We start from the raw sequence: 115,343 nt of genomic DNA, 5'->3' as shown, positions 1-115,343 counted from the left end.
GTGCAAAGAACAATGCATTTCCTTCTGATAAATTATCTTTTATGCTTTCTTCGTAAATTTGCTTTTGTTTTTCATCTGGTAGAAGTACTGTTATAATATCTGCTTGTTTAACAGCTTCAGCTATTTCATACACCTTAAATCCATAATCTTCAGCCTTTTTCCATGATTTACTGCCTTTATATAAACCAACTATTACATCCAGTCCACTTTCTTTTAAATTCAAAGCATGTGCATGTCCCTGACTTCCAAATCCAAGTATAGCTATCTTCTTTCCTTTCAAGAGATTCAAATCTGCATCCTCATCATAATAAACCTTTAATTTTTCCATAATACTTTCCTCCTGAATAATCTATTTATAATATTGAACTTCTTAATACTTTAAATATTTAAACAATATACTATTTGATATAAAAAATGATTTGTAATTCCCATAATTAAGAATTTTATAATTATAATTATGTATTTCTATAATTATTTTACCCCTAATAAAGATAGATATTTATATTACAGGAATTGGGGAAAAAGTGATTTCCCAACTTCTCCTGTAAACTTAACTCATCCGCTAAATGATAAGCCCCCTTATTCATAAGCGTTATTCATAGTAATTTTTTATTGATATACTGTTAAAATATTACCCCAATTTAACAAATATCCTACTTTTTAATTACTCATTATCAGGGTTTTCATTGATCCATGACATCATTGATCTAAGTTCTTTTCCAACCTTTTCTATTGGAGCATCTTTTTCCATTCTTCTTCTTGCTGTAAATCCTGGTCTTCCTGTTTGGTTCTCAAGAAGCCATTCTCTTGCAAATGTTCCATCTTGAATTTCATGAAGAACTTTTTTCATCTCAGCTCTAGTATTGTCATTTATTATTCTCTTTCCTATCTTATAATCTCCATATTCAGCAGTATCACTTACAGAATATCTCATTCTAGCTAATCCACCTTCATATATCAAGTCAACTATTAACTTCATCTCATGCAAGCATTCAAAATATGCATTTTCAGGAGCATATCCAGCTTCAACTAATGTATCAAAACCTGCTTTGATAAGTTCAGAAACTCCTCCGCAAAGTACTACCTGTTCACCGAATAAATCAGTTTCAGTTTCAACTTTAAATGTTGTAGTCATAACTCCTGCTCTAGTTCCGCCAATTCCTTTTCCATAAGCTAAAGCAATTTCTTTTCCTTTTCCACTGTAATCTTGATATACTGCATACAGACATGGAACTCCATTGCCTAATGTATATTCTCTTCTAACTATATGTCCCGGTCCTTTTGGAGCAATCATTAAAACATCTACAAACTTAGGTGGTACTATTTGATTAAAGTGAATATTGAATCCATGTGCAAAGAACAATGCATTTCCTTCTGATAAATTATCTTTTATGCTTTCTTCATAAATTTGCTTTTGTTTTTCATCTGGTAGAAGTACTGTTATAATATCTGCTTGTTTAACAGCTTCAGCTATTTCATACACCTTAAATCCATAATCTTCAGCCTTTTTCCATGATTTACTGCCTTTATATAAACCGACTATTACGTCGAGTCCACTTTCTTTTAAATTCAAAGCATGTGCATGTCCCTGACTTCCAAATCCAAGTATAGCTATCTTCTTTCCTTTCAAGAGATTCAAATCTGCATCCTCATCATAATAAACTTTTAATTTTTCCATAATACTTTCCTCCTGAATAATTTATTTATACTATTTTTATATATATTGAACTTTTTAATACTTTAAATATTTAAATAATATATTACTTGATATTTAGAAAAATAATTTTCAATTCGCATAATTAAGAATTTTATGACTATTGCAAGTACATATATTTCACGTTTTATAAATTATTTAATTGTAAAATAATTTATTTTAATTCTAAAAACCAGCATTTGAGCAATTACCACTAATTTTTTGTATAAAAAAACAACCAACATTCTCTGCTTGGGGCGAGAAGTTTGGTCGCGCGGTACCACCCAATTTTTTACTCAAAGTAATAACGGTTTTACCGGTAAAGCCTACTTAGTTTCAGCTCACGACTCCAAGGCTACCTTCAATAGTCATATTTATGAGTTTTCACCAAAATCTCACTCTCTAAGAAATATTTCCTATTTACTCTTCCCTATCATTGTCTTTATACTCTACAATTGTACCAATTCAAAATATCAATCAGAAATAACCCCCATGGATATAACTAATAAATATCATTTATTTTATTAAAACTAAAATAAACCTAATTGGTTTTAAATCACTTTGAAAAATTTATTTGTTTTTGAAATTTGCTTTATCAATATTTAGTGTATGTGACGATAATAATACCTTATGAGAATAATGTCAATAGTTTTTTTAAACTTTTTTTATTTTTTTATTGCATTATGTTTTTCTTACATTATATTACCACAAAAAATATTTTTCATAATTTTATAAAAGCAAATACTCAATTTAAACTTTTAGCTTTTTAGAATTTATTGCTTAGGTTTATCAAAATATTTAACCGAGATAAAGATTGTAAAAATATTTGGTTTTTACCTTGATTTTCTATTTAGGATTTCTTTATATAGTTAATTATATATTTTTAAAAAATTGTTGACATACATATTTTTTTATAGTATAGTTAGTGCAAATAAAAAAACGATGACGGAGAAGAGTAAGCGAAAATATGCTTTCAGAGAATGGGGATTTGGTGCGAACCCATAAGCTACAGTTGTTGAAAATCACTCCTAAGTTGCAAACTGAACTTTATGTAAAGTAAGTTATGCCGGCACAGCCGTTATATATACGAGTAATAATTTGGGTGGTACAGCGACAGACCTTCGCCCCATTGGGGTGTATGTCTGTTTTTTTTATACTCTATTTTAAGTTTGTTTGTTTTTAAATTTATTTTATCAAAAAATCTAGTGTGTGTATGTAATTTAAATATTAAAATTTAATACTAATGTATTTTCATATTTATCTTTTTTATCCGAAAAACTGCAATTGTATTTTAATTTGTTTTTAAGTGTTTATTTTATTATTTAGTAGTGTATAATTTTATTAAATTTAGAAATAAGTGTATTATAATTAAGTGAAAAGTTGATAATTGAAAGTTAAGAGTAAGTGATAACTTTCAATTCTTAACTTCCAACTATATTATAGCCATATATATGGGAATAACTAGTAAACTTAAAGCCGTTGTCAATGATGTAACCACTGCTGCATATTCATAGTCAGCACCATATGCCTTTGCCACTATAGAAGTATTTGTCATTACCGGCATAGCAGCTTGTATTATAAACACTTTTTTCATGAGTTCAGGTATAGGGAAGAAACCTGCCAGAAATATTATTAAAACTGGTGATATAATGAACCTTCCTATTAGAACAAAAAATATATCTTTACTCATCTTCATTTTCTTTATATCCACATAGTAAATTGTTATCCCTATAAACAACATAGAAAGTGGCGTTGTCATATCTCCAAAGTATTTACAGGTATCCATAACAAACTTAGGAAGTTTTATTCCACAAAATATAAATATCATTGCTATTATAAATCCCATAAGTGGAGGAGAAAATATTCTATTTAAAGTTTCCTTTGAAAAAATACTTGTTTTTTTATCAGCTTGTCCATCTGAGCTTATTCCATAAGCACCTATTGTCCAAAAAAAAGTAGTATTTGCTATATAGTATAAAAGCACGTAAGGAACACTTTTTGAACCAAACAACGCCAAATTTATGGGCAATCCAATAAATATGGAGTTAGATACAAAAAACATAGACCGAAATGTACCAGTTCTCTCCTTTTTCACTTTTATTATCTTAGAAATCAATATAGCTAGTATATAACCTATCGCCATAGATAACACTGGTATAATAAGTCCTTTACCTATATGATCCAATTTATCTCTTGTAAAATTACCCATTAAATTAGAAATCATAAGGCAAGGAAGAGCTACATTGCACACTAATCTTGAAAATACTTTTGATATGTTCTCATTAAGCCATTTAAATTTTGTAAGCACATATCCTGTACATATCATAATTACTATGCTAAGTACACTTCCAATTGCATTTAATACTACCATTTGTTCATCCCACCATCTTCATCTTCAAATTTACCAAGTGCATCCGCTAATGCAAAAGATGACAGCTTTTGTCCAAAATTGCAGCTGTGGTACACGTAAGTATAGTTCTTAAGTTTTTGCAGTAATATCATAAACGTCATATTACATAATATATCCTTTTTCAATCAAGGTCAACTCACTTGTCTTATACTGTCTAATTTAGCCAATAAAAAACTGAGTTATATATTGTACAACTCAGTTTTTCACAATAGCTTCAATTAAATTAATGTGACTCACTATTTATTAACTTTTCAGAGCTAGAAACTATCTCCTGACTCTTAGCACTTATTTCTTGAATAGTTTCAGATATAGTTAATATATCGCTATTTATATTATCCATTTTGTTCTGGAGTAAATCAGATACTTCTATAACCTTTAAAATAGATTGCATCATTTCATTTTCTTCATTTTTAGTAGATTGTGCAGTGGTTTTAGATTGCTCTGCTAGCTTTTTTACTTCATCTGCTACTACTGCAAAACCTTTTCCATGTTCATTTGCACGTGCTGCTTCTATTGCAGCATTCAGCGAAAGTAAATTAGTCTGCTCTGAAATAGCCACAATACTATCTGACGAATCCGTGAATTTATCTAACTTTTCATTTATTTGATGAATATTTTCCTTTAACTTACTTGATATATCCATTATTGATTTTAATTCTTCTACTATATCTTGAATTGCAGATGCACTTTCCTCATTTCCTTTACTTACTTCATTTATAGCTGCCAATAGAGTATTTGCAAATTTAATTATTTCATTTGATTTTCGCTGTCTTTCCTCAGCTAGTACAGTTATTTTGTTTATAGACTCTTTGACCTCTTCATTTTTTTCTTCCAGTTCGCTATATTCCATATTGATTTTTTTCTTCACATAATAAATACAATTTTCCTTAGAATTTATACCATTAAAAATCATCTTTACCATTTCCTTGCAAGTACTATATCCACAAGCAGAACAGTTAAATTCTTTTCCTAAAGTTGTAGTTTTCATCATCTCATTAAATATGTTGTCATAATCTTTTTGAGAAGGTTCAATTATTTTTTTAACCTTCTGTGCACTATACTTTCGTGCGAAATCGTTTAAATTAAGATTTTTATCAAAGTACCTGTCTATTGATTTGATTTTTTTCTTAAACAAGCCAGTTTTTTCCCTTAACTTTTCCACCTTCATATCATGAAACCTATATTGAATATCATATTCTGTTAAATTGTCTAAGGAAGCTGTACCTATATTACATCCATTTTTACAATTTAAAATATCCAACAAACCAGGTAGAATCTTATTAGCTTTAACTCTATCAGAATACTTATCCAAGTACTCAATTGCCTCTTTATGTCCCTCTACCTGAAGAACATGTAATTCTTCAGGTCTAGCTTTTACATTTGCTTTTAATCCACCTGGTAAACTGTAAACAACCCCCAGAGAAGCAGGAACATTATCAAATTCAACTTCATCGTAATTATTCAAATTTACATTATTATCTCTCAAATAGTCTAAAATCTTCTTATAGGTTACATTATATTTCACATACCCCTCTGTATTCTTATCATTGATTTCAATTAACTTGCCAATACAGGGTGACAGAAAAGCTATATCTTCACATATATGCTTATATTTTTTCAAGTAAACAGCAGTACACATCATAGGACTGTGTATAGGCGCTAAATATTCTATTAATTCAGGCTTATATTTTTCAATATAATTAACCACGATAGGACAGGGCTGCGATATTAAAGAAGAAATATTATTCTCCTTCATTGCTTTTAGATAAGCCCAGGTAGTAATATCTGCACCGAAAGAAACATCATAAATTATAGATACTCCCAAAGATTTAAGATATCCAAAAAATTTCTTGTAATTTTTAATATTAACTATAATAGATGGTGCAGCTATTACTGTTATTTTTTTGCCTTTTTTCAAATCCTTAAAAAAGCCTTGTGTACTATCGTTAAAGTCTCTAGCCCCATGTTCGCAAACCTTTACACATTCACCGCATCCAATACACCGTTCCTCATCTATGTAAACCCTACTTACACCATTTTCAGTTGTTGTAACATTTGCACCAAGAATAGGACAAGTTCTTATACACTTATTGCAACCTGTACATTTTTCTTTTAAAACAGTTACAGGACTTTTATTCACACTAAAACCCCCTCAATTTCCCCATAAGCTTCAATGGATTTTACTTGAAACTCAATCCTATTCTATTTTACAATAAACTAATTGGTATAACAATGCTATAGTGATAATATTTACCCATTTTTAAAAAAAGCGTAAAAAAATATACCCTTAAAAGGGTATATTTTTTACCTATTCAATTAACCTTATTATATTTAAAAGTGTCTTATTAACAGGAGTGTCTACACCATATTTCTCTCCTAACTTGCAAACAGTACCTGCAAATATATCAACTTCAGTTTTTCTACCATATACAATATCCTGACACATTGATGTCCTGCTGTCAGATCCTAAAGTATTTAACACCTTATACCATTCTTCTATATCTTTTTTGCTTAAATTAACCCCTACTTTTTGTGATAATTTTACCACTTCCCACATTGCAGATTCCATAAGTTCTTTAGCCTCATTTTTAGTTTGAAATACACTATAAGTTGCCCTAAGAACTGCTGAAGTCTGATTTATACCTACATTTACCATAAACTTATACCACAGAGCACGCATCATGTCTTCTGGAATTTTATAAGGAATTTTTGCATTATCAAAGAGATTCTTTACTTTTTGTACTTTTTCTGAATAGACCTTATTTACTTTTTCTCCAAAAGTTATATTTCCGATATTAGAAAAACTGATATTGTTTCCCTTATGATTTCCATCAATGCCAATGCATAAGGCATAAAGCATTTTATCCATTCCATATTCTTCTCCTATAATTTCCTCACTAGTAATGCCATTCATGAGAGAAATTATGATAGTATTTTCTCCTACATGGTTTCTCATATCACATATAGCTTGAGTTAACTGATTTGACTTTACGGATACAATAATCAAATCTGCTGGCTGGCATTTTTCCTTTGGATCTATATACGTAAAATTATACTTTTTTCCGTTAATTATAAATCCATTTTTTTTGTACCTTTCAGCTCTTTCTTCTCCAGCTATAAATTTTATTCCTTCTGGATTAAAATCATACAATTTACTGGTGTAGGCACATCCAATAGCTCCTAAACCAATAGCAGATATATTTTTTATGGTTTTCATACTACACACATCTCCTTTTTCAACATTATACTGGAAATTTAATATTCAAAAAGCCTGTGCTACTCACAGCACATAATGAGCTAACACAGACTCTTATTAGAATTAGAAATTTATATATCTTTTAATCAACTATATTTCCAGGACTTAAAATACTATTTGGGTCAAAAGCTCTTTTAATATTCTCCATGATATTTATTTCAGCCTGACTAAACTGAAGAGGCATATGCTTCTTTCTAGTCTTTCCTGTACCATGCTCTGCTGTTATTGTTCCACCATACTTTATTGCAGTCTTGTATATCTCTTCTTTAAGCTGCTCATAATTAGCAGGGAGTCTGCCATTGTCACCCATGATAAAGTTATGAATATTTCCATCTCCTATATGACCAAGAGATACAATTTCATTACCATACTCTTTAGTTAACCTTTTTACATCATCAAAGAAATCAGGTACAGAAGACGGTGGTACAGCTACATCCATAATATCTGCTATATTATCTTTATAAGGACCATATGCATTACTTCTTATCTGCAAAAGATGTCTCTGATCCTTTTCAGTTTCCGCTACAATGCTATCTACAGAACCATGTTTTTCACATATTTCTACAAGTTTTTCACTATTAGAATACAAATCATCTTCACTGCATTCGTCCAATATGAACATCAAATCTACAGAACCTTTAGCTGCAGGCCAGGTAGTTCCAAGCTGCTCTGCTGATTTTTCAGATATTACTCTATCCATGTATTCAATGGCAAGAGGTGTGATTCCCTCTTGCAGTATTTCAGGTACTGCATCACAGGCATCTCTCTGGCTGTTAAATGAAACCAGTAATGTTCCATTGTATTTACTTCTTGCATATAATCTAAGTGTTACTTTTGTAATAATGCCAAGAGTTCCTTCACTTCCTATCATAAGTTGAAGCAGATCATAACCCATATTATTTTTTAGTAATTTGCCACCTAAAGTAATTATCTCTCCTGTGGCAAGAACTACTTCCAACGCTTTAACATGATTTCTCATAATTCCATGCTTTACAGCCCTTGTACCACCTGCATTTGCTGCAACCATTCCTCCCACTTGTGCACCTTCATCTCCCGGATGTACAGGAAAAAATAATTTGCCATTCTTATTTAATTCTTCAAGTAGTTGAGACAGTGTTGCTCCAGATTCTAAAGTAATCATAAGATTCTTTTCGTCAAATTCAACAACCTTATTTAATCTCTCCAAGGATAAAATAATGCTTGGCTGTGTTGGTATTGCTCCAGCAACTACTCCTGTACCGCCGCCCCTGACGATTACAGGCAATACTTCCTTATTTGCATACTTTAACACTTCTGATATCTCCTCAGATGAAGCTGGTTTAACTACCACACAATCTTTGCATGCTTCTGGACGAAGTAATGTTTCAGTCTCATCATAAAGATAACCCTGCATTTGAGATAAATTGTTAGTAACCCAATCATTTCCTACAACTTTTCTTAAACTTTCAACTACTTTTTCTGGTGAATTTTTTATTAAATTAGTATTCATTTTTAATGCCCCCTTTTTTATTTTAACAACTTAAAGTTTCTAAACTTCCCTGCTTTATTTTATTAATTAAATCAGGTACTACCTTGTACATATCATCTACTATTCCATAGTCAGCTACATTAAATATTGGAGCTGATGGGTCTGTATTAATTGCAACAATAAAGTCTGATTCCTTCATTCCTGCCAAATGCTGTGGAGCCCCTGAAATTCCACAAGCTATATATAATTTAGGTTTTACCCTGTTTCCACTGTACCCTACCTGAAAATCCTTAGATATAAAACCATCATCAACTATCTCCCTGCTAGCTCCTACTACACCGGAAAGTAAGTCAGCAAGTTCTTTTATCATAGCCATATCTTCTGCCTTCTTTAATCCTTTGCCTGCTGCGACTACAACACTTGCATCAGAGATGTTTACTTCCTGAGATTTCAATTCTTTTATAACTTTTACAAGTTCATTTTCAGGCTTAACTGCATCTACTTTTACAATTTCACCTTTTCTATTTTCATCTCTCTTGCTTTCATTAAATTCCTTATATCTTACTGTGGACATCTGTGGATATGTGTCTGATTTTATATGTGCCAATATATTCTCACTAAAGGCAGGCCTTATTTGTATAAGTTTTCCATCTTCATCTATTTCAAGGCCCGTACAATCTGCCGTAAGCCCTGTTTCAAGAGAAGCTGCAAGCCTAGGTGCCAGTGATCTCCCAAGACTTGTTGCACCTATTAAACAAATTTCAGGTTTAATTTTCTTAATCAAATTTTCCAGGTTAGTTTTATAAACTGTCTCTTCCGGTGCATTAAATATATCATCTTCAACATAAAATACCTTATCTGCACCCCTGTATATAAGTTCCTCAGCTTTAATACAACAAGGTCCTAAAAGTGCACTGTACACAGGTATACCTAACTTACCTGCAAGTTCCCTAGCTTTTCCAAGAAGTTCATAACTTACTTTATGGATTTCCCCTTTTTTCTGTTCTGCAAATACTAAAACTCCATTATATTCCTTTTCCATATCATTATGCCTCCAAAATTTTCTTTTTTCTAAATATATCTACAAGTTCATCTTCTGCCTTAGCTGCATCCGCTTCTCTATAAATTTTTCCCTGTCTTTTCTGTATTTTTGGCACTTCTATCTTTTTAACCTTTGTAGGTGATCCTTTAAAGCCAACTTTATCAACATCTGTGTATTCCTTCAAATCTTCAAATTTTAAAGTCTGTATTTCTGCCTTTCTAGCTTTCATTTTATTTTTAAAAGTCGGAAGCCTTGGTTCATTTATATCTTTAGTAACTGTAATTAAAGCTGGTAACTTTACACTTTTTAAATAAGTTCCTTCCCATATTTCAGACCAAACTTCAATTTTATCATCACTTGCATCTGTAATCTTACTTACATAACTTGCATGAGGTACATCCAAAAATTCTGCAACTTCAGGTCCAACCTGACCTGTATCTCCATCTACAGTTTTTTCTCCAGCAATTACCAAATCGCAGCTGCCTATTTTTTTTATTGCACTTGCAAGTATAGATGATGTGGCTTTAGTATCTGATCCTCCAAATTTTACATCGCTTATAAGAATTCCTTCATTAGCACCTCTTGCAATGCATTCCCTTAATGCCTTATCTGCACTTGGAGGCCCCATGCTTACTACTGTAACCTTAGCGTCAATTTTTTCACTTATTTGTACTGCTGCTTCCAGTGCATTTAGATCAAATGGATTGATCTCTACACCTGCAGATTTACGATCCACTACTCCCTTTTCTCTATCAAATTTTACTTTTTCCATATCAGGAACCTGTTTAATTAAAACTACAATATTCATTACCAAGTCTCCATCCCTTCTGTAAATTTTTTAAATTAACTGATATGCTGTCATACTTATACAGAATAAAGCTTCACCGCGTTATCAATGTAAAGACGGCAAATAAAGCAATATCTACTACACCTTTAACCTATTCTTTTGGTGTATAAAAAAAACAGCTCTCTTTCGCTGGGGCGAAAAAGTCTGTCGCGGTACCACCCATTTTCTACTTAATTCATATAACGGCCTATACAAGCCGGATCAGCTTACAATATGTTCAGCTTACAGCTCCAGGGTGATCTTAGATATGTATATTTATGAGATTTCACCTTGTCCCACTCTCTTTAAAATATTTAACATATCTACTAGTCCTGTCATTGCTTTTATCTTTAAACACGAGTTTACTATAAGTTTAAACCAATGTCAATAAAGAATTCCAATGATTTCATAATTAATTTATTTCTATTTTAACTTTACTTCCACCCATTCCTGCCTCTGCAGGAGCAACTATAAGCTTTACAGGCATCCTATCTTTAATTGATTCAAGATGGCTTATTATACCTATGGACAACCTATCATTATGAATTTTCTCCAGGGAATCCATAACCACCTCCAGGAGGTTATCATCAAGAGTTCCAAAACCTTCATCCAGGAAAAATAATTCTAGCGGCGCACTTCCTTTTAATTGTATTTGGGCGGATAGTGCCAGTGCCAGTGCCAGTGATGTTACAAAAGTCTCTCCCCCAGATAAAGTAGATGCATCTCTTTGTGCTCCACCATTTTTATAATCCCTTATAATGAATCTGCCATCCTTATCAACTTCCAACCCATAATTTCCACAGGTAATCTCCTTTAACCTCTTGTCTGCTTCTATGGATATATATTTCAGCTGATTCTGTGCTACAAATTCCACAAATTTTTTTCCTTTGAACAGTTTATCCAGATCATCTAAAAGACTTAATTCATGTTCTAGTTTCTGTTTTTTATTTAAAAGTTTTGTAAGCTGACCTATTTTTTCGTCTATATCTTTAACTTCCCTTTCAAGCTCTATTTTATCTTTTTTTAATTTTTCTAAAGTTTCAGTATTTTTATCCCTAGTACTTTGTATTTCAATCCATCTGTCTTCGCTTAAACTCCTGTCACCTATTTTTGTATTAAGATTTTCTATAGTACCAATTATTTTAACACTTGCATTTCTATATTGTTCTATTTTAATCTTAAGTTCCTCAATTTTATCTTTAGACATATAGTTATTTTTAGCCTCAACCATATTTTCAATTTTTTCTTCTAACAGGGCCTTTTTTAAATTTTCCAGGTCATCTGTACACCTCTCATTTAAGCTAACTAAATTTTTCTGAGCTGCTATTATACTGCTACTGCATTCATTATACTGCTTTTCTATTTTTTTGTTGTTTTTTTCTATTTTCTCATATTCATATTCTATTTTTTTTATGTTACCTGATATTTCTCTTTTTAAATTTTCTAAGTCTTCCCTACCACAGGCTTTATCTTTTATACTATTTTCTTTTTCTAGTATGCTTTTATTTTTTTCTACGAAGGTAGCACTGTTTTTACTTAACTGGGTCTGTAAAGTCATTAATTTTTCATTTAAGCTCTCTTTTTTTCTTTGCTCAATTTCTAAATTTTTTCTTATATTTTTTATAACATTTTCAAGTAATGTTCTACTTTTCTCCTTTTCAAGTATTTCCTCATTCTTTTCTTTAAAATTGCAAATACCAAGTTCTTGTTTCAACAATTCATATTTTTTATTTACTTTTGCATACTTCTGGTCTATTTTCTGAAAGCTTTCCTGTAACTTTTGAAGCTGAGACCTGTTTTCTACCTTTCTCGTAACTGATTTACTGTACTCAATTTCTATGACACTTTTATCTTGATTTAAAATTTTAATCTTATTTTCCAGAGCTATTTTTTTATTATTGAATTCATCCACAGCTTTCTTTAAATTATTAAACTTACTTTCAAGATTTTTTAAAGGAAATGCTTTAAAATTCTCACCTAATTCTTTTATTTTTTTCTGTCTATCTGCTGCGTTTTCTTTTTGTACTTTAATATTCGTATCTATTTTCACTATTTCATTATTTAATTTATTACTTTTTTGAATTTTTGCATCCAAATCAAGTTTTATCTCTTTCAAATTACTTGAATCTAAAATTATAACATTTTCTACAACATGATGAACTGATCCACATACAGGACAGGGCTCTCCTTCTACTAAAGATTTCCTCAATGTATGTGCCAAATTTTCAGCTTCAATCTTTTTTACTTTTTTATCTATTTCTTCAATTTCATTTTCCAAATTATCTTTTTCACTTTTCATGTTTTGAAGCTCAATTTTAAGTTTTTCTATTAAAGTAGTGCTGCTGTGTAAATCACCTTCATATTCATAATATTTAGTCCATTTGTCTCTTACATCTGTTAAACTTTTCTGCAAAGTTAAAAGTGAGTTTTGATCCCCCGGACAGTTCTCTATTAAATTATTCAATAACTTATTGTTATCTTCTAATAAATTAGATTTTTCATTATTTTTTTTAGCTAGTATTTCACTTTTCTTTTCTTCAGTTTCAATACTTGACTTCAAGCTTTCCATATCTCTAGCCGTACTTTTTTTCTGTTCACCAATACTTTCAAGGTTGTTCAAAATCACTATGCCTTCATTAACTTTTTTCTTATACTCTTCAGAAATTTTCAAAGCCTGCATTTTATTTTCACTATCTTTTATCTGAGAGTTTATTCTACTAATCTCTGCCTCACTTTTTTCTATAGCCTTACTATTAGCCTGTAAATCTTGTTTTAAAACTGCAATATTTTTTTCTAATTTTTCTTTATCATGAATCAATATATTTAAAACTGACTTTTCTTCTATTGCCTCAATAGCCTTTTGTTCCTTTATTTTTAAATCAGGCAATTCATTATTTCTTTTATTTTTTGCATTTTCTAATTTACTTTCTATTTCATCTTTATTATTTTTTATAGATGTCATAGTATCATTTAAAATCAAAAGTTCTTTTTCTACACTTCTAATTTTTGAAAGTGTATCTTCATATTCATCAACATAAGGTTTTACCTTTGCTGCACTTTCCCCTAATAAAACTTTTTGCTGAATTTCATCTATGTATGCTTCATTTTTCTTAAGCTTCCCCTGCTCTATCAATTGATGTTTTAACTCTTCTTGAAGATTCCACAGTTCTCTACCCTTATTAAATTCATTTTGCGAATCAACTAGTTCACTTTGACACTTATCATAATTTCTATTTAATCCACAAAGTACCTTTTTCTTCTCCTCCAAAATTTTCTCATTTATATTTTCATAACCCTTTAGCTCGCCTTCAATTAAATTTGCCTTATCTTTTTCCCTGCCAATCTTCTTTGACAATTTTTCAGAAAGCTCATAACCATATTCTTGAAGGTTAAAAAGTCTTTCAAGCATATTTCTTCTGTCTTTTCCCTCAAGCCTTAAAAATTCACTAAATTTGCCCTGGGGTAAAACTACAGTCCTTGTAAAATCTTCTAGCCTAAGACCAATAACATCCTCACATTTTTCAGTTACATTTCTAGCCCCTTCTTCTAATATCTTTTCTACATCATCTGTAACATCTACTATTTTAGCTAACTTACTTCTAGGGCTACCTGTTTTATTGTCTCTTTTAAATTCTCTTTCAACTCTGTATTTTTTTACATTTCTTCCAGATATCTGGAATTCAAAACTAACGCTTAAAGTATTACAATTTATATTGATGTAATTTGAACTTTTTCTGGATGTTTCACCATATAAGGCCAGCGTCATACCGTCAAGTATGGTTGATTTTCCACTTCCCGTAGGCCCAAATATTCCAAACAAACCTCTTTGGGTCAATTTCCTAAAATCTATACATTGTGATTCTATAAAACTGTTTAACCCTTTTATTTTAAGTCTAATTGGCCTCATTATTTTCATCACCTTCCACAACAGACAATAACATATTTACTAATTCTTCCTGAGGTTCTACTTTTCTCTCTTTTAAATAAAACTCTTTAAAAACATCCTTAAAGGATTTCTGTGAAAAACTACTTATGTCAAAATTATCATTACTTTTTTCAACTATTTTAGGCATGATTTCAATTATATCTTTTTTAGTAGTTTTCATTATTTTTATTTCATCTTCTCTTATATACCTGTCCGTAGTTATCTCCAAATAGACCCAGCAATTCCTATCCTTGTTTTCTTCACATTTTTCTATTGCATCCTGAATATTTTTACACTTCCACACCTCTATGGGTTTATACGTTTTAAATTCTATATCATTTACTGTACACTTTTCTCCTGCTTTTATATCTATAATAAAGCATTTCTTTTTAAAATTAATTTCTTTTTTATTGTATTCTAAAGGAGATCCCGAATACCTAGCCCTCTTTTCCGTAGATGGTACTATTTGAGGTTTATGTATGTGACCAAGTGCAATATACTGAGCATTTTGAGGAAAACAACTTGAATCTACAATAAAGCTTCCTCCAAGCTGGGCATTTCTCTCTGAGCCTGATTCTTCACTACCCATAGTAAATAAATGAGATACTACTATATTTATAGTATCCTCTCTATAATTTTCACTTAATTTACTAAACAATGCCTTTATTCTATCACCATAGGACTTAGCCCTTTCCTCTTCCTCATCCATATCTCCGTACAAAACTTCATTTAACCTCTTTTCACTTGGAAAAGGAACTGTAAGTATGACAGCTTTTTCTTCATTTATATGAATTTCAATAAATCCTTCTCCCGAATTCACAACTGTATGTCTACCATAATTTCCTATAGGCACTACAGATTTTGGTGTACCTACCATTATAATTCCATGATCTCTGGCTAAAGGTCCTGCTGCTACTAACCTGTCAGGATTATCATGATTGCCTGCTATAACCAAGGTCACTCTCTCCCCATTTGAAGACAGTTTTTTTAGCGTATCATAAAACATTTTTTCCGCCCTTGCAGGTGGATTAGGACTATCATAAATGTCTCCTGCAATAATTATTAAATCCACATTGTTATCCGAAACTATATGTACAAAATCTTTGAGGAAAGCCTCCTGCTCATCCATACGACTATGTCCCTCTAGATTTTTTCCCAAATGCCAATCAGAAGTATGCAAAATTCTCATTAATTCTCCTCCAAACCTTTCACCAAAAACATCATAAGTAATTAGCTACTTATGCGTTTTTAACCATTTACTATGGACTCTAAATTTTACTATATTATAACATAAAATTATTTCACCTACCTCAATAGGGACGTATTTAATCCTTATATGTTTTTAACCATCTCCGTTAAATTTAACCAAATACATATATTTCTATAAAAGTAGTATAATAAATAGTATTAAAGTATAATTTTTGAAAGAAGTGATATTATTAGGAATCGCAAATTTACTATATTAAAAATTATAATTGCACTTACTGTTTTTACATTATTGGGTACGATAATTTTTAAAGACAGTATAATTAATGTAAAAGGCAGCTCCAGCTATAAAAATTTTTCACTAGACATCTTCAACTTAAAAAAAACACCTATAAACTTAATTTATGAAAATAAAAAGATTAAGATTGACTTACCTATAGGTGTAAAAAACAACATATATTATATACCTGTAAATGAAATAGTATCCAATTTAGATGGAAAATTTTCAGTAAAACATAGAAAAGCTGAATTAAATTTTCTCTCAACACGCTCTCTTATCGATACTAAAGGAACTACTTATAAAATAAATGGAACAACATATAAGTTAAGGCACAAAACGTTTTTAAAACAAAATATTTTATATATATCCCTATTTGATTTTACAAATATGTTTAATTTAAAAACTTATTGGAATGAAAAAAGTTCAGAAATATGCTTTTATAAAAATAAGGATATAGTTACATTAAGTACAACCCCTATAAAGAAAAAAGCAGCTTTACTGAGATTAGAGGACATTTCTGCCGGAGGGCTTTACAATTCCCATGAAACCTTAGAGAAATTGAGGATAGTAACTGATTATTTATATGGTAAAGGAACAATATTTTACGTTGCCTGGGTTCCAAGATATATTGACCCTTCCATGAATATAGACAACAATTTATTGGGAAAAAATAATATGTTTAATGCTGATTTTGTATTCACATTAGACTACATGATAAATAAAAATGGTATTTTAGGACTTCATGGATACACCCATCAATATGGAAATGCAAAAAGCATTGACGCAATAGAATTTCACCGAAGTAAAAAAGATAACATTCCAGCAAGTGCTGAATATGCTAAGGATAGAATTAATAAGGCTATACAGACAGCAAAGGCATTGGATATAAATTGTGATTTTTTCGAAGCACCCCATTATGCCATACTACCCGAACAAATGAAAGTAGTGGAAAAATCCTTCAATTATATGTATGAACCTTATTCAATAAATGGAGGTTTTACAGAATCCAAACATATTGTAAAGTTTGAAAACAGTCACAGAAAAGCTGTTTACATTCCAACTCCATTAGGATATGTAGATGGTAAAAATTATTGTAGAAATATGTTGAATAAAATAAGGGAACTAAATGACAATACGGTTGCAAGTTTATTCTACCACCCCTACATTGAGTTTGATTATATAAATCTTTCAACAGAGAAAAATGGATACCCAACTTACACTTATTCAACCAATTCACCACTGCACCAGATAGTAGAAGTACTTAATAAAAAGGGATATAACTTTAATAGTATAGATAATTTATTAAGAAGCAAATAAACCAACTTATTTGTTTCATATAATTTCAAATTAAAAAATTTTATGAAGTTTCTAACTAAAAAATAAGCTTATGCATAGAAATATTTAACTGTACTTGTGGTTGTAAAATATTCGGAGCATAAGTTTATTTTTGGTTTAGAAACTCTCTATAAAATTAAAATTTTCGTTCCAATAATTCTATTTTTTTCTCATCCTTAAAATCATCTATAGAATGTATATTCAAAGCATGTAATACTCCATGCATACATTCACTATCTACAGCAACTTTTATTTCAGAATCTTGTGCAAATTTATTTACTCGATCCCTACCTTCATCCTTAAGTACAATTGCTTTGGGACCACCTACACATCCACCAATGCAGCCCATTCCTTCAATAAAATTAGCTTTTATCTCTCCATTTTGCACCTTGGTAAGCATTTCTTTACATTCTCTAATGCCATTTGCCTGAATTGCACTAAATAGTTTATGCTTTTCAGGAAAAATTCTTTCCACAGCTTCGCTTACTGCAATAGAAACTCCACCTGTACGGGCATATAATCTTCCCCCTCTAGAAGAATATTTAGAGGAAAAATCTCCTTCAAGTTTAGATGGAACTATATGAAAAGCATCAAATATATCTCTTAATTCTTCAAAAGTAAGTACAAAATCTATTGCTCCTTTTATGTCTCCTTCCTTTGCTTCAGATTTTTTAGCAATACATGGACCTATAAACACTACCTTGCAGTAAGGACTTAACTTTTTAAGTACTCTTCCTCCTGCAACCATTGGAGATACAGAAGGAGATACGTGTTTAACCAAATTACTGTATACCTTTTTTACCATAGCCACCCACATAGGACAGCAGCAGGAAGTTATCATAAAATCTTTTTCATTTTTTACATGATTGTCAAATTCAATAGATTCCTTTAAAGTAAGCATATCTGCAAAAAATGCCACTTCAATCATATCAGTAAATCCCAGTTTTTTAAAAGCAGTCCTAAGTTGATCCATAGTAACATCCTCCCCAAACTGTCCTATTATGGCAGGAGCCACTATAGCCACAACTGGAGATTTGCTTTTTAAAATATCGAAAAGAGGAATGAACTGAACTTTATCCATTATTCCCCCAGTAGGACAAACATCTACACAAAAACCACAATCAGTACACTTTTCTTTATCTATGTAAGCACAATTTTTGTTATTGTCTATAGAAATTGCATCAAAAGGGCATGTTTTTTGACATAATATCTCACCTTTTTCATCCATACATTCCATGGAACAGTCTTTAACTTTATTGATTACTTTACCATCTTGTTTATAAGACTTTATTGCTTTTTTCAAATTTTCTATAAAGTTAGAACTGTAATCTACATTAGTGCCGCACAATGTAGATATAATCTTACACAATTCTTGTTTATCTATTTTAGACTCTAATAAAAACGACATCACTTCTTCTTCAAAATTTCCGCTATAATATGACTTTATTATGGATTTAAATAGATTCCTATAATCATCTCTCAATTTACACTACATCTCCTCTTAACTGTTCCTCAAAAACCTGCTCATTACCATCAATTTCTTCTGATTCAATAGCTTCTAATAACTAATATACTTTCCTTATCTGAGATATAATAACCACAAATTTTTGTTAAACCTAGAGGAGCATTTAAGTACACTATTCAAACAGTAGAATATAGTACTGCAGCAATGAATATTTATTTAATTTTACTATTTATGTTAAAGTATGAAGAATAAATGTCTTTGGCTACAGAAGCTGCACCAACTCCTCCGTGACCACCATCAAATAAAACCACACATACTGCTATCTTTGGTTTATCACTAGGAGCAAATCCTACATACTCTGCATAGTCGGTTCTTCCAACTTGTTCTTGATTACCAAGACTTTGAGCAGTACCTGTTTTACCTGCTGCACTTATTGGGAATCCATTAAATACACTAGATGCTGTACCATTTTCATTAACGGCATTCATTCCTTCTTTGACAGATTCCAAATTTGCAGCACTGACACCAGTTTTTTTTATAACCTCTGGCTTGATTTTTTTAATTACTTTTCCATCTGTATCTAGGTATTGATCTACCAAGTGGAGTTTATATCTAGTACCTCCATTTGCAAGAGTTGCAACATAATTCACTATTTGAAGAGGCGTAAATTGATTTAATCCTTGACCTATAGCAGCATTTTCTATGTTTGCAGGTACTTTTAGTTGTGCATTGGCATCTGAAATAGTAATACTATATATTGCACTAATTAAACTATTCATTTGGCTGTCACTAATATCCTTTTTATTATTAGCATCCTTTGATGTAAGTTCTGAAAATAATTCCTTATATTTTGATTTGTCAAAAGAACTAGTTCCATTTTTTATACAATCTTTTATAAGATTTTTAATATTATTTTTAATTTGTGTTGTTTCTTTTGAATCATTATCGTTATCATATAAATCTACTGTAACAATCTTGTGTCCGTAGTCATCTTGCCCATTTTTAAGTACAGACATAGTTTTCCAAAGATAAGTGCTAGCATAAGCATTTTTATTCGACACAGTATTATATACTTGCCCAAACTTTTCTGATATCTCTATTCCCGTAGCAGCTTTAACATTACTGTTTGGATCTATACCCAGTCCAAATTTCCATGCATATTTTGCCAGAATATTATCTCCAAGCGCATTTCTAAGCTTTTCTGCCACTGTCATGAAATAGGGGTTACTGGATTTCTCTATGGCACTTATAAGATTTACAACTCCTTGAGGGCCATCCGACTTAAACACTACTATTTTTCCTCCCTGATCAAATTTACCTTGATCATCTACAGTAAAATCTGGAGTTATAACTCCAGTTTCAAGACCTGCAATAGCAGTTATGGGTTTAAAAGTAGAACCTGGAGGAATAAGAGATTGAGTGGCATAATTATAAAAAGGTTTTGGGTATATGTCATATACATCCTTTCTCATAGTAGTATTGTTCTTTATGCTTTTATCAATTGGGAAAAGTTCATTTAACACTTCATCCTCACTTTCTCCTGGATAATTAGATGTAATTCCTCGTGTTTCAATATAATTTCTTCCAAATTGTTCTAGATTAGGGTTGAAATATTTATTGTACATTTCCGAACTCAAATTTCCTGGTACCGTAAACAAATTTGGATCATATCTTGGTACTTGAGCCATTGCTATTATTGCTCCCGTATTGACATTTACTGCTACAGCTGCTCCTCTTGTAGCATTTGAAGTATTTGATCCTGGCTGCTCATAAGGATTACGCCTAAGATCTGCCAGAGTACTTTCAAGGGAATTTTCTGCAGCTTTTTGTACATTTGTATCTATAGTAAGCTGTACTGTCTGTCCAGGACACGATTCCTTTTCCCCAAGTTCTTCAGTTATTTTCCCATTTTTATTCAACTTTACTATCTTTCCACCTTTTGATCCTTTTAGTCTGTCCTCAAGAGCTCCTTCAATTCCCGCTTGCCCTACGTAATCACTATTTACATCATATCCTTTTTCTGTATATTTTTCATAACTAGAAGATATTTTTGATATGTACCCTAAAAAGTTGGATCCTAAATCTCCATTTGGATAAGATCTTATAGGTTCTGTAGTTACATCCATTCCTGGGAGTTCATTTAATATTTGCAAAAATTTAAAGGCAGTTTCCTTTTTTATATTGCTGGCCACAATAACAGGTTTATATCCTAAAAAGCTATTCATTTTTAAGGTGTCTTTTATAATCATGAGTCTTCTCTGTTGTTCAAGAGGATAAGTACTACTTATACCATATCGTTTCATAAGCTTTTTGAAGGTATCCTCTGGAGACATATTCAAAAGTTCTTTATTAACCTGTACTTTAAGTTCATCATCAGATATATTCTTGCTTTTTTTCCTGATATTTTTTTCTAAGTCCTCATTTAATCCCCGATCTCTTTTAAACTTAATTTCAAGATTTTTTCTTGTATCCTCATCATCACTTCTAAATTCAAATCTATAAGGATTCACTTTTAGTTCAAAATCATCCCGCTGACTCTCACCACTATCATCCAATATTTTAAATACCTTATTCATAGTACTGAAAAAAACTTTATCCTTATTATTAGTCTGATTATATATCAACATGTATCCCTGGGTGCTGGCAGCTAAAATATTGCCCTTAGAATCCAAGATTTTCCCTCTTGGAGCTATGTCTGAAATTTCTTTTATAGATTTATTGCTTGCCTTTTCCTTGTATTCAGCGCCTTGCACTACTTGAAGAAAAAAAAGCCTTACAATTATTATTAAAAAAATAATTATCATAATTGCTATAAGAATAGTATATCTTGTAATACTAAATCTCTTTTTTTCATTCATAAAATATCTCCCCTAAATTCATTTTAGCTTATACTAAAGATGATATAAGATGGTAAATAATAAAATTATTGTAATATATAAATTATAACATATAATATGTATATATTTTTCATATCTGTGATAATTTATCCGATGACTACCTATTCTAATACTTCCACGCACTCTGTGAAAGCGACTGTCACCAAATCAAAGAATTTGGGACATCTGCTTTTTTCCAAGTGGAAGTAAAGAACAGCTACGTCCCTGGATAACGATTTTTCCTAAAGGATAACGCCTTCTAAGTGCTAAAGCACTAAGAATCCTGTTAATAAGCATCAGGTGGAGTCAAAACTCCATCTGATGCCAAGAACTCTGTTTATTTAGGGGAAAATTGTATTAATTAATTTGCAAATATATCTTGTTTAATATTTTCATTAAACCTTTTAGCTTTAAGCATAGCAATCTCATACTTATAAGGAGGTCTTTTTACCCCTTCAGTATTTGCTAGATAAGGTGTTTCTAAAATTTTAGGAACATCTTTTAAATTTTCATGATTTGCCACATAAGAAAGTGCATCAAATCCAATGCTGCCGAATCCAATCATTTCATGCCTGTCTTTTCTACTTCCTTTAGGATTTTTACTGTCATTTAAGTGAATTACTTTTAATCTATCTATACCTACTATATGATCAAACTCATTCAATACCCCGTCAAAATCTTCTGCTACGTTATATCCGGCATCGTTAATATGGCAGGTGTCAAAACAAACTGTAATTTTTTCGTTATATTTTACTCCATCTATTATTTTTGCAATTTCCTCAAAATTTCTTCCACATTCTGATCCTTTTCCTGCCATGGTTTCAAGCGCTATCTGTACAGTCTGATCTCCAGTTATAACTTCATTTAATCCTTTTACAATCTGTGCTATTCCAACTTCCGTGCCTGCCCCTACATGCGCACCAGGATGCAGCACAAGCTGTTTCACTTTTTTTATAGCAGAAGCTCTTTCTATTTCTTGTCTTAAGAAATTCACTCCAAGTTCAAAAGTAGCAGGCTTTATACTATTTCCTATATTTATAATATAAGGAGCATGAACTACTATTTCATCAATACCGTTTTCATTCATTTTTTCTATTGCTTCGTCAATTCTAAGCTTTTCTAAGGGTTTTCTAGAAGTATTTTGAGGTGCTCCTGTATAAAACATAAAAGTATTTGCACCATAAGAAAGAGCTTCTTTTACAGAACCTAAAAGCATATCCTTTCCATTCATTGAAACATGTGAACCTATCTTAAGCATGTAATCACCTTTTTCCATAAGTATTTTTATCAAAATTTATACCCTACGCATTTCTAATACATAATTATACTACAAATCTTAATTATTGTATCAAAGGGATATGTAAATATATCTTGACAGACGAAAACTATTTTATCAAAAGTACTAAAGTACCTATTACAATTATTATTAATCCCCAAAATGATTTTTTCGTAAGTTTTTCTTTTAAAATGAAATATGAAAATACAATTGAAATAACAATACTCAATTTATCTATAGGTACAACTACACTTGCAAGACCTTTTTGTAAAGCTCTATAGTAGCAAAGCCACGAAGATCCTGTTGTAATTCCTGAAAGACAAATAAATAGGCAGCTTCTTTTATCAATATTTTTAATTTCATTTTGCTTTTTCGAAACAAAAACTACTACCCACGCCATAATTAATACAACAACGGTTCTGATTGCAGTTCCTAAGTTTGATTCAACTCCACTGATTCCCACTTTTCCAAGAATTGAAGTCAAACTTGCAAACACCGCTGACAACGCAGCATAAAATAGCCATCTGCTATCCATAATTTCTTTGTTTCTTACTTTCTTCTTAGTTATCATCATGTATGTGCCTATTCCTATAGCACACATCCCAATGAATTTTATCCAGGTAATTTTTTCCCCTAATAGGATAAAAGCTAAAATAATAGTCAATACTGTACTTGATTTATCAATTGGTGTTACTTTGTTTACATCCCCAAGCTGAAGAGCTTTAAAATAACAAAGCCATGAAGCCCCTGTTGCCAGTCCTGACAATATCAAAAAAAGTAAGCTTTGTCCACTTATTTGATAAATCATATTTTGGGAACCAACAACAAGAACTATAAGCCATGAAAAAATTAATATAACAATAGTCCTGATTGCAGTTGCCAGATTAGAATCTGTTTGTTTTATTCCTATCTTAGCTAAAATAGCTGTAATGCCAGCAAAAAATGCTGAACCAAATGCAAATAATACCCACATTAAAATTTCCTTCTTTCTATTTGTCTGATGGCTTCTGTTGAGTTATATACAAAATAATTAACATTCATAATTTTTGATATATAGATTATTTTTTATTTGATTCAAACTTAGAATTCTCCCGCAAATCCCAGAACACTTTAAATTCCAATTTTTCAACTTCTCTCTGCTGTTTATAACTGATACGCAGCGTGGAATTATCAGGGATTTCTATATCTTCGTCGAGTTGTTTCAGAATTGATTTTATGTTATAGCCGTGCTCCTTCACTGTTTTCAGAGTTTCATCAATTTTGTCAAATAGCACAGTAGATTCACCCGAAATATCCTCTGAAACAATGTATCGTTCACTTTGATTGATATAATCTATAGAATCTCCAGACGCAATCCAATCTATCAGTGCCTGTTTATTGAAGCGCCATTCACGCCCAATTTTTCTTGCAGGAACATGTTCTTCACGCAATAATTTGATTAAAGTTTTTTCACTTACTCCTAAAAAATCAATAGCCTGTTCAAGGTTTAATATATTGTTATCCAAAATGTAACACCTCGCCTTTATTACTTACCTTTTAATAACATTGTATTATAGCTTAACAGATATATCAATATAAACTGAATTTAATATGAATTTAGCTGAATTTAATTGTTGTATAGTATTAATATAACTAATTTAATCTATTATTTTCGTTCTTTAGCTTGATGACTATGTGTTATTACCCCTATAATAAACAGAGTTCTTGGCATCAGATGGAGTTTTGACTCCACCTGATGCTTATTAACAGGATTCTTAGTGCTTTAGCACTTAGAAGGCGTTATCCTTTAGGAAAAATCGTTATCCAGGGACGTAGCTGCTCTTTACTCACACTTAGGAAAAAGCAGATGTCCCAAATTCTTTGATTTGGTGACAGTCGCTTTCACAGAGTGCGTGGGAGTATTAGAGCAGGTAGTCATCGGATAAATAATCAAATTTTGTACATAATATTATATGAATCAATATTGATTCCTCTTTGATTAATTTTTGAAAGAAATATTAAAAAAATACCCTATAGAGGTATATTAAAAACTCTATAGGGTATTTTTTTATATTACAAAACATAAGTTACTAAAACAGTTTTTTTAGCCAACATTATAAAAAATTTTATATCTTTATATTATACTTTTCAATCTTATTGTACAAAGTATTTCTTCTTATACCAAGTGCTTCTGCTGAATGGGTTATATTGCCCTTAAATTTCTTCAATACTTTAATTACATGTTCTTTTTCCACATAATCTAATTTTAGGCAGTCATCACTAACATCCACAAGTACTTCATTATCACAATTTTCTTCTGCAAAATAATCTGCAGGTATAGATCCTGTATTTACAATTAACTCAACCAAATTTTCCAATTCTCTTATATTCCCAGGCCAGTTGTATTTAATCATTTTCTTCAAATATTTTTTTAATATAACTGGCTCCTTTTTATTTAATTTTTGTGAAATATTCTTAACAAAATATTCAATAAGAAGAGGTATATCCTTTTTTCTTTCTCTAAGTGGAGGTAAAAATAGAGGCAGCACATTTAATCTGTAATATAAGTCTTTTCTAAATCTTCCAGCTTCTACTTCCCTTTTTAAATCTCTATTGGTGGCAGCTATAATTCTTACATCTATAGGTATAGACTTTGAACTCCCAATTGTTGTTATTACACCCTCCTGTACAACCCGTAAAAGCTTTGTCTGCATATCCATAGGCATTTCTCCAATTTCATCCAGCATTATAGTTCCACCATCTGCCAATCTAAATTTCCCAAGATTTCCACCTTTTTTAGCTCCTGTAAAAGCCCCCTCTTCATATCCAAAAAGCTCAGACTCTATAAGTTGTTTAGGGATGGCACCACAATTTAAAGCTACAAATGGTCCATTTACTCTTCTACTATAATTATGAATTGATTGTGCAAACACTTCTTTTCCAGTACCACTTTCTCCCATTATAAGTATAGTTGATTTACTATCTGAAATCTTTTTTGCATAATTTACTACTTTTGTAAAGTTTTCATCCTGACCCATTATTTTATCAAAAGTATAATAAGCCTCTCCATTTCCTCTTTTATTTACTCTTTTGATTTCCTCAAAAACATATACTATCTCAATATTATCATCTTCACAATTATATATTGAACTAGTAGTTAACTGATATTGAGTTTTGTTTTTCGCTACTGCTATATTTGTTTCTCTTAAATCACTTTCCCCTAAACATATGGATGCCTTTATATCATTCCAGTTTTCTATGATATCTTCCATTTTATGTGTTTCTAATTTGCTGTTTGTAGTGCTAAACATATCTTGAGCTTTTTTATTGCAAATTTTAATTTTTCCATCTACATCAGAACTTACTATAGCAATAGGACTGGATTTAAATATGTTCTCCATATATTTATAGTTCATATTTTTAATCTTGTTGTACTCTTTTACTTTAAGCATTTCTTCTATAGCATTTGATGCTGCTATAGCCATACCAAGTGTATGGGAATGTACAAACTCGATATATCCAGTAAGACTCAAAATTCCTATAAGTTTCCCTTTATTATCTTTTATAGGTGCCGCAGAACATGTCCACTTATGATATGCATTAATAAAATGATCATCTCCAGATATTTGAACTGGCAGTTTGCTTTTTATAACCATGCTCATAGCATTTGTTCCTATATTTTCTTCATTCATAAAAGCTCCTGGCACCATTTTCAAAGAAAGGGCTTCTGAAAGTATTTTTTCATCACCTAATGCATTTAATATACATCCTTCTTCATCTGTAAGTAACGCAAAAAAATTAAATTTCTTTACAAAATTAACCAAATATTCCATATAAGGTGCTGCAGTTAATATCAAATTTCTGTTAGCTGCAAATCTTTTTTGCAATTCAACATCATACATTATTTTTTTACTAAATACCTGATGTGGGTCAATAAGGAACTTTTTGCACCTTTTATGTGAAAGCTCTATATCTGATTTGGATACAACTACATTGCCTAATTTGCAAATAGCTGCATTCATTATAATTCCTCCAATCATAGCAACAATTCCATTTTACGTTATTATAGCTCCATAAACCATTGGTATATTAAGTTTCTTACAGCTGTGTTGAAGTATCAATCTTGCTGGTATGCTGTCAAGAGCATCTACTACTACATCATGATTACTTAAAATACTGCAGGCATTATCTTCTGTAAGCATTTTTTCTAATGCTTTTACTTCTATTAGCAGATTTACTTTTTCCATTTCTTCTTTTGATAGGGTTTTCATATTTCTATCATAACGTCCCAATTTAACCGCCTCCTACTGGTGGAAACAATGATAAAACATCATTGTCATTAAGTTTCGTATTTGCTTTATCATCCCTACCGTTTATAAGTAAAATAGCTACTTCTTCTTCCTTAATATTTATCTTTTTTAATATATCAGAAGGTGTTACAGGCTCGTCAAATTCTAAAAACAATTTTTTATCTCTATCTTTTCTAAAGTAAGCAAATAATCTAACTTCTATTTTCAAGTTTTCACCTCCTTAGGCTAAGAAAATAGACTTCATATACAGAGACAAGATGTCTTTTTAATACATGAAGTCTAATCTCTAATTAATTAAACTAAAATTTACCTACATATTCATCTAATCTTAATTTCTTTAACGTTTCCTCCGTAGGTATACCATTTTTATCCCATCCACGTACCGAGTAATATTCTGGAAGAAGTACGTCTAACCTATGAACTTCTCCTTTAGATGGACCATCTGGAATAGGCTCTTCTAAAAGTCTCTTTGGCAAAGTATCCTGGCTGCTGTCTATTCCAGCTGATAAATTGAACAATTTTTCAAGAGTCCAAATTCTATCACCAGCTTGCATTATAGAATCAACATCATGAGGGTCCTCTCCTACTACTGCATTATATAAATCTACATAATCCTGTGCTCCTAAACCAAAGGTAGTAAATATACATAAGCCAAGAGCATCTATTACAGCAGTTAAATCATGGAATACTTTTGCATAACCTGCTTTACCTTCCAATGCAAATCTATCAAGTTTTTCTGGATAACCTAGTATTTCAGGACTAATCATGTATCCTTTAATATGACATCCTCCTCTATTGTTAACTGCATAAGTAATACCATGTCCCTGTACTCCTCTTGGATCATATGCTGGAATTTCTTGTTTCTTTACTGTCATGGAATACTCTGGTACACCATAGGATTCACAAAGTCTATAGGATCCATCTGCCATCTTTGCACCAAAGCCTTCTTTAAGAGCTATTTTCTTTACCCAGGCAACCATTGATTCTGTATCTCCCCATTTAAGAGATAGGTTATCCCCTGCTATTTCTTCATCCTTTATGTATCCTCTCTGATAAAGTTCCATAGCTGCTGCAATAGTTGCACCACAGGAAATAGTATCTAAACCATATTCATTACATAACATATTTGCTTCATTTACAGCATCTAAATCATATGCACCACAATCAGATCCAAAGCACCATAATGTTTCATATTCAGGTCCTCCGCATTCTGTACCGTCCTTTAATTTAACCCATCTTCCACAAGCTATAGGGCATCTATAACAAGGATTTTTTCTTACTAAGCGATCTTTTGTAAGTGTTTCTCCACTTATTTTATCTGCTTCATCAGTATAAGCTTCCTGAAAATTCTTTACCGGATGTACTCCATTTTCATTTATTATATTAACAAGTACAGCTGTACCATAAGTTGGAAGTCCACCTCCAGCTACTGGATCTTTTCTCAAAATACCTGTCTTCTCAAGTGCTACAGCTTTTACTTTTTCCTCATCAAATAATTTTACTTTTCCACTTCCTTTAACTACGATAGCTTTCAGGTTCTTTGATCCCATAACTGCACCAACGCCGCCTCTTCCTGCAGTTCTATCAACATCATTCATTACAGCTGCCATAAATGATAAATTTTCACCAGCTGGTCCTATACATAACACTTTGGACTTCTTGCGATCTGATCCTTCTAATTCTTTTGTAGTTTCTAATGCCAGCTTTCCCCAAAGCTGTGATGCATCTTTGAATTCTATTTTATCATCTACTATTTCAATATAAACTGGAGAATCAGCCTTATCTTCTACTATTATCATATCCCATCCAGCTGATTTCAATTCTGCTCCCCATTTTCCACCTGAATTTGCAATTGCTATAGTTCCTGTAAGAGGTGATTTAGTGATTACCATAAATCTTCCGCTTGTTGGAACCGGTGCTCCTGTTAAAGGTCCCGTAGCAATTATAAATTTATTTTCTGGAGATAATGCATCTACCTTAGGATCTACTTCATCAAATAAAGTTTTAACTCCTAAGCCCCTGCATCCTATAAACTTTTTAGCTTTTCCTAAATCTAAATCTTCTGCCTTACAAGTTCTTTCCTTTAAATTGATTCTTAATACTTTGCCATTGTAACCGTACATAAACAAATTCCTCCTAAAAGTATATTTGTATATACTTAAAGCAAGAATCATGCCAAATATTTTCACCTATACTAATCATACTCATTTCCCCAATTTAGATCTTATGTAAACGGTTGTTGTTCCAAAGAGGATCTATAATAGTGTTACGTTTTGGAATCATGTTCCAGTGTGGAACAGTAAATATTATATTTCTTAATTTTTCTATAAAGAGTGTTTCTACCTATCCCCATAGCCTTGGCAGCTAAAGTGACATTTCCCTTAAACTTTTTTATTACATTTTCTATATGTGATTTTTCTAAACTCTCAAGGTTCATATTAAACATAAAATCTTCATCATAGTATATATAACTGCCTTTCCTTTTATGTTCTTTATATAAACTATCTGTCTTAACAACACTCTCATCTATATGCTCAATATTTATAAAAAACTCAATAACATTTTCTAATTCTCTTATGTTTCCAGGCCAATTATATTGTACTAATTTATTCATTTGGTCATCAGTAATTTCTACTTTTCTTTTATTTAATTTTCTACTTATTCTATTCATATAATAATCAACCAATAGATAAATATCGTCTTTTCTATTCCTTAAAGAAGGAAGATGAATAGGAAGAACATTTAATCTATAAAACAAATCTCTTCTAAAATTTCCATTTTCAACTTCCTCCTTCAGATTTTTATTTGTAGCTGCAATTATTCTAACATTTATGGGTATTTGCTTGTATCCTCCAATTCTTACAACTACTTCTTCTTCTATAACTCTTAATAGCTTTACTTGCATTTCAACAGGCATTTCACCTATTTCATCTAAAAAAATAGTTCCACCGCTTGCCATTTCAAATTTACCTGGGTTTCCTCCCTTTTTAGCTCCTGTAAAAGCACCCTCCTCATATCCAAAAAGTTCAGACTCTATAAGTTTTTCCGGAATTGCACCACAATTAACAGCCATAAAAACATTTTCTTTTCTATCACTGTAATTGTGTATAGCCTGAGCAAAAATTTCTTTTCCTGTACCACTTTCTCCTGTTATTAATACAGTAGACTTACTATTAGCTATCTTTTTAGAATACTTTATTATCTTTAAAAAGTTTTTATTTTTCCCTATTATTTTGTCAAAAGTATATATTGCTCTACCTTTTAGCCGCTTTTCTTCTAATTTTCTTTCCTTTTTTATTTCTTTAAAAACAACTATGATTATCTTGTCATCTATTTTTTCTGTGTATAATACATATATACTTAAATTTAACTTAAGTATATTGTTAATAGATTTTACGGTAGTTTCTATATCCTCTTGAATATTTGTATTATGTATATTATCTATTATATTACTCCAATTATCTAACATATCTTCCATATTCATATTCATTATAAATTGGAGGCTATATCCAGTAATTTCTAGTAAAGTAGTATTCACAAATTTAATTTCTCCATAAATGTTACAAACCATAACGCCTTCAGGTATGGATTCAAGAAATCCTTCAAAGCTTTGTTTACTACTATTGAGATTTATCATAACAACTGAATTTCATCTCCTGACCTTATCCAACCAAAATTTAATACTCTTATGATAGATCTTATTAAATTTGATCTGTATGTTTACTATACACGTATAATTATATTTCTATACATATAATTAATTCTATAAGCATATACTTACATTTAGTGTATATTAAATTAATTATTTTTTAACATTAGTTAAAGTGGAAGGAGATTTCTTATGCTAAAATTACGAAAAAATTTACATTTTAAAACATTATTGATTATATTGTTTTGTATTACTCTATTATTTACTATGAACGCATGTTTAAATCAAAACCAAACTCAAACTCAAACTCAAAATAAAAGTATAGTATTAGCAACTACAACAAGTACCCAAGATTCAGGACTTTTAGATTATTTGCTTCCAAAATTTGAAAAAGATACAGGAATTAAAGTTAAGGTACTTGCCAAAGGAACTGGTGAAGCTATGGAAGTAGCTAAACGTGGAGATGCAGATGCATTACTCGTACATGCAAAAGAGCAGGAATTACAATTTGTTAAAGAAGGATATGGAACTGAAAGGCTTGAAGTAATGTATAATGATTTTGTAATCGTAGGACCAAAAGATGATCCTGCAAAACTTAAGGAAAGAGCTCCAAAAGATGCAGTAGCTGCATTCAAACTAATTAGCAGTAGTAACTCTCCCTTTATATCAAGAGGAGATAAATCAGGTACTAATACAAAAGAAAACAATATATGGAAAGAAGCAGGAATAACTCCTAGTGGTACATGGTATATTTCAGCAGGAAAAGGAATGGGTGCAGTACTTCAGATGGCAGATGAAAAAAAAGCTTATACCTTAACAGATAGGGCTACATACCTATCTATGAAAGATAAATTAAATTTAACCATTGTTACTGAAAAGTCAAGTAACCTATTAAATCAATATTCATTAATAAGGTTAAATCCAGAGAAAAACAAAATTAAAACTGACGAGTCAAATGAATTTATCAAATGGATGCTCTCTAGCAAAGGTCAAAAGCTCATAGGTGAATACGGAAAGGATAAGTATGGCACATCATTATTTGTGCCTAATGCAAAAAAATAGGTGATTAAATGAGCTATTTGAGAGAAGTTATAGAAATAACATTATTATCCTTATTTGTTTCAATTACGTCTACATTAATGGCCTCAGCAGTAGGTATGACTCTAGCCATACCTACTGCTTTAAAGAACTTTAGACTAAAAAAATACATTTTAAGATTGTTTGAAACTCTTATGAGTATTCCACCAGTATTAATGGGTTTAATTGTATATCTTCTTCTTTCTAGGAAAGGACCTTTAGGTGCTTTTAAACTGCTATTTACGCCTACTGCAATGATTATCGCCCAAAGTTTGCTTGTATTTCCAATAATATTTGGGCTTACTGTTTCAACAATAAGCATCCGTGGAATAGAAATAAGGAAAAATTGCATCGCTCTAGGTGCAGAAAATAGGGATACTTTAATTTTAATCATAAAAGAATGTAAAGCTCAACTTTTATCTATAATAGCAGCTGGTTTTGGAAGAGCAATTTCTGAAGTTGGTGCAGTTATGATGGTAGGCGGAAATATAAAAGGTGAGACAAGAGTTATGACTACTTATATAGCTTTAGAAACAGGCCAAGGTAACTTTAATGAAGCTGTAACAATAGGTTGTATATTACTTATTGTTTCTTTTATGGTTAACTTTATTTTACATAAACTCAGTAAATCAAACAAGTAATCCAAAAAGTTTTTGACAATACTAATAAAAGTAGGTGAATTTATGAATATTAGAGTACTAAACAGTAGTAAAGAATTCAATGGAAAAGAAGTCCTCCATATAGATGAATTAGATTTTAAAGAAGGATATACTTACGTACTGATGGGCTTAAATGGTAGTGGTAAAAGTACTCTTTTGCAATGCATTTCAGGACTTGATACATTCACTAGGGGAAAAGTAAGTTATGATAACTATAATTCTATTAATTTTGTAAAAAAAGATATATCAGTCATGCTTCAAAAACCATACTTATTTAATTGTTCAGTGATTGAAAATATAACAATGGGATTAAAGTTTAGAAAATTTAGTAAAGAAATAATTGAAAAAAGAATAAATACTTATTTAAAACACCTGGTAGTAGATGATTTACTGCATAAAAATGCTAGAGAACTATCAGGAGGAGAACAAGAAAAAGTGGCACTACTTAGGACAGCTATTTTAGAAACTAAGGTGACTTTTTTGGATGAACCTACTGCTAGTATGGATATTGAAAATATTTTAAAATCTGAAAAGCTTATAAAAACTATGTCTCAAGAAAAAAGAACTGCTATTTTAGTTACCCACGATTTATTGCAGGCTGAAAGGATAGCAGATTACATTATATTCATGGACAAAGGCAAAGTCATTGAGCAGGGTGAAAAGTATGAAGTTCTCAATTTTCCAAAACACAAGCTATTAAAGCAAATTTTTAAAAACAATAATATAAAAGACACATGAGGCTGTGAAAAAAACAGGTGCCAAGTCAATAGCACCTCCCCTAAAATCTACAACAGCCTCTCTTTCCTCTCTGCATAAAAAATTTATATCTCTATTTTATATTTTTTTATCTTGCTGTACAAAGTATTTCTCCTTATACCAAGTGCTGCTGCTGAATGGGTTATATTCCCCTTAAACTTCTTCAATACTTTAATTACATGTTCTTTTTCCATATAATCTAACTTTAAACACTCATCACTGATATCCACAAGTACCTCATTATCACAGTCTTCTTCCGTAAAATAACCTGCTGGTATAGATCCTGTATTTACAATTAATTCAACCAAATTTTCCAATTCTCTTATATTCCCGGGCCAGTTATAGTTAATCATTTTCTTCAAGTACTCTCCTAATATAACCGGCTCTTTTTTATTTAATTTTTGTGAAATATTCTTAACAAAATATTGAATGAGAAGGGGTATATCCTTTTTTCTTTCTCTAAGTGGAAGTAAGTATAAAGGCAGCACATTTAATCTGTAATATAAGTCTTTTCTAAACCTTCCACATTTTACTTCTTTTTTTAAATCTCTGTTTGTGACAGCTATAATTCTTACATCTACAGGTATACACTTTGAGCTTCCAATTCTCGTTATTACCCCTTCCTGCACAACTCTTAGGAGCTTTGTCTGCATATCAAGGGGCATTTCTCCGATTTCATCCAGCATTATAGTTCCACCATCTGCCAATTCAAATTTTCCAAGGTTGCCTCCCTTTTTGGCTCCTGTAAAAGCTCCTTCTTCATATCCAAAAAGCTCTGACTCTATAAGTTGTTTAGGGATAGCACCACAATTTAAAGCTACAAATGGTCCATCTACCCTGATGCTGTAATTATGAATGGACTGTGCAAACACTTCTTTTCCCGTACCACTTTCCCCCATTATAAGTATAGTTGATTTACTATCTGAAATCTTTTTTGCATATTTTATTACTTTTGTAAAGTTTTCATCCTGACCCATTATTTTATCAAAAGTATAGTAAGCCTGGCCATTATTCTTTTTGCTTATCTTTTTAACTTTTTCAAAAACATAAACTATCTCAATATTATTACCATCATCGCAATTGTATATTGAACTAGTAGTTACTTGATACTGAATCTTATTTCTTAGTGCAACAATAATTGTTTCTTTTGAAGTACTTTCTCCTAAATATATAGGTGTTTTTATATTATTCCAGTTTTCTATAATATCTTCCATATTGTTTGTCTCTAATTTATTACCCCTTATGCCAAACATATCCTGTGCCTTTTTATTGCAAATTTTTATTTTACCATTTATATCCGAGGTTATTATAGCAACAGGGCTGGAATTAAATATATTTTTTATATGCTTGTAATTCATATCTTGAATCTTATTGTACTCTTCTACTTTAAGCATTTCTTCTATAGCATTTGACGCTGCTATAACCATACCAAGGGTATGGGAATGTACAAACTCAATATATCCAGTAAGATTCAATACACCTATAAGTTTTCCTTTATTATCTTTTATAGGTGCCGCAGAACACGTCCACCTATGATATGCATTAATAAAATGATCATCTCCAGAAATTTGAACTGGCAGCTTACTTTTTATAACTACACTCATAGCATTTGTTCCAATATTTTCTTCATTCATAAAAGCTCCCGGTATCATTTTTAAAGAAAAGGCTTCTTCGAGTATTTTTTCATCACCTAATGCATTTAATATGCATCCTTCTCCGTCTGTAAGTAATACAAAAAAATTAAATCCTTTTACAAAATTAATCAACTGCTCCATATAAGGTGCTGCAGTCAATATTAAATTTCTGTTAGCTGCAAATCTTTTCTGTAATTCAATATCGTCTATTATTTTTTTACTAAATACCTGATGTGAATCAATATTAAAATTTTTACATCTTCTATGTGAAAGTTCTACATCGGGCTTAGATACAACTACGTTGCCTGATTTGCAAATAGCTACATTCATTATAATTCCTCCAATCATAACAACAGTTTTAAATTTATTTTTTCCATTGAAAGATTGCCTTTTAACTTTTATAAGTTTTGCCACAATTACTTATTGCTATCTCTTCAAGAGTTTATGCAAATATGATAATATCTATTTAGAATGGTACTTCTATATGGAACAGTAAATATTATATTTCTTGATTTTTCTATAAAGAGTATTTCTGCCTATACCCATAGCCTTGGCAGCTAAAGTAACATTTCCATTAAACTTTCTTATTACATTTTCTATATGTGTTTTTTCTAAATTTTCAAGGTTCATATTAAACATAAAATCTTCATCATAATATATATAACTATTTTCCACTTTACGTTCTTTAAATAAGCCTTCTGATTGAATAACATTTTCATCTACATGTTCAATATTTATAAAAAATTCAATAACATTTTCTAGTTCTCTTATGTTTCCAGGCCATTCATACTGTACTAACTTATCCATTTGATCACTAGTAATTTTTATTTTTCTTTTATTTAATTTCTTACTTATTCTATTCATATAATAATCAACTAATAAACAAATATCGTCTTTTCTATCCCTTAAAGGGGGGAGTGGAACAGGAAGAACATTTAATCTATAAAATAAATCTCTTCTGAAATTTTTATTTTCAACTTCTTCTTTTAAATTTTTATTTGTAGCTGCAATTATTCTAACATTTATGGGTATTTGCTTGTACCCTCCAACTCTTACAATCAGTCCCTCTTCTATAACTCTTAATAACTTTACCTGCATGTCAACAGGCATTTCCCCTATTTCATCTAAAAATATAGTCCCACCATTTGCCATTTCAAACTTACCTAAATTTCCTCCCTTTTTAGCTCCTGTAAAAGCACCTTCCTCATATCCAAAAAGTTCTGATTCTATAAGTTTTTCCGGAATTGCGCCACAATTAACAGCCATAAAAACTTTCTCTTTTCTATCACTGTAATTGTGTATAGCCTGAGCAAAAATTTCTTTTCCTGTACCACTTTCTCCTGTTATTAATATAGTAGACTTACTATTAGATATCTTTTTTGAATACTCTATTATATTTAAAAAGTTCTTATTTCTCCCTATTATTTTGTCAAAAGTATATATAGCCTTGCCTTTTAATCGCCTTTCTTCTAATTTTCTTTTCTTTTTTATTTCTTTAAAAACAACTATAATTATCCTGTCATCCATTTTTTTTGTGTATAATGGATATATATTTAAGTTTAATTTAAGTACATTCTTAATAGATTTTATGCTAGTTTCTACATTCTGTTGAATGCTTATATTATGTATATTACTTATTATATTATTCCAGTTATCTACCATATCTTGAATATTCATATCCATTATGCACTCTTGACTATATCCTGTAATTTGTAGTAAAGCACTATTTACAAATTTAATTTTTCCATAAATGTTACAAATCATAATGCCTTCATGTATAGATTCAATGAATCCTTCAAAGCTTTGCTTATTACTATTGAAGTTTATCATAACAACTAAATTTCATCTCCCAAACTTATCCAACCACAACTTAATACTCTTGCAAATATATAATCAAATAATCTAACTTCTATTCTCAAATTCACACCTTCCTATTAAAAAACAGACTTCATATATAGAGAGAGCCTATCTTCTTTAATACATGAAGTCTAATTTCTAGTTTATGGAATCAGACTAAAATTTACCTATATATTCATCTAACCCTAGTTTTTTTAATGTTTCTTCTGTAGGTATACCCTCTTTACTCCATCCTCGTACTGAGTAATATTCTGGAAGAAGAACATCTAGCCTATGAACACTTCCTTTTGATGGACCATCTGGAATAGGAGTTTCTAAAAGTCTCTTTGGTAATGTATCTTGATCACTGCCTATTCCAGCTGCAAGATTAAACATTTTTTCAAGAGTCCAGATTCTATCTCCTGCCTCTAATAGTGAATCTGCATCATAAGTAGCTCCTCCTACTACTGCATTATACATATCTACATAATCCTGTATTCCAAGTCCAAATGTAGTGAATATACACAATCCTAAAGAATCAATTACAGCAGTTAAATCATGAAATAATTTGGCATAGGCTGCTTTACCATCTAATGCAAATCTATCAAGTTTTTCAGGATAGCCTAATATTTCAGGGTTAATCATATATCCCTTAATATGACAGCCTCCTCTAGGGTTAACTGCATAAGTAATACCGTGTCCCTGTATTGCCCTTGGATCATATGCTGGAATTTCTTGTTTTTTAACTGTCATAGAATACTCAGGTACTCCATAACCTTCACAAAGTCTATAGGAGCCATTTGTCATCTTTGCTCCAAAGCCTTCACTATATACCATTTTCTTTATCCAGCCAATCATGGATTCCGTATCACCCCACTTGAGTGATAAATTATCTCCAGCTATTTCCTCATCTTTTACATATCCTCTTTGATAAAGTTCCATAGCTGCAGCAATTGTTGCACCACAAGTAATAGTATCAATACCATATTCATTACATAACATATTAGCTTCATTTATAGCATCTAAATCATACGAATCGCAGTCAGAGCCAAAACACCATATTGTTTCATACTCTGGTCCTCCACATTCTGTTCCGTCCTTTAATTTAACCCATCTTCCACAACCTATAGGACAGCTGTAGCAAGGATTTTTTCTTACTAGTTGATTAGCAGTCAAAGTTTCTCCACTTATCTTATCTGCTTGATCAGTATAAGATTCTTGAAAGTTTTTTACAGGATGAACTCCATTTTCGTTTATTATATTAACTAGTATGGCTGTACCATAAGTTGGCATTCCCTGACCAGCTACTGGATCATTTTTTAATGTTGTAATTTTTTCTATAGATACTTTTTTTACTTTTTCTTTATCAGCTAAAGCTACTTTTCCAGTTCCTTTAACTACAATAGCTTTTAAGTTTTTAGATCCCATAACTGCACCAACACCGCCTCTTGCTGCAGTTCTATCTACATCATTCATAACTGCTGCCATAAGGGACAATCTTTCACCAGCAGGTCCTATACATAATACTTTTGATCTATTCTCAGTTATCTTTTCTAACTCTTTTGTAGTTTCTGATGTAACTTTTCCCCAAAGCTGTGATGCATCTTTAATTTCTACCTTATCATCTACTATTTCAATATAAACTGGTGAATCAGCTTTATCCTCTACTATTATCATATCCCAGCCAGCTTTTTTCAAGTCTACTCCCCATTTTCCACCCGAGTTTGAAATTGCTATAGTTCCTGTAAGCGGTGCTTTAGTAACTACCATAAACCTTCCACTAGTTGGAACTGGAGCTCCAGTTAACGGACCTGTTACAATTATAAATTTATTTTCTGGTGATAATGCATCTATTTTAGGATCTATTTCATCAAATAAAGTTTTAACACCTAGTCCTCTACAGCCTATGAACTTTTTAGCTTTATCCAAATCTAAATCTTCTGACTTGCAAGTTCTTTCCTTTAAATTTATTCTCAGCACTTTACCATCGTAACCATACATTGAAATTCCTCCTAGTATAAATATATTTACTTCACAAAGTTTATAAAGCATACATTGTGCCAAATATGGTTACAAAAAAACACTCAATAATCAAAAACACATACAATGCGTTGATTATCAAGTGAATTCATAGTAAATAATTTAGCAACATTTTTTATTTTATAATAAAATGCTCAAATAATAAGCAATATATTTCTCTACACTACTAATAATAATAAATATGTTGCTTATTATTGCCAAAGTGCTCAAAAAAAATACAATATTACTGTTTTTCTTTTAGAAAAACGTTCAAATAATGGACAACAATATTTTTATTTTTTAAAAACGTTCCAATATGGATCAATTTTTTGTGAACTTTGTTTATAAAAAATAGGCATGCGCCAAAAGCACATACCTATTTTATTAGTATTTACAATGATCTTCTTCTCAAACACGGAAAGCACATCATTTTCATAACATACTCATTGGTCTTATCTCCATAGACTTAGCGTTAGGATCAAAAACTTAAAGTCCTATAATATACTTGATTGTACAATTTTATACCAGTGGAACTATATCATACTCAGTTGAAAGAAGATCTATAAAAACCATCTTTTTTCTTAAAAGTTCTCCTCTACCTAAAAGAATCTTTATTACTTCACTTACTTGAATTGAAGCTGCTAAAGCTGGTGTAAACGATGGATTACCCATTTCCTTTTCAATTCCTTTGGCTGTTCGTTTATCTACATTATAAATCTTATTTAAAGTATCATCTCCTGGGAATATAGTAGTAACTTGAGCATACCATCCTGCTATAGCTCCATAAACCATTGGTATATTAAGTTTTTTACAGCTGCGTTGAAGTAACAATCTTGCTGGTATGCTGTCAAGAGCATCTACTACTACATCGTGATTACTTAAAATACTGCAGGCAGTATCTTCTGTAAGCATTTTTTCTAATGCTTTTATCTCTATTAGTGGATTTACTTTTTCCATTCTAGCCTTTGCTTCCTGTGCTTTGCTAAAACCTATAGTGTCTGTACTTGAAAGTATTTGCCTATTTAAATTAGATTCCTCAAATACATCTCCATCTACTGCAGTAATACTTCCTATTCCTATTCTTCCAAGCATTTCAATAACATAACCACCAATTCCTCCACAGCCTACAACACAAACTTTAAATTTCTTCAAATTATTATTTTCTTCTTTTGACAGAGTTTTCATATTTCTAACATAACGTTCCAACTTTAACCGCCTCCTACTGGTGGGAATAACGATAAGACATCTTTGTCATTAAGTTTCGTATTTGCTTTACCATCCCTACCGTTTATAAGTAAAATAGCCACTTCTTCTTCACTAATATTTATTTTTTCTAATATATCAGAAGGTGTTACAGGCTCGTCAAATTCTAAAAACAATTTTTTATCTCTATCTTTTCTAAAGTAAGCAAATAATCTAACTTCTATTTTCAAGTTTTCACCTCCTTTATCACATTAAATATATTTATCTTAAAGCATAAATTATGCCAAGCATATTTATAAAAAGACTTATTTACCGTTACAATCAGTTCTTATTACTTTCCCCATATTTGGATATTCATATCCTCCAAGTCTATCTAATTCTTTTAAGAACGTGTCACTCTTCATAACATCAATTAATTCTCTAATTGTTTTCATTTTTAAATATTCCTCTGGTACTGCAAAATCATATTCTTCATTACATACTGGAATAAAATCAAGTCCCATCATTTTTGCTGCTGAATATATTCCAAGACCACAGTCTACATCTCCACTAGCCACTGCTGCTGCTACAGACAGGTGGGTAAATTCTTCTCTTTCATATCCATTAATATCATTTGGTGAAATACCTAACTTTTTTAAATAATAATCCAGTAATAACCTTGTTCCTGCTCCCCTTTGTCTATTTACAAACCGTATACCTTTTTTCGATATGTCTGAAATTTCCTTAAGTCCCAGTGGATTTCCTTTTTGAACCATAAGACCTTGAACTCTATTTACTACTTTTACTAAAGCTATATTTTTATCTTTTAAGTATTTATTAATATAAGAAATATTATATTCTCCGCTTTCCATATCCAATAGATGAATAGGTGCAATATGAGTTTCCTTATTTTTTAATGCCATTATTCCACCCATACTTCCCACATGGGCTGATGACAAATAATAATCAGGATTTTTCACATGAAGTAAGTCAGAAAGTACATCTAATATAGGATCATGGCTTCCTATACAGACAATTGTATTTTTAATTTCATCTATATCTTTCATAAGACTTATTTCAACTTTAGTTCCCGCCTCAATACCTTCTACATTTTGAGGAACTTCTAGTATTCCATCTGCCCTTACCAGTGACATGGTAGCTCCTGCTCCCCTTGAAAGTGGTGTGGCAATAAGCTTTTCTCCTACATATCCAAGTTTGATTCTTACAAATTCCAAATACTTTAAAGAAGACATTATCCTTCTTGATAAAATGGCCTCTACTATCTGCTCTTTTTCATGTTTCATTCCCTGGTATTCTTCTATTATTTTTTTAAGAACTTTATCCATTATGAAATAGGCTGAAACTGGATATCCAGGAATTCCAAGAACCGGTTTATTTTTAACTTCTCCCATAATAACAGGTTTCCCCGGTTTTATAGATACCCCATGCACATAAACTTCTCCCAAATCAGATATAATATCACTTGTATAATCTTCTCTTCCTGCAGAAGATCCTGCATTTATTACAACTATATCACATTCCAAAGCAGCCTTTTCTAAAGTTTCTTTTAATACGTTATAATCATCTTTTACTATTTCATATCTCCTTGGTATTCCCCCATATTCAGTTACCTGTGCACTAAACACCCTTGAATTAAAATCAATTATATCTCCAACTTTAAGATCTGTTCCTGGCTCAACTAATTCAGTACCTGTTGGAATAATACCTACTAATGGCTTTTTATAAACTTCAATAGTATTTACCCCTCCGGCTAACATGGCGCCTATATCTACTGGCCTTACAACATGACCGGAAGGTACAATAAGCTGGCTTTCAACTATGTCTTCACCTAATGGCCTTATGTGCTGCCAAGGTGCTGCACTCTTATATATTTTAATTTTATCTTCATCCACTTTTACTATGTCTTCTATCATTACTACGCAGTCATACTCTTTAGGAATTGGATCTCCTGTATCCACTACTAAATAATCCTTGCCTTCTTCTAGTATAATAGGTTTTTTTTCAGAAGCTCCTATAGTACTTGAACTTTGAAGTGTAATACCGTCCATAGCAGAACAATTATAAAATGGAGAGGATATTTTTGAATAAACTGCTTCTGAAGTAACCCTTCCAAGGGATTCATCTGTACTTACTGATTCCTTATTTAAAAAAGAAGATTTTATGTTATCAAAATACTTTTTTAGTGCTTCTTTTAACTCATAATTTGATAGATATACTTTTTGTGTCATAAAAATCACCCCTAAAATTTATTAACATATACTTTTTGATTTTCAGAAATTCCTTCTACATTTTTATCAATTTTTATATAACCCCACGCCTTCGTAAATCCACTTATAGTTGCTGATTTAGTCAAAACAGGTGCAGCTTTATATTCGCCTTTTATATTATCTATAATAACTGGGAGATATTCTTCTCTACCTTTAGCTTTATGATAATTTGTACTGAATTTGCAAGGAATAGGATATTCTGTTTCCTGTAAGTTCATCATTGTATGTAAAACATATCTAACTAATATTCTGTAAACTACAGCACAAGAAAGCGGATGACCCGGAAGTCCAAATATAGGTTTATCTTCTACTTTACCAAGTATAGTAGGCTTACCTGGTTTTACGGATATCCCATGAAAAAGTATTCCTGGATTTCCAAGCTCCTCAATAACCCTTGCAGTTTCATCTTTCTTTCCTACAGAACTGCCGCCAGATACAAGTACCATATCACATTCTTCTAAAGCCTTTTTAACAGCTTCATATAATGCTTTATAGCTATCTTTAATTACTCCATACAATATAGGTTCTCCACCATCTTCAATAACTGAAGAATAAATAAGATATGAATTAATATCTCTAATTTCACCAGGACGCGGCTGTTTTTCAGGTGCAACAATTTCATCCCCTGTAGAAATTATCCCAACTTTCGGCTTACAAAATACAGGTATTTGGGTGATTCCTAAATTTGACATCATACCTACGCTGTAAGGTGAAAAAAATGTTCCTCTTTTAAGCACAGTTTCACCTAATTCCACATCCTCATCCTCATTTAATACATTTTCGCCAAATGAAATCGTTTTATTAGCAAGTACAGTTACTTCATCCATTTTGTCAGTATATTCGATCATAATAACGCTATCAGCTCCCTTGGGAAGCATTCCTCCAGTAGGTATATAAATACATTCTCCTGGAAATTCTAGAGATTCAGCAGGCATTTGGCCCATTTTAACTTCTCCTTTTAAATTAAGCATAGAAGGCATGCTCTCACTAGCACCCTGAAGATCTTTAAATTTAACCGCATATCCATCTACCATAGATCTTTTAAAGCCTGGAATATTTGAAGATGATATAATATCCCTAGATAATATTCTGCCATTACATTCTTTAATATCTACTAATTCCGACCCTAAATTTAATTGAAATTTAGAATCTATAATACGTTTTGCTTCTTCTATAGATACTACATTATAAAGATTCATAATAACCTCCTTAAAGATTTGTTGGTAAATATTTAATTTTAATACAATTAAATATTTATATCATTATACATCAATTATTTTAATTTTATATAATTTCATCTAAAATAGATATAGTAATATTACCTTTATTATATATCTACATTAATCATAGTAATCTCATTTAATTTATTACAATAAATGAATTTTATAACAAGACCATATTAAAATATACTGTAATAAAAGTTAATAGAGCTTTAAATACTATAAAATGTAAGATTCATGAAACCATTTTCACTTAGATTATTTTATGATATAATACTTACACAGATAGTTTCTACTAAAATTCAAAATAAATTTATCATATTATTATATGGTAAGTTTAGGTATAAATTAAAAAATTTATAATTTCATTAAAAAGAAACAGCCTATGTTTTAGTCATAATATTAAATTGTGTGGAAACACAGGTAAAAAGAACTACAATAAATGAACCTAAAGAAAGGAGTGTAAGAATATGAAAAGTATACTAACTACTTGCCCTTATTGTGGAACAGGATGCACATTTTCCTTAAATATAAGAGATGGAAAAATTGTTAGTGTAACCCCAGATGATAATGTAAATTCGGTAAATCAAGGAAAACTTTGTTCAAAAGGCCGTTTTGGCTTTGATTTTGTGCATCATAAAGATCGTTTAACTAATCCTTTGATCAGAAAAGAAGGAAAGCTGGTTGAGGTTACATGGGGAGAAGCAATTGGCTTTATTGCTTCTAAAATTAAAAAAACTGTAAAAGAATATGGTTCTGACAGTGTTGCAGCTTTTAGTTCAGCACGATGTACTAATGAAGAAAACTATCTTATGCAAAAATTAATGCGCGCAGTGATTGGTACTAATAACGTTGATCATTGTGCTCGTTTGTGACATGCTCCTACAGTGTCTGGTCTAGGCACAGCATTTGGCAGTGGAGCAATGACAAACTCAATACATGAACTTGATGAAATGGGACCTAAAGATGCTATTTTTGCAATTGGTACAAATACTACAGAATGTCATCCTATAATTGGTATTAAAATGTTAAAAGCTAAAGAGCGCGGTACTAAACTCGTAGTGGCTGATCCTCGCAAAACCGATGTGGCATTACATGCTGATGTTTGGCTGCGGCATAAACCAGGTACAGATGTAGCACTTCTAAATGGAATGTCATATGTCATACTTACAGAAGGACTAGCTGATGAAGCCTTTATTGCTAAAAGAACTGAGAATTTTGAGGCTTTCAAAGAAGTTGTAATGAAATTCACGCCAAAGTATGCATCAAGTATAACTAAGGTTCCAGCAGACAAGATAATAGAAGCGGCAAGAATTATTGCTAAGGCTGATGCTGCTGCTTTGTATTATACTATGGGTATTACGCAGCATACTACCGGTGTTGATAATGTACTATCTACAGCAAATATCATGATGCTTACTGGTAATATTGGCAAGCCTAAAGGAGGAGTTAACCCTCTGCGTGGTCAGAATAACGTGCAAGGAGCATGTGATATGGGAGCTTTGCCTAATGTCTACACTGGTTACCAATCAGTAACTAATCCTGATGTGAAAGCTAAATTCGAAAAAGCATGGAATGCTCAGTTAAGCGATAAAGTTGGACTTAATATTCCATCTATCTTGAATGCAATTGAAAAAGATGAGGTGAAAATGCTGTATGTATTTGGTGAAAATCCAATGCGAAGCGACCCGGATATAAATCATGTGGAACATTGTTTAAAGCATTTGGATTTTTTGGTTGTTCAAGATATTTTCTTAACTGAAACAGCTGAAGTTGCTGATGTTGTTCTTCCGGGTGTATCCTATGCTGAAAAAGATGGAACTTTTAGTAGTACTGATCGTACAGTGCAGCGTATTCGTAAGGCTGTAGAACCAATAGGTAATAGTCTTCCAGATTGGCAAATACTCCGTGATATCATGAAGGCAATGGATTATCCAGCAGATTATAGTTCTCCTGAAGATATATTTGATGAAATGAGATCTTTAACACCAAGTTATGCTGGTATTAGTTATAAACGGTTGGAGGACGGTGGCATTCCATGGCCATGTCCAAATGAAAATCATCCTGGGACACCTATTTTGCATGTTGGTAAGTTTTCCCGTGGTTTGGGCAAGTTTTCCCCAATTGAGTATAGAGAACCTGCTGAGCTTCCTGATAAAGAATATCCATTAATGCTGACTACCGGGCGTATCGTTACTCACTATCATACAGGTACTATGACGAGACGTTGTTGGGGATTAAATGGTGCAGATCCAGAAGGATTTTTGGAAATTAACCCTGCAGATGCAAAAAATCTTAATATTGAAGATGGTGATGAAATTAGTGCAGCAACACGACGTGGCTCATTAATTACAAAAGCACAAGTAACAACTAGGGTACCGGAGGGATTAACCTTCATTACTTTTCATTTTACTGAGAGTCCAGCTAATATTTTGACTAATAGTGCCCCTGATCCTGTTACTGGAACACCTGAGTTTAAAGTTTGTTCGGTAAAGATAAAAAAATTAGATTTTTCAGATTTTGGATGTCAAAAACGTAAAATTTTCCGTAAAAAGAGCATGCGTAAAGACGCTTAAGGAGGTAATTATATTGAATACCTTTGTTGTTGCAAATCCTAATAAATGTATTGGATGTAAATCTTGTGAAATTGCATGTGCAGCTGCACATTTAGATGTTAATATACTTACTGCAGGAGCTGCAGGTGTTCCTTTTTCACCTCGTATCAATCTAATACGGGCAGAAAAAGTTACCGTTCCAATACAATGCAGGCAGTGTGATGATTCACCTTGTGCCAATGTTTGCCCGGTAGGTGCAATTGTTCACCAAGAGAATAAAATTGTTGTAAAAACAGAATTATGTATTGGTTGTAAAATATGCATGCTTGCTTGCCCATTTGGCACCATGGATATGGCTCCGCAATACAAAAATAGCCATAAACAAACACAAACCTTACAAACACAAACCCTAAATGTAATTACTAAAGAAGAAAGTGAAAATAAGGAAGTTATGGCAGCACATAAATGTGATTTGTGTGCAGGCATACCTGAAGGCCCAGCTTGTGTAGAAGTTTGTCCAGCTGATGCTTTTGTCATAGTTAGTCCTGAAGTTATAAATAATAGTATCAAAAATAAGCGTCAATCCAATGCTTTAGAATTATTAGAAAATAAAAGCATATAAAAATTAAATCAGTTTTGGAAAACGTACCTAGATTTGGATAAACTAAATCTAGGTACGTTATTGTATAAAGAATAGCATTAAGATTATACTATTAATATTTAAGTAGGTAGTCATCGAACAAATAAATGGATTGGAAAAAGGAGGAACAAAATGGACAAAAATATTACATTAAAAATTATAGAGAGCCACTGCAAAATACATAATGATAAGAAATGTCTAGCATGTTCTGATGCTTATAAAATAGCAGGGAAATTAAAAATAAATATTTCGGATATAGGGAAGTTATGTAATGAAAATTCTATAAAGATCATAGGTTGTCAGCTTGGCTGCTTTTGAGTCATTTCAAAGAAAATAACAAGCCAAAGATGCACTAATTATTTCTTTAAAAATTCCTAAAGCATTAATTAATAGAGAGGTGAGCAAAAATAGTGACTAATAAATATACTATACCCAATATGATTTTAATTGGTTCAACTGCTAGAAACAGTGGAAAAACTACTCTTGCTATTTCGATAATAAATAAATATAAATTAACCAGACCAGTGATAGCACTAAAAGTAACGACTATTGAAGATAAAAATGAGAAATGCATACACGGAGGAGAAGGCTGCGGAGCATGTTCAAATTTAAAAGGAAATTTTGAAATAACAGAGGAATTAAATACTGATAATAATAAAGATACTTCTCTATTATTATCTGCGGGAGCAGAAAAAGTTTACTGGTTAAAAACATTAAAAAATAATATGCCCGAAGGATTTAATGCTTTTATTACCCAAATACCTAAAAATTCTCTTATAGTATGTGAATCAAATAGCTTACGAAAAGTTGTTAATCCAGGCGTTTTCGTTATGATGAAGAATACAAAAAACAGTCAAATAAGAAAATCAGCAAGTGAAGTTATAAATCAAGCTGACATAATTGTAGAAAATAATTTTAATGATAATTTTGAAAAAATAATAAAAGAAATAGCTAATATAATTAAATGATACTATAATTTCAAATTTACCTTCTATTCTTTAAGTTTTACTTTATATATTTACATTTTCTATTGCTGCAGCTGTGAACAATGCTTAAGATAAAGGATGGGAGTCCAACTTTATGTCCGCACCCCCGATGCTGCAAAAAAGTCTGTAAAATATAGCCTACTATGATAAAATCAAAATATCATAGTAGGCTATTTTATTATATAAATATATCTTGACAAACGTAAGCTATATTATTATAAAGGACTTAAATGAACAAATTATGAAAGGGATGTATTTATGACTAATTATTTTGATTTAATCAAACAACGTGAAAGCTGTAGAAACTATAAAGAAAAGGAAGTAGAAAAGGAAAAACTAATTGCCTGTATAGAAGCAGCAAGAATTGCACCCTCAGCTTGCAATGGTCAGCCATGGAGATTTATTATTATAAATAATAGAGATCTGTCACATAAAGTTTCTAAATGTCTTCAAGATCTAGGGATGAATAAATTTACAGATAAATGCCCGGCATTTATTATTGTGCTTCAGGAAAAAACAGATATTAAAGCTAGAATTGGTGGTAAAATTAAAGATCAGGATTATGCCCCCATAGATATAGGAATTGCAACTGCTCACATATGTCTAGCAGCTACAGAACAAGAACTATCTACCTGCATTATGGGATGGTTTAATGAAAAGAAGCTTAAGGATTTACTCCACATACCAAATTCTAAAAGAATTAGGCTTGTCATAAGTGTAGGATATTCTGCAGATACAACTCTCCGCAATAAGGTACGTAAAAGCATAGATGAAATCGCTCAATTTATCTGATGGCTACCTACTTTAACACTCCCTCGGACACAGCAAAAGCAACTATCACCAAATCAAAGATTTAGAGTTCTTATGCTGTTCATAATAGTAGCTACGCACCTAAACAAGTTTTTCTAAGATTACTTAAATCTAATTCTCGGCATTAAGTATAGAGCCGAGATTTTGCTCTCAGCTCTGGGATTTTACTTTGTTTTTGTTTGAATTTGGGGTTGGTGGAATTCCAACCCGAATGACGCTTTCGCCAAAGTTTAGTGGCAATAGTCAATATTTGATGGGAATCGGTAAGGTTTAGTAGGTTAATTCAACCGTTCACTACTTCTCCTCCATTTACATGGATAGTCTGACCTGTAACATAAGATGCATTTTCAGAAGCTAAAAATACATAAGCTCCTGCACATTCCACAGGCTGCCCTGCTCTTGCCATTGGAGTATCTGCACCAAACTGAGAAGTCTTTGTTTCATCAAAGGAAGATGGTATAAGCGGTGTCCAGATTGGCCCTGGTGCAACTGCATTTACCCTTATTCCAGTCTTCCCCTTTGCAAGTGCAGTAGATAATGATCTAGTAAAAGCTACTATTGCACCTTTTGTCATGGAATAATCTATAAGCGTGGCACTTCCTTTAAAAGCCACTATAGAAGCTGTATTTATTATACATGCCCCTGGTTTTAAGTGCTGCATTGCTGCCCTTGTCATATAGAAAGTTCCGTATGCATTGGTTTTAAAAGTCCTGTCAAATTGTTCATCTGATAACTGCTTTATATCAGTACATTCATATTGAACAGCAGCATTATTAACTAGTATATCTATTTTCCCATATTCGCTTATGGTTTTTTCTACAACACTATTGCAAAAATTTACATCACTAATATTCCCTGCTATAAGTGTGCACTTTGTTCCCTTACTCTCTACAAGTCTTTTAGCTTCCTCAGCATCTTTTTGTTCATTTAAATATACAATTACTACATCTGCACCTTGACTCGCATAAGCTATGGAAACAGCTCTACCTATACCGCTGTCACCACCTGTAATTATGGCAGTTTTTCCTTGTAAAAGATCTCCTTTTCTATTATACACAGCATCATCACATATAGGCATAGGATTCATTTCATACTGAAATCCCGGATGATGATTTTGATGCTGCTTTGGAAAAGATGTTGGAAAATTCATATTTGCTCCTCCTTCGATTTACTATTTATTATTTATATAAACTAGTATTTTCAATTGAGGAGAAAATATTTATATATCAATTATATGTGCTATTTATTTCTTCTCCAATACTCATTAATTTATCTTTTACCTCTATTTTATTTTTCCATCTTTCAGGAATACTGTCATATCCATAATAGGTACCCGCAAGTCCCCCTGCAACTGCAGCTACAGTATCAGCATCTCCACATAAATTTGCAGCCTCACATACTGTGTCTTCTAAATTTGAATTGTTCATAAAACACCAGAGTGCACACTTTAAAGTGTCAACTACATACCCTGAAGGTATAAGTTCTTCTTTTTTCATATTCATCACATCCTTATAGTCTTCATTGCTGTCAATTGCCTCTGCAATAGTCTTTTCCTTAGTTTCTCCATTTAAATATTTATAAATGGCGGTATTATATAATACACAGGCATCTGCTGCTTTTTCATCATAATGTGTCATTTTAGATTGCAGTTTGGTTATATCTATCATTTTGCTGTAATCTCTGTAATATAATGCAACTGGTATACATCTCATAATGGTTCCATTTCCAGCTGTCCTGCCTTTGGATATATGATGTACATAAAATGAGGCCTCTTTCCAATCACCAGTTTCAATGTACTTTTTTATAGCTAGCTCACAAGTCATTCCTATATCCTTAGGATCACTATTGTACCATTTAACAAATCTATTACCTATAGATTCAATAGGACATTCAGGATTCTCAAGCACTCCTCCTGCTACACATAAAGTCATCATGGTATCATCTGTAACCTGTCCAGGCTTCAACTTCCAATGGCCTCTGCCTATAATGTCTTTTAGATACCCATAAGTTTTGCATCCTTCCTCTTGAGATAAGAATTCTAAAGTTGCCCCTAATGCATCTCCACAGGCTACTCCAAATAATCCTCCCAAAAGTTTATTTAATCTTTCCATGTTATAACACCTCTATACTTTAAATCTTGAAACTATACCCACTAATGAGTCAGATTTTTCTTTTGCTTTTTCAGTCAATTCTACAACAGTACAAATTAATTCCTCCCATTCCTAGCAAAGTAATTCTATTTGAAATTAATTCAATCTCTCCAATTCCTGTTGTATATTCTGCATCTTAATATCTGTTCTTGATATAACATCCGCACATTCCTTTAAATCACTCTTTATATGTACTGGAGCTTTCCCAGCTGTTTTATAATACAATTTATGTTCTAGGCTTGCCCAAAAATCCATAGCAATAGTCCTTATCTGTACTTCTATTCTCACCGGTTCTACATGGTTTGAAAAGAATATAGGAATTTCCAGAACCATATGAAAACTTCTATATCCATTTGGTTTTGGATTTTTAATATAATCCTTTTCTTTAATCAAAGTTATATCATCCTGTCTTTTAAGCATATCTGCAATTTCATATATATCACTTACAAATGAACAAATAACTCTTATGCCTGCTATATCGTTCAAATTTTTCTTTGCCGATTCAAGTGTTAACTCTAAACCCTTTCGCTTAAGTTTTCCTATTATACTTCTAGGTTCCTTAACTCTAGATTTAATATATTCTATCGGATTTCTTTTCCTCTTTACTTTAAATTCTTTATCTAATATTTCAAGTTTAGTCCTAACTTCTTTTATAGCAGAACTATAACTCATCATAAAAGATTGAAATTTTTCTATTCCCTCATCAATATCCACTGATACGTCCAAAGGTAGCTCAATAATTTCTGTGGATTCCATTATAAATATTTCCCCTTTCAAAAACTCACTTTAAGTTCAATTCATTCACATAATACTACAGTTTATGAAATCATAAAAGTATTTTAGTTATTTTTCATTTTATGTTAATATTTAATATACATAGTAGGTGGACTAATTTACAAATTTATGGGCAAAACGGATGGTTTAATACCATCCGTTTAACTAAAAAATCTTGAAAGAAATCCTTTTTTAGGTTTTTCAGTTTCTTTCGAAATAACCTCATCGTTATTTAATTCATCAACACCTTTTTCCAATTGTTCAGCTTCTTTTATTAAATCTCTTTGCTCCCTACTTCGATCCTTAAGCTTTGAAGGAATTCCATGTGTCGTTATTATCTGGCTAAACCATTTTAAACTTTCATCATTATTTCCTAATCTTCTATTCAATTCACCTATAATATACATAGAAGTGAACTTATCCATGTTATATAAGGGAAATGCTTCATTAAAATAAGCATAGTTAAACCCTTCTAAAGCCTGTCTTAAAAATACAGCTTCATTTTCAGAGTTCTCTAATATTCGATACATCCAGGCTAGTTTTAAGCAATTCATTGCCTTTTTACTAGCTTTTGCACCTATCACATAATAATTTAATAAAGAAAGTTTAAACCTTTCTATGGCTACATTCACGTCATATACCTCCGGGTAAGATCTAGGCTGCCACTTTGGTCTGATTTTTTCTTTTACTAGCTCAATTTCAGAATCTCTAATTTTATTAAAATCCCTTTTCATTGCGGCATATCCACATTTGTCGCAAACCCATACATCATAAAAATAAGGATTTATAACATCAAATATAATAAATGAATCAGAATCTCTTCTTAAAATTCTTGCAGCTGAAGTTTTAACTGCTCTAGCTTTAAAATCATTATCACAAACCGGACATATAATTTCACAATCATATAATAATTTTTTTTGTTTTTCTTCATCCGTTAATTGAAGTAATTCCTCTTTTTCTATTTTTTCTTTTTTTGTATGGTACAAATCTATTCCATCTATATCATCAAATCCTAAATCTTCTAAACCAGAAAATATATTTTTTGACACTAGAACATCACCTTCATCATCTAAAAAATTTTATATAAGTATTATATCAAAAAAAGCAATTAAATTAAATTATATCAACCTGTGCTATAGATTAATGTCAAATACCCTTGTCGGATAAAACTTGTAATTTTCTTGTCTATTAGATATATTTATTTAACTTGGGAAAATGAATTGAAGCTTCAGTGCCTCTTTCATATTTAGATTCTATAACTATATAATGCCCTAACTTTTTTGCAAGTTTTTGGCTTATGTAAAGCCCCATCCCAGTTGAATGCTGCTTTACCCTTCCATTATAACCTGTAAAACTTTTCTCAAAGACTCTTCTAATATCTTCTTTCTTTATGCCTATTCCGTTGTCTTTTATATATAAAATTTTTTCCTTTTCTTGTACTTTTGTATATATATGTATGCCTCCATCTTTAGGTGTATATTTTATAGCATTATCTAAAATTTGTTTTATTATAAATTCAAGCCATTTATAATCAGTATCAACCTCTACATCTAGATTTTCTATCTTCAACTTTATGTTTTTATTTATAAACCAGGACGCCTCACTTTTTATACTTTCCTTTACTGCAGTTTCAATTTTAACATTATCTATTCTGTAATCTTTAGAAAAATCATTTATTCTGGAATAAAACAAAGCTTTTTGAACATAATCTTCTACTTTTTCTATCTCCATCTCTATTCCATACAATGTCTTTTCATTTTCACGGCTTAAGTTATTTTCAATAATTAGTTTAGATGCAGCAATAGGCGTTTTTATTTCATGAACCCAGGTAGTTAAAAATTCAACACTTTCATTATTATTATTATTAAGCCGTTCTATTTGTATATTAGCATTTCCATACAATTTATTAATTACATCAAGATAAAATTTTTGTTCATAATTCCTTGGACAAGGTAAACTGTGAATCCATTCTAATCCTTCCTTAGGTATATTTCTAATTTTGTTCATATTAAATCTAATTAAGCTATAATCAATTGCAAGATATATTATGAAAAGTAAAAAAGAAACTGTAATTAAATATTCTGCATTAGATTTTAGCATTCTTATAGAACTATCAAATAAAATCATTCCGCCTATAAATACCATGAGTATGTTAAAAAAAGCAATTAAATTTCTCCTATCTTTTAAATATTCTCTCAATGTCATACTATATACCCCATACTTTTTTGAGTTTCAATATAATTAGGGAGACCAACATTCTTAAGTTTCTTTCTAAGTCTTGCAATATTTACAGTCAAAGTGTTATCATCAACAAAACTTTCATCCTGCCATAGTTCTCTTATAATCCTATCACGACTTACTATAGTACCTTTATTCTTCATAAGTATATGTAGAATTTTAAATTCATTTCTAGTAAGTTGAATATTATTACCATTATACATGATCGTATCATCTTTTAAATTTAATATCAGTCCTTTGTGTGCAATTACATCCGATTTTGAATCATTAAAATAGGAATAAGTTCTTCTTAGAAGCGCATTTACCTTAGTTAATAATATGTTTATTGAAAAGGGCTTTGTGATATAATCATCTCCGCCCATATTTGTTGCTATTATTATATCCATTTCTTCTGTCCTAGAAGATATAAATATTATAGGCACTTTTGAAAGCATTCTTATTTTTCCGCACCAATAAAAACCATCATAAGCTGGCAGATTTATATCTAAAAGCACCAGATCTGGTTTGTATTTAACAAATTCTTCTATTACCCTATTAAAATCTTCAATTGTTTTTCCCTCATATCCATGCTTTCTCACTGCATTAAGTATTTCTTCTCCTATAACTTCATCATCTTCAATTACAAGTATCTTAAACATAGCACACCCCAGTCTTTAAATATCCCTATTCTCTTTTACAAACAATATTCGTATAAGAATTTACAGTTATTATATAATATATAAAATACATAAGTATATATCCTAGCATTATTATTATACAGTAGTTCATTATTTTCTCATTCATCAATCTTTGAAATATTATTAAAGCTGCTGTGCTGTGACAAATAGCAACTACTAAAGGCATTCCAAATGTTACTGATAATTGTTTCGCTATGGACTTCTTTATTTCCTGCCTGTTCATGCCTATTTTTCTTAAAGTCGAATACCTTCTTTCATCATCAGATGCCTCCATCAATTGTTTAAAAGATATTATACTACCTGTTGCTAAGAAGAATAATATTCCTAAGAACATTCCAATAAAAATTAAAATAGCTCCACCTTTATAAAACCCCTGATAAGAGTCATAATAAGAATCTACATATATGTCTTTTGGTACTTCTTCATTCAGCTTTTTTGTAAGTTCCTTTGATTTTTCTGGATTTTGTACTATATATCCATTCATATTAGTAATTTTATTTTGATAACTTATAGCTTTAAAGGCTTTGTCTGAAACAACAATTGTGCTTGCTGCTACAGCAGGACTTACTACTTGTACATCTGTATATTTTATAATTGTAAAATTTATTGTTGAATTTTCTAGCTTAACTAAAACCGGATTACGTAAATAGTTATGCTTTTTACTGCTTCCCTGACTTGTTTGAATAAATAAGCATTCATTGCCCTTTAAGTTCACCTTGTTTCCCCTATTTTTTATTGTAATCACACTATTATAATTACTTTGTGATATTATTTTTCCTTCAAAATCATCTTTATTCAAAATAGGTAGATTTACTTTTGCACTTATGAGTTTTAAATCGTTTCGTGAAATAAATTTATTGTTATATTTATTTATTATGCCTTCAATTTTTTTATTTAAAGAGATATCTGCATTGACAAATTCATAGGAAAAGACCATATTCTTTCCCATATCATTTTCTGTAGTTTTATAAAATGAATACGATGCTGCAACAGAAGTTAAGGTTACTGCACTTAAGAGTGCAATAACAGAAAGAGTTTTTGCATTACTTTTTATCCTATAGAGTATTTGTGATACAGATATCATATTTTCTCCCCTATAGTAAACACTTCTATTTCTCTTAATAGTTCTTATAAATATTATAATGAAGCTGCTAAAAAGGAAATAAGTTCCTATAGACACTAAAATGACCACTGGTATTCCAAGTTTCACTAACTGCATTGTAGTTTTATCATATGTCATAATATATCCTGCTGCAATAAATACCAAAGATAATATTGATGTAATTAATGAAGTATTAGGCTGATTTTCTCCTTCTTTTTGTGCTGACAAAAGTTTTATTAGCTTGTATCTATATATTATGCTGTAACTATGAAAAGAATTTAATAGGAAAAGTATGCAAAATACTACAATAGTTATTTCAAAAGCTCTAAGTGAAATGGTAAATTTTATATTCAAGGTTTCCTTCATAAGATAAATCAGCATAAGTGAGAAGTATTTAGAAAACATTGTGCCTAGTACCATTCCACATAATATCGCTAGAACTCCTATAATTAAGTTTTCATAAAATAGCATTTTTGCAATCTGCTTTTTCTCCATACCAACCATAGAATAAATTGCTATTTCCTTTTTTCTTCTTTTCAAGAAAAAACTATTTGAATACCATATGAATACAAAAGAAAACAGTGCAACTATACCCGCTGAAGCTTTGAATATGGCTTTAACTATAGGCTTATTATCTGCTAGTTTCATAATCACCTCATTAAAGGCTATAGAAGAAAATATATAAAATATCATAACAGAAAACACAGCACTTATTAAATACATAACATAATTATTAAAGTTTTTCTTAACATTATTTACAGCTAGACTAATGAAGGTCATTTACTCCACCTCCAAGTACTGCTAAAACTTTTAAAATTCTGTCAAAAAATTCCTTTCTGTCCCCATTACTTCTTATTTCAGTAAACAATTCTCCATCTTTTATAAATATAATTCTTCTGCAAAAACTGGCTGCAAAGGCATCATGAGTTACCATTAAAATTGTAGCATTTTGTTCCTTATTTAATTCACTCATACATCCAAGCAGCTCCCTTGATGACTTAGAATCAAGAGCACCCGTTGGTTCATCTGCCAGTATGAGTTCTGGATTAATTATTATAGCTCTAGCTGCAGCAGTTCTCTGTCTTTGTCCCCCAGACACTTCATAAGGATATTTATTAAATATGTTGCTTATACCTAATGCAGCGGCTATTCTTTCTGCCCTTTTATCTATTTCATTAGCCTTTACTTTAGAAAGTGCTAAAGGGAGTATTACATTTTCCTTCAAAGTTAAAGTATCAAGCAAATTATAGTCTTGAAAAATGAATCCCAATTTTTTTCTTCTAAATCTAGAAAGTTTAGGTTCTTTTAAATTAACTATATCCTGGTTGCCTATTTTTATACTCCCTGAAGTCGGTGTATCTATAGTTGCTATAACATTTAATAATGTGGATTTTCCTGCTCCTGAAGGTCCCATTATACCTACAAACTCTCCTTTTTCCACATCAAAGCTAACCCCATTTAATGCCTTTGAAACACTTCCCCCTGAACTTCTACCATATACCTTTTTTACATTTTCAACAGTCAATACCTTCATAGATAATCCTCCCAATTTGCGCTCATATTTTCTAATACTTAAATCCAAAAAGATTCCAATAATTTAAAAACCACATATATAGTATTCCTGTAAGAGCTACAATCAAATAATATAATCTAGTATGTAATTTACTGTTTTTCTTCATCCAGTCCATTACTATAAAAACTAAAAAGAGTAAGTTTAAAATTAAACTCAATATTGGCACACATAGTAACAATTTGGCGCCCACACTTATACCATATCGTGTTGGTTCTCCCAGTACGAATAATGCTGCAATAAAGAAAGTAATATTTAATAAGCTTATTACAAAAGTCATGTAAAAATTAGTTTTTTTCAAAGGATTTGTCTCACCATTTTTCTTCTTTATTGTATTATAAATTATCCTTCCAATAGAGAATATAATTACAATTAAGAATATTATTAAAGAAAATAAAGTTACTCCTATTTGCACAATTGAAAGTTCATACCATTTAAGTTTTTCATAAGTCCCATGCCAGCTGTCCTGCTGCTGTGCTAGGTAATAAATTTGTCCATTCTTATCTTTCTTAAATACTACATATTCTCCTGTATCATCTCTTTTGAATACCAATGGTTCTATTTCTTTGAGAGTTGTGCTATATTTATTTCCAACAAAAACATCTTTACCTGTTAATGTTAAGGCTTTTCCATCCTTTAAGCTTACAGTGACATCCTCTCCTTCTGGAAAGGCATCCCCTTTATGAAAAGTACTTACAGGGTTTTCACTAAATCTATAAGTGCCTATAAAATCCTTTAGATTGCTTTTTGATGTATAATAAGGCTTTTTATTCTTTGCTTCTTCTTTCTTTGGGAAATATTTTGCAACCATTTCTGACACAATTTCATCTGGTAGATTATTCATTCCTTGATTTATAGATATAAAAACTCCTAAATTTTCATCTGGAAATAAAGTCATATCACTGTATATATTATCTGGTGAATATCCTGGATGCTCAATTGCCCTATACCCTTTTATATATTTTTCATTAAACCCATAAGCCATTCCAGGCAATCTCTTATCAAAAGTTGCATGCTGACTATGCATATCAATAGCTGTGCTTTCTTGTAAAATTCTTTTATCCCTATATGCTCCATTATTAAGCTGAGCTATCATAAATTTAGCCATATCCTCAGAAGTTGATATTATACCACCAACAGCATAATTATTAAAATATCCTTTCAATAGTTCAGCTTTAACTATCTTGTCATTCTCATAATTGTAACCACATTCCAATCCTTTTGGATTCATATCTCTATTTAATGTTGAATTGCTCATTTTAAGTGGTTTAAATATATTATCTTTAATAAAATTATTAAGAGGTTTTCCAGAAACTTGCTCAACAATCCCACCCGCTAACGCTGCATCATAGCTGCTGTAATTAATGACAGTTCCAGGCTCTCTTATTACTTTAGGTAGATGTTTTTTTAAAAAATCATTCATAGGAAGTAAATCTCTTTTATCTTTTGACAAATCTGCTATTCTATTATCATCTATACCAGATGTATGTGTAAGAAGTTCTTCCACTGTTACTGGATTTGAATATTTATTTTTTAAGGTATATCCTTTTAAATATTTATTTACATCAGCCTTCAAATCTACCTTACCTTGTTCAGAAAGCTGCATCATTGCCGTATAAGTAAAAAGCTTTGATACCGATGCTATTCTTACTAAAGTTTTATCAGGCGTCACAGGTACTTTATTTTCTAAATCAGCATATCCGTATCCTTTGCTAAAAATAACTTTTCCATCCTTAACCACAGTAATAACTGCTCCTGGCACATGCTGCTCCTTCATCTTTTTCTGAAAAGTATTATCCATAAATACTTTCATATCATCTTTACTACCAAATAAGTTATCGCTTGAATTAGACTCTGCAAAAACTGTAACGTTGCTTCCAAAACATATTATAAACATTGATATAATTGCAAACATCCGTTTTATTAACTTATTTTTCAAGAAATTTGTATTTTTTTTAAATCTTTCATAACACATGCTCATGTTCCTCCTTAGCTTTAACATCTTAAGAAATTAACTAGTATTTTTCTTAATATTACTTATTTAAAGTTTCAAGTTTAGAACTGTACATATTCTTTAACTTCAACCTTTAAATAAATTATAAAAAACATCCTTAACATGAGCCATTTATCTACCTTACAATATTTGTTAAGCAGCATTACATTATTGTAAGGTTGAGAAGACGATAAAAAAAAAGCCATCCAATCAAAGCTCATATTTTATGAAAATATTGGCTTTAACTAGATGGTCCTTTATTTTAAAAACATTGCATTATTCACAAAGAAATTTCATACTTCCTTTTGGTGCCATTAGTCCACGTTCTAACAAATCAGCTAATGCCTTTGTTTTATTATAAACTTGCTCATGAGTCCATGAAAATATGCCAGGATCAAATAAAAAACAATATGTAGACAATATAATCTCAGCAGTTTCCTCTGGCTTATCGCACTGAAACAACTTTTCATCAACGCCTTGTTTAATAATATCTGCAATAATTGGAGAAAGAGATGATAATATTTTTGCAAGTGATTTTTGATGTATTGCTGCATTATGCTGTTGATGCAAATATGTATCAATTGAAGATAATCTCCTAGAACTTCTATAATTTTGAATAAACAAGGATAGTTTTTCTATAGCATTTACTTGTGCATTATCGATTAAAATCTTGCATTTATCAATAATTTCATTATATATACGTTCAACTAGTGCATCAAAGATTTCTTCTTTGGATTTAAAGTAATAATATATACTTCCCTTTCCAATGCCAGCTTTTTTTGCAATATCACTAACAGAACAAGCGGCACCTTTTCCCTCTACCAATAAATCCATCATAGCATCTAGTATTAATTCCCTTTTATTCATTCACAGCACCTACCTTAAAAGTATTATAGCATAACAAGCATTATTTGACCAGCGGTCGAAAAGATGATAACATAAATGTATAAATTCGACCATTAGTCAAATATATTATTAAGAAAAATTACTATGTAATTAGTTTAATTCATATTTTTGAGGAGTAACTTTTATGATACAGATAATTATTTTTTCAATACTTCTTATTTCAATTATGGGAACCTTTATAACAGAGCTTATTATTGGGATGTTGTGGATACTAAAGATAAGAAAAAAAGCTCCCTTGAATAACATAATCTTAAAATTAAAAAGAAATACCGTAATTTTAGGAAGTTTATTTATATTGATACTTATATTAATAATATTTAGTTATTTTTCAGCTAACACTCCCAGAATTGTGGATAAGAACGGAAATCCCCTGCCAAAAAGCATTGCTGAATTAAGAAAAGTACAATTAAATGGTAGACAAGAATGGATTAGCATAAGGGGAGAAAACAAAAATAATCCAATACTATTATTTTTAGCAGGAGGCCCTGGTGGGACTCAAATGGCTGCAGTACGCCATAATCTTCAAAAACTTGAGAAGAATTTTGTTGTTGTGAATTGGGACCAGCCTGGTTCTGGCAAATCCTATTATGCTGCAAATGTCAAAAATTTAAATGTAAATACCTATGTTCAAGATGGATATGCATTAACTAAATATCTATGTAAAACATTTAAAAAGGATAAAATCTATTTAGTTGGCGAGTCATGGGGAAGTGCCCTTGGTATCTTTTTGTCTGAAAAACACCCGGAAAATTATTACAGTTTTATTGGGACAGGACAAATGGTTGATTTCTCTAATACAGAAGAATTAGATTATGAGAAGGCCATTAAAATAGCTCAAATTAAAAATAATACTAATAAGATTGCAAAACTACGATCAAATGGTCATCCACCATATTATGGTGCTGACGTTACCTGGAAAAGTGCAGAGTATTTAAATTACTTAAGCTCTTATATGCAAAAAGACCCGGGAATATATAATTCTCATTTTAATACATGGAGAGATATTTCTTCATCGGAATATGACCTTGTAGATAAGATCAACTTTTTGTGGGGCCTTATTAATACCTTTAATCATATTTACCCTCAACTTTACAATATTGATTTAAGAAAAGATTATGCCAAATTAAAAATACCAGTTTATTTTTTTATAGGAAGGCGTGACATTAATGCTCCACTTTCATTAATTGAAGACTATTATAATGTTTTACATGCACCACATAAGGAAATTATTTGGTTTGAACACTCTGGTCATAGTCCTTGGCTTAATGAAAGTGATAAATTTGTCAATCAACTGAATAAAACTTTAATTGACAAGTAAACAATGATTCAGTATATGTAATATATGCATTGGATATGTTTCACCAAGTAAGAAATTTGAATAAATTTTTTAAAGACTTGCATAAGATGATTAAGAAAAATGGACGGTTATATCTTGAAGATGGACATCAACCAAGAAAAATTAACTTATGCTTCTCAAAGTATCTTAATAAAAGGCCTTGAAATAAGCATAAGTTAATAATTCAATTTTCATTTACAATTTTACCAACTTCCTGAAGAGCCACCTCCACTAGAGCTGCCTCCTCCAAATCCGCCCTGGTTACTTCCACCAAAGCCTCCGCCTCCTCCTCTTGGGCCTCCCCAAAAAGAATTCCAAAACAGCAAATAGAATAAAAACTTAGTTATCCTTGCTTTATTAAGTAAAATATCCAATAGGAAAGCACCCAAAATGTAGTATATTACTACAGGATTTACAGAAACTGATTTTTTATCTTGTGCAGTTTCACTACTTCCTTGCAAACTAACATTATATTCTTTAGCTATATCTCTTGCAAAAACTAAATAAGCATTCTTTAAACCTTCACCATATCTTTTTTCTTTAAAGAGAGGAACTGCTTCACTATTCATAACTCTAGAAGAATATATATCTGTAATTACGCCTTCCAACTCTCTTCCTACTTCCACTCTCCACTTTTTATCATTTATTGATAATAATATTAAAAGCCCATTGTCCTTACCTTTTTGTCCAATTCCCCAGCTTCTAAAAAGTTCATTGGAATAAGATTCTATATCTTTTCCTTCAAGGGAACTAATTATAACCACTGCTGCTTGTGAACCAGTTTTATTTTCTAATTCACTTCCAAGTGATACAATATAGTTTTTAGAACCTTCATCAACAATTCCTACATAATCATTTATATACTTTAATTTAGTTGGTTCAAGTATATTTGAAGAACCTTTCACAAAATAAGGCAAAATCAAAATAAAAATTAGCACAGAAAGTAATACACCTAAAGATGATTTTATCACCTTAAATTTACTATTCATTTAAATTTCCCATTTTAAGATTATATAAAATAGCTTTTTTACAACTTAGTTTTATGAATAAATTATCCATATGATTCTAAGCTGTAAGACAAACTATCTTGTAAAATCCACCTTTGGAACTTCCTGTGCTCCCTGACTAGCCTTATAATATGTTTTTTGGGAAAAACCAAGCATACCCGAAATCACTGAATTTGGGAATCTCCTTATAGATGTATTATAGTTATTCACAGCAGTATTATAATCTTGTCTTGCTATTCCTATTCTGTTTTCTGTACCCTCTAAAGCAACAGATAAATCTCTAAAATTTTGATTAGATTTTAAATCCGGATATCTTTCAACAATTACTAAAAGTCTTGAAAGTGCTGATGAAAGTGCTGCATCTGCATTTGCCCTATCAGTAATTGTTTGGGCTCCAGCAAGTTTAGCTCTTGCATTTGCCACATCTGTAAATATTGTTTTTTCTTGAGCTGCATAACCTTTTACTGTTTGAACTAAGTTTGGTATTAAATCTGATCTTCTCTGCAGTTGAGTATCAATATTAGCCTGTGCTGCATTAACTTTTTGCTCTAATCCTACAATGGAGTTATAACTGCCTATTAAAGGTAAAAATATAACTAATAATACTCCTATAACAATTAAAAATGTTTTTAATCTTTTACTCATTTGATGCACCACCATTTTTTATAATAGTATTATTTATTTTGAGAAATTTTTTTAATAAATATACTAGTGCATAAAATTTCTATTTTGTAATAGTGAATTCATATTTCATGATAAAATTCTGAAAAATTAAATCTAAAAAAATAATAAAGCCAGAAACTTTGAAATTCTAATTATAACCTTTCAAAAATTCCTGACCTTTTATCAATATGCAATATCACTTTTTATTCTTATTAGTTGGAATAGCAGCAATATCTGAAATCATAAGATTCTCAATATCTGCTTTTAAAATATTTACAGCCATTTCAATTTCTTTTCTTTCCAAATAATCAATTAAAACCCTATGTAAACTCGTCCTGCTATAATGTTTCCTCTGTATAAAAAAAATAGTCTGTATATTCATAGCATCTTCTAAAAGCTTATACGCATACTGATTTCCATAAATAGAAAATAGTTTAAGATGAAACTCGCAATTATAATTCCATCGAACCATAAAATCATTGTCAGGACAATTAGCATGACTCATACAAATGTTTTTAAGTTCCTCGATAAAAGCTTCATCTATATACATATAATAATTTTCCAAAAAAGAACTTTCTAAAACAGAACGAAATTTTACAATTTCCAATAATTGCTGTTTACTTGGCTGAATAATTTTATATCCTTGCCTTGGTATACTTGATAGTATATGAGTTCCAATAAGCTGTGTAAGTGCTTCACGTATTGGTGCACGACTAACACCATATTTCTCCATCAAAAACTTTTCAGTTAGAACGGTATCTGAAGAATATACTCCATTAATAATATCAGAAAACAAAGCATTATAAATTTGATTTTTTAATGTATTATCGTTTTTTCCATCCATAAAACTACCCCTTTATCCCAATATTATTGTCAAATTATTATACATTTTTTAAAAAAAGAAGTCAATAAAAAAGAATCTGTTTCTTGAATAACATCTAAATCACCATTTGTAATCATATCACAATATAATATATATTATTATATTTTTCATTAAATTTTAAATTTTTCATAATATATTTGGTTTAATCAAACATATTATATACATATAGCATATAATATTGATTATTAAAACTTATCGTGATATGATTAGAACAACTATTAAAGTATAAATTTGTCCGATGGCTACCAGCCGTAATACCCCATCGCACACAGCGAAAGCGACTGTCACCAAATCAAAGATTTGGGACATCTGCTTTTCTTATAAAGTGGGGGATAACGGCTGCTACGCCCCTGGATAACAATTTCTAAGTTTCAGATGGAGAAAAGAACTCCACCTAAAACTTAGAACTCTGTTTATATAACATAGAAATATTGTTTACTGATGTTATGAATGTATTACATATTCTTATAATCATATTAGCTAGTAACAAAGGGGGGCTTTTTAATGAATAAAATCCAATATGACAATTACGTTAAAATATTAAAAGAAGAGTTAATTCCAGCTATGGGATGCACAGAACCAATTGCCATTGCATTTACAGCTGCAAAAGCAAGAGAAGTTCTTGGACAAATGCCAGAAAAAATAGTTATTTGCTGTAGTGGCAATATTATTAAAAATGTAAAGGGAGTTATCGTTCCTAATTCCGGTGGAGAAAAAGGTGTGGAAGCTGCAGCTATTTTAGGTGTCGTAGCAGGAAAAGCAAACTTAGAACTTCAAGTTATCAGTGAAGTAAAGCAAGAAGACATCGATAAAGCTAAGGCATTACGCAAAAAGGGAATCTGCAGCTGTAAACTAGAAAAAGGAGAAGAAAATCTTTTTATCCGTGCAGAATTAACGTCTGGACATAATATGTCAGCTGTAGAAGTCAGAACAAAACATAACCACATTGCCAAAATTGAAAAAAATGGTGAAGTAATATTTGAGCAACCTGACATAGTAACTAAACAATCTGGTGATAAATCAAAGCTTAATATCAAAGACATACTTCAATTTGCCAATGAAGTAAACTTGAATGATATACGAGATATTATTAGCAGGCAAATTAAATATAATTCTGCCATATCAAAAGAAGGCTTGACTCATAATTGGGGTGCTCAAGTTGGACAAACTCTTATAAAATTTGGTAGTAATGATATACGTACCAAGGCAAAAGCAGCTGCCGCAGCAGGTTCTGATGCAAGAATGAATGGATGTGCCCTTCCCGTAGTCATCAACTCAGGAAGTGGTAACCAGGGAATCACCTGTACTATGCCAGTTTTAGTTTATGCTAAAGAGATGGGAGCGGATGAAGATACTCTTTACAGAGCTCTTGTTTTAACTAACCTTATATCATTACATCAAAAACGTTATATAGGGAATTTATCTGCTTACTGTGGAGCTGTATCAGCAGGAACAGCTGCAGCTTGTGGTATTGCTTATTTGAATGGTAGTGATTATGATACAATTGGAAAGACCATAATAAATTCTATCGGCACTGTTGGTGGTATTGTATGCGATGGAGCCAAAGCTTCCTGTGCAGCAAAAATTTCTAGTTCAGTAGATGCTGGGATACTGGGATATGAAATGGCAAAACATGGCTTAGTATTTCCATTTGGTGAAGGACTCGTGGAAAAGGATTATGAAAAAACAATTCAAAATATCGGTCGTGTGGGACATGAAGGTATGAAATCAACTGACGTAGAAATTCTTAATATTATGATAGGTAAATAACCTCTTTTTTATAATTTTTGAGAATAGATTACTGTACTAAATTAAGTCCTAAATATTACCTATAATAACCATTGGATAAAAATATTATCTTTAATTAACTAATCTTATCCGATGGTTATCTATTATAGTGCCCTCCTTCTACCCTTTGGTTTCTAAAAAAATTTTTAAAATATTCTAAGATTTCATGACTTTAGTCCCTATATCAATGTGACTATAGAAATCTATTAATATACAAAAAAAGGCTTTATAATTAGATCATCAAAGGAGAGAAATATTAGATTTGCGAGCCTAATTCAATAACAAATTTAGGGAGGGGTACAGATGACAGTTAAAAAAAGCTTTTTAATATTTATTACAACAATTATTTTCTTAATTTCCAACATGCAATTCGCTGCAGCAAAAAAAAGGGTTTCTCCGCCACCAACTCCAACAGGATTAACTATTTCTGATATTAGTACAAGTTCTCTTACATTGAGTTGGTCTTCAGTATATGGTGCATCGGGATATTATGTTTATATGGCTTCTCCAAATGATGCTAACTATACTAAAATTGCCACTGTTACTAGTACAAAATTAATAAAGTCTGAACTAACTTCTAACACTAATTATTGGTTTTATGTCACAGCTTATAATCGCTATGGTACCTCAACAAGTTCAATTCATGTAACTGCTAATACACTGCAAATTCCTATAATACCAACTACAACTAAAAAACAAGTTTTAGGTTTTACAACCTATTATTATTCAGGAGATCCATCCTCTTATAATTCAATAGCAGCTAATACTTCAACTATCGATGAAATAGCTACACAAACCTATACCACAGACAGTCTTGGTAATATTTCAGGATTAGTTCCAACTAACCAAATTAGCTATGCAAATAGCAATGGAATTAAAACCTATGCAATGCTTCAAAATAATTTTGATGGCAATATTGCAAAATCAGTACTAGAAAATCAGACAAATAGACAAAATTTAGAAAATAATCTTTTAAATGCACTAAAAGTAAATGGCTACAAAGGCGTAAATGTAGATCTTGAAGGAGTTTTCTATTATGATAGAAACTACTACACAACTTTTGTGCAAGAACTTTACAACTTGTTAACTCCACAAGGTTTTTCAGTAACTCTTTCAGTACCAGCTAAAACAAGTGATAGTACAACAAATGCCTGGAGCGGAGCATACGATTATGCTGCACTGGCAAAGTATTGTGATCAAATAGCTATAATGACCTATGATGAACACTATCCTGGCGGAACAGCAGGTCCAATTGCCTCTATATCCTGGGTTGAAAATGTAGTTAAATATGCAACTACTGTAATTCCAAGAGAAAAAATTATGTTAGGTGTTGCAGCTTACGGATACGATTGGTCATCAAATGGTACGAAAGCTTATGGAATAAATGGTATGTACAATATTGCAGCTACAAACAATGCCACTGTACTGTGGGATAATATATCAAAATCACCATATTTCAATTACACAGATACTTCTGGTATAACTCACTCAGATTGGTTTGAAAATGGCCAGAGTTTAGGGTATAAATTAGATTTAGTTAATTCCTATAATTTAAATGGCATTGCTATTTGGAGATTGGGACTTGAAAATGCAGACTATTGGACAAGCATAAAAACAAAATTTAATAGATAAAATTATCATATAATGAGAAATTCACAATGCATGATGCACAATTCACAATTAAGGACGATTTTCTTCCGTTAAAACTTCAGGGAATCTAAAATATAGCACTATTGAAGCATATCTTCAATAAGCTTTAAATTTAAAATTTTTCGCAGCACAGCGGAGAAAAATCTACCGAAATTGTGCATCGTGAACTGTGAATTGTGAGTTCATTTACGTCATAATTTTTTTACATTAAGTCATACCTTCATATGTGCGAAAATCAAATTATTTACATTCTTCTAATTGCCTTATATAATCAATAGGAAACATAGTACGCTTAGATGTTTCTTCAGGAGTTAAACCTTGGCTTAAAAATCGCTTTATAACACTTACCATACTCTCCCCAACTTCAATAATATGTTTATCGGGATCGTAAAATCTGATGACTCTCTGCCCCCACGGATGTTCTTTAACATCATGAACATATTCTATATTATGAAAGCTTTTTAGCCTTTCTACAAATCCATTTAAATCTTCTTCTTCAAAATAAAGTTCAAAATTATTTGACCTATGTGCAACTTCATTTTCATTTATATCAATAAGCTCTGCAAAGCCCTTTTGTATTGCAAAACCATTCTCAAAAGTAACATTTGCTCCAAAATCCATTGTCACCTTTTGATTAAGCACATTTCCATAAAAATTTTTTGAAGCTTCAATATCACTAACAGCTATAAGTGGACATACAAATTTCATTTCAAACATCTCCTATCTATATACTTTTCTAACATTGTTTATTATATATCAATATTTAAAAAGTTCATTGTAAAAATCAGACACGTTTTTGAAAAATTCTTTAGGAGAAACTCCACATATTTGTTTAAAATCGTGAATAAAATGTGATTGATCAAAATAGCCAAGGATTTGAGATGTATTTACGTAACTTTTATGCTCAGCTTTTTTTAACATATTTATTGAATAATTTATCCTAGAAATCCTTAAAAACATTTTTGGGTTTATCCCAATATACTCATTAAACAATCTATTTAAATGACGCTGGCTTACATATTCACTTGATGATAATTCTTTTACTGTTAGTAATCCATTTGCAACTTTAATTTTCTCTAAGCTAGATCTCATAACTGCATGCTGTTTACTATTTTTCTCTACTGCTTTCAAAAAAATCCTATTCACCATTGAAACCATATCATCTGCGTTATTTGCAATCTCGGCAGCATGATTTAAGGAATCATACAAATGCTTGTCAACTTCATCTACTTGTGTTTGAATATCACATAGTTCTGATTGTTTCATCCCCGTAATAGCATGCAGGCCGCCCGGTACAAACTCAATAAAAAATCTTATTTTTTTTAAGTTTACATCATTTTGTACTATAACCGTCTTCGTTGTTGCTCCCCAAAGGCTTAATGAAAAATCACTATTTTCATAAGTATATATAATACAACCACTACAGTCAGGTACTAAAGTTAAATTACCAATATTATCAAGGCATCTTCCTATTTCTTTCGGATTAGGAAATAATATAGTATAGTGTGCAATATATTTTCTAAGCAGTGGATGAGGCTCTATATATATGTAATTAGGTGTTTCTTTTATTTTTAAATGCTTCTTTACTGAAATATCATTAAAGAACAAATCTATTCCTCCTATGTAAAACTATTTTCCTGTTAATTTCACATATGTTGGAAGATGTCCTGTATTATGTATCTTTGTCATTAGTTAAACCTCTCTTTCTTAAACATGGTATTATAAGTATCAAAATCTCTTGTAAAAATGAAATATTTTCTCTCTTAAAAAATTACCTTTATTGTAGTACCCTCTCTAACCTTGCTTTCTATATCAATCCTAGCATTATGAATTTTAGCAATTTCCACACACAAACAGAGTCCAAGCCCTACACCATTACTAGCCCTTGCCCTGGATTTGTCCACCATAAAAAATGGTTCCATTACCTTTGATATGTCCTCTTCTGGAATACCAATTCCGCTGTCCTTAACTTCTAGTATTATGTTAGAACTGCTATTTTTATATGCTTTTAAATATATTTTATCACCAATTTTAGATGCTTTAACAGCATTATCAACAAAATTAGTTATCATCACCGTCATTAACTCTTTATCCATTGATAAATTTAAATCTTCAGCTGAAATTTCTAAATGAATATTTTTCTTCTCCAATTTTGGCTGCATAGAATCTTTAATTTCAACTAGAAGCTTAAGAACATTTTCACTTTTCATTTCAAAATCTTTTTTTCTCAAAATAATTAAATCCATTAATTTAAAAGCTAATTTTTCTAATCTCTTGCCTTCGCTGTATATATAACTTAAGGAATTTATAAAGGTTTCCTCATCATATTTAGTAGTCCTAAGAAAATCAGCATAACCTATTATAGAAGTTAATGGCGTCCTAAGCTCATGAGCAAGATTATCAATAAATCTCTGCTTATCCTCTAAAACTATCTCTAGTTCATTTATTTTATTCTCCACAACATCTGCCATATCATTAAAATTCTTTGATAATAATCCAATCTCATCATCTGATATTACTTTTACTCTTTCACTAAAATTTCCAGCAGCTATTTTTTGAGTGGTTTTAATTAATTTATTTATAGGATTTACTATAAACTTACTTAATGCTATAGTTACTACAATTAAAATTATACAAACAAATATATTTAATTTTAAAAGAAGATCCAATAAATATTTCTTATTTTCATAAACACTTGAAACATCCTTAACATAAGAAATTTTATAGTAATTATTATCTAAATTTATTTTTTTGCTTATGAATAAATAGTTTTTTTCATCAATATCACGTATTATATACTTCACTTTATTAAGATTAACATTAAGTTCCTCTCTTTTATCTGATATATTCATACTTAAATTAGTAAAAATAACTTTATTGTTGTTATCTATTACCTCAATATATATATCCTGTTTTCCAAAATTATTTAAATATGTACTAATCATTGAATCTATACTTTGTTTATCAAGCTCAGTCTTATAAGCATTAGACTCTTTTTGAATTTTAAATAAAAATAAATTTGATTGTACAAAAGAGCAAAATCTCTGCTCTTCATTTATTCCAGAACTAATTTCTGTATTAAGATTTAGTTTAAAATTGCTGTTAATCAAATATATTGATGAAGGAACAAAAAATATTTCAAATATAACCAAAGTGCATAAAAATATTTTCTCCCAGAATTTCATTTAACCCTCCAGCCTGTATCCTAATTTAAATACAGTTTTAATTTTGTCCTTCCATTGAAGCTTTTTTCTCAATTTTTGTATATGGTTATCTATAGTTCTAGTTTCTCCAACATAGTCATATCCCCAAATTTTTTCTATTAATTTTTCTCTGGTTAATACAACATTTTTATTTTGTACTAAAAACACTAATAATTCAAATTCCTTTAAAGTAAGCTCTACTGCTTCACCTGCTTTCCTGGCTGTCATTTCTTCTAAATTTATCTCTACATCTTCAAAATTTATTACATTAGTATTTTTATCATAGTGTCTAAGCACATTATCAATTCTAGCTAACAATTCAATACCTTCAAAAGGTTTTGTTATATAATCATCTGCTCCAGCTCTAAGTCCATATACCTTATCTGTAACAGAAGTTTTGGCAGTTAAAAATATAACTGGAATTCCTAGAGGCTTTATCTTTTCAAGTAGTGTAAAACCATCAATTTTAGGAAGCATAACATCTAAAAGTATTAAGTCAAAGCTGTCATTTTCAATTTCATTTAAAGCCTCTTCTCCATTAAAAGCTGTTTTACACTCATAATTTGCCATATTTAAATTCAGCTTTATTAAGTTCGATATTGGAAGCTCATCCTCAACAACTAATATTTTTATCATTACCTGCTCGTCCCCCTGATCATTTAAATTTTTTATAATATCAATTACTTTTTAGAGGTCAAATGACAATGAATGTGAGTTTTCCTCCTTCACTGTCATCTGTCAATTGTCCTCTCAAAAAAAGTTATGTTGCAATGTTTTTAAACTGCGAAAGTTGAGTACCTAACAAACTCCATATAGTATTAAGAATTTTATTTACTAATTAATTTTAATTTGTCTAATTTGATTATTGAGGTCCTTTTTCATAGAAGGCAAAAGCTTAATACTCTGTAGCTGATAATATACTACAGAATAATCCTTAAGATTTATTTCAAATTCGGCATCTCTTCCGTCATTTAGCTCACATCTTACTAATAACCTGCCAAAATTAATATTCTTATCCACTTTTATAGTATTACCTTCAATTTTCTTTCCTATTTTTTTGCATAAACTTAAAGTCGCATCTTTAATTCTATTATCATCAATTGCAGGCTTAAAATCCTTATCCGAGTCATTCGTAGCTCTTACACCTATTATTTCGCCTGTTTTCTCATCTATAGAAACAGAATATTCACACATCTTATTTTCATCATAATTTTTAGGAGTGAAAAGAACATATATTATACTCTGATCTTTTGCTTTAGCCATATTTTCTGCATCTACCTTTGCATCTTCTGGATGTTCTTTTGCATATTTTTCCCTTATTTCTTGAAATTTTTTTGCTTCTTCTGGATCTTTGTTTAATCGTTCTGTTTCCTTTACAATATCAGCTGATCTGTCTACTTTAATTTGTGAAAAATAGTTTGCATCCTTTCCCATATAGCTTTTCATAGCTTCTGTTGCTGCTTTAATTGCTTCTTCATCACTCATAGTTCCCTGCTTTAAAGAATTATTACTACTCTTATTTTCTGCTGTTACTACTACATTTTTAGTAGCATCCTTTTTTTGACTTGCATAAGTAACTCCTGAAGCACCTCCTACTACTAATAATGTTAAAACCCAAACTAATATTCTTTTTCTATTCATGATAAATACCTCCAAAATTGTATTTAGTTGTTTAGCATGCCAAAACACCTTTACTACAATATAAAGTATATATTAGAGATATGTAAAAACCATCCTTCATTTGTCACCAAGTTGTAAAATCTCTAAATAGTTTACCATATAAAAGGAATAATTCTGTTAGTATTTTTTTCATATTCCTTATAAATCATTCCAAAACTATCCTCTAAAGTTTTTTCTTCAACCATAATCCTGTACCCATAAACCATAATAATAACAACAAGTGAAGCTATTATACCAACTAAACTTCTAAAACACAATGCAGTACCTACCAAAGACAATATACTACCACTATATGCAGGATGGCGAAGATATTTATAAGGTCCAGTCTGAATTATTTTCTGCTTTGAATTTACTTGTACAGATAATGTAAAAAATTTACGAAGTGTGTATATAGAATATGCTCGTAGAAAAACTCCTGTTATCATAAATATACTGCCTATCCAAAAAAATAATATAGGAATTGTATTAGAAAAAATTTTTCTGCAAATAGGATTTAAAAATATTATAGAACAAAAACCAATAATAATAAAACCATAAGAACCTCTATCATTATTTTTCTTATTTCCTACATTTTTTTTATTGCTCCATTTAATAAAAATCCACATTAGCATTTCGGAAATAATAAAAAATAAAAATATAATTTGAAAAGTATTTTTGAGAATAAGTGTTTCAAAATAAGAATTTCCAAATAAATACACTAACATTCACTCCTTTTATTTAATTAATTATTAACTTTATTACTTAATATTTTGAATTACAGATCTATCCACTTCATTAAATTATTTAACGACGTTCTTTAAGTATTCTATTTATGTAATTTGCATCATTTCTGCTGTTCAAATATAAGCTTAATATAGTTATTCCATAAGTTAATATAAGTATCGTAATAATTTCAATGACATCATATATGGACTCAATTCTAATTAATTTTGTAGGGATTCCCAAAGTAAAAGTTATAATTATAATCATAAATAATTCAAGACTCATATGTACAAACTGTGATTTAACTTGCAAATTTTCCATAAAGTAAAGAATTATTTGTATCAATATAATCATTATAAGCATGCTAGCGTAGGATTTTACTTGAAAGTCCTCTTTATTATTTATAAGACACATAACTATTAATATGGTAGATGCCACTGTATATGCAATACATCCTGCATAAAAATACTGATTGATTTTCTTCATAATTTCTTCCTCCACTTTAAATATACTTATATTTTTAATTTTCTCTTTACATCAGCCACATAACTTCTATTTATAATAAGTTTTTCTCCATTATATAAAGTAGCCAATAATCTCCCATTAATTTGACCCTTCACTTTTTCTAATTTTTTAATATTCATAATGCAAGATTTATTTATACGAGAAAATCTTGTTCCTCTAAGCTTTTCCTCCAATTCATATAATTTCATATTGCTTTGATACACATTTTTTTCACAATAAATATAAGTTCTATTATCTACACATTCAAAATAATAAATATCTCTTGAGGAAATTTTTACATATTCATTTTCTATTCTCCCAGTTATAGTAATTTGTTTTTCAGTAAGACATTCAGTTAACTTTTTTATATATTCATTATTTTCTTTACACAAAATATGAATTTCAACTTCTTGTATTGAAGGGTTCTCAATTATTTTTATTTTCATAGATTGCCTCCTTTAAATCAAAGGATATCATAAGAATTTGCTTATAACAATTATTTTCCACCTAAGTTGCATTTTACACTTGGTAAGTTGCATTTTTCATTTTATTTTTCATAAATTAAAACTTATATAAAGTTGGTTATAAGTATAATTTATTTTTAAATATAAAAAATATTGCTCATTGTTATTGATAAAAAAAGAACTTTTAGTAATAATATTTTTTAACTGCAAGTTATACTATCATTGTAATTTCTTGACTTTTCATTTGTTTCATTATATCATTCAAGATAGATGTTCAAGGGGGAAAACACTTATGAAAAGTAAAGAAGATTATGTTTCTCGTGCACAAGTTGCATTATGGAATACCAGTATAAAAATTGCTGATAACCTTAGAGATTTAACCGAATTTGGAATAACTGAAACACAGTTTAATATGTTGAATTTATTATCAAAAAAAGAATCATTCAAAGTTACAGATTTAGCTGAAATAATGGGAGTTAAGCCAAGTGCCATAACAACAATGATCGATAGATTGACTAATAATGGATTAGTCTGTCGAAGACATGGTGAAAAGGATAGAAGAGCTGTACTAGTTTCTATAACAGATGAAGGAAAAAAGCTACTAAATAGATTTGAAGGAAAATGTCTCAGAGTATTAAAAAGCTATCTTTCCTATCTAGAACCTTATGAATTGGAATCTTTAGCCTCTATTTATGAAAAATTAGGTAAATTAAATATAGATGTAAACAAAAGTGAATATTAATTCCTATACATAGAAAACAGATGAAAGCTCACATTTGACTCGCTTTCATCTGTTTTTTTATTCCATTTTCTTAAATATTCTTTTAGTAACTTCTATTGAATTTAGTAATATTAATAAATCTTCTGATGATAAATTTATAAGTTTATTCTTTAAGTTTTCCTTGACTATTTCTAATATTTCTAAACTATATTCTTTACCTTTTCCAGTAATATTAATATTGATTGTTCTCCTATCTTGTTCATTATGAACCCTATAAACCAAATTTAAATCAACTAATTTATCTATAATAATTGTCATTTGTGGACTAGAAATAGTTAACTTTTTACATAGTTTTGAAATTGGTAAATCTCCTTCCTCATGAAGAATTCCTAACACCATTAATTGATTTAATGGAAGAATTTTAATGGGTTCTGTATTTGGAAGATTTTTAATATATACTGTATCAAGCCTTATAACTTTTTTTAACATCATTGGAAAAAAGGTGATTAAATCTTCAGCTAATGCATCCACAGGATTATTGCACATATGTTTTCCCCCTTATAATTGCAGAATCAACTTATTTTGTTAAGAACTCAAATCTCCACTATCAACTAAAAATATACAATATTTTTTAAATACTGAAGCTTGATAATATATTAAGTGGGATTAGTCGACGTTCCACCGTTGGAATCTATATTATTATAGTTAAAGTACTTATTTAGCTATATTAACCTTATCCCCATTACTTAATAAATTTTGTCCTTCTACAATTACATTTGCTCCTGGTTTTATATTCCCAATTACTTCTGTAACTTTTTCATCAGAAATACCAACATCCACAGATAATTTTTTAACCTTTCCATTTTCAGCTATATAAAGGTAGTTTACATTGTTTTCAATTTTAAGTGCTTCATTAGGGACTGTTAGTATATTATCTTTCTTTTCAGATGGTAATGATACTTTTGCAAACATACCTGTTTTAAGTCCTCCTGTTGAATTACTAATTTTTACTTTTACAGTATAAGAATTATCTTTAGAACTAGAATTAGGACTAATTTTGTCTATTACTCCTGTTACTTTTTTATTGTCCAATGCACTTACACTTACCTGTACAGATTGTCCAACTTGAATTTTTCTAACTACCTTGTCTGGTATGCTTATTTCTGCAGTAAAGCTGCTGCTGTCTATTATGGTAACCGATCCAGATTGACCACCTGCAATTTGACCTACCTTAACATCTTTAACCGATACTACTCCATTAATAGGTGAAGTAATTGAGGCATCATTTAATTGAATTTGAGCAGCATTTACACCTGCTTGGGCTTGTGCTACTTGAGCTGCTGCTGCTTGTGTGGATTGCGGTCCTGATTTTTGAACTATAAGATTTAAATTATCTTGAGCAGCCTTTAAATCTACAGAAGAATTATCATATCTAACTTTTGCATTATCCAAATCCTGTTTAGCTATAGCACCGGAAGCATATAATTTTTGCATTTTTTCGTAGTTGCTTGCAGCATCATTATAAGATATTTGTGATTTTTCAACTGATTGTTCAGCACTTGTTATTTGCTGTTGAAGTCCAGAATCACTTGTTCTTGCCAAATTAGCATTTGAAGCTGCTAAGGCTGCTTGCTGTGATTGAAGTTGTGCTTGAAGCTGTGCTGCATCTAGTGTAAACAATACTTGTCCCACTGTAACTTTGTCTCCTATATCTACATTTACACTAGCCACTTTTCCTCCGGTTTTAGGTAAAACTGTTATTTCTTGGGTAGGATTTAATTTACTTGCATATTCTAACTCAGTAGATATTGAACCAACAGCTACTTTTTCTACTTTTACATTTTTAACATCCTGCTTTCCTTCTGATTTTTTGTTTTTTCCAAAAATAGAAACACACCCAATAACAACAAGTATTAATGCTACACCAACTATTAACTTCTTTTTATTTAAACCATTAATATTAAACTTCATACTTCACAGCCTCCTTATGACTTTTCTTTTTCTTAAATACAACTTTAGTTAAGTCATTCATTAATGTATAAACTACTGGTATTACTATTGGAGAAAGTATAGTTGATGCTATCATACCGCCTATAATTACTATAGCCATACTTTGTTTCATTTCACTTCCTTCACCCATGGATAAAGCTACAGGAAGCATTGAAACTATCATTGTTGAACTTGTCATTATTATAGGCCTTAACCTGGTAACACCAGATTCAATAAGTGCATCCTTTAAGTTCATTCCTTTTTTCATTAATGTATTTGTGTAATCTATTAATAAGGTACCATTTTTAGATGATAAACCTTCAAGCATTATAAGACCAATCATTGACATCAGGTTTAAAGTCTGTCCTGTCAACGCCAGCAAACCAAAAGCACCTATTATAGCACAAGGAAGAGATACCATTCTTATAGCTGGTGTTAAGAAAGACTCATAAAGTATGACTAGTATCATATAAACAAGACACAATGAAGCACCTAAGGCTAATCCAAGAGAACTAAAGGAATCTGCCATATTCTTTTGAGTTCCTCCATAGCTTATACTGTAACCTTCAGGTATAGATAGCGATTTTAATTTAGCTTTTATATCCTTTGTTACTTCTCCAAGAACTCTACCTTGAAGATTTGCACCTATAGTAACAACATCCTGTTTATCTTCTCTAGATATTGATGGTTCACTATCTGCTTTTACAATTGAAGCAACTTCACCTAATGGTATTTGTTGCCCAGATACATTTGTAATTTTTATAGATTTAATATCTTCAGCATTTTTTACCTGACCATTCATAAATTTAATTGTTATATCATTTTCTGTATTATTCACTCTATATACTCCTGCTTTAGTACCTGCCAAAGCAGTTCTTACAGTACTTCCTATATCAGCTGATGAAACTCCATATTGTGCAGCAGCTAAACTATCTATATTTACTCTTAGTTCACTGCTTTTTATATTAGAAGAATTACTTACATCAATAACTCCAGGCACTGCTTTTACTATTTTTTCAACTTGCTTTGATAAATCCTCTAAGGTACTCTGATCATCTCCTTTTATGCTGATAGAAACAGGCTTACTGCTTCCACCACCAGATTGTGATTCTGTTACAGTGAAATCTACTCCAGTCATGGTTTTACCAAAGTCACGAACTTGTGCTGCTAACTTGGTTTGGCTTTTTTTACGTTCATTTTTAGGAACTAAGTTAACCATAATTTCACCTGTAGCCTTATCTGAACTTCCTTGTCCATTTGAGCCAACCATCGTAAAGTAGCTTTTTACTTCTTTCATATTCTTTAAATATTTTTCAACCTGAGTAATTTTTTCATCCGTTTGCTTTAAGGTAGAACCTGGCGTAAGGGCAAGGTCAATAGTAAAACTACCTTGATCAGCTGTAGGTATAAACTCAGATTTTAATATTCCCATTGGTATAAGAGCAATACTGAATACTATACAGATAATAACAGCAGATAATACCTTTTTTCTATGTTCTAAGGACCATATTAGAGTACTTTTATATTTTTCTAGAACCTTGCTAAAAAAGCCATCTTTCTTGATTTCTTTTTCTCTATTTTCTTTTTTAAGTATGCGAGATGAAAGCATTGGTGTAACTGTAAAGGATACTAAAAGGGAAAATATTGTGGCTACTACTATTGTGAGACCAAATTCTCTAAACAACTGCCCTATCATACCAGACATAAGGGAAATAGGTGCAAATACGACTATGTCACAAAGACTTATAGCTACAGCAGCCATTCCTACTTCATCACGTCCATCAATAGCTGCTCTTATAGGATCTTTACCTAAACCTAAATGCCTTTGTATACTTTCTATTACAACTATAGAATCATCCACCAATGTACCTACAACCAAAGATAATCCCATAAGAGACAGCATATTGAGAGTAAAATTAAATTTATACATCATAAAGAAGGTAGCTATAAGTGATGTAGGTATAGCAACTAAAACAACTAAAGAAGAACGAAAACTACGAAAGAATAAGTAAAGTACAACTGCAGTAGTTATAATTCCTTCTATAAGGTTGTGCTGTACTTGCTTTAATGAAGAAGTAATAAAAGTAGTGGTATCAAAGGCAATATCAATTTTAATATCAATTTTAATATCACTTGGAATACCCTTTTTAATTGATTCTAACTGTTTTTTTACACCATTTGCTACTTCTACTACATTGGCATCACTTTGCTTCCCAACTACAATTGCCATAGTTTTTTTACCATTAAATCTTATCTGTGTAGTTGCATCTGGCGCCTCTAGCTTTATTTCAGCAATTTCACCAAGACGTACACTTCCTCCATTTGCTGTGGGCACTAGCATATTTTTAGCATCATCTATACTATGAAATTGACCAATTACCCTAACAGCTTGGTCTTGCTTGTCCTGCTTAATTTCACCAGCAGGTACATTTAGGTTAACTGACTTTAATCTGCCCATTACAGTATTAGTGCTGACGCCGTAATATTCCATAGCAGTTTTATCAAGTTTTATCATTAACTGCTTTTTATCAGCACCCATTAAGGTCACGCTTCCCACACCGGATATTTTTTCTAGCTTTTGTTTTAATATATCAGATTCATTATATAGTTCATCGTAGCTTACATTTCCATTTAGAGAAATTGCTAAAACTGGTATAGCATTAGTATCTAATTTAAGTATAGTAGGCTTATTAGCATCTTCAGGAAGCTTTGATGAAGCATTTTCAACTGCCTTTTGGACATCTGAATATGCAGTGTTTAAATTAGTAGTGGATTTAAAAGTTATTGTAACAGTACCATAACCTTCTTTTGCTGTTGAATTAATTGTATCAACACCACTTATTCCTGATACTGAATCTTCTATTGGTTTTATAACATCTTTTTTAATATCATCAGCACCAGCACCACTGTAAATTGTACTAACCGTTATAACGGGATTATTCATAGATGGTAGTAAATTTGCTCCCATTTTTGAATAGCCAAAAACACCAAGTGCAACTAATAAAATTACTACCATCCACATTGCTGCTGGCCTTTTTACAGATATTTCAGTTATCTTCATTTTTATCCTCCTAGCATAAAGTTGTTAATGTTTAGCACTCATTACAATTTAACCTATATTAATATTTAATGTGTGTTAAATATTAATATAGGTTAAATTGTAGCATTATTTTACATGGAAATCAATAGTTTTTTATTAGATACAAATTATTTCAGTTTAAAAAATGAAGAAACTTTTTCTATTCAAACTTTTGAAATCTCAGAATTGACAAGAAATATATTAAAAGACTGGATACCTATTTTCCAGAAAAAAGGATTGGATTATGGCATAAATATTCCTGAATACCCAATAATAGTAAAGGTCGATCTGAAAATTGAATAGCTAGAGGTTAAGCAACAAAATCTACTATCTTTTGTTGTTTAACCTCTAGCTTCTGATATAATTGCTCGCATTGCAGCTGTTACCCATTTGTTCTTGTGATATAGTATTTGTGTTGTCATATTAAATTTACAACCATCCAAATCAAATCCAACAAGCTCACCATTTTCAAGCTCCTTTTTTACTGTCATAACAGGAAGCAGGGTTATTCCAAGATTACTCATGGTAAAGCTCTTAATTGCCTCAATACTTCCAACTTCCAAGGCTATATTGGGTCTTAAACCTGATTGTTGAAACATTTTCTCAAAAATATTTCTATAGCTGCACCCTTTTTCCGTTACAATTAAAGGCTCATCTTTAATATCTTCTATTGTAACTTGTCTTTTGCTAGCAAGCCTATTTACTGGAGACGTTAAAAATATCATTGGTTCATTATAGGACACACAAGATATCAAATCTGGGTCAACAATTGGTTTATCCAATATAAATGCTAAATCAACTATATTGTTTTTAAGCATACTTCGTAAATCTGAACAAACACCTATTTTAATTATAACTTCCACTTCAGGATATTTCATATGATAATTTTTAAGCAATTCTGGGAGTCTCATAGTACATAGGGATTCTACAATCCCTATTTTTAGAATTCCACAGGGAAGATCTATATCACTTACTGCCTCTTTAGCTTCCTCTGTAAGGCTTATTATATTTTCTGCATATTTAAGAAGCACTTCACCCTTTGAAGTAAGATGCATTTTTCTTCCAATTTTTTCAAAAAGTTTTACACCAAGCTCTTCCTCTAAAAGTTGAATTTGTGTCGTAATAGTAGACTGGGCATATCCTAGTTCCTTTGCCGCCTTAGTATAACTTTTCAAATGAGCAATTTCAGAAAATGTCCTTAGATTTCTAAATTCCATATCATACCTCCACTTACTTCAATAAAATTGAACTGTACTTTCAAATAATTCAATTTTATTAATAGTTAATCTTATGCTACTATAAATTTATTGGAAATTCAATGAATTTTTTAAGGTAAGCTTTTTCAAAAGTATACTTGTTTTAATTATGACGCGTCTTTGAATCTATTATTAAAAATAATATTATGTCATTAGGAGAAAACTTATGAATAAGAGTAAAAATATTGGAACAATAACACTTTGTGGTCTTATAATAGGCCCGGTACTGGGATCAGGAATAGTTCTGTTACCACCTCTTGCCTACAAGCTGATTGGAAAATGGGCAATACCAGCCTGGATTATAATAATGCTGCTTGGCATTATATTTGCCTATGTTTTTGTATTTCTAAGCTTGAAAAGTCCTGGAAATGAAGGCACTGCAATTGCTGTTGGAAATGCATTTGGAAATTTTTTTCGAGAATTGACTTCAAACTTTCTTACAGCTGCAGTTTGTTTTGGACCCACAGCAGTTTTAATTACAGCTGCAAACTTTTTAAAAAGCTTTAGCATATTTTCAAATATTAAAGTTGAAATGATTGCATTTGGAATGGAAATTATATGTGCTCTAATTCTTATATGCGGTGTAAAAACTCTGGCAAAATTTACTTTAATTTTAACAGGACTCACAGCTGCACTATTATTTTGTGGAAGCATATATACCTTGATTTTTGCTTCAAATGTACATGCACCTGAAACATCATTTTCTTTTTCTAAGTTTAGATATACCCTTTTGCTTTTATTTTGGGCAATAATAGGATGGGAAATCATAGGAAACTATATAGAAGACATAAAAAATCCAAAAATGACACTTATAAAAGCGATGACAATCAGTCTTATAGTTATTATAAGCTTATATTTTACTGTTGCAGTTTCTGTACAAAATGTATCTTCAAGCAATCACGATATACTAGCAATCATGACCCCACTATTTGGTTCATTTTCTCTGCCTATAATTACTCTTGCTGCATCAGGACTATGTATGTGTACTTATCTTATGATAGTTGGAGGAGTTTCAAGAATGAGTGCAAAGCGTGCTGCAAACAATAAGCTACCCGTTTATCTCTCATATGTAACCAAAAACGGAAGTCCCATCAATGCCATAGTAACACTTGTATGTATACATCTTGTAGTTTTATCTCTAGCAGCTGCAAATTTTTTAAGTTTGGACAGGATTGTAACCTGTGCTAACGTATTTTTTCTATCCAATGCAATAGTTGGTTTAGCTGCTGGATTTAAATTACTTCACAACATTAAACTCAAAATTGCAATTTCAATACTCATTATATCATTTACACTATTGTTATTTAAAGCAGCTTTATGGAGTATTTCACTTTTAATTATAGTTATACTTTTATCTTTATATAGCAACAAAAAGGTTAACAAGCAGAAAGTCCCTAGTTCCTGCGGTTAAAATACAACTAATTCAACTTTCACACATGTAAAATTTTAGATTTTCTATAGTGTTAACGTAAGAAATTCATCCATAATTATGCTAAGAAATATGCTGCCAAAATTGAAAGCACATTTAAAAACTTTTATATAAGTGTCAGCTGGGTATTTTAGAAAGTCTTAGAAGCTTAGATATGTCTTAGGTACGAGTTTAGCTAAACTTCTTTAGATTTTCAAAATGCCCAGCTTTAGACTTATTAAAAGTTTTTAACGTGGTGAGATTTGTCAGCATATTCCTCTTTACTTAATCAAACAGCAAACATCATTTGCAAATTCCACAGGATCATCTACAGGCAGTCCTTCAATCATAAGTGCCTGATTATATAATACATTTGAAAGCATTTTAAGTTTATCTTTATCATTTTCAAATGCATCTTTTATTGATTTAAACATTTGGTGGTTTGTATTTATCTCTAAAATTTTATCTGCTTTTACATTTTGATTGTTTGGCATTGTATTAAGCACTTTTTCCATATCAATGGACAATTCACCACCATTTGCAAGGCAAACAGGATGAGTCTTTAATCTGTTTGATGCCCTAACTTCTTTGACTTTTCCATTTAATGTTTCTTTCATAAAATCAAACAGTTCTTTGTTTTCCTTTGTTTCCTTTTCACTTTCCTTGTCATTAGATTCAAATCCTAAATCTTTGCTTGAAACAGATTTAAATTCCTTTTCCTTGTATTTCATAAGCATCTTAATTGCAAATTCGTCAACCTCGTCTGTAAAGTACAATATTTCATATCCTTTATCCTTAACAATTTCAGTTTGTGGTAATTTTTCAATTTTATCTATGTTTTCACCAGTTGCATAATATATAAACTTCTGATCTTCCTTCATACGGGAAACATATTCATCAAGGCTTACAAGCTTTTTCTCTGTAGAAGAATAGAACATGAGTAAGTCTTGAAGTACATCTTTATTGCTTCCGAAATCAGCATAAACACCATATTTAAGCTGTTTCCCAAAGTTTTTATAAAACTCATCATACTTTTCTCTATCATTTTTCTGCATTAATAAAAGTTCACTTTTAATTTTTTCCTTTATCTTTTTTGCAATAAATTTAAGCTGCCTATCATGCTGCAAAAGTTCTCTTGAAATATTAAGTGAAAGATCTGCTGAATCAACTAGTCCCTGTACAAAGCTAAAGTAATCTGGTAAAAGATCTCCACATTTCTCCATTATAAGAACACCATTTGAATAAAGTTCCAATCCCTTTTCAAATTCCTTAGTATAAAAATCAAAAGGTGCTCTAGCTGGAATAAAAAGTAAGGTATTATAACTTACAACACCTTCAACACTTGAATGAATTACCTTAAGAGGTTTTTCATATCCGAAATGTTTATCCATATAAAATTGATTATAATCTTCAGGCTTCAATTCATTCTTATTTTTTCTCCAAATTGGAACCATACTATTTAAAGTTTCATCTTCAAAATAGTCTTCATGTTCATCCTTGCTACCTTCTTTTAGTTTGCTTTTCTTTACCATCATTTTAATTGGATACTTTATAAAATCAGAGTATTTTTTAATTAATGATCTTATTTTATATTCATCTAAAAATTCATCGTACTTTTCGTCATCAGTACTTTCTTTAATTTTTAATGTAATTTCAGTTCCCACTTCATTTTTTTCACAAGGCTCAATTGTATACCCTTCTACGCCCTTTGATTCCCATTTGTATGCTTCATCTGAATTCAAGGCACGGCTTTTTACAGTAACTAAATCTGACACCATAAAAGCAGAGTAAAATCCAACTCCAAACTGACCTATGATATCTACTCCTTCTTTTGCTTCATTTTCATTTTTAAATGTAAAGGAACCACTTTTGGCAATAGTACCCAGATTATTTTCAAGTTCATCTTTTGTCATACCTATACCGGTATCGGTAATAGTAAGGGTTCTGTTTTCCTTATCTGCCGCAATTCTAATATAAAAATCTTCTTTATTAAAGCTAACATTTTCATCAACTAGTGAACGATAATAACTTTTATCAATTGCATCACTGGCATTTGATATGAGTTCCCTCAAAAATATTTCCTTATTTGTGTAAATAGAATTAATCATTAAATTAAGTAATCTCTTGGATTCAGCCTTAAATTGTTTTGTAGCCATTTTATCATTTCCTTTCATCTCAATAAAAACGTTTTGTTATATTTAATAGAATCAATTTAAGAAAGCCTCGCTTATAAACGTAAGTTAGCGCGGTTATTTAACAGTAATCAAGCCGTCCCTACTACTTCCTTTTGTTTCGAATAAATAAGTATTAATCGGAACATAAAAACGCCTCTTTAAATTATTTTTATTAGCACTCATAGTAACTGAGTGCTAATTTTATTTTAGCAATTATTTCATCTTTGTCAATATGTTTTTTATAAGTTTTCCGAAAAATAATCTTTCAAATTAATTATATATGTCAGAAAACTCTAAATTGATTTTCTCAGTGTAATCTTTTTCTATACCGTATTCGTTCTTACTAGAAGCTTTACCATCAACTAATTTGCATGGAATATGAATGATAAATTCGCTGCCATAACCTTCCCTACTTTTTACTGATATAGTTCCACCATGTAATTCTACTAAAGCTTTTACTAGTGAAAGCCCTATTCCACTTCCTTCATTCTCTCTTGCAAGCGATTTATCAACTTGTACAAATCGTTCAAATATGGAATTTAACTTTTCTTTAGGAATGCCCTTGCCTGTATCTTTTACCTTTATAGCAATACTTTTCTTGCCATCTTCTATACTAACCATAATCTTTCCACCGCGGGGAGTAAATTTTATAGCATTTGATAGCAAATTCAACATAATTCTCTCTATTTCTCCCGGATCACAGGCTATAACTTTTTCTTCTACATCCGTATCAAATACTACAGATAATCCTTTGCTTTTTATATAGTCAGCTATAGAAAGAGTCGTATCTTCTATAAGGCTTACTATATTATAATTGACTTCATTTATACTAAAGTATCCCGAATCTATTTTCGTTATGTCAATTAAATTATTTACTAGCCTTAAAAGGCGATAGCAATTTTGTTCCATTACTTTTATATATTTATATCTATCTGAACATGGATTCTCACAAGTACATTCCTTTAACTTAAGTTTGTACACCTGTATAGCTGAAAATATAACATTAATGGGGGTCCTAAGTTCATGAGAAATGTTAGCAAAAAAGTCTGTTTTCATTCTGTCATACTTTTTAATCTCACTTAGCCTAATTTTCTCCTTTTCTATGTTTTTTTGCAATTGTTCCATACATCTTTTTTCGGTTACATCTACAGCCACTGCTATTAACATATTTCGTCTATCAGTCAATTTCCCAATACAAGCTAAGTAAAAATCCCATATCCGTATATTACCATGCTTTGTCTTTACAGAATACTCACCACTGCTTTGCTTTTCACTAAAATTTGATAACTTGTGTATATCTTTTTTAAATACATCTGATATTTCTGCCAATTTAGATATTGTAGGAATATCTGCAATAGTATATCCTGTAATATCACTCCATGTTCTATTGATCTTTAATACTTCCCCATCTTGGGTATACATCATTACGGGAACTGGAGCTTCTTCTATGGAATATCTAAATTTTCTCTCACTTTCTCTTAATGCCTCTTCAGTTTTTGTACGTTCAGTAATTTCTTCTTCCAGCATAATATTAAATTCTTTAAGTTCTTCAGTTATCTCCTCTAACTGACTTTTTCCTTCATACACTTGTTTTTTCAAATTATCATTGTTTTCTTTCATTTTAAGCCGTATTGCCCTAATCTTTAGCTGATTATCAACCCGTGTAGTAACCTCTTTATAATTAAATGGCATAGTTATATAATCAGCAGCTCCAGCTGTAAATACCCTATCTTTATCAATAGGTTCATTTTCATCAATGATAAAAATAACAGGAATTTTCTGAAGTTTATAACTAGCCTTTAACCTTTCACAAATTTCATATCCATATATATTTCCTATATTAACTTTAAGTAAAATTATGTCCGGTATATTTTCTGTTACAGATTTAAGTCCCAATTCATAACTAGAAGCATTCTTAACACAGTATTCCTTCTGTTCAAACATTGCTGTAAGTATTTTAACATTGTAATAAGAATCATCAATAATAAGTACATTAGAATTATTTAAAAGAATTTGCATATTATCCATATCCATGATTTGCTGCCCCATTTCATAAAATTTAATCTGTATATTCTTCTAATTATATAAATAATAATTCTTTTATATATTTGTTTTTGACTTAAAAACCAGCATAGTAGCTGTTTGATTCATATGCCCTATAAATTCTTCACCATAACAAGAAAATCCAATTGTAGGAATATCTTTAAATATATCTCCATACTGCTTTTTAAGACCTTTTTCCTCCAATTCACGGGTTCTCTGGACACAGTTAAAATTTATAATTCCATCAATTTTCCCAAATTCACTAATTTTATTTTCAATAGCTTTCTTTGTATCTTCAATAATATTTGTAGACTGAAGTAGTCTAACGTCTGTGCCTTCTAGTATTTTACAATAAAACAGCATACTTGTACCTTTTACTTGCTGAGGACTTCTAACAAACACATAATTTTTCCCTATTACTAATCCAACAGGATTTATCGTAAAATAATTTTGTACATCTTCAATTGAATGTGCCCCCACAGCATTTGAATAAGCGACAATAGCCGGTTTATTGTTAAATTCAATAACTTCCCTGTTGCTTTCATCCACTTTATTTGCAGTTAATACCGTATCTAAACACTTAAAACTTTCCGTTTTAATAATGCCAAACTCAGCATTATCACTTATTTTAAGCATTATAATCACTGCTGAATCTGTATATGCCTTTCCATTTGCTAGTACATAGGTTTCTTTAAAATTATAATCATCTCCAGCAGATCCACCAATAAAAAATACATTGGTTCTATTGCCTATCAAATCCATAATATTTTCTTCTTTCTTACTCACACCATCTATTAAAACTATACCAACAAACTTTTTTGTATTCATTGTATATGCACTTTCATTAAAATACTCTTCTAAAGATGTAAAAGCCCTCTCCACATCTAAGCCTTGTTTCATATTCTCAATTACTTCAACTTTGGCATCGGAAACAATATTTGAATTAAAAGCCATTGCCACTACTGAATTCTTTAATAACTTTCCACTAACTATTTCACCTGAAGTAGAACATCCTGCTACTAGACAATCTTTAAAGGCTTCCTTCATTAAATTACTCAACTTATATTGGTCAAATTTAGAAGAAGCAAAAAATATTATAAGTTTTGCATTACAAGGAGCTAGTTTATTTTTAATATCTTCTACCACTTCTTTTTCTAAAGATTTAATTGAAAAAACTGATTTTATATTTATCCCCTTATATACTGAGTTTTTTACATCCATCTGTTCAACAATTTTAATAAGTTTTTCTATGATAATTGGATCATCATAGGAGTTATCATCAAATTTATTTGGATTGATTCCCTTTAAGATAAATTTGGTTTTAGTCATTTCTGCAATAGCAGGATTTCCTTTAGACCGCTGTTTAATCACATTGTCAATAATTTTTTTTATCTTACCAGCCAAGAACAGTTCCCCCTTTTATGCTTAGTTAATTCTTCGCTAATATTAGATTTTTGTATAGTATATTACGACTTAAACACATCTTTTAAATTCAATCTCGAATGTAAATTATGTCTTGCATTGTGAATTATTATACCTAAAACAACTAAGGATGAAATAAGTAGAAATATAGGTATAAATATGAGGATTGCATTAGTTGAATATTTTATTGAAATTACTCCTCCCAATAAAGGTGCTACTGCAAATCCAGCATTACCTACAGTTCCCTGGATACCAAACAATAAACCTCTTTTGTCTACAGGAGTATCTTCTGTAGTAATGGACATTATCATAGGTTCCACTCCACCTGTAATAAAGAAGACAATACCTAAAATAAATGTAAATAACCATAATTTATTTATATAAACAAGTGGTATTGCAAATACCATACCTAATGTTAGATATATCATTAATAATTTCATTTTGTCATACTTGTCACCTAGTTTACTTAAAATCAATCCAGACATAGCTGTCATTAAAGCCAAAATGCCATTTATTATACCTGTAATACCTGATGCTCCTTTTGTTGTAGCTGTAACTTCTTGTACATATATTGGAATATATGGGTTAAACACAGTACGTCCTATTCTTATAAATAAAATAACTAATAGCATTGAGACAGCTGTAACAGTAAAAATGGAAAGTATAGATGTCTTTTCTTTTTTTTCAGTGGAATTAATGTTTTCCTTTACTACATGCTTTTCTTCTTTTACAACAAATAAAACTAATAGAAAATCAAAAAACATAAGGATACCACCTATTATAAAACTTACACGATATCCAACAAACTCCGCCACTATACCTCCAATTACTGGTCCAATGGATTGTCCAATAAATGTTGATGAAGATAAAAAACCTAATGCATAAGAAATTCTATTTTTAGGTGTATTAGCTGCTACTAAAATTTGAGCTGCAGTAACAGTTCCCGTAAACACACCTTGTAAAAGTCTTAATATTATAAGTTGATTTACATTGGCAACCATACCTGTTGCCCCAATTATAAATGATGCAAAAAGCATAGCCCTTATGAGCATAAGCTTTCTACCATATTTATCTGAAATAATCCCCCAAATAGGACACATAATTGCCATGGTGACAGCTGGTGCTGCATTTAAAATACCAGAATAAAATTTAATATCATTTGGAGCTGTAATACCAAGCTGCTGTATATAAAATGGCAAAAAAGGCATACCAAAATTAAAACTCATTATGGACAATATCTGGGAAAACCAAACAGTATAAAGATTTACTTTCCAATGTTTCATTATTATTTATTTCCTGACTTCTAAAAATATAACAAATAGTATAATGTATTAATCTAAAAATTATAATGCTTCTTCTATTCGTCAAATATTATCAGGTTTTCACACTTCCCTTCTTTTATAAACATAATTTTTAAGCATATATTGCTTATTATAGCATGAATTATATAGATTTGAAAGTTATGGAATTTATATAAGTAACTAGACCATCTAATATAATGACTTTGTTTTTTCGACTCAGGATCTCAAAAATCAAAAAGGAGCTGTTGCACTAGGAATAAATACTATAATATACTGTGTTTATCATTAATCTTTAAAACAATATATTGTATGTAAATTTCTTAATGCTGCAACCCCATACTTCCATAGGAAAAATATTTATAAGTATACAATGATGAATCATCAAATATATCGGATATATATTTTAAAAAACAATCTATCCTTTTCTTCATAAGCTTTTACAAATCCACCATGAAGTTTCACTATATTTTTGATAATAGATAGGCCTAAACCGCTGCCTTCTTTTTGCCTGGATGAGTCTTTTTTATATAATCTTTCAAAGAAGTTTTCCAGGTCATTCTTTGAAATTGGATCATTAGGAATGTTTGACACTGAAAGTACTGCATAAGGCGTATTATTAAAAATTTCTTTACTAATATTAAACTCCACAACTGTATTTTCCATTGAATATTTAAGTGCATTACTTAGAAGATTATTCACCGCTCTTAAAAATAAATTAGGATCTGCTTCAATATAAATAGATTCCTGGGGCAGATTAATTGAAAGCTTTAATCCCTTTTGTGTGAATTCATCTTCCTCTTCTTCAACTATCTGTCTTGCAAGTTCATTTAACTCAAGTTTCTGCTTTTCAAGTATTATATCATTTGAAGAGAGCTTTGAGTATTCAAAAAAATCATCAAGCATGTTTTTTAAATAAATACCTTTCTTATCCATTATGTCAACGTAATTATCAAGTTCACCTTTTGACTCATATTTGTTATTTTTAATCATATTTATATATCCAAGGATAGTAGTTAAAGGAGTTCTCAAGTCATGAGATATATTTGTCATGAATTCGTTTCTGCTTTTTTCTTCTTTCTCAATTTTTGAAGCCATGTAGTTTATATCTTCGGCAAGTTCACCTAATTCATTTTTGTATTTTAATGGAACACGATTGGATAATCTGCCTTCTGCCATATTTTTAACTGTTGATTTTATTTTAGATATATAGGAAATACGCTTCCATATGAGCAAGAAAAAAATAATTGCAAAAGTTACAATCCATAGTATACCTATACTGTTTTCATTGTCTAATCTTCCATAACCTATATATATATAATATAAATAGTATCCATCTTTTAAGTAATCACACCTGGTTGTTTTAAATAAGCTATCGCTACCACTATCTAAAAATTTAAATGTATTTTTACCGTCTACAATTTCATGAATATCTATATTTTTAATTTCTCTATTATTTGCAGCTATTACTGTGCCATCTTTTTTTACCACAAAAATATAACATAACATATTATATTCTCTATCCATATATTTTTGTAGTTTGCTGGAATTATTAATATCCATGTTCTTTAAATTATCTTCAATCCTAGAAACTATACGTTTATTTATATAGGCAGAAGCGTCTTTGTAATTGTTCAAAAATGAGCCTAAAATATATTCCTTTAAAAAAACTACAAGCATAAATGATATAAGTCCAGAAAGAATTGCACAAAAAACTAATTCACTCCTAAGCTTAAATATTCTTTTTAATTTTAAAATTACGGAAAATAGTATTATAACAATAATAAGTTCAAATATCGTTCTCAATTTTATAACCAACTCCCCAGATAGTTTTTATATATTTGCCCTTCTTAATGCTGTCACCTAGCTTGTTCCTCAGATTTTTAACATGCATGGTTACAGTATTGTCATTTTCCATAAAGGTATCTTTCCAAAGCATTTCATAAAGCATTTTGGTTGAGTACACCCTGCCTTTATTTGATGCCAGTGTGTATAAAATTTCATATTCTTTGGGAGTTAATACTATTTCTAAGTTGTCTTTTTTTACTGTATGTTCTAAAGTATTGATTTCAATATCCTTAACATTGAGTATATGATTTTTCACTGCATGATTAACATTACTTCTCCTGAGTATAGCCATGACTCTTAATGAAAGTTCCGTAAAATCGAAGGGCTTTACTATATAATCATCACAACCATCTATAAATCCCTTTATTTTGTCTATCTGCTGGTCTTTTGCAGTGAGTAGTATAACAGGTATGCTTGAAAATTCTCTGAGCTTGATGAGCATTGTATAACCGTCCATTTTAGACATCATAACATCTAGAAGTATTAAAGAAATCGATTTTGATTTTACAAGCTGTAATCCTTCTTGTCCATCAGAAGCGTAATCTACTAGATAACCTTCTTTAGAAAAATAATTTACAAGCATTTCCCTTATATCTTTGTCATCATCTATTATCAATATATTTTCTTTCATAACCATCACCCAATTCAAAATTATATCACTTTTTATTTAAGGTATATTAGAAAATCAACTAGTCAAAGTCCTTTTTTTCAAAAGAATAGATGCTTAAAAATGTAGTAATTAAAATCCATCCCAGACATACCATGAAAGCAAAGAATACATTTATACTACTTGTGAGTTGTATGGAGATATCTCCGCTTAAGGTACCCATATTATCAAGCATATATGGAATAGGCAAAAATTTTACAAATGTTCCATACTTGGCCGATACAAGATATCTACTTGCGAATCCTAACAGGTACCAGATTGTAGCACCTCCAATTAATGTAAAGCTTGCAATTGATGAAATAAGTGGATTTCTACAAATGGTTGATATAAAAAGTATTACTGATACAATGGCTGCTGAAATAACTATTGCAATTAATATCAAACTAATAACTGCAGTCCAGAGGGGAATTATTGACCTGCTTCTACTTACATATTGCATTTGTGAGGTTATTGAAGTCAATGGCAGTGATTTATCTAAAACATATTTTGCACCTACATCAAAAGGTAATCTACAATCTGAAAAGCCTAAATGAATTCCAGCTTCTACCATAAATATTATTGCACTTATTATTATAGTTCCTGTACTTAAAGCTATTGAAACAATAAATTTGGATATTATAATCTTTTTTCTTGAAATAGGCTTGGTAATTAAAGCCTTAATTGTATTAGGTGAATATTCTCCAGATACCATGTCAGATAATAGTACAATAGTAATAAGCAGAAAAAGTGGTATAAAATCCATTAAAGTTTCAATAGCTGCGTACATTCCCTTTGGTGTTAGCTCGCTTTTTTCTATATTGTATTTTTTTTCATATTTTAATTGAAGCAACCTGTATTCATTTTTAGGATTATTTTCTTTTTCTAATTTTTGAATTTGCTCGTTTAACTTTAATTTATCATAGCTATTTATTTGATCTAACTCTTCTTCTTTGTCCTTTATTTCTTTTTCAGTTTCCAATATATCTCTAGAAAAATCTGCTTTTTTTATTTCACTGTCAGCTTTATCTCTACCACTTTTTTGATTACTAAGAAGGGCCTTATCTCCTTGAAGCTGTCCTTCCAAAGTTTTTGTCTTTGATACATTTATTAAACCAAATGCTGCTGTAATAATAAGAATAACAATAAGCAAAAGCCTCTTTTTAATTATAAATCTTTTAAATTCCTGCCATATATATTTACTCATCACTATCTTCCCCCATCATCTTTATAAATTTATCTTCTAAATTTTGCTTCACTTCAAAGAAACCTTCTACATTTACTCCAGCCTCATGTAATCTCTTTAATATATCAAAAATATCATGTAACTCAGTATTTATTAAAATTGAAATACCATCCTTTTCTACCTTTAATAATTTTAAATCAAGTATATTTTGAATAATTTCTGATGATTTTTGGGGTAAATTAGTTTTTATAAACATATTTTTTTGACTGCTAGACCTTTCTTTATCACCTATTTCTTGAACACTAATAATTTTTCCATCATCTATAAATACAATCTTTGTACATATATTTTCTATTTCACTTAATATGTGCGAAGATATAAAAACACTCACTCCCTTTTCTTTAGCCAGTGTTTTTATAGTATTCTTAAGTTCAAAGACCCCCATTGGGTCCAGTCCATTTGTAGGCTCATCTAGTATTAATAATGATATATTTCCCATTAGTGCTTCTGCAAGCCCCAGCCTTTGTTTCATACCTAGAGAATATTTTTTTACCTTTTCATCAATTTTTCCACCTAAATTAGATGATTTTACAGCACCTTCTATTTGATCTTTTGTTATATCTTTAAGTACGCTTGATATATAATTTAGGTTTTGTCTTCCAGTCATATATCCATACATCTCTGGTGTTTCTACTACTGCTCCAACATTTTTTAGAGCTTCTTCTCTTTCAGTTTTAAGATTTTTACCACATATTGTAACTTCTCCTTCATCAGGAAATAGCATACTTGTTATAATCTTAATCAATGTGGTCTTCCCTGCCCCATTTCTTCCTACAAAACCACATATTTCGCCTTTATTTATAGAAAAATTAACATCAGTTAATACCTTCTTTTTACCTCTCTTTTTAGAAATGTTTTTTAATTCTAAAGCTTTCTCCACCACTTTCATCATCCTTTTTTAATATATTTTATTTATTACCAATATTTACAATTATAAAAGGTAAAAATATATTAAAAGTGTATTAAAAATAAAGAAAAAATAAATTTTATATTTAACCCCCCTAAAATATATTTAATGTTCGTATATTTTAGTGAATAGTTAAATGAGATTAATAAAAAAATGTAATTTAAATTTATATATTTAGGGAGGATTATAAAATGAAAAAAATAATGATTTTAGTAACAAGTATAGTCGTAACAATGAGTTTAGGCAGCAGTGTATTTGCTTCTGATACAGCAACTTTATCAGATAAAGCAGGTATAACACCAGATAGTATCTTGTATACAGCAGATAAAGCTATAGACAATTTAAAGGTTACATTATCTTCTTCAGAGGAAGAAAAAGCTAATACATTATCAGAGATAGCCGAGGAAAGATTAGGTGAAAGTGAAATAATGGCAAGTGAAGATAAACAAGATCTTGCAAATACAGCCCTCACTGACTATGAAAATACCATAAATGAAGCTCAAACTAAAATTGAAGATGCGATAGACAAAGCTCAAACTTCAGGTGATGAAGATAAACTTAAAGACGTTGAAAACATAGAAAGCAAAATTATTGATAAGCAGAAAAACTCTTTAGATGTATTAACCAAACTTCAAGATAAACTTCCAGATAAAGCAAAAGCTACAGTAGCAAAAATTATAGAAATGCAAACAGCAAAACAAAATGCCTTAATAGCTGTAAAAATGCAACGTCAAGTTTACAATGCTGCTAGGGAACAATATAATGAGGCCAAAGCAGCTCTTGACACAGCAAAACAATCAGGAGATGAAGCTGCAATTAAAGCTGCGGAAGATTTGCTCCAGCAGAAAAAACTAGCATTAGATACAGAAAAACAAAATCTTGCAAAGGCTGTTGAAGCTAAAAAAGAAACTTCTAAAATAAATGTACGTAAAGCAACAAAAGAAAATAATGGTCAGGCAAACAAGGATTCAAAAAATAATGAAACTACATCGGAAAGTAAAAAACAAACTTCACCAGCACCAGCACCAACTACCTCTACTACAACAAGCACTACAGAAGCTAACTTAAATCCCACTAATTCAGCTTCAACTCCAGCAAAGTCAGCTTCAACTAAATCAACCCCTGTAAATAATGGAAATGCAAAAAATCAAATTTCATCAACACCAACTGTAAAAAATGAACCTAAAGCAGAAGTAACTAATGGTAATAAATTGGATATCAAAGATAAAGGAAATAACGCTAATGACAATAATGGACAAAAAAAGGACAAAGGCCAACGCTAATTTAGTATAAAATTATATAGCATGTCAAAAATATCTTAAAAATATTTTTGACATGTTATTTTTTGATTTTGGCTATTTTTATACATTTTAAAAAATTACTACCATATATTCCTTTGAAATAATTATTTCAATATTCTAAAAGCACTTGTTCATAGTATAAAAAGTGTGATATGCTATCGCTATAAAATTGTCGAAGGCTCACCAATTGATAAATATTTGATATTTCATGGGAGGCACAATAATGGATATTTTTCTAGTTATAGGTATTATAACAGGCATCCTTGCTGTTGTTGTAGGAATGATCGTAAAAGGTGCAAATGTAGCAGTACTATTAAACCCTGCTGCAGCAATTATAATTTTGGTTGGTACTACAGCAGCAGTAATGAACTCTTTTCCCAAAGAAGAGTTTCTTAATATTCCTAAAATATTAAAAGTTCTTTTTAAAAATAGGAAAACTGATAATCCCGTTGCAATTATAAATCAACTTGTGGACATGTCTCACCAAACTAGAAAAAATGGATTATTATCCATGGAAAACACTTTACAATCTTTGGATAATGAATTTATGAAAAAAGGTCTTGAAATGGTTGTAGATGGAGTAGAACCTCAATATATAATTGAAGTCTTAGAACTTGAAATTGAAAATAGAGAAGAAAGACACCGTGCAGGTGCTTCAATAATGACAACTGCGGGCGGTTCAGCTCCGACCCTTGGAGTTCTAGGAGCTGTTATTGGACTAATTGGAGCTCTTGGTAATCTTAATGATACTGAAAAATTAGGACACATGATAGCAGCAGCCTTTGTTGCAACTTTATATGGAATTTTCTTGGGATATGTAATTTGTCATCCCTTTGCTTCCAGACTGAAAAGAAAATCACAAGAAGAAATACGCACTATGCACATAATAATGAGTGGTGTCCTAGCCATACAATCTGGAAGTAACCCAAAAAGCATTGAACAAAAATTAGTGAGTATGTTACCTCCTAAGCTAAGAAAAAGTATGGAAAAAGACAGTGAAAGTAAAGGAGATTGATTATGGGTAAAAAGAGGCAACACCATGAGGAACATGTAGATGAAACGTGGCTCATTCCATATGCAGACATGCTTACTCTCCTATTAGCTCTCTTCATAGTTATGTTTGCCATAAGTAAAATTGATCAAGAAAAACTTGCTAAAATAAGTCAACAATTTGATGTCATTTTTTCAGGGGAAAAAAGCATACAAAACGATGGTGGCAGCAGTACCAATCAATTTATTGAAACAGGAGAATCTGCTGATAAAACCGATAAAAGTGCAGGTAAAACTGAACAAGATACCATGAATGAAATTAAGAAAACTCTAGATGCAAAAATTAAACAAGATGGATATGATGATAAAGTTAAAGTTGAAATTAGCAAAGACGGTCTAGGTATTTCAATACAAGAAGCAGTTTTATTTAATTCTGGAGATGCAGAAGTTCTGACTCATATACATCCACTTCTCATATCTATTTCAGAAATGATTAGAAATTTAGATAATAATATTAGAATTGCAGGACACACAGATAATGTACCTATACATAATTCAAAATTTCGCTCTAATTGGGATTTAAGTGCTATGAGAGCCATAAACGTAATGAATTTTATGGCAGGAAATGGTGGAATTAATATAACAAAAGTTTCCATACAAGCTTATTCTGAATATCAACCAAAGTCTACTAACCTTACTAAAGAAGGTAGAGATCAAAATAGAAGAGTAGAAATATTTATAGTACGTAAATATCCATTGTCCACAAATATAAATAAATAAAGTAATTCAAAAATTGCTTTTATGTTATAGAAAAGGGGCTGTTCATGCGATTTTTAAAAATCACTATTGCAACAGCCTTATTCCATATTATAGTATTTTTTATATAGTCTATTTTAAAAGTTATATTTTTTATACAATTCTGTAAGTAACTTCAGATGCAGCTCTTCATCCATAATTATTCTTTCAATAAGTTCCTGTATATATCTATCCCTAATTATTGATATATGGTACTTGTAATTTTTAATAGCCTTTTTTTCTGATTTAATATCCTCTAAAAGCATAGCTTTAATGAACGTGATAAAATTAACATAAGCAGGTGTCCATAATTGTCCAGGGGGACATGCAGAATTAATGTAAATTGGTTTTATACCAAGAAGTTTAATTGTTTTTCCTATAAGCTCTAGGTGCTTCATTTCAGCCATAGATATGCCCCCAATAACCTTAGCATAATCTTCAAATCTTCCTTCGCTTACCATATGTTGATACACATAAAGGGAAACTGCAGTAAATTCGCTTACTTCTCCTGCATAATCTTTAAGAAGAATATTTGCGTATCCTATATTTGTTCTTTCCACTCTTAGCTTAGGATAAGGTAAATTAACAATATATTTTGTGTGTTTTGATATATCTCCCGGCATATTTATCTCCTAAAAAATATCATTTTAGTTAATTTTATGATAAATTTAAAATTATATTACACTTTATTATTTTTTTATATATTATTGGAAACACTAATTTGGAATAGAAAATTCATAGTTTAGATTATATAAAATTCTAATTAGATTAGGAGAAATAGAAAATGAAAATCTTAATTACTACCGACACATATTTTCCTATGATAAACGGTGTTGTCACTTCAATATACAATTTATATAAAGAATTAAAGAATAATAATTACGATGTTAAAATTCTAACCCTATCTCCTACAGGAAATGAGAAAATCGTAGGAGATATATGCTATTTAAAGTCCATTAGCGTTGGAATTTACCCTAATGCCAGAATTAAAGTTCCCTTTCGTAATAAAATCATAAATAGACTTATCGATTGGAGACCCGATATGATCCATTCCCAAACAGAGTTTTCTACCTTATTTGCAGCCAAATACATCGCTAGCAAAATAAATGCCCCCCAAATTCACACCTATCATACAATGTATGAAGAATATTTAGACTATTTATTGGGTGGAAAACTTATAAAAAAAAGTGCCGTTGGAAAAATAACCCGTCTACTTTTAAATAGTCTTGACAGCGTAGTTGTTCCAACAGAAAAAACAAAGAAGATGCTGCTTAATTACGGAGTAAATAAACCTATTAATGTGATACCAACGGGAATTGATTTAAATAAATTTTGCAGGCCTCTGCTTACAAATGAGAAAAAAGAAATTCTTTCAACACTAGGAATTAAAAATACAGATAGGATTATAGCTTATATCGGAAGAATCGGGAAAGAAAAAAATATAAATGAGATTTTAACCCTCTTCACTACCGTTGTAAAAAGAATTAAAAACATTAAACTTTTAATTGTAGGAGATGGACCTTATTTACAAAATTTAAAAGAGCAGGTACACACTGAAGGTCTTGAAGATACTGTTGTTTTTACAGGAATGATAGATCCAAAAGAAATTTACAAATATTATAAAATAGCAGATATATTTGTCACTGCTTCTACTAGTGAAACCCAAGGATTAACTTATATAGAAGCCTTAAGCAGTGGATGTCCTGTAGTTTGCAAATATGATCCGTGTATAGACGGAATCATTCTTCAAGGCAAAAATGGATTTTCTTATAGGGAATCCTGGGAATTTAGCTATTACATAGATCAAATCTTAAAAGATGAAAATTTAAAAAATAAATTGAGTGAAGAGGCAGTTCATACTTCAAAAAAATATTCTAGCTGCATTTTCACCCATAGGATAATTGAAACTTATAGTAAAATCTTAAATACAAAATGTGAAAACATTACTGTTCAATAATATCATTTTTTAAACGTATATTTGGAAATGCTAAAATAAATATGCTTGACACTATAATAGACATGTAATAAGTAATTATCCTCCATACAAAAAGAGCTATAACGGTTTTAGCTTTAAAAAATAAATTAAAAATTACATAAAATCCCCCTTCTGCCCCTCCTTCTGCTCCTGGAAGAGGAATTGCAGTCATAAATACTGTTAGAAACACCTGCGCAGACATAATTGTCCATAAGTCTGTAGAATTAAACCCAAAACTTCTATAAATACAATAAGGAATACTAAAATAAAAAGCCCACTGAAAAAGTGAATATATTAAAGTAAGAAAACACATACCTATGTGTTTTCTTACTAAAAGTGCATTTTTATGAAAACTTTCTATTTCATCTTCAATTTTCCCTTGTTTTGATTTCACATCTTTCATAATATGAAGCTTTCCGAGCAATTTCACAATAAAGTTTATTATAGCCTTAGTCATTTTTTTATTTATTACAATTGATATTGCTAGCAGCATCACTCCTGCGTTAATCACAATACCAAGAATTGCAAAGTAAATAAAATATTTAATTTTTGAATTAAAATAGTTAAACCTAAAAAACAGTGCTGCTATTAGATAAAATATGCTTACTATTTCATGTATCATAAACTTTATTATCAATATAGACCCAGAAAGTCCTGCAGGCATTCCTGCTTCGGTCATTGCATATAATTGAGAAGGGTGACTTCCTGCTCCTAAAGGTGTAATTGCACCAAAAAATTGACCAACCATTTGAAATTTTACTGATTTGAAAAGCAAATGCTCCCCAAAATAGAGATTTTTCATTACAGTATATAAAATCATTGTTTCAAATGTCCAAAATAGAATAACAGCTATTACAGCTAAAGATATCCAGTGGATATCCAGTAATTTTAACTCCTTAATCATAGAATGGATGCCCTTTGTAAAAATGAAAAATAAGAAAAAAATGCAGGCGGAAATAAATACAACAATTATATTAAACCTCTTATTTTTCATTTAAGTTTCCCTTAAGCTTTCTTCTCTTATTTTTCTCATAATATATCTTGTCATAAAATTGCTTCCACGTATTTAAGATGTATTCCTTAGAATAAAACTTGTGACATTTCCATGACCTTTCACACCAAGTTCTATAACTTTCACCTTTATCCTGTAATCTTTCTATACATTTTACAAATTCATCTATATTTTTTCCCTTCAAATAGTCATCAAATAGAATGTTATGGTATATATCTAGATCCCTCAATAGTACAGGAATTTTAAGTGCCATGGCTTCCAAAACAGACATTGGAAATAACTCATTATAGGAAGGCAGAAACATTATATCTGCAATATTATAAATATCATTCATATTTTCTCTATCAATGATACCTAAAAACCTTACATTTTTAGGTGGATTCTCTACAACCTTTTTTAATTCCTTATACCCATCTGTTATCACACCAAAAGAAAAACCACCTGCCCATATAAATTGAATTTGTGGAAGTTTTTTGGCAACTTCAATAAAGTCTAGTATTCCCTTTCTGTTCTGTACCTGACCTACTCCCAGAACAACAAATTTTTTAAGTGGAATATCTAACTCCTGCTTTATTTTTTTTACTTTTTCCTTTTCATATTTAAAAAAGTTGTCTTCAGATACAAAATTAGGTATGTATACTACTTTTTCCCCTTCTATATTGTATTTTTTTAATGTATCAATAAAATATGGATTCACAACTACCAGGTAATCTACACTTTTGTAGAACAAAATTATGTACTTGTAAAATATCTTTTTTATGATATACGGCAATTTTAAACTATTATCTATAGTCTCTGGAACAAAATGAACATAAGCAACACTTGTACCCAATAATTTTGCAAAAGGTATACTTAAAAAGAACTTAAAATCAATGGTATGATAGTGCATAATGTCACATAATTTAAAAGCATTTACTTTTACCTCATAACTATCCTTAAGTTCCTTTCTAACTAAATTAACTTGTTCAACATAAGCAGACAACACCCCCTGACCTTTTACTTGTTCTGCAGAAGAGAGCATATTAATAACAGGCATATTAAATTTCCCCTTTCAAAATAGATTTGTCTATGCTCTTATAGTTTCTGCAAATTATTATAAATATATTCTTTAAGACCTTTGAAAGAAAATGCCTAGATATACTCTTCTCTTTTTTCTGCTATAATTATACTTAATCCTAAAAATAATATAGACCATGCAATCATTATCAAGCTTGCAGATAAAGTATTTATGTAGTATGCCCCCGTATCTTGTACAATTCGTCTTGTTATTATACTTCCAGAACTGCCAAGAGCTATAAAAAATGCTGGCATAATATCTGACTTATCAGATAATGCAGGAATTTTTGAAAGTATCATGTAAGCTACTCCAAATAGTATGGCTATTGATGCCGCTGCTGCATTGTTTTTAATTAAAGTAGATATTAAAATACAAAAACTTGCAGCTGCAATTATAAAAACTATCTGTAATATCATAAATTCAATTAAAAATTTATAAAGAGGCATAATACTTGACGTGCCTGGAATGACAGATATAAATTTATGCAAGTCCATGTTTTGTATACTGCTGTGTTTAAATGCAGGTTCTATAGGAACTGGATATTTGAAGCTGTCAAAACCATATACAATTTCTCCAAACAAAAAAAATATCAAATTGAAAATCACTACAAGTGCAGAACTTGAAATAGCACAAGCTAAAAACTTGCCAAGTAGAAGTTTTGTCTTTGTAACAGGTCTTAAAAGCAAAAGCTTTAATGTAGGTGGTGCGTATTCACTTGAAACACTGTCTACTGTCATAAACACTGCTACTAAAAATATCACTATCATGCCATAATCCAAAATAAGGCTGTAATCATTAAACAATACATATCCTGTAGCTTTAATATGGTTAATTGGCTTTATGTTATTTTCCAATAAATATTTATCGTAGGCAATTTCACCTTTTCTCCTTTCCCTTCTAGCATCCTCCATTTTACTATCATCAACACTTTCCATAAGTTTTACATCCTTTTTTAAAGTATCTTTCCAGGCTAGTGGATGTGTTTTTTGAAATTCATAATCTTTTACCATTTTATCAATGTTATCGATATGTGTTTGGATTTCAGCAATTTTTGCTTTATCCTTTACTAACTTTTTTTGATCTTTATAGTATTGCTCTATACTTTTGTCTTTTTGCAGTCCCCTCTCTCCATTTTCGCTATTCACAGCTAATACTGAAAATACAGCTACAAGCAGTAATATAATAGAACATATTAAAAATTTCTTTCTATAAAATATCTTAATGATCTCGTTTTTAATTATTGGGAAAATCATCTTCTTCTTCTCCTCCTACAACTTCAAGATATCTTTTTTCAAGATTTCCCTTCATATTATTTACATCTTCTATTCCCTTAATTTCACCTTCATTTAAAAATGCAACCCTATCACACATGGATTCCATTTCGCCAAGTATGTGGGATGATATAAATATGGTAACTTTCTTTTCTCTAGAATATTTTTTAAACAAATTTCTAAAATGAATCATTCCGCTTGGATCTAGTCCATTAGTTGGTTCGTCCAGTATCCATATCTTTTTGTTTCCCATGATAACCTGTGCAATACCAAGCCTTTGTTTCATTCCAAGGGAATACTTCTTAATTTTGTCATTTATTCTGTCACTTAATCCAGCTAATTTTACAGCTTCATTTATATCGGATTCACTAACGTTTCTATCAATCCTTGACAACTGCTTTAAATTTTGAAATCCAGTTAAATATGGATACATATCCGGTGCTTCAACCATAGCTGCAATATTGCTTATATAGCTTATCCTATTATCTTTGATTTCTTTCCCATTTATATAAATTTTGCCGCCAGTAGGTTTTAAAAATCCAACAATCATCTTTATAGTTGTGGTTTTTCCTGCACCATTGGGCCCTAAAAATCCAAAGATTTCACCTTCCTTTACACTTAAATTTAAATTTTTCACAATTTCTCTCTTTCCTATAGTCTTTGATAGATTTTCCAATTTCAATACTTCCAAGAAATTCACATCCTTTTTTATATGATAGCTTCATTATAATGTGCTCATATTACAAACCTGGTATATTTTATATTACAAAATTGATACTGTTTATTAAGATTTTATTACAATTGGCCAAAGCAATAAAAAAATGTATATAATAAATATAGATACAATAGGAAGGTGAATTTTTACATGGACAAAAATGTAGTTTTAATTGTAGACGACGATGAAAATATAAGAGAGATTTTAACTATAATATTAAAAAATCAAGACATAGCTTCCCTATGTGCAAAAGATGGAATTGAAGCCCTGGGAATTTTAAAAAACAATAAAATAGATTTGATACTTTTAGATGTTATGATGCCAAGGATGGACGGTATGATGGCATGTATGAAAATACGGGAAAACTTAAATTTACCTATTATAATATTGTCTGCTAAAATTGATGATGCTGATAAAATAATGGGGCTTACCATTGGGGCTGATGATTATATCTCAAAACCTTTTAATCCAATGCTCTTAATTGCAAAGATAAACTCCCATCTAAGAAGATACAAAGAATTTAATTCAAACTTTCATGGAAATTCAAAGTTGATTAAAATTCAGGACATGCTTCTGGATACAGATAAGCACATTGTAAAAATAGATGACAATGAGATAAATTTGACCCCACGTGAATTTGAAATTTTAGATTTTCTTGCAAAGAACAAGGACAATGTGCTTAGCATAAAGCAAATATACGAAAACGTATGGAAGGAACCTTACATGGAATTTGACAGGACAGTTACAGTACACATAAGAAGATTAAGGCAAAAACTAAAAAAAGATTATATAAAAACTGTATGGGGAGTTGGGTATAAAATTGAAAGTTAAAATAGTTGGAATTCAAACTAAATTTGTAGTTTCATTTATATTTTCGCTAATTGTAAGTTTTTTTATATATATTGTCTTGTATTCATCATACATAAATTTTGAATCTCAAAAGTATCCTTATAAGTTTCAAAACTACAACTATAGTTTTAGCAAATTAACTTATATAACCAGAAATATATGTTTAAATATAAATGACGTACATTTCAATAATAAATCCCAATATAAATCTGTATTATCAAAATATGAAACTGAATATTCAAAATATAAGCTTGGCTTTATTGTAACCGATCCCCAAGACAAGATTTTATATAATTCATCGAAGCTTCCTGGAAATCCAAATCTTGAAAAAACATACTCTGACTTTTTAAAATATTTTGACCATACAAAAAATATAACTATGTATCATGATTATATTTTCAAAACTTCTATAAAAACAGGTGACCATATTTCCATACTTTGGATTACTGCATCTCCTGTAAATATACCTCATGATTCTATAGGAACTCTAGAAGGATTTAAAAATGTTGTAATTTTACTTTTCATTTGTATGCTGCTATTTTTCCTTATAACCCGTCACAGGATGAAGTACATAAATGAGATATGCTGCGGTATACAGACCATTGCAAATAAAAATTTAAATTTTAAAATACACCAAAAAGGTCATGATGAACTATCTGAGATATCTAAAAATATAAACCTTATGGCAGACAAGATAAAGGAAAAAATTAAAAACGAGAGAAAAATTGAAGCTTCCAAAAATATGCTTATAACAAATGTGGCTCATGACATAAGAAGTCCTCTTACAAGTATAATTGGTTTTTTGCAAATTGTAGAAAATAATGAATATAAGTCAAAAGAAGAAATGCAAAGATTTATAAATATATCATTAAAGAAAGCTGAAACCATGAAAAAACTTACGGATAACCTATTTATGTTCACAAAACTAAACGGCAGTGATTTAAAATTACATTTATCCACAGTATGCTTAAATGAACTCATTTACCAGTTAATTGATGAATTTTCAATTACTTTTGAAAATTCAAAGTTAAAAATTGTAGATAACATATGTGCTGAAAATATAATGGTCACAATTGACATCAATTTATTTGTGAGGGCTTTAAATAATCTAATGTACAATGCTCTAAAATACAGTACCAAACCTTCAGATGTGAAAGTATCTTTAACCCAATGTGATAAAAATGCTGTAATCAGTATAAGCAATAACTGTAAAAATTTAAATACAAAAAATGTGAATATGGTATTTGAAAAGTTTTATAGAGCGGATAAGTCTCGTACAAATCCTGATGAAGGCTCAGGATTGGGTCTTTCTATAACAAAAAGTATAATTGAAAGGCATAGTGGCAAGATATGGGCAAATTATGATGAAGGCACAATTACTTTTACAATATCACTACCAGATTAGACATTTTACCTAACATTTTCTGCTGAAAATACATTTGTCTTATGTTCTAAAGCACTTAATAGCTGGGTATGTTCTTTTTGTGTGGATTTTATCGATGCTATATCTTGCTTCATTGATTTCATATCTTGCTGCATAGCTTTTAAAATTTCCAGAATTTCTTTATCCATATATATATCACCACCTATAATATATTATAACAAAATATTTATTCAATTTCTATTGTCAAATACTAGGAAAGTAAATTGTATTGATAGTTAATATTTCACTCTATAATAACTTTCATTTATCTTTATAATTTTTTATTTTACTAATATTTTTTATTTTGTTATCATTTATATAATAGAATATATTCTACACGAGATATATAAAGAGGTGATTTAAATGTTTGGTAAGACTAAATCAAAAAACGAAAACCAATCTGTAAATAATCTATATACTGAAATCAAGGGAGATAATGTGCCTTATAAAGCAGATGCTAATGATGAATTCACAGAAAATTCAAGTGTAACGTCTCCTATACTAAAAAAGATAAAGTCAAAAAAAAGTAAAATTGGGATTTTGGGAATAATAGGAGCTTTTCTTTTAAAATTTAAAGGTGCATTAATATTTTTTGCGAAATTCAAATTCTTAGTTGTACTACTTAAACTAAGTAAAATATTTTATACACTAGGTTCTATGATATTAGCTATTTTTATATACGCCAGCATGTACGGTGTTGTTTTTGGAGTAGGCTTTATACTTTTATTGTTTGCCCACGAGATGGGGCACTACGCAGCTGCTAAAAAAATTCATCTTCCTGTTTCAACTCCAATATTTATACCCTTTGTTGGTGCACTCATATCAATGAAGGAAATGCCTAAAACTGCAAAAGATGAAGCTTTTATGGCTGCAGCAGGACCAGCTGCAGGCAGCATTGCCGCCCTACTTTGTGTACCTATTTATCTTTTAACTCACAATAATGTTTTCTTAGCACTAGCATATACAGGATTTTTTATGAATTTATTTAATCTAGTACCTATTCATCCCCTAGATGGTGGTAGAATTGCTACAGCTATAACGCCTAAGTTATGGTTTGTCGGTATTCCTGTTTTTGCTTTGGCTTGTATAAAATTTTTCAACCCTGTGCTAATCATATTTTTAATTTTAGGGATTGTAGAATTGTACAAGTATTATAAAAACCCTCAAAAGGAATATTATGAAATGAAACCCTCAACAAGAATTGTATTTACTTTAGTTTATTTTGGATTAGTAGCAATTCTTGGTGCAAGCAGTGAATATATTCATGCTTTTATCCCTTTAACCCATCAATGATGAGATTGGATTGGTTTTAAATATAAGAATTGGTAGTTTAAATATAAAAATTTAATGTTATTATGTATATAATATTTTTTAAATTTTAGAAAGAGTGATAGAAATGCGCATTTCTATAGACAAAAAAAGCTCCATACCAATTTACGTACAAATTAAAAATGAAATAAGAAATATGATTTACTCTGGTATGCTTCCATCAAATTTTTTACTTCCATCTGAGCGCAAACTTGCAGAAGAGCTTAGCGTGAGCAGAAGTACAGTAATTAGTGCTTATGAAGAATTGAAATCTTTAGGTTTATTAGAGTCCCACAAAGGAAAAGGAACTATAGTGGCAAATAACACAAAAAATAAGCAGTTAAGCATTAGAAATCATACTGTACCGCTTTCATGGTATCAATTTTTCGATTCAAATGTAAGTTCCGCTAATAATCATGACATTGTTGACATAATAAATTCAGTAGGAGGAGAAAAAAATATATCTTTTTCAGCTGGTATTGCAGATCCAAGTTTGCATCCTCTTAAGGACATAGTAAAATTGCAAAAAGACTTATGGGAAAGTTGTGGAAATGATATGCTAGCTTATATTTCTTCTTATGGATATTATCCCCTTAGGGAAAGCTTGAGCAAATTACTAAAATCAAGAAACATATCTGTTTCTCCTAAGGAAATAATGATACTTTCAGGCTCTATGCAGGGAATAGATTTTATTGGAAGAGCCTTTCTAAGTAAAGGAGATGTGGTTATAGTAGAAGAACCTACATTTATGAGTGCAATTGAACTATTTAAATTGTCAGGAGCAAAAGTTATAGGAGTTCCTATGGAAAGTGATGGTATAAACTTAGATGTGCTTGAAATTTTACTAAATAAATATAAGCCTAAATTTTTATACACAGTACCTACTTTTCAAAATCCAACTTCAATAGTTATGAGTTTAGAAAAAAGATACAAGCTGCTAAATTTGGCATATAAATATCAGCTTCCAATTATCGAAGATGACCCTTACAGTGAAATAAACTATGAGAATATATACTTGCCATCTTTAAAATCCCTAGATACATATGGCTATGTCATATATTTAAGTACATTTTCTAAAACTATGTTTTCAGGTATGCGTGTTGGATGGGCTGCTGCACCTGTACAAGTAATAAAAAAGTTTGCTCTATTAAAGCAAATGACAGATCTTCACGTTAACACAGCTTCACAGTATATATTAGATAAATTTTTACGGGAAAGATTGTATGAAGATCATATAAAGCTAATATGCAAAGAATATATGAAAAAAAGGGATTTAATGCTCAGCATACTTGAAAAAAATAAATCTCTTGGTATTAGTTTTAATCTTCCTAAAGGTGGTTATTACATTTGGTGCAAGCTTCCTGAAAATATTTCACAAACACAATTATTATTAAAATGCTCTAAGAAAGGTGTTTCCTATGCTCCAGGGAATGTATTCTACCCTGAAGGAAGCGATGGTAAAAGCTATATGAGACTAAATTACACTTTCGAGAATGCAAAAAATATAAGTATTGGATTAAATAAGCTTATGAAATCTATAGCAGAACTGCTTCAAAATACAAATTCTTCAACAGTTAACCAGGATAATTATTGGGGAAAACCTATTATATAAGGAGTGTTACTTATGAATTATAGTAAATTTTCAAAAAGAAATAATTTTGTTAGGCCTTCAGAAATACGTGAAATTTTAAAAGTTACAGAAAAACCTGAAATAATATCTTTTGCAGGAGGTCTGCCAGCACCAGAACTTTTTCCTGTTGATGAGCTAAAAAATGTATGCATAAAAGTTTTAACCGAATGCGGCGAAGCATCTCTTCAATACAGTACCACTGAAGGATATATCCCCTTAAGAGAAGCTATCTGTAAGAGAATGGAGAAACTAAGTATAAAAACATCTATGGATAACATAATAGTTACTACAGGTTCCCAACAGGCTTTAGACCTTTCAGGAAAAGTATTTATAGATGAAGGTGACACTATAATTTGTGAAAGTCCAACTTACCTTGCAGCTATCAGTGCTTTTAAAACCTATCTTCCAAACTTTAAAGAAATTCCTATGGATGAAGAAGGAATGATTATGGAAGAGCTTGAAAAGGCCCTTAATGATAATCCTAATGCAAAATTTATCTACACCATACCCGATTTTCAAAATCCAACTGGAAGAACTATGAGTCTTGAAAGGAGAAAAAGGCTAGTAGAAATAGCAAATAAATTTGATATAGTAATAATAGAAGACAACCCCTATGGTGCAATAAGATTTGCTGGAGAAGAGCTTCCACCGGTAAAGCATTTTGATACTGAAGGAAGAGTAATTTACTTAAGTACTTTTTCAAAGATATTTGCTCCTGGCTTAAGACTTGGCTGGATATGTGCAGATAAGAGTATTATTCAGAAATATGTTCCTTTTAAGCAAAGTGCAGATTTGCATACTGATATATTCGCACAAATGATTACTGCAAAATATATGGAAATGTATGATATAGAAGAACATATACAAAAAATCAAAGAAGTATACAGACACAGGAGAGAACTTATGATACAGTGTATAGAAAAGTATTTTCCTAAAGATATAAAACATACTCTTCCTGATGGCGGACTTTTCATATGGATTCAACTTCCTTCAAATATGGATGCTTCAGATATTTTTACTAAAGCAATAAAAAACAATGTGGCATTTGTAGCTGGAGAATCATTTTTTCCAAATGCTAATTTCAAAAATTCCTTTAGATTAAATTATTCAAACATGCCAGATGATAGGATTATAGAAGGAATTAAAAGATTAGGAGAAGTGCTTAAAAATAAATAAATTTTTGGTATTAGATGGAGTTAAAACTCCATCTAATAATAAGAATTTTGTTTATGTTAATTAAATTTGTAAAATCTAACTATAGGCAACTAAAAACCCCTCAAATAGAATAACCATTCAAGGGGTAAAGATCATTAATTAGAGAACAGTAATATTTTCTGCTTGAGGTCCCTTTTGTCCCTGACCTTCGTCATAAGAAACTTTTTGACCTTCTTCAAGTGTTTTATATCCATCTGCATTTATTTGAGAAAAATGCGCAAAAATATCTTTTCCATCTTCTCCTGTAATAAATCCAAATCCTTTTTCTCCATTAAACCATTTTACTGTACCATTCATATGATGCGTACCTCCGAAATTTTATTATTCTTAAATTCATCGCAATAACTCACTAATAAAATTCCCATATCAACATACTCTATCGTTAAGTACTAATTGAAATATATTTGTGTTTAATTATTAACTATTAATTTAAGTTCTTGTTAAGAATAACACAATTTATTATATAACGCAAGTTATTTATGTTAAATATGCTAAATTATTATTTGCAAATACTGTTACACCATTTTTTAGCTCTTTCTATATTTTCTTCCGTGTCATTTTTAAGAGGATCTTTAAATTCAATTTCCCCTAGAAATTCGTTACCTTCAAGCTGCTCTTTCATATTTTCAAAAGTTTTTCCATTGCTCCCACCATTGCAGCTAAATAAAGCTATCTTCTTACCTTTTAAATTTGTATTGGCAAAAAAACTCCTTATGGCTGGTGAAAAAGTCCATGCCCAAACCGGAGTTCCAATGAATAAAAGATCATAATCTTCAGGATTTATATCATAGGGTAAAATCTCTGGCTTTTCCTTAGTCATGGCCTGCTTTCCACCTATGAAGTACCTCATTTTGCTGTGTGGATCTATACTTTTTTTAGGCTTTATTTCTAAAATGTCACCGGATATCTCTTTTGAAATAGTTTCAGCTATAAGTCTTGTGTTTCCCTCAAGTGAGTAGTACACAACTAAAATCTTACCTTGCATAAAAAATCACTCCCTCTTTAATATTTCCTATTACCATTATTATAGTATAACTTATTATGAAAAATTTATAAAATTGTACAAAATATTTCATTCCATTTCTGATTTTAAAGCTTCCTCCATCTTAATTCTATTTATCTTTCTTTTATTTAACATCTTTGAAATTTCATAAGTAAACCATAGTATAAGAAATCCTAAAATGATATAAGGATAGTCTATAACAACAGGAAATTCAAAATTCATGCTCTTTGTCAAAGATTTGAACATAGCCTCAAGAGATATCAAAAGCAAAGGTATTCCTAAAATATATCCAAGAACTACTATGAAAAAAGAGCTATTCAAAATGAGTGAATAAATTTCCTTCCTTTTATATCCAAAAACTTTCATCAGAGATATACTTTTCCTATTTTCATCTATGATTAAAGAAGTTACAACATATACTACAATAAGTCCAATCAAAAATGATACAAATGATACAATGGCAATAGAGTATTGAAGTGGCTGTGTCATTGAATTAAATGCATTTTTAAGATCATCAACTGTTCCACTACTAAGCAATTTAGATTGAGGAATATCTATTTTATTAATATTCCAAAGCCCAATATAGCTATTAGAAGAATATTTGAGCATATTATTGAGACGCAAAATAGGCATAAATATATATTCTCCTGCATAAGTTTCAGCTATGCTATCAATAGTTATTTTATATGGTTTTGAATTCAGCTTATTTATAATATCAATTGTATCACCGCTTTTAACTTTTAATCTTTCAGCTAACGATCTTGTTATTATAACCTTTTTATAATTGAGTTTTTCACCTGACATATTCTTTAATAAAACATATTTAGAATTAGGATTTATTCCGTACACTGTTAAATTTGTATTATCATTTCCCTTCACTGCAAATGGTATTTCTAAAAAAGCTTCGCCAATTGCAGGCTTTTCTATTTGTAAAGAATTAAATACATAATAATATCTGTATCTAAAAGCTTCGCCAAAGCTTTTATTTATTAAAAAATCAAAAGAGCTCTTTTGTGCAAATCCTAAAAGCAGCAGCATAGTTGCAAAAATAATTCCAAGTAATAGGAATGCACTTCTTCCAGTATTTCTAAGTTGCTCTCTTATTTTAAACTTAGTTGAAAATTTGAATATATCAAGTTTTAAATTTCTTTCAATAAAGCTGACTTTTGACTTTTGATCTCCTCCTCTCATAAGCTGAAGGGGTGAATATTTAAGTGCTTTATTTATAACAAAATATCCACTAACTCCAAGGAAAATGACTGGTAATATAATACTTATGAAAATATATTTTAAATTAAACTCTATGGTTTCTATAGGCATATTAAAATAAGTAATCATTAAATTTAACAAGGGCTTTAGGGCAAAGCCACCCAAAATTGTACCCAGTATTCCACCTAGTACTGCAATTATAAGAGGATACCTCATATAATGATTCATAATTTCTCTTTTTTTATAGCCAATTGCATAGAGCGTTCCAATTGACGTAAATTCCTTTTTTAACATTCTCCACATAACTACTCCTGTAAGTATGCATGTAATTGCTAATATTGCAATAGGCATTGAAGAACTCATTTTATTTATTCCCTCTAGTTTCAAATTTACATACGTTATTCTAGGATTTTCACTTGCACTTATCCACCTCAAAACAACTATATTACTACGATTTAAATAATCTTTAATGTCAAATATCCTAGAGCTTAAATTATTTCTACTACCTTTAAATCTTATTGAGTAAAACCTGCTCCCCATATTTATTTTATCAAAATCGTCTTTTCCAATAACCACTATTCCAAAACTATTTGGATCACTAATCAAATCATTTTCAGATTTCAAAGAGTATATATAATTTGGAAGGGACATAAAACCCGATATTTCAAAAATATTTTTGTACAAAGTAATATGATCACCAATTTTTAATTTATTTGCTCTTGCATATGCAGGATCCATAAGAATTTCCCCTTTATCAGGTAATTTTCCCTCAGTTACAGCAGGTATATTTACTTTTGTATTGTAAGTTAATATTCGTAAAGTTTTACCACTAGAAACTTCATAATCAACTGACTTGCTTTCTTCTACTACCATATTAAATTTTGATTCCAAATTTTTTACATCTAAAATTTTTTTCTCTGTTATAAAACTTGCATCTTCAAGGTTGTAATTTTTCTCAAATGAAGAAGTTATTTTACTCATATTTATTTTCAGTTGATTAAACATGGTAAAAAGCAAACAACTTATTACTATAAGAGCTAGGGATCCAAAATACTGTGACTTATTTTCCATTATAGTTCTCTTAATTTTCTTATTTATAACCACTACCACTCAATCCTTTCTACAGGGACAATTGTGTCATTTAAAATTTTGTCTGTAATCTCTCCATTTCTAACTTTGTAAATCCTGTGGGCCATATGACTTATTGCTGTATTATGAGTTATCATAAGTATAGTTGTTTTAAATTCTTCATTTACTTTCTGTAAAAGTTTCAATATCTCCCTAGATGTTGAAAAATCTAACGCTCCAGTTGGTTCGTCACATAAAAGGAGCTTTGGGTTTTTAACTACTGCCCTTGCAATTGAAACCCTCTGCTGCTCTCCTCCACTCAACTCTCTTGGAAATCTATATCTTTTATCAAACATTCCTACTGCTTTTAATATTTTATCTGTCTTTAAAGGTGCCTTACTTATATTTGAAACTACTTCTACATTTTCAAGAACAGTTAAGTTTTGTATCAAGTTGTAAAACTGAAATATAAATCCTATATAATTTCTTCTATAATCCGTAAGTTCAGTATCATTTAGCTTTGTAATTTCAATTTTATTTACTGCTATTTTCCCAGAATCACACCTATCTATTCCACCTATCATATTGAGAAGTGTTGATTTTCCAGATCCTGATGGTCCTAAAATTACTCCAATTTCACCTTTATCTAGACTCATTTCAACTCCGTTTAACACATTTGTAATAACCTCTCCGGTTTTATAGCTTTTCTTTAAATTTTCTACTTCAACAAGCATTCTTTTCCTCCCAAATTTTTAGTTATATGAATTATTGTAATTATTTTTAATTGGGATTATGCTTAAAAATTTGTTTTAGTTTAAAGAATTGTTAAAAAAGATGATAAAGTACCCTCTATGTTGAATTAGGTGCTATAATAAAAGTTACTTATTTTAGTACAAATAATATAAATAGTATGAAAGGATTTGCCTCATATGAATAATAATTTTAAAATATCATCTGATACCTTAAAAAGAAGTAAAGGTAGCGACTTATGTTGTATGTTTTATAAACAAAATCTATTAGTGAAAAAGGAAGAAAATATTTTTGTAATTCCTACCTTCAACGATATTAAATTGCTAGATATTCACTATCAAACTGAATTCTTTTTAGGCAGCATTGAAAAAAAATCTTGCTTTGCCATTGAATCAACTTCTGAATTGAATTTACCAATTAATTTCAACTTAATGGACTTGTACGACCTTGGTTCTCTACTTGATGAACAATCTTTTTTAATATCAGGACGGGCTAGTCAAATACTGAATTGGGATAAGACTCATAGATTCTGTAGCAAATGTGGCTCTAAAACGGAAAATAAAAAAGATGAAATGGCTAAAATTTGTCCAAACTGTAATCACATAATGTATCCTGTAATTTGTCCCGCCATAATAGTTGCAGTTACTAAGGGTGACAAGATACTTCTTGCACATAACAATGGATTTAAAGACAATATGTACGGCTTAATTGCCGGCTTTGTAGAGGCCGGAGAGGATTTAAATAGTGCTGTAAAAAGAGAAATTTTTGAAGAAATTGGTATAAAAGTAAAAAATATTGAATATTACAGAAGCTCTCCGTGGCCATTTCCAAATTCCTTAATGATAGGATTTTTTGCAGAATATGAATCCGGCCATATAAAAGTTGATGGAAGTGAAATAAAACAAGCTAGTTGGTTTACAAAAGATAATTTTCCTAATATACCTAAAAAATTCACTATTGCAAGAAGTTTAATTAATGAATTTTCTAAAAGGAATCAATAATAAAAGTAATAGTCATAACAAATTTTTAAATAACTAAAACCCCCCTCAAATAAGATGATTATTTAAGGGGGAAATTTCATTACCTAAATAGTAGTAATATTCTCTGCTTGAAGTCCTTTTGGCCCTTCAACTACATCATAAGAAACTTTCTGACCTTCATCAAGTGTTTTATAACCATTTGAATTTATTTGAGAAAAATGTGCAAAAACATCTTTTCCGTCTTCTCCTGTGATAAATCCAAATCCCTTTTCTCCATTAAACCATTTTACTGTACCATTCATATAATGTGTACCTCCCAAATTTTATTATTCTTAAATTTATCATAATAATTCACTAATAAAATCTCCATATGTAGTTGATTTTATAATAAATTACTACTAGTCTATTTTTAAATTTTATTTAAACTTTTAATATTATACTAAGGTTGTGTTAGAAAATTCTTAGACTAATTACAAATTTAGTATGGCAGTAAAAGAATTTATTATGTATAATTGTCAAAAATTTATTGTTTACATTAATTTTAATTTACATAATATTTTAAATGTTAATATATATAAATAGATTTGTATTTTTAGTTAAATCAATTTTAAAATATAAAATTTTATCTGCAATATAAATATTGAAAATTTATATTAAGTGTGATATTCTAACATTAGATATTAAATAATAATTATTTTACTTTAATATCTAATATTCCCTCAGTATTAACTTTTGAGATCTCAAGGGAGACTGTAAAATGTATAATTTTATTTTATATAATTTATACTAAAATGTAACTTAATCTAAACT

The 115,343-nt window shown here is 30.4% G+C and carries 97 protein-coding genes, 1 riboswitch and 3 other annotated features (1 of these 101 only partly in view); of the genes, 25 read left to right on the top strand and 72 right to left on the bottom strand.

Translation table 11 applies throughout. The annotated features are described in order from the left end of the window. The 11 genes from ilvC (DMR38_RS10420) to DMR38_RS10370 form a co-directional block, all read right to left on the bottom strand. A protein-coding gene (ilvC, locus tag DMR38_RS10420; protein ID WP_127721260.1) for a ketol-acid reductoisomerase crosses the window boundary here: on the bottom strand, positions 1-328 show its start. Its footprint begins 686 nt before the window's first position; only the first 328 of its 1,014 coding nucleotides appear in the window; its start codon is at positions 326-328; the stop codon falls past the left edge of the window. Between the two features lie 336 nt (positions 329-664). Beyond that, positions 665-1,678: a ketol-acid reductoisomerase gene (ilvC, locus tag DMR38_RS10415; RefSeq protein WP_127721260.1), complete on the bottom strand. Its 1,014-nt coding sequence runs from the start codon at positions 1,676-1,678 to the stop codon at positions 665-667. 265 nt (positions 1,679-1,943) lie between these two features. Further along, positions 1,944-2,139: a binding site (T-box leader), on the bottom strand. Between the two features lie 487 nt (positions 2,140-2,626). After that, positions 2,627-2,825 (top strand) — a binding site (T-box leader). 300 nt (positions 2,826-3,125) lie between these two features. Further along, entirely contained in the window at positions 3,126-4,064 is a 939-nt protein-coding gene (locus tag DMR38_RS10405) for an AEC family transporter (protein ID WP_127721259.1), read from the bottom strand. Then, positions 4,058-4,228 (bottom strand): hypothetical protein, encoded by a 171-nt coding sequence (locus DMR38_RS21835; RefSeq protein WP_175412982.1) that lies wholly within the window; start codon positions 4,226-4,228, stop codon positions 4,058-4,060. The genes DMR38_RS10405 and DMR38_RS21835 overlap by 7 nt, the downstream gene beginning before the upstream one ends. A 98-nt stretch (positions 4,229-4,326) precedes the next feature. Beyond that, positions 4,327-6,243, bottom strand: a complete 1,917-nt coding sequence (locus DMR38_RS10400; protein ID WP_127721258.1) for a [Fe-Fe] hydrogenase large subunit C-terminal domain-containing protein — start codon at positions 6,241-6,243, stop codon at positions 4,327-4,329. Between the two features lie 168 nt (positions 6,244-6,411). Continuing rightward, complete coding sequence (locus tag DMR38_RS10395) at positions 6,412-7,320, bottom strand: ketopantoate reductase family protein (RefSeq protein WP_127721257.1); 909 nt, start codon at positions 7,318-7,320, stop codon at positions 6,412-6,414. Between the two features lie 121 nt (positions 7,321-7,441). Then, the gene (locus DMR38_RS10390) at positions 7,442-8,848 is read right to left on the bottom strand and encodes an FAD-binding oxidoreductase (protein ID WP_127721256.1); all 1,407 of its coding nucleotides are present in this window, start codon (positions 8,846-8,848) and stop codon (positions 7,442-7,444) included. A 22-nt stretch (positions 8,849-8,870) separates the two neighbouring features. Continuing rightward, positions 8,871-9,869 carry an electron transfer flavoprotein subunit alpha/FixB family protein gene (locus tag DMR38_RS10385; protein WP_127721255.1) on the bottom strand — a complete coding sequence of 333 codons (999 nt, stop codon included), beginning with the start codon at positions 9,867-9,869 and terminating at the stop codon, positions 8,871-8,873. Between the two features lie 4 nt (positions 9,870-9,873). Beyond that, positions 9,874-10,677: an electron transfer flavoprotein subunit beta/FixA family protein gene (locus DMR38_RS10380; protein WP_127721254.1), complete on the bottom strand. Its 804-nt coding sequence runs from the start codon at positions 10,675-10,677 to the stop codon at positions 9,874-9,876. 166 nt (positions 10,678-10,843) lie between these two features. Then, positions 10,844-11,043, bottom strand: a binding site (T-box leader). Positions 11,044-11,107: 64 nt separating this feature from the next. After that, a complete protein-coding gene (locus tag DMR38_RS10375; RefSeq protein ID WP_127721253.1) occupies positions 11,108-14,602 on the bottom strand; it encodes an AAA family ATPase in 3,495 nt (1,164 codons plus the stop codon). Next, positions 14,589-15,809, bottom strand: a complete 1,221-nt coding sequence (locus DMR38_RS10370; protein WP_127721252.1) for an exonuclease SbcCD subunit D — start codon at positions 15,807-15,809, stop codon at positions 14,589-14,591. Before DMR38_RS10370 ends, DMR38_RS10375 begins: the two co-directional genes overlap by 14 nt. A 309-nt stretch (positions 15,810-16,118) precedes the next feature. On the opposite strand from DMR38_RS10370, the gene DMR38_RS10365 reads away from it, so the two are divergent. Further along, positions 16,119-17,423 carry a DUF2334 domain-containing protein gene (locus tag DMR38_RS10365; RefSeq protein ID WP_127721251.1) on the top strand — a complete coding sequence of 435 codons (1,305 nt, stop codon included), beginning with the start codon at positions 16,119-16,121 and terminating at the stop codon, positions 17,421-17,423. A gap of 154 nt (positions 17,424-17,577) precedes the next feature. On the opposite strand, the gene DMR38_RS10360 is transcribed toward DMR38_RS10365, so the two are convergent. The 10 genes from DMR38_RS10360 to DMR38_RS10315 form a co-directional block, all read right to left on the bottom strand. After that, entirely contained in the window at positions 17,578-18,924 is a 1,347-nt protein-coding gene (locus DMR38_RS10360; protein ID WP_127721250.1) for a [Fe-Fe] hydrogenase large subunit C-terminal domain-containing protein, read from the bottom strand. Positions 18,925-19,118: 194 nt separating this feature from the next. Continuing rightward, a complete protein-coding gene (locus DMR38_RS10355) occupies positions 19,119-21,764 on the bottom strand; it encodes a penicillin-binding transpeptidase domain-containing protein (RefSeq protein ID WP_127721249.1) in 2,646 nt (881 codons plus the stop codon). A gap of 379 nt (positions 21,765-22,143) precedes the next feature. Beyond that, positions 22,144-23,040 carry a deoxyribonuclease IV gene (locus DMR38_RS10350; protein WP_127724016.1) on the bottom strand — a complete coding sequence of 299 codons (897 nt, stop codon included), beginning with the start codon at positions 23,038-23,040 and terminating at the stop codon, positions 22,144-22,146. A 127-nt stretch (positions 23,041-23,167) separates the two neighbouring features. Further along, positions 23,168-24,031 (bottom strand): EamA family transporter, encoded by an 864-nt coding sequence (locus tag DMR38_RS10345; RefSeq protein ID WP_127721248.1) that lies wholly within the window; start codon positions 24,029-24,031, stop codon positions 23,168-23,170. Between the two features lie 85 nt (positions 24,032-24,116). Continuing rightward, on the bottom strand, positions 24,117-24,563 hold the full coding sequence (locus tag DMR38_RS10340; protein ID WP_127721247.1) for a helix-turn-helix domain-containing protein: 447 nt from the start codon (positions 24,561-24,563) through the stop codon (positions 24,117-24,119). Positions 24,564-25,163: 600 nt separating this feature from the next. Continuing rightward, positions 25,164-27,059: a sigma 54-interacting transcriptional regulator gene (locus DMR38_RS10335; RefSeq protein WP_127721246.1), complete on the bottom strand. Its 1,896-nt coding sequence runs from the start codon at positions 27,057-27,059 to the stop codon at positions 25,164-25,166. 33 nt (positions 27,060-27,092) lie between these two features. Further along, entirely contained in the window at positions 27,093-27,329 is a 237-nt protein-coding gene (locus DMR38_RS10330) for a ThiF family adenylyltransferase (RefSeq protein WP_243124545.1), read from the bottom strand. A 1-nt stretch (position 27,330) separates the two neighbouring features. Then, on the bottom strand, positions 27,331-27,555 hold the full coding sequence (locus DMR38_RS10325; RefSeq protein WP_127721245.1) for a MoaD/ThiS family protein: 225 nt from the start codon (positions 27,553-27,555) through the stop codon (positions 27,331-27,333). A 91-nt stretch (positions 27,556-27,646) separates the two neighbouring features. Then, positions 27,647-29,470, bottom strand: coding sequence for an aldehyde ferredoxin oxidoreductase family protein (locus DMR38_RS10320; RefSeq protein WP_127721244.1), 1,824 nt, complete (start codon positions 29,468-29,470; stop codon positions 27,647-27,649). Between the two features lie 143 nt (positions 29,471-29,613). Continuing rightward, positions 29,614-30,984, bottom strand: coding sequence for a sigma 54-interacting transcriptional regulator (locus DMR38_RS10315; RefSeq protein WP_127721243.1), 1,371 nt, complete (start codon positions 30,982-30,984; stop codon positions 29,614-29,616). Between the two features lie 204 nt (positions 30,985-31,188). On the opposite strand from DMR38_RS10315, the gene DMR38_RS10310 reads away from it, so the two are divergent. The 3 genes from DMR38_RS10310 to DMR38_RS10300 are packed head-to-tail and all read left to right on the top strand — an operon-like array spanning position 31,189 to position 33,470. Then, a complete protein-coding gene (locus tag DMR38_RS10310; RefSeq protein WP_127721242.1) occupies positions 31,189-32,058 on the top strand; it encodes a substrate-binding domain-containing protein in 870 nt (289 codons plus the stop codon). A gap of 8 nt (positions 32,059-32,066) precedes the next feature. Continuing rightward, a complete protein-coding gene (locus DMR38_RS10305) occupies positions 32,067-32,714 on the top strand; it encodes an ABC transporter permease (RefSeq protein WP_127721241.1) in 648 nt (215 codons plus the stop codon). A 42-nt stretch (positions 32,715-32,756) separates the two neighbouring features. After that, a complete protein-coding gene (locus tag DMR38_RS10300) occupies positions 32,757-33,470 on the top strand; it encodes an ATP-binding cassette domain-containing protein (RefSeq protein ID WP_127721240.1) in 714 nt (237 codons plus the stop codon). Between the two features lie 83 nt (positions 33,471-33,553). Here the strand turns inward: DMR38_RS10300 and DMR38_RS10295 are convergent, their stop codons facing one another. The 7 genes from DMR38_RS10295 to DMR38_RS10265 all read right to left on the bottom strand — a co-directional run bounded on the left by DMR38_RS10295 (position 33,554) and on the right by DMR38_RS10265 (position 43,646). Beyond that, positions 33,554-35,452, bottom strand: a complete 1,899-nt coding sequence (locus tag DMR38_RS10295) for a sigma 54-interacting transcriptional regulator (RefSeq protein WP_127724014.1) — start codon at positions 35,450-35,452, stop codon at positions 33,554-33,556. A gap of 150 nt (positions 35,453-35,602) precedes the next feature. Further along, entirely contained in the window at positions 35,603-36,952 is a 1,350-nt protein-coding gene (locus DMR38_RS10290; RefSeq protein WP_127721239.1) for a sigma 54-interacting transcriptional regulator, read from the bottom strand. Positions 36,953-37,135: 183 nt separating this feature from the next. After that, complete coding sequence (locus DMR38_RS10285; protein ID WP_127721238.1) at positions 37,136-38,959, bottom strand: aldehyde ferredoxin oxidoreductase family protein; 1,824 nt, start codon at positions 38,957-38,959, stop codon at positions 37,136-37,138. Positions 38,960-39,362: 403 nt separating this feature from the next. Further along, a riboswitch (molybdenum cofactor riboswitch) is annotated at positions 39,363-39,481 on the bottom strand. A gap of 15 nt (positions 39,482-39,496) precedes the next feature. Continuing rightward, entirely contained in the window at positions 39,497-40,183 is a 687-nt protein-coding gene (locus DMR38_RS10280) for a HesA/MoeB/ThiF family protein (RefSeq protein ID WP_127721237.1), read from the bottom strand. 2 nt (positions 40,184-40,185) lie between these two features. After that, positions 40,186-40,410 carry a MoaD/ThiS family protein gene (locus DMR38_RS10275; protein ID WP_127721236.1) on the bottom strand — a complete coding sequence of 75 codons (225 nt, stop codon included), beginning with the start codon at positions 40,408-40,410 and terminating at the stop codon, positions 40,186-40,188. A gap of 75 nt (positions 40,411-40,485) precedes the next feature. Then, entirely contained in the window at positions 40,486-42,408 is a 1,923-nt protein-coding gene (locus DMR38_RS10270; protein WP_127721235.1) for a molybdopterin biosynthesis protein, read from the bottom strand. 11 nt (positions 42,409-42,419) lie between these two features. After that, complete coding sequence (locus tag DMR38_RS10265; RefSeq protein ID WP_127721234.1) at positions 42,420-43,646, bottom strand: molybdopterin molybdotransferase MoeA; 1,227 nt, start codon at positions 43,644-43,646, stop codon at positions 42,420-42,422. A 491-nt stretch (positions 43,647-44,137) separates the two neighbouring features. Here DMR38_RS10265 and fdhF point away from each other — a divergent pair, with 491 nt between their 5' ends. The 5 genes from fdhF (at position 44,138) to DMR38_RS10240 (ending at position 48,640) form a co-directional block, all read left to right on the top strand. After that, on the top strand, positions 44,138-46,243 hold the full coding sequence (fdhF, locus tag DMR38_RS10260) for a formate dehydrogenase subunit alpha (RefSeq protein ID WP_127721233.1): 2,106 nt from the start codon (positions 44,138-44,140) through the stop codon (positions 46,241-46,243). 13 nt (positions 46,244-46,256) lie between these two features. Continuing rightward, on the top strand, positions 46,257-46,844 hold the full coding sequence (locus DMR38_RS10255; protein ID WP_127721232.1) for a 4Fe-4S dicluster domain-containing protein: 588 nt from the start codon (positions 46,257-46,259) through the stop codon (positions 46,842-46,844). 150 nt (positions 46,845-46,994) lie between these two features. Further along, the gene (locus DMR38_RS10250; RefSeq protein ID WP_127721231.1) at positions 46,995-47,180 is read left to right on the top strand and encodes a hypothetical protein; all 186 of its coding nucleotides are present in this window, start codon (positions 46,995-46,997) and stop codon (positions 47,178-47,180) included. Between the two features lie 92 nt (positions 47,181-47,272). Continuing rightward, positions 47,273-47,830, top strand: coding sequence for a hypothetical protein (locus DMR38_RS10245; RefSeq protein ID WP_127721230.1), 558 nt, complete (start codon positions 47,273-47,275; stop codon positions 47,828-47,830). 276 nt (positions 47,831-48,106) lie between these two features. Then, the gene (locus DMR38_RS10240; protein WP_127721229.1) at positions 48,107-48,640 is read left to right on the top strand and encodes a nitroreductase family protein; all 534 of its coding nucleotides are present in this window, start codon (positions 48,107-48,109) and stop codon (positions 48,638-48,640) included. Positions 48,641-48,941: 301 nt separating this feature from the next. On the opposite strand, the gene DMR38_RS10235 is transcribed toward DMR38_RS10240, so the two are convergent. The 10 genes from DMR38_RS10235 to DMR38_RS10190 form a co-directional block, all read right to left on the bottom strand. Continuing rightward, positions 48,942-49,808 carry an SDR family oxidoreductase gene (locus tag DMR38_RS10235; RefSeq protein WP_127721228.1) on the bottom strand — a complete coding sequence of 289 codons (867 nt, stop codon included), beginning with the start codon at positions 49,806-49,808 and terminating at the stop codon, positions 48,942-48,944. Between the two features lie 76 nt (positions 49,809-49,884). Continuing rightward, on the bottom strand, positions 49,885-50,769 hold the full coding sequence (locus DMR38_RS10230) for an ADP-ribosylglycohydrolase family protein (RefSeq protein WP_127721227.1): 885 nt from the start codon (positions 50,767-50,769) through the stop codon (positions 49,885-49,887). A gap of 135 nt (positions 50,770-50,904) precedes the next feature. After that, positions 50,905-51,564, bottom strand: coding sequence for a GTP pyrophosphokinase family protein (locus tag DMR38_RS10225; protein WP_065079926.1), 660 nt, complete (start codon positions 51,562-51,564; stop codon positions 50,905-50,907). A 179-nt stretch (positions 51,565-51,743) separates the two neighbouring features. Continuing rightward, positions 51,744-52,544, bottom strand: a complete 801-nt coding sequence (locus tag DMR38_RS10220) for a DUF2225 domain-containing protein (protein ID WP_243124589.1) — start codon at positions 52,542-52,544, stop codon at positions 51,744-51,746. 226 nt (positions 52,545-52,770) lie between these two features. Then, positions 52,771-53,787 carry a sensor histidine kinase gene (locus tag DMR38_RS10215; protein ID WP_127721225.1) on the bottom strand — a complete coding sequence of 339 codons (1,017 nt, stop codon included), beginning with the start codon at positions 53,785-53,787 and terminating at the stop codon, positions 52,771-52,773. Next, positions 53,784-54,458, bottom strand: coding sequence for a response regulator transcription factor (locus DMR38_RS10210; protein WP_127721224.1), 675 nt, complete (start codon positions 54,456-54,458; stop codon positions 53,784-53,786). Before DMR38_RS10210 ends, DMR38_RS10215 begins: the two co-directional genes overlap by 4 nt. Before the next feature lie 25 nt (positions 54,459-54,483). Beyond that, positions 54,484-56,379 carry an ABC transporter permease gene (locus tag DMR38_RS10205; protein WP_127721223.1) on the bottom strand — a complete coding sequence of 632 codons (1,896 nt, stop codon included), beginning with the start codon at positions 56,377-56,379 and terminating at the stop codon, positions 54,484-54,486. Continuing rightward, entirely contained in the window at positions 56,366-57,133 is a 768-nt protein-coding gene (locus tag DMR38_RS10200; RefSeq protein WP_127721222.1) for an ABC transporter ATP-binding protein, read from the bottom strand. The genes DMR38_RS10205 and DMR38_RS10200 overlap by 14 nt, the downstream gene beginning before the upstream one ends. A gap of 31 nt (positions 57,134-57,164) precedes the next feature. Beyond that, positions 57,165-59,144 carry a serine hydrolase domain-containing protein gene (locus DMR38_RS10195; protein ID WP_175412981.1) on the bottom strand — a complete coding sequence of 660 codons (1,980 nt, stop codon included), beginning with the start codon at positions 59,142-59,144 and terminating at the stop codon, positions 57,165-57,167. A gap of 294 nt (positions 59,145-59,438) precedes the next feature. After that, positions 59,439-60,029 (bottom strand): TetR/AcrR family transcriptional regulator, encoded by a 591-nt coding sequence (locus DMR38_RS10190; RefSeq protein WP_127721220.1) that lies wholly within the window; start codon positions 60,027-60,029, stop codon positions 59,439-59,441. Between the two features lie 163 nt (positions 60,030-60,192). Between DMR38_RS10190 and DMR38_RS10185 the strand changes: the two genes are divergently transcribed. After that, positions 60,193-61,386, top strand: a complete 1,194-nt coding sequence (locus DMR38_RS10185; RefSeq protein ID WP_127721219.1) for an alpha/beta hydrolase — start codon at positions 60,193-60,195, stop codon at positions 61,384-61,386. 221 nt (positions 61,387-61,607) lie between these two features. On the opposite strand, the gene DMR38_RS10180 is transcribed toward DMR38_RS10185, so the two are convergent. The 3 genes from DMR38_RS10180 to DMR38_RS10170 all read right to left on the bottom strand — a co-directional run bounded on the left by DMR38_RS10180 (position 61,608) and on the right by DMR38_RS10170 (position 63,918). Continuing rightward, positions 61,608-62,393 (bottom strand): TPM domain-containing protein, encoded by a 786-nt coding sequence (locus tag DMR38_RS10180; RefSeq protein WP_127721218.1) that lies wholly within the window; start codon positions 62,391-62,393, stop codon positions 61,608-61,610. A 93-nt stretch (positions 62,394-62,486) separates the two neighbouring features. Continuing rightward, positions 62,487-63,056 carry a LemA family protein gene (locus DMR38_RS10175; RefSeq protein ID WP_127721217.1) on the bottom strand — a complete coding sequence of 190 codons (570 nt, stop codon included), beginning with the start codon at positions 63,054-63,056 and terminating at the stop codon, positions 62,487-62,489. Between the two features lie 214 nt (positions 63,057-63,270). Then, positions 63,271-63,918, bottom strand: coding sequence for a GntR family transcriptional regulator (locus DMR38_RS10170; protein WP_127721216.1), 648 nt, complete (start codon positions 63,916-63,918; stop codon positions 63,271-63,273). 543 nt (positions 63,919-64,461) lie between these two features. Between DMR38_RS10170 and DMR38_RS10165 the strand changes: the two genes are divergently transcribed. Further along, entirely contained in the window at positions 64,462-65,727 is a 1,266-nt protein-coding gene (locus tag DMR38_RS10165) for an L-serine ammonia-lyase, iron-sulfur-dependent, subunit alpha (protein WP_127721215.1), read from the top strand. A gap of 321 nt (positions 65,728-66,048) precedes the next feature. Beyond that, positions 66,049-67,377 (top strand): glycosyl hydrolase family 18 protein, encoded by a 1,329-nt coding sequence (locus DMR38_RS10160; protein ID WP_127721214.1) that lies wholly within the window; start codon positions 66,049-66,051, stop codon positions 67,375-67,377. A 258-nt stretch (positions 67,378-67,635) separates the two neighbouring features. On the opposite strand, the gene DMR38_RS10155 is transcribed toward DMR38_RS10160, so the two are convergent. From DMR38_RS10155 to DMR38_RS10120, 8 genes are all read right to left on the bottom strand, one after another. Further along, on the bottom strand, positions 67,636-68,103 hold the full coding sequence (locus DMR38_RS10155; protein WP_127721213.1) for a VOC family protein: 468 nt from the start codon (positions 68,101-68,103) through the stop codon (positions 67,636-67,638). Between the two features lie 48 nt (positions 68,104-68,151). Continuing rightward, positions 68,152-69,003: a helix-turn-helix domain-containing protein gene (locus DMR38_RS10150; protein WP_127721212.1), complete on the bottom strand. Its 852-nt coding sequence runs from the start codon at positions 69,001-69,003 to the stop codon at positions 68,152-68,154. A 155-nt stretch (positions 69,004-69,158) separates the two neighbouring features. Further along, on the bottom strand, positions 69,159-70,580 hold the full coding sequence (locus DMR38_RS10145) for a HAMP domain-containing sensor histidine kinase (protein WP_127721211.1): 1,422 nt from the start codon (positions 70,578-70,580) through the stop codon (positions 69,159-69,161). Continuing rightward, the gene (locus DMR38_RS10140; protein ID WP_127721210.1) at positions 70,581-71,234 is read right to left on the bottom strand and encodes a response regulator transcription factor; all 654 of its coding nucleotides are present in this window, start codon (positions 71,232-71,234) and stop codon (positions 70,581-70,583) included. Positions 71,235-71,432: 198 nt separating this feature from the next. Continuing rightward, a complete protein-coding gene (locus DMR38_RS10135; protein WP_243124544.1) occupies positions 71,433-72,239 on the bottom strand; it encodes a hypothetical protein in 807 nt (268 codons plus the stop codon). Positions 72,240-72,370: 131 nt separating this feature from the next. Then, positions 72,371-72,883 (bottom strand): isoprenylcysteine carboxylmethyltransferase family protein, encoded by a 513-nt coding sequence (locus DMR38_RS10130; protein WP_175412980.1) that lies wholly within the window; start codon positions 72,881-72,883, stop codon positions 72,371-72,373. 178 nt (positions 72,884-73,061) lie between these two features. Continuing rightward, the gene (locus DMR38_RS10125; RefSeq protein WP_127721207.1) at positions 73,062-73,466 is read right to left on the bottom strand and encodes a hypothetical protein; all 405 of its coding nucleotides are present in this window, start codon (positions 73,464-73,466) and stop codon (positions 73,062-73,064) included. A 26-nt stretch (positions 73,467-73,492) separates the two neighbouring features. Then, on the bottom strand, positions 73,493-73,930 hold the full coding sequence (locus tag DMR38_RS10120) for a LytTR family DNA-binding domain-containing protein (RefSeq protein ID WP_127721205.1): 438 nt from the start codon (positions 73,928-73,930) through the stop codon (positions 73,493-73,495). A gap of 310 nt (positions 73,931-74,240) precedes the next feature. Between DMR38_RS10120 and DMR38_RS10115 the strand changes: the two genes are divergently transcribed. Next, on the top strand, positions 74,241-74,690 hold the full coding sequence (locus tag DMR38_RS10115) for a MarR family transcriptional regulator (RefSeq protein WP_127721203.1): 450 nt from the start codon (positions 74,241-74,243) through the stop codon (positions 74,688-74,690). Between the two features lie 57 nt (positions 74,691-74,747). Here the strand turns inward: DMR38_RS10115 and DMR38_RS10110 are convergent, their stop codons facing one another. From DMR38_RS10110 to DMR38_RS10100, 3 genes are all read right to left on the bottom strand, one after another. Then, on the bottom strand, positions 74,748-75,215 hold the full coding sequence (locus tag DMR38_RS10110) for a MarR family transcriptional regulator (RefSeq protein WP_127721201.1): 468 nt from the start codon (positions 75,213-75,215) through the stop codon (positions 74,748-74,750). Positions 75,216-75,383: 168 nt separating this feature from the next. After that, positions 75,384-76,640, bottom strand: coding sequence for an efflux RND transporter periplasmic adaptor subunit (locus tag DMR38_RS10105; protein WP_127721199.1), 1,257 nt, complete (start codon positions 76,638-76,640; stop codon positions 75,384-75,386). Further along, positions 76,630-79,719, bottom strand: a complete 3,090-nt coding sequence (locus DMR38_RS10100; protein ID WP_127721197.1) for an efflux RND transporter permease subunit — start codon at positions 79,717-79,719, stop codon at positions 76,630-76,632. The genes DMR38_RS10105 and DMR38_RS10100 overlap by 11 nt, the downstream gene beginning before the upstream one ends. Before the next feature lie 114 nt (positions 79,720-79,833). Here DMR38_RS10100 and DMR38_RS10095 point away from each other — a divergent pair, with 114 nt between their 5' ends. Continuing rightward, the gene (locus tag DMR38_RS10095) at positions 79,834-80,040 is read left to right on the top strand and encodes a hypothetical protein (RefSeq protein ID WP_175412979.1); all 207 of its coding nucleotides are present in this window, start codon (positions 79,834-79,836) and stop codon (positions 80,038-80,040) included. A 38-nt stretch (positions 80,041-80,078) separates the two neighbouring features. Here the strand turns inward: DMR38_RS10095 and DMR38_RS10090 are convergent, their stop codons facing one another. Continuing rightward, a complete protein-coding gene (locus DMR38_RS10090; RefSeq protein ID WP_127721195.1) occupies positions 80,079-80,954 on the bottom strand; it encodes a LysR family transcriptional regulator in 876 nt (291 codons plus the stop codon). Positions 80,955-81,159: 205 nt separating this feature from the next. On the opposite strand from DMR38_RS10090, the gene DMR38_RS10085 reads away from it, so the two are divergent. Beyond that, positions 81,160-82,404, top strand: coding sequence for an APC family permease (locus DMR38_RS10085; protein WP_127721193.1), 1,245 nt, complete (start codon positions 81,160-81,162; stop codon positions 82,402-82,404). Positions 82,405-82,682: 278 nt separating this feature from the next. On the opposite strand, the gene htpG is transcribed toward DMR38_RS10085, so the two are convergent. The 8 genes from htpG to DMR38_RS10045 form a co-directional block, all read right to left on the bottom strand. Then, positions 82,683-84,557, bottom strand: a complete 1,875-nt coding sequence (gene htpG / locus DMR38_RS10080) for a molecular chaperone HtpG (RefSeq protein ID WP_127721191.1) — start codon at positions 84,555-84,557, stop codon at positions 82,683-82,685. A gap of 288 nt (positions 84,558-84,845) precedes the next feature. Then, on the bottom strand, positions 84,846-86,603 hold the full coding sequence (locus DMR38_RS10075) for an ATP-binding protein (RefSeq protein WP_127724012.1): 1,758 nt from the start codon (positions 86,601-86,603) through the stop codon (positions 84,846-84,848). Between the two features lie 72 nt (positions 86,604-86,675). Further along, positions 86,676-88,022 carry an FIST N-terminal domain-containing protein gene (locus tag DMR38_RS10070; RefSeq protein WP_127721189.1) on the bottom strand — a complete coding sequence of 449 codons (1,347 nt, stop codon included), beginning with the start codon at positions 88,020-88,022 and terminating at the stop codon, positions 86,676-86,678. Positions 88,023-88,084: 62 nt separating this feature from the next. Then, positions 88,085-89,323 (bottom strand): MFS transporter, encoded by a 1,239-nt coding sequence (locus tag DMR38_RS10065; protein WP_127721187.1) that lies wholly within the window; start codon positions 89,321-89,323, stop codon positions 88,085-88,087. Positions 89,324-89,722: 399 nt separating this feature from the next. Next, positions 89,723-91,144 (bottom strand): HAMP domain-containing sensor histidine kinase, encoded by a 1,422-nt coding sequence (locus DMR38_RS10060; protein WP_175412978.1) that lies wholly within the window; start codon positions 91,142-91,144, stop codon positions 89,723-89,725. Beyond that, positions 91,128-91,817 (bottom strand): response regulator transcription factor, encoded by a 690-nt coding sequence (locus tag DMR38_RS10055; RefSeq protein ID WP_127724010.1) that lies wholly within the window; start codon positions 91,815-91,817, stop codon positions 91,128-91,130. Before DMR38_RS10055 ends, DMR38_RS10060 begins: the two co-directional genes overlap by 17 nt. A 58-nt stretch (positions 91,818-91,875) precedes the next feature. After that, the gene (locus tag DMR38_RS10050) at positions 91,876-93,036 is read right to left on the bottom strand and encodes an ABC transporter permease subunit (protein ID WP_127721185.1); all 1,161 of its coding nucleotides are present in this window, start codon (positions 93,034-93,036) and stop codon (positions 91,876-91,878) included. Beyond that, positions 93,029-93,967, bottom strand: a complete 939-nt coding sequence (locus DMR38_RS10045) for an ABC transporter ATP-binding protein (protein ID WP_127721183.1) — start codon at positions 93,965-93,967, stop codon at positions 93,029-93,031. Before DMR38_RS10045 ends, DMR38_RS10050 begins: the two co-directional genes overlap by 8 nt. Before the next feature lie 206 nt (positions 93,968-94,173). Here DMR38_RS10045 and DMR38_RS10040 point away from each other — a divergent pair, with 206 nt between their 5' ends. The 3 genes from DMR38_RS10040 (at position 94,174) to DMR38_RS10030 (ending at position 97,053) form a co-directional block, all read left to right on the top strand. Next, positions 94,174-95,265: a DUF5667 domain-containing protein gene (locus DMR38_RS10040; RefSeq protein ID WP_127721181.1), complete on the top strand. Its 1,092-nt coding sequence runs from the start codon at positions 94,174-94,176 to the stop codon at positions 95,263-95,265. A 241-nt stretch (positions 95,266-95,506) separates the two neighbouring features. Further along, the gene (gene motA, locus DMR38_RS10035; RefSeq protein WP_127721180.1) at positions 95,507-96,298 is read left to right on the top strand and encodes a flagellar motor stator protein MotA; all 792 of its coding nucleotides are present in this window, start codon (positions 95,507-95,509) and stop codon (positions 96,296-96,298) included. A 2-nt stretch (positions 96,299-96,300) separates the two neighbouring features. Further along, entirely contained in the window at positions 96,301-97,053 is a 753-nt protein-coding gene (locus DMR38_RS10030; RefSeq protein WP_127721178.1) for a flagellar motor protein MotB, read from the top strand. Positions 97,054-97,166: 113 nt separating this feature from the next. Here DMR38_RS10030 and DMR38_RS10025 read toward each other — a convergent pair whose 3' ends face one another. After that, positions 97,167-97,691: a ferritin-like domain-containing protein gene (locus DMR38_RS10025; protein WP_127721176.1), complete on the bottom strand. Its 525-nt coding sequence runs from the start codon at positions 97,689-97,691 to the stop codon at positions 97,167-97,169. A gap of 161 nt (positions 97,692-97,852) precedes the next feature. Between DMR38_RS10025 and DMR38_RS10020 the strand changes: the two genes are divergently transcribed. Next, positions 97,853-99,025, top strand: a complete 1,173-nt coding sequence (locus tag DMR38_RS10020; protein WP_127721174.1) for a glycosyltransferase family 4 protein — start codon at positions 97,853-97,855, stop codon at positions 99,023-99,025. Here the strand turns inward: DMR38_RS10020 and DMR38_RS10015 are convergent. The 4 genes from DMR38_RS10015 to DMR38_RS10000 all read right to left on the bottom strand — a co-directional run bounded on the left by DMR38_RS10015 (position 99,012) and on the right by DMR38_RS10000 (position 103,083). Next, positions 99,012-100,037, bottom strand: a complete 1,026-nt coding sequence (locus tag DMR38_RS10015) for a lysylphosphatidylglycerol synthase transmembrane domain-containing protein (RefSeq protein WP_127721172.1) — start codon at positions 100,035-100,037, stop codon at positions 99,012-99,014. The genes DMR38_RS10020 and DMR38_RS10015 overlap by 14 nt on opposite strands. After that, positions 100,027-101,091, bottom strand: coding sequence for a glycosyltransferase family 4 protein (locus DMR38_RS10010; RefSeq protein WP_127721170.1), 1,065 nt, complete (start codon positions 101,089-101,091; stop codon positions 100,027-100,029). The genes DMR38_RS10015 and DMR38_RS10010 overlap by 11 nt, the downstream gene beginning before the upstream one ends. Before the next feature lie 95 nt (positions 101,092-101,186). Continuing rightward, the gene (locus DMR38_RS10005) at positions 101,187-102,365 is read right to left on the bottom strand and encodes an ABC transporter permease subunit (protein ID WP_127721168.1); all 1,179 of its coding nucleotides are present in this window, start codon (positions 102,363-102,365) and stop codon (positions 101,187-101,189) included. Then, positions 102,346-103,083: an ABC transporter ATP-binding protein gene (locus DMR38_RS10000; protein WP_243124542.1), complete on the bottom strand. Its 738-nt coding sequence runs from the start codon at positions 103,081-103,083 to the stop codon at positions 102,346-102,348. The genes DMR38_RS10005 and DMR38_RS10000 overlap by 20 nt, the downstream gene beginning before the upstream one ends. Positions 103,084-103,248: 165 nt before the next feature. Here DMR38_RS10000 and DMR38_RS09995 point away from each other — a divergent pair, with 165 nt between their 5' ends. Continuing rightward, positions 103,249-103,929, top strand: coding sequence for a response regulator transcription factor (locus DMR38_RS09995; RefSeq protein ID WP_127721164.1), 681 nt, complete (start codon positions 103,249-103,251; stop codon positions 103,927-103,929). Further along, a complete protein-coding gene (locus DMR38_RS09990; protein WP_127721162.1) occupies positions 103,919-105,352 on the top strand; it encodes a HAMP domain-containing sensor histidine kinase in 1,434 nt (477 codons plus the stop codon). Before DMR38_RS09995 ends, DMR38_RS09990 begins: the two co-directional genes overlap by 11 nt. Before the next feature lie 5 nt (positions 105,353-105,357). Here the strand turns inward: DMR38_RS09990 and DMR38_RS21830 are convergent, their stop codons facing one another. Further along, positions 105,358-105,519, bottom strand: coding sequence for a hypothetical protein (locus DMR38_RS21830; protein WP_175412977.1), 162 nt, complete (start codon positions 105,517-105,519; stop codon positions 105,358-105,360). Positions 105,520-105,733: 214 nt separating this feature from the next. Between DMR38_RS21830 and DMR38_RS09985 the strand changes: the two genes are divergently transcribed. The 3 genes from DMR38_RS09985 to DMR38_RS09975 all read left to right on the top strand — a co-directional run bounded on the left by DMR38_RS09985 (position 105,734) and on the right by DMR38_RS09975 (position 109,484). After that, positions 105,734-106,663 carry a site-2 protease family protein gene (locus DMR38_RS09985; protein WP_127721160.1) on the top strand — a complete coding sequence of 310 codons (930 nt, stop codon included), beginning with the start codon at positions 105,734-105,736 and terminating at the stop codon, positions 106,661-106,663. Positions 106,664-106,766: 103 nt separating this feature from the next. Further along, a complete protein-coding gene (locus tag DMR38_RS09980) occupies positions 106,767-108,290 on the top strand; it encodes a PLP-dependent aminotransferase family protein (RefSeq protein WP_127721158.1) in 1,524 nt (507 codons plus the stop codon). Positions 108,291-108,302: 12 nt separating this feature from the next. Next, on the top strand, positions 108,303-109,484 hold the full coding sequence (locus tag DMR38_RS09975) for a PLP-dependent aminotransferase family protein (protein WP_127721156.1): 1,182 nt from the start codon (positions 108,303-108,305) through the stop codon (positions 109,482-109,484). 138 nt (positions 109,485-109,622) lie between these two features. Here the strand turns inward: DMR38_RS09975 and DMR38_RS09970 are convergent, their stop codons facing one another. The 4 genes from DMR38_RS09970 to DMR38_RS09955 all read right to left on the bottom strand — a co-directional run bounded on the left by DMR38_RS09970 (position 109,623) and on the right by DMR38_RS09955 (position 113,537). Beyond that, entirely contained in the window at positions 109,623-109,820 is a 198-nt protein-coding gene (locus tag DMR38_RS09970; protein ID WP_127721155.1) for a cold-shock protein, read from the bottom strand. Positions 109,821-110,022: 202 nt separating this feature from the next. After that, positions 110,023-110,508: a flavodoxin gene (locus tag DMR38_RS09965; protein ID WP_127721153.1), complete on the bottom strand. Its 486-nt coding sequence runs from the start codon at positions 110,506-110,508 to the stop codon at positions 110,023-110,025. An 87-nt stretch (positions 110,509-110,595) separates the two neighbouring features. Continuing rightward, positions 110,596-112,806, bottom strand: coding sequence for an FtsX-like permease family protein (locus DMR38_RS09960; protein WP_243124541.1), 2,211 nt, complete (start codon positions 112,804-112,806; stop codon positions 110,596-110,598). A gap of 32 nt (positions 112,807-112,838) precedes the next feature. Further along, on the bottom strand, positions 112,839-113,537 hold the full coding sequence (locus DMR38_RS09955; RefSeq protein WP_127721150.1) for an ABC transporter ATP-binding protein: 699 nt from the start codon (positions 113,535-113,537) through the stop codon (positions 112,839-112,841). Between the two features lie 195 nt (positions 113,538-113,732). Between DMR38_RS09955 and nudC the strand changes: the two genes are divergently transcribed. Continuing rightward, positions 113,733-114,554: an NAD(+) diphosphatase gene (gene nudC, locus DMR38_RS09950; protein WP_127721148.1), complete on the top strand. Its 822-nt coding sequence runs from the start codon at positions 113,733-113,735 to the stop codon at positions 114,552-114,554. Positions 114,555-114,637: 83 nt separating this feature from the next. Here the strand turns inward: nudC and DMR38_RS09945 are convergent, their stop codons facing one another. Then, a complete protein-coding gene (locus DMR38_RS09945; RefSeq protein ID WP_127721146.1) occupies positions 114,638-114,835 on the bottom strand; it encodes a cold-shock protein in 198 nt (65 codons plus the stop codon). Positions 114,836-115,343: the final 508 nt, after the last annotated feature.

This window comes from Clostridium sp. AWRP, from assembly GCF_004006395.2.
Taxonomy (GTDB): domain Bacteria; phylum Bacillota; class Clostridia; order Clostridiales; family Clostridiaceae; genus Clostridium_B.
This window is presented reverse-complemented; position numbering and strand designations above follow the sequence as displayed.

What these genes read in the sequence shown, in the direction of transcription:
- ilvC (WP_127721260.1), bottom strand. Translation starts at nt 1,678, where the DNA reads ATGGAAAAATTAAAAGTTTATTATGATGAGGATGCAGATTTGAATCTC.
- DMR38_RS10405 (WP_127721259.1), bottom strand. Translation starts at nt 4,064, where the DNA reads ATGGTAGTATTAAATGCAATTGGAAGTGTACTTAGCATAGTAATTATG.
- DMR38_RS10395 (WP_127721257.1), bottom strand. Translation starts at nt 7,320, where the DNA reads ATGAAAACCATAAAAAATATATCTGCTATTGGTTTAGGAGCTATTGGA.
- DMR38_RS10390 (WP_127721256.1), bottom strand. Translation starts at nt 8,848, where the DNA reads ATGAATACTAATTTAATAAAAAATTCACCAGAAAAAGTAGTTGAAAGT.
- DMR38_RS10385 (WP_127721255.1), bottom strand. Translation starts at nt 9,869, where the DNA reads ATGGAAAAGGAATATAATGGAGTTTTAGTATTTGCAGAACAGAAAAAA.
- DMR38_RS10380 (WP_127721254.1), bottom strand. Translation starts at nt 10,677, where the DNA reads ATGAATATTGTAGTTTTAATTAAACAGGTTCCTGATATGGAAAAAGTA.
- DMR38_RS10375 (WP_127721253.1), bottom strand. Translation starts at nt 14,602, where the DNA reads ATGAGGCCAATTAGACTTAAAATAAAAGGGTTAAACAGTTTTATAGAA.
- DMR38_RS10370 (WP_127721252.1), bottom strand. Translation starts at nt 15,809, where the DNA reads ATGAGAATTTTGCATACTTCTGATTGGCATTTGGGAAAAAATCTAGAG.
- DMR38_RS10355 (WP_127721249.1), bottom strand. Translation starts at nt 21,764, where the DNA reads ATGAATGAAAAAAAGAGATTTAGTATTACAAGATATACTATTCTTATA.
- DMR38_RS10350 (WP_127724016.1), bottom strand. Translation starts at nt 23,040, where the DNA reads ATGCTTAAGATAGGTTCACATGTTTCAATGAATGGAAAGGATATGCTT.
- DMR38_RS10345 (WP_127721248.1), bottom strand. Translation starts at nt 24,031, where the DNA reads ATGTGGGTATTATTTGCATTTGGTTCAGCATTTTTTGCTGGCATTACA.
- DMR38_RS10335 (WP_127721246.1), bottom strand. Translation starts at nt 27,059, where the DNA reads ATGAATGCAGCTATTTGCAAATTAGGCAATGTAGTTGTATCCAAATCA.
- DMR38_RS10320 (WP_127721244.1), bottom strand. Translation starts at nt 29,470, where the DNA reads ATGTACGGTTACAATGGCAAAGTATTAAGAATCAATTTAAAGGAAAGA.
- DMR38_RS10315 (WP_127721243.1), bottom strand. Translation starts at nt 30,984, where the DNA reads ATGATAAATCTCAATAGTAGTAAACAAAGCTTTGAAGGATTTCTTGAA.
- DMR38_RS10310 (WP_127721242.1), top strand. Translation starts at nt 31,189, where the DNA reads ATGCTAAAATTACGAAAAAATTTACATTTTAAAACATTATTGATTATA.
- DMR38_RS10305 (WP_127721241.1), top strand. Translation starts at nt 32,067, where the DNA reads ATGAGCTATTTGAGAGAAGTTATAGAAATAACATTATTATCCTTATTT.
- DMR38_RS10300 (WP_127721240.1), top strand. Translation starts at nt 32,757, where the DNA reads ATGAATATTAGAGTACTAAACAGTAGTAAAGAATTCAATGGAAAAGAA.
- DMR38_RS10295 (WP_127724014.1), bottom strand. Translation starts at nt 35,452, where the DNA reads ATGAATGTAGCTATTTGCAAATCAGGCAACGTAGTTGTATCTAAGCCC.
- DMR38_RS10290 (WP_127721239.1), bottom strand. Translation starts at nt 36,952, where the DNA reads ATGATAAACTTCAATAGTAATAAGCAAAGCTTTGAAGGATTCATTGAA.
- DMR38_RS10285 (WP_127721238.1), bottom strand. Translation starts at nt 38,959, where the DNA reads ATGTATGGTTACGATGGTAAAGTGCTGAGAATAAATTTAAAGGAAAGA.
- DMR38_RS10270 (WP_127721235.1), bottom strand. Translation starts at nt 42,408, where the DNA reads ATGACACAAAAAGTATATCTATCAAATTATGAGTTAAAAGAAGCACTA.
- DMR38_RS10265 (WP_127721234.1), bottom strand. Translation starts at nt 43,646, where the DNA reads ATGAATCTTTATAATGTAGTATCTATAGAAGAAGCAAAACGTATTATA.
- DMR38_RS10250 (WP_127721231.1), top strand. Translation starts at nt 46,995, where the DNA reads ATGGACAAAAATATTACATTAAAAATTATAGAGAGCCACTGCAAAATA.
- DMR38_RS10240 (WP_127721229.1), top strand. Translation starts at nt 48,107, where the DNA reads ATGACTAATTATTTTGATTTAATCAAACAACGTGAAAGCTGTAGAAAC.
- DMR38_RS10235 (WP_127721228.1), bottom strand. Translation starts at nt 49,808, where the DNA reads ATGAATTTTCCAACATCTTTTCCAAAGCAGCATCAAAATCATCATCCG.
- DMR38_RS10230 (WP_127721227.1), bottom strand. Translation starts at nt 50,769, where the DNA reads ATGGAAAGATTAAATAAACTTTTGGGAGGATTATTTGGAGTAGCCTGT.
- DMR38_RS10225 (WP_065079926.1), bottom strand. Translation starts at nt 51,564, where the DNA reads ATGGAATCCACAGAAATTATTGAGCTACCTTTGGACGTATCAGTGGAT.
- DMR38_RS10215 (WP_127721225.1), bottom strand. Translation starts at nt 53,787, where the DNA reads ATGACATTGAGAGAATATTTAAAAGATAGGAGAAATTTAATTGCTTTT.
- DMR38_RS10210 (WP_127721224.1), bottom strand. Translation starts at nt 54,458, where the DNA reads ATGTTTAAGATACTTGTAATTGAAGATGATGAAGTTATAGGAGAAGAA.
- DMR38_RS10205 (WP_127721223.1), bottom strand. Translation starts at nt 56,379, where the DNA reads ATGACCTTCATTAGTCTAGCTGTAAATAATGTTAAGAAAAACTTTAAT.
- DMR38_RS10200 (WP_127721222.1), bottom strand. Translation starts at nt 57,133, where the DNA reads ATGAAGGTATTGACTGTTGAAAATGTAAAAAAGGTATATGGTAGAAGT.
- DMR38_RS10195 (WP_175412981.1), bottom strand. Translation starts at nt 59,144, where the DNA reads ATGTGTTATGAAAGATTTAAAAAAAATACAAATTTCTTGAAAAATAAG.
- DMR38_RS10190 (WP_127721220.1), bottom strand. Translation starts at nt 60,029, where the DNA reads ATGAATAAAAGGGAATTAATACTAGATGCTATGATGGATTTATTGGTA.
- DMR38_RS10185 (WP_127721219.1), top strand. Translation starts at nt 60,193, where the DNA reads ATGATACAGATAATTATTTTTTCAATACTTCTTATTTCAATTATGGGA.
- DMR38_RS10180 (WP_127721218.1), bottom strand. Translation starts at nt 62,393, where the DNA reads ATGAATAGTAAATTTAAGGTGATAAAATCATCTTTAGGTGTATTACTT.
- DMR38_RS10175 (WP_127721217.1), bottom strand. Translation starts at nt 63,056, where the DNA reads ATGAGTAAAAGATTAAAAACATTTTTAATTGTTATAGGAGTATTATTA.
- DMR38_RS10170 (WP_127721216.1), bottom strand. Translation starts at nt 63,918, where the DNA reads ATGGATGGAAAAAACGATAATACATTAAAAAATCAAATTTATAATGCT.
- DMR38_RS10165 (WP_127721215.1), top strand. Translation starts at nt 64,462, where the DNA reads ATGAATAAAATCCAATATGACAATTACGTTAAAATATTAAAAGAAGAG.
- DMR38_RS10160 (WP_127721214.1), top strand. Translation starts at nt 66,049, where the DNA reads ATGACAGTTAAAAAAAGCTTTTTAATATTTATTACAACAATTATTTTC.
- DMR38_RS10155 (WP_127721213.1), bottom strand. Translation starts at nt 68,103, where the DNA reads ATGAAATTTGTATGTCCACTTATAGCTGTTAGTGATATTGAAGCTTCA.
- DMR38_RS10145 (WP_127721211.1), bottom strand. Translation starts at nt 70,580, where the DNA reads ATGAAATTCTGGGAGAAAATATTTTTATGCACTTTGGTTATATTTGAA.
- DMR38_RS10140 (WP_127721210.1), bottom strand. Translation starts at nt 71,234, where the DNA reads ATGATAAAAATATTAGTTGTTGAGGATGAGCTTCCAATATCGAACTTA.
- DMR38_RS10135 (WP_243124544.1), bottom strand. Translation starts at nt 72,239, where the DNA reads ATGAATAGAAAAAGAATATTAGTTTGGGTTTTAACATTATTAGTAGTA.
- DMR38_RS10130 (WP_175412980.1), bottom strand. Translation starts at nt 72,883, where the DNA reads ATGTGGATTTTTATTAAATGGAGCAATAAAAAAAATGTAGGAAATAAG.
- DMR38_RS10125 (WP_127721207.1), bottom strand. Translation starts at nt 73,466, where the DNA reads ATGAAGAAAATCAATCAGTATTTTTATGCAGGATGTATTGCATATACA.
- DMR38_RS10120 (WP_127721205.1), bottom strand. Translation starts at nt 73,930, where the DNA reads ATGAAAATAAAAATAATTGAGAACCCTTCAATACAAGAAGTTGAAATT.
- DMR38_RS10115 (WP_127721203.1), top strand. Translation starts at nt 74,241, where the DNA reads ATGAAAAGTAAAGAAGATTATGTTTCTCGTGCACAAGTTGCATTATGG.
- DMR38_RS10110 (WP_127721201.1), bottom strand. Translation starts at nt 75,215, where the DNA reads ATGTGCAATAATCCTGTGGATGCATTAGCTGAAGATTTAATCACCTTT.
- DMR38_RS10105 (WP_127721199.1), bottom strand. Translation starts at nt 76,640, where the DNA reads ATGAAGTTTAATATTAATGGTTTAAATAAAAAGAAGTTAATAGTTGGT.
- DMR38_RS10100 (WP_127721197.1), bottom strand. Translation starts at nt 79,719, where the DNA reads ATGAAGATAACTGAAATATCTGTAAAAAGGCCAGCAGCAATGTGGATG.
- DMR38_RS10095 (WP_175412979.1), top strand. Translation starts at nt 79,834, where the DNA reads ATGGAAATCAATAGTTTTTTATTAGATACAAATTATTTCAGTTTAAAA.
- DMR38_RS10090 (WP_127721195.1), bottom strand. Translation starts at nt 80,954, where the DNA reads ATGGAATTTAGAAATCTAAGGACATTTTCTGAAATTGCTCATTTGAAA.
- DMR38_RS10085 (WP_127721193.1), top strand. Translation starts at nt 81,160, where the DNA reads ATGAATAAGAGTAAAAATATTGGAACAATAACACTTTGTGGTCTTATA.
- htpG (WP_127721191.1), bottom strand. Translation starts at nt 84,557, where the DNA reads ATGGCTACAAAACAATTTAAGGCTGAATCCAAGAGATTACTTAATTTA.
- DMR38_RS10075 (WP_127724012.1), bottom strand. Translation starts at nt 86,603, where the DNA reads ATGGATAATATGCAAATTCTTTTAAATAATTCTAATGTACTTATTATT.
- DMR38_RS10065 (WP_127721187.1), bottom strand. Translation starts at nt 89,323, where the DNA reads ATGAAACATTGGAAAGTAAATCTTTATACTGTTTGGTTTTCCCAGATA.
- DMR38_RS10055 (WP_127724010.1), bottom strand. Translation starts at nt 91,817, where the DNA reads ATGAAAGAAAATATATTGATAATAGATGATGACAAAGATATAAGGGAA.
- DMR38_RS10050 (WP_127721185.1), bottom strand. Translation starts at nt 93,036, where the DNA reads ATGAGTAAATATATATGGCAGGAATTTAAAAGATTTATAATTAAAAAG.
- DMR38_RS10045 (WP_127721183.1), bottom strand. Translation starts at nt 93,967, where the DNA reads ATGATGAAAGTGGTGGAGAAAGCTTTAGAATTAAAAAACATTTCTAAA.
- DMR38_RS10040 (WP_127721181.1), top strand. Translation starts at nt 94,174, where the DNA reads ATGAAAAAAATAATGATTTTAGTAACAAGTATAGTCGTAACAATGAGT.
- motA (WP_127721180.1), top strand. Translation starts at nt 95,507, where the DNA reads ATGGATATTTTTCTAGTTATAGGTATTATAACAGGCATCCTTGCTGTT.
- DMR38_RS10030 (WP_127721178.1), top strand. Translation starts at nt 96,301, where the DNA reads ATGGGTAAAAAGAGGCAACACCATGAGGAACATGTAGATGAAACGTGG.
- DMR38_RS10025 (WP_127721176.1), bottom strand. Translation starts at nt 97,691, where the DNA reads ATGCCGGGAGATATATCAAAACACACAAAATATATTGTTAATTTACCT.
- DMR38_RS10020 (WP_127721174.1), top strand. Translation starts at nt 97,853, where the DNA reads ATGAAAATCTTAATTACTACCGACACATATTTTCCTATGATAAACGGT.
- DMR38_RS10015 (WP_127721172.1), bottom strand. Translation starts at nt 100,037, where the DNA reads ATGAAAAATAAGAGGTTTAATATAATTGTTGTATTTATTTCCGCCTGC.
- DMR38_RS10010 (WP_127721170.1), bottom strand. Translation starts at nt 101,091, where the DNA reads ATGCCTGTTATTAATATGCTCTCTTCTGCAGAACAAGTAAAAGGTCAG.
- DMR38_RS10005 (WP_127721168.1), bottom strand. Translation starts at nt 102,365, where the DNA reads ATGATTTTCCCAATAATTAAAAACGAGATCATTAAGATATTTTATAGA.
- DMR38_RS09995 (WP_127721164.1), top strand. Translation starts at nt 103,249, where the DNA reads ATGGACAAAAATGTAGTTTTAATTGTAGACGACGATGAAAATATAAGA.
- DMR38_RS21830 (WP_175412977.1), bottom strand. Translation starts at nt 105,519, where the DNA reads ATGGATAAAGAAATTCTGGAAATTTTAAAAGCTATGCAGCAAGATATG.
- DMR38_RS09985 (WP_127721160.1), top strand. Translation starts at nt 105,734, where the DNA reads ATGTTTGGTAAGACTAAATCAAAAAACGAAAACCAATCTGTAAATAAT.
- DMR38_RS09980 (WP_127721158.1), top strand. Translation starts at nt 106,767, where the DNA reads ATGCGCATTTCTATAGACAAAAAAAGCTCCATACCAATTTACGTACAA.
- DMR38_RS09975 (WP_127721156.1), top strand. Translation starts at nt 108,303, where the DNA reads ATGAATTATAGTAAATTTTCAAAAAGAAATAATTTTGTTAGGCCTTCA.
- DMR38_RS09970 (WP_127721155.1), bottom strand. Translation starts at nt 109,820, where the DNA reads ATGAATGGTACAGTAAAATGGTTTAATGGAGAAAAAGGATTTGGATTT.
- DMR38_RS09965 (WP_127721153.1), bottom strand. Translation starts at nt 110,508, where the DNA reads ATGCAAGGTAAGATTTTAGTTGTGTACTACTCACTTGAGGGAAACACA.
- DMR38_RS09960 (WP_243124541.1), bottom strand. Translation starts at nt 112,806, where the DNA reads ATGGAAAATAAGTCACAGTATTTTGGATCCCTAGCTCTTATAGTAATA.
- DMR38_RS09955 (WP_127721150.1), bottom strand. Translation starts at nt 113,537, where the DNA reads ATGCTTGTTGAAGTAGAAAATTTAAAGAAAAGCTATAAAACCGGAGAG.
- nudC (WP_127721148.1), top strand. Translation starts at nt 113,733, where the DNA reads ATGAATAATAATTTTAAAATATCATCTGATACCTTAAAAAGAAGTAAA.
- DMR38_RS09945 (WP_127721146.1), bottom strand. Translation starts at nt 114,835, where the DNA reads ATGAATGGTACAGTAAAATGGTTTAATGGAGAAAAGGGATTTGGATTT.